Source organism: Chroogloeocystis siderophila 5.2 s.c.1, assembly GCF_001904655.1.
GTDB lineage: Bacteria > Cyanobacteriota > Cyanobacteriia > Cyanobacteriales > Chroococcidiopsidaceae > Chroogloeocystis > Chroogloeocystis siderophila.
Genome location: NZ_MRCC01000020.1, coordinates 1 through 81,609, shown reverse-complemented (window position 1 = coordinate 81,609; position 81,609 = coordinate 1). Strand labels below are relative to the sequence as shown.

The following is an 81,609-nucleotide window of genomic DNA, read 5'->3' as shown; positions in this document are numbered from 1 at the left end:
GAAGTTTAAAACCATTCCTCTTCCTGCTTAAATCATTCAACTTTCAGCAACGCCTTATTATCACTACGTCAGGTTCCAGCTAGCCCTCAAGTCTTTGCAATTAATCACCGCTACTTTGTGATGTGTGCTAGGACTTTGCGCATGAATGGCAATGCATGGGGACAGTTATTCATTGCGTAAGATATTTCTGACGAACAGACAATGTTTTTGGCAGTTGTGCAGAGTTTGGGTATTACCAGTTTACTAGTATTGATCGTAATTACAGCAGCGATCGCACTTTACATTCAACGTTCGCTACAGCCATTAATGCAGATTAATCAACTTGCGGCGAAGGTTTCTGCTGCAGATTTGGGACAAGCACAGCTACAATGCGATCGCGCGCCTACAGAAGTTCGAGAGCTAGCACGTACCTATAACATGATGTTAGAGCGTCTTGCAGCCGCTTGGGAACAACAGGAACAGTTTGTTAGTAATGTTTCCCACGAGTTACGCACGCCACTCACAATTGTCTATGGTTATTTGCAAAGTGTACTCCGGCGCGAGACTAATCTGACAACAACGCAGCGCGACGCTTTAGAAACCGCAGCATCAGAAGCAGATCGCACAATTCGTTTATTACAGGACTTGCTAGACTTAGCACGAGCGGATAGCGGTCATTTACACTTTCATATGGAAGCTGTTCCACTCAATGCACTAATAGCTGAAGTAGCAGGAATGGCGCAGCAATACAGCAATCGAGATATTATTATTGAGGCGAATGATGAAATCATAGTTTTGGCAGATCGCCATTGTTTAAAACAAGTATTGCTGAATTTGATCGATAATGCTGTTAAATACTCTGACTTGAGCCTACCAATTGCCTTAAAAATAGACCAACTAGAACAAGCAAGAATTCAGGTGTGCGATCGCGGTGTAGGCATTCCCTTACAGCAACAAGCCCGCATCTTTGAGAGATTTTATCGAGTTGATGAATCCCGTGCTACTAGTGGTTATGGTTTAGGTTTATCAATTGTTAAAACACTTGTAGATGGGATGGGTGGCTGTATTACCGTCGCTTCTAGATTAGGTGAAGGCAGTGTTTTTACTATTACTTTACCAATTGCTGTGTAGCAACCATGACAGCACATATTTTATTAGTAGAAGACGAAATTAAGCTGGCTAAGTTCGTTCAGATGGAACTAAGCTATGAAGGCTACCGCCTCAGTGTAGAACATGACGGACTAGCAGGGTTAATCGCAGCTCGCGAATTACATCCCGATTTAGTTATTTTAGATTGGATGTTACCAGGGTTATCAGGACTAGAAGTTTGCCGCCGCTTGCGGATTCATGGAGACAAAGTCCCGATCATTTTATTAACTGCTAAAGACGATATCAGCGATCGCGTTGCCGGTTTAGATGCAGGTGCTGATGATTACGTTGTAAAACCCTTTAGTGTCGAAGAATTACTTGCCAGAGTGCGGGCGCACCTAAGACGTACTCAAGATATAGACGCCGATCTACGGCAATTTGCGGATTTGAAGTTAAATCGCCGCACCAGAGAAGTTTATCGCGGGACACGATTAGTTGAATTAACCGCAAAAGAATTTGATTTACTAGAGTATCTCCTCGCGCATCCTCAAGAAGTGATAACACGCGATCGCATTCTCGAAAAAGTTTGGGGTTACGACTTTATGGGCGACTCGAACATCATTGAAGTTTACATTCGCTACTTGCGCCTCAAGCTAGAAGCTAATAAAGAACCGCGCTTGATTCAAACCGTGCGTAGCGTTGGTTATGTGTTGCGGGAGAAGAGTGAGGGAGTGGCTAGTAACTAGTTTTGAATTTAGAGGAAAAGAGTGACTAAGTGGAGTTAGGCATCCTGCCTGAGTCATAAACATTAATATTTTCCTATAGCGATAGAGCATGCAATAATAATCCAGCTGTTGTGCGATCGCCTTTCATGTCATCTTCTGATATTGATTTTGTTGCTGCCTTAGAGGAACAAACAAACCTTAACTTTCAACTTCCCGATCCTGAAGATGAACAAATTCCTGAAATGGAATTTCAACGCCAGGTAGATACCGCTTGGCGAGTATGCGATCGCTTTGATTTACAAACCGAAATTTGGCGGGGGCGGATTTTACGTGCAGTTCGCGATCGCGAGAAGAAATACGGCGATACGCGCGGAAGTGGCTTTCTCAAGTGGTTACAAGAACGCGAGATCAGCAAAAGTCAAGCTTATTCGATGATTCAACTCGCGAATAGTGCAGATAAACTCATGGAACAAGGACAACTCGATCCTGATACCGTGCGCTGCTTTAGCAAACGCGCGTTTATTGAAACCGCCAAAGCTGAACCCGAGATTCAACAACTGATTACCGACGCGGCGAAAAAAGGCGATCGCATCACGCGGCGCGAAGTTCGTCAATTAGCCGATGAATTCACCGCGATGTCGTCCGATTTACTCCCTGATACCGTCAAAGCCAAAGCCGCAGACAATACGCTTCCTAGCCGCTATCTTGCACCGCTCGTGCGCGAAATGGAGAAGTTACCAGAGTCTCATCAAACCGTGTTTCGTGAGGAAGTTGCCGCAAATCCTGACGTTGATACGCTCAAACAAGTCACCTCTGAAGCGCGGTATCTCGCCAAATACCTTGATGCAGCAACTAATGTCCAAGCCCTCGATGAAGAGTCAGTAGACTTAGAAAAAGCGCTAGAAGAAGCGTTAAGAATCGGTTGTATCAATGTTGCTGCGGATTTAGTCAATCAAGCCTCGCAGTTAGAGCAAACGATTGCCAAACTTTATAACACTTGGAAAAAGATTGGTAGCTTAGCAGATCGCTTGTATGTTGATACTGGAGCAAGTACGCCAAATTTGCGATCGCTGTTAAATTGCTTAGAACAACTTGGTGGTGAAGTCGTCGAAGTGCAACTTGGTAGTGGAGAACGTACCATTCGCCTGCAAATTCAAGAAGAATGATTCAGTGAGTAGGTGAAAATAAATGTTACCTATCAAGTTGGTCATTGGTAACTGGTAATTGAAAAGACTACTTATTAAAAATCACCCATTACCCATTACCCAACTTAAAAACGACCAGGATTGTCATCTAGTGCCAACAAGAAGTTGACTAGGTCAGTTTGCTGTGCTGGAGTAAAACCAGCAGCTTGGTCTACATAAAAATGATGACCAGTTCCATCAAGATTAGATCTAACTAAAGCAGAATTAGCTTTATTAACCGCAACGACTTGAGCACGAAGATTGCGATCAACTAATGCTCGTAAGCTACTTGCAGCATCCGCAGGTTTACCAATACTCAATGTACCTGTCAATCCCAAGCCAGTTGGATCAACTACACTAAAACGACCATCCGATCTTACTTGTAATGCTCCTCGCCGTTGGGTACTCCTTTCAAGCGTTTACCACTCGCAGAAAGATCAGCATGACATGTGGCACAACTGAGATTGCCATCAAGTTGCAAGCCTTGAGGAAAAAATGAACCTTTTTCCACATTTAACCCCGTGTCGATCGTACTTCCTCGACGATAAGTCCGGCTACCCAGTGTTAAATCCTTCTTGAGGGTGATGCGTAGATTGGTTGTCGGCTTACCGTGTAATTTCAGAATTGCTTCAGTGACTTCTGGTAAAATCTGAGCAAAACCAACGCTAAATCCAAATACTCGTTGTAACCCAAGTGTATCGCCAATCTTGCGATTGAAAAAGATATTCTCGCCACTATCAATTAACTGTTGAGTAATTTTCACTGCCCCGACACGTTCATAAGCACCAGGCGATTTTGGGTCGAGACCTTTTTGACGTACGAGTTGTTCTGCTTGTTGTGGGTTAAGTAACTTACCAAAATAATCGTAGTAACCTAAAGGTTGTGTAGGTGCAGGTTGTAGTAGTGCTTCAGTTGCTTTTAGTGGTGCCTGTAGTAAGAAGTCTGAGAGAAAAACCGCAGCTACTCCAACTATAGCAATCAGGACAAACAGCGATCTGTAGTGCCAACGCATATATGCCCCCTTGATTAATTTAAATTAAGGGTTAAAAAAATTTCTCGGAGCAAATTTTGGTAAGCATAATATAACTAACTGTTATCTGAGATACATTTTTTTGCAATGAATCTTTAGCGATCGCCTCTAAGAATAGATACATAACTAATTCTTAATTCCTGTCGTCGCGATTCCTTGAATAAATTGTCTTTGACCGAAAAGGAACAAGATGACGACGGGAATTGTGGCGATCACGACTGCTGCCATCAGTAAGGGCCAATTATTTGTAAACTGCTCTTGAAACTCGGCTAGCGCCAGTTGTACCGTCCTTAACTCTGGTCTTGTCGTAAACACTAACGGTTTAAACAAGTCATTCCATTCTCCGATAAAAGTAAATAAAAACAACGTGACCAACGCCGGACGCGACAACGGTAGCATCACTCGCCATAAAACTTGCCAGCGATTCGCGCCATCCAACGCCGCCGCTTCCTCTAACTCGATGGGAATTGTCAAGAAGTACTGGCGTAGCAAAAAAATCCCAAAGCCATTGACTGCTGTTGGCAGAATCAGCGCCCCGTAAGTGTTAATGAGATGACCCCACTTGAGCACCAAGAATATGGGAATAACTAATAATTGAAAAGGAATGACCAGCGTAGCTAAAACAATCAGTAGCACAACTTGCCGACCGAGGAATTTTAACCGCGCGAGTGCATACCCCGCCAAGGCTGAGGAAAATAGCTGAAAAGCAGTCACAGCTAGTGCAACCAGCGTAGAGTTCGCAAACGCTAGCAGGAACTTGCCTCGCTGCCAAGCGTCTTGATAGTTAGCTAATGACCAGCCATTTTGTGGTATTAACGTGATTGTCGAGCCTTTTGGGGCAAAGGAGGTCAGAAAAACTATTCCTAGGGGTAGTAGTATAAGACCCGCACCTAGTAGTAGAACAGCTAAGTTAACGACTTCTAATATAGATTCACGGGTGGCAGTGTTGTTGAGATTTTTTTTAGGCATTGATACTAATTTGGCTTTATGCTTTGATAAACACTGATATTATTTTTTAATTTAAAAAATATTTCATGACCAAACGTAACGTAGCGCATCGAGATTTGTTAAGTTAAATTTAACCATTTTCAACTTTACACTTGAGTTGCCAGGTTAACCAAGCTCGTATCAGTTGATTTACGTAAATAGGAGATAAAAGACCTATGCAGCAGCTGGCTGCCACCGCCGCAGAACTTGATTTCCACAGCGAAACCTACAAGGACGCTTACAGTCGCATCAACGCGATCGTGATTGAAGGGGAGAAAGAAGCCCATGAAAATTACATCCGATTAGCGGAACTGCTGCCAGAACACAAAGAGGAACTGATTCGCTTATCGAAGATGGAAAACCGCCACAAGAAAGGTTTTGAAGCTTGTGGGCGCAATCTTCAGGTCACACCAGATATGCAGTTTGCGCAAGAGTTCTTTGCCAAATTGCACCAGAACTTCCAAAAAGCAGCCGAATCAGGCAACGTAGTAACTTGCTTACTCATTCAATCACTGATTATCGAATGCTTCGCGATCGCCGCTTACAATATCTATATTCCTGTTGCCGATGACTTTGCCCGTAAAATTACTGAAGGCGTTGTCAAAGACGAATACAGCCACCTCAACTTTGGCGAAGTCTGGTTAAAAGAACACTTTGAGGCATCGAAAGCTGAACTCGAACAAGCAAATCGTCAAAACCTTCCTATCGTTTGGCAAATGCTCAATGCAGTTGAAAACGATGCGCACACCTTAGCAATGGAAAAAGAAGCTTTAGTTGAAGATTTCATGATTCAATACGGTGAAGCGCTGAGTAACATCGGCTTCACTACCCGCGATATTATGCGGATGTCGGCATACGGACTTACAGCTGCATAAAACTTACCAAAGTGCAGGGGTGGAAAAATCACCCCTGTATCAGTTTCACTGCATTGCCTAAACGTATACATTGATCGCCAGCAAGCTGAGCCTCAACTCAGTTAATCTGTGTGATATTTTTGTGGAAATTCTCCTAAATCTCACACTCTTCATTTTTCTCACAGCAGCTATAAGTCTCATACAGCACAATAAATGTTTGGTCTAATCGGTCACCTTACTAGTTTGGAACACGCCCAAGCAGTAGCTAAAGAGTTAGGCTACCCTGAATACGCAGATCAAGGGCTTGATTTTTGGTGCAGCGCTCCGCCCCAAATCGTTGATACTATCAAAGTTACAAGCATTACTGGGCAAATCATCGAAGGTCGGTACGTTGAGTCATGCTTTCTCCCTGAAATGCTGGCTTCCCGCCGGATCAAGGCAGCAACGCGAAAGGTCCTCAACGCGATGGCTCACGCACAAAAGCATGGAATTAATATTACGGCTTTAGGCGGTTTCTCATCGATTATTTTTGAAAATTTTAACCTTTACCAAAATCGCCAAGTGCGCAACGTGCGGCTAGAGTTTGAGCGGTTTACGACAGGTAACACGCACACAGCTTATATTATTTGTCGTCAAGTTGAACAAGCCTCTGAGAAGCTAGGGATTGAACTCTCGAAAGCAACTGTTGCCGTGTGTGGTGCGACAGGTGACATCGGTAGCGCAATCTGCCGTTGGTTAGACACGAGAACAGATGTAGCTGAGTTGCTATTAATTGCGCGTAATCAAGAGCGACTACAGCATTTACAATCCGAACTCGGTCGTGGCAAGATTATGAGTCTGGAGGAAGCTTTACCGCAAGCAGACATTATCGTTTGGGTTGCTAGTATGCCCAAGGGTGTGGAAATCGATCCAACAACGCTCAAGCAACCTTGTTTATTGATTGATGGAGGCTATCCCAAAAATTTAGTAACTAAAGTACAGCACCCTGGCGTGTCTGTCCTCAATGGCGGTATCGTTGAGCATTCGCTTGACATTGACTGGCGAATTATGAACATAGTTAATATGGATGTTCCTGCTCGTCAACTCTTTGCTTGTTTTGCTGAGTCAATGCTACTCGAATTTGAAAAGCTGTACACTAACTTTTCTTGGGGACGCAACCAAATTACAGTAGAAAAGATGGAACACATTGGTCAAGTATCTGTCAAACATGGTTTTCGTCCTTTGTTAGTCTAGGGGTGAGGAGTGAAAAGCGAGCACTAGTGATTAGTGAGAGAGTAGGAGTGTAGGAACATTGTAGAGTGGGAGAGATGAAGATGCTATTTTACCCACCTACCTACGCAACAACCCGCCTACTCTCCTGACCCCTGACCTCTGACCCCTGACCCCTCACTATGGCAACTACTGAGCGTAAACCACTACTTTTAGACTTTGAGAAGCCGCTGATTGAACTTGAATCACGAATTGATCAAATTCGCGAACTTGCGGCAGAAAATGGCGTCGATGTCTCAGAAGATATTCGCCAACTAGAAGCCCGCGCCATGCAACTACGACAAGAAATTTTTAGTAGTCTTTCGCCTTCGCAGAAGTTGCAATTGGCACGTCATCCCCGTCGTCCGAGTACGCTTGATTACATTCAAGCGATTAGCGATGAATGGATGGAACTACACGGTGATCGCCGAGGAACTGACGATCCGGCTTTAGTTGGTGGAGTGGCAAAACTTGCTGGGCGCGCGGTTGTGATGGTGGGACATCAAAAAGGACGCGACACGAAAGATAATATTGCGCGAAACTTTGGCATGGCTTCTCCTGGGGGCTATCGTAAAGCAATTCGGCTAATGGAACACGCCAATCGCTTCGGAATGCCGATCTTGACTTTTATTGATACGCCAGGCGCTTTACCTACAGCAGAAGCAGAATACAAAGGTGCAGGTGAAGCGATCGCTTATAATCTCCGCGAAATGTTTCGCTTTGAAGTACCGATTATTTGTACTGTCATTGGTGAAGGCGGTTCGGGCGGTGCTTTAGGGATCGGTGTTGGCGATCGCTTACTGATGTTTGAACACTCGGTTTACACGGTTGCGACGCCTGAAGCTTGTGCAGCAATTCTCTGGAAAGATGCAGCTAAAGCTTCCCAAGCTGCGGTAGCTTTAAAAATTACGGCTCCCGATTTAAAAAATCTGGGTATTCTTGACCAAATCTTATCAGAACCAAGTGGCGGCGCGCATTCTGATCCTTTAGGGGCAGCAACGATTCTCAAGCAAGCATTAATCGAAAACTTAGAAGCCCTCTTGCAAACAAGCGGTCAAGAACGCCGTAAAATGCGCTACCAAAAATTTCGTAAATTAGGTGTTTTTACTGATTTGCCTTAAGCCTTAAGCAAGTCCGTTAATTGCGATCAAGAAGGCAAGTGATATAATTACCCTTAGCGTGTAAAGTTTCTTTACAGACAACGCGTCCTACTACGGTTACGTAGCTGGGGTTACTTGCTTTTGAGCAGCCGGTCGGTTGTTACTTTGTTCGTTACCAAGCAATTATTTATTTGGAATCGTATTATGCCAGAAAGGCAATTAATCTAAGTCTTAGACCTGATTAATCTATCTAGGGTAAGAAGTTGAGATAATGAGGAAGCAATGCCACTTCTTCAAGGAAACAGGAATTCATGAATTTGGCGAAAAATAAAAGCGCCTTGATTACTGGTGCAAGTAGTGGAATTGGGAAAGCAACCGCTTTAGCCTTTGCTAAGGTAGGAATTGATGTTGTATTAGTGAGCCGAACTCAAGAAAAACTAGCGGCTGTAGCTAGTGCAGTCGAGCAAACTAAAGCAAAAGCAACCACCTATGCGCTCGATTTAGCTGATATTGAAAAAGTGCGAGAGAAAATCAGCGCAATCGCAGCAAATACAAAAGTCGATATTTTAATCAATAGCGCTGGAATGGGATATACCGGAAACTTGAGTGACACACCATTAAGCGATTGGCAAGCAGTGATGAACTTAAATCTCACAAGCGTGTTTCAATGTATTTTAGGAGTGTTACCAACAATGCGCGATCGCGGTACAGGGACAATCGTCAACGTCGCTTCAGTCGCGGGTTTGCAACCTTTTCCGAGTTGGGGCGCTTATTCGGTGAGTAAAGCGGGACTGATTGCGCTTTCTAAAACCTTAGCAGCAGAAGAACGTCAAAATGGAATTCGGGTTACAACGATTTGCCCAGGCGCTGTCAATACTGAGCTATGGAACAGCGATACTGTGAGAATTAAACTTGAGCGATCAGCAATGTTAACGCCAGAAAGCGTTGCGCAGTCAATATTGCACACTGTACTCCTTCCAGAACAAGCCGTCATCGAGGAGTTAACCTTAATGCCCAGCACTGGCGTTTTGTAAAGCTATCAGCAATGACCATCTACATTCAACCTTCAGATACCAACTGTAGGATTGATATTCGCGACTAAATGTGTTGGATTCAACACTCACAATTATTACGAAAACCTTAATTGAGACTTTAGACCATGACTATTGGATTCCCCAACGGTTCTCCTCGCTCCAACTCACCTTTGATGCCAGATAGTTTAGAAGATACAATCAACCGCATTGCGACACGGCCAGACCGCAATACCCAAAATGGGAAAGAAGCACAATTGCAACCGCCTTCCGAAGAACTCAACGAAGCGATGGTAGAAGCAGTACGCACGATGCTATTAGGTGTGGGAGAAGATCCAGAACGCGAGGGGCTAATCAAAACTCCTAAGCGCGTCGTTGAAGCTATGCGCTTTCTTACCAGCGGTTACAACCAATCATTAGAAGACCTTGTTAATAACGCCATCTTTGACGAAGGTCACAACGAGATGGTACTTGTGCGGGATATTAACTTCTTTAGCTTGTGCGAACATCATATGCTGCCATTTATGGGTAGAGCACACGTTGCGTATATCCCTAATGAGAAAGTTGTAGGATTAAGTAAACTGGCTCGAATTGTTGAGATGTACTCGCGTCGCTTGCAAGTGCAAGAACGTCTCACACGTCAAATTGCTGAAGCTGTACAAACGATTTTAGAACCCCAAGGCGTTGCTGTTGTGATGGAAGCAACTCATATGTGTATGGTAATGCGCGGCGTTCAAAAACCAGGGTCGTGGACAGTTACGAGTGCTATGATTGGTGTATTTCACGATGAGCAAAAAACGCGCGAAGAGTTTTTGAATTTGATTCGACATCAGCCAGCGTTTTTCTAGCGGCTAATTGTTGAAATAGCTGTGCAACTTTCTTTAAATCTTTATCACCAGGGGCGCGCTCTACACCACTCGACAAATCGATACCGTAAGGTTTTAACTGATTAAGTGCATCACTAACGTTTTCTGGAGTTAATCCACCTGCGAGTAACCACGGACAACTTGGGTAAAACTGCCGTAGGGTTGTCCAATCTAGGGTTTTTCCAGTACCTCCCAATATTTGAGGATGATAGGCATCGAGTAAGAGTGTATCTACACAGTCAATATAAAGATTTGCTTGCACTAATGCTTGTGAATCTCGCACTCGCAGGGCTTTAATGATTTCTACGCCAGGAGGTAACTCTTGGCGAAGTTGCATGCAAAATTCTGGAGATTCATTGCCGTGCAATTGAACGCCAGTAAGATCTCCAGCGATCGCCACTTGACAGATATCGACAATAATCGTGTTGGCAAACACACCAATGCGCTCGATGTGTTGTGGGATTTGCGACACGATCGCTTGAATTTGTGTCACGCTGATGTAGCGTGGTGAGGCTGGTACGCAAATAAATCCTAACGCGGTTGCGCCTAATTGGGCGATCGCTAGTCCTTGTTCAGGTTTTGTAATTCCGCAAATTTTGACTCGCATTAAGTTTTGTGTCGAAAATACGTTGTAACTGTTAACTCTTAAAACAGAGACTATGTTTGTCCTAACGAAATTTGATAATCCTTAATTATTCATATCTTATTTGTTTAGGAGAGAGAAACTTGACTGACTTAATTTTACTAGCAGCCGTGCAATCAACAGTTCCCGACACGGTACGATGGAGTTGGACAGGATCGGCAATCATTATTGGTGCTTCTGTGTTGATTCTGTTTATTGCTAGTCGGACAATTCGTTTTCCTCAAGTTGGTCCCAAGATGCCTTTACCGTTCCCTGCACTGTTCAACAATCCTAGTGTAGGTACAGTCCTTGGTTCTGTGAGCTTGGGTCATATTGTGGGTTTCGGTATTATTTTAGGACTCAACAATATTGGTGTTCTTAAGTAGACTACACCAGCGTCTTTTATTTATTCACGATTAACAAGCGTTAGCGGTGAGGATTTCCTCCCGCTTTATTGATCTATCTCCCTCCCATTTCCCCATTCTGACTTCTGCCTTGTGCTTCTTAAATGTACGGATTCCTCGAAATCACTAGAGTAGTACTGAGTCAGAGTGATTGTCTATTCTAGAAGTAAGGTGAATTACAAATCTATAATTGCTGGATAACTCACATCTGAGCAGAATTATTGACAAAATCTAGCAAATATGCACAAATTATCTGCCTTAAAGTGCTGAGTTTTAGGAAAATTTCATGCAAACAAGTTGGCGAATTGGATCTTTATTTGGCATTCCGCTGTTACTCGATCCTTTGTGGTTCGTAATTTTAGCAGTAGTCACACTCAATTTTGGTTTAGCTTACCAACAATGGGGACCAGCATTAGGCTGGAGTGCGGGAATCGTGACAGCATTGCTGTTGTTTGGTTCAGTGCTGTTACACGAACTCGGTCATAGCTTAGCAGCGCGATCGCAAGGTATTCAGGTAAAATCAATTACATTATTTCTCTTTGGTGGGATTGCCGCAATTGAGGAAGAATCAAAAACACCAGGACAAGCGTTTCAAGTGGCGATCGCAGGTCCGACAGTAAGTGTTATTTTATTTGTGCTACTGAGTGCGATCGCTTATCTCTTACCAACAGATAGCTTATCAAGCACACTGATCGGTGACTTGGCAAAAATCAACTTAGTGTTGGCAATTTTTAATTTAATTCCTGGATTACCTTTAGACGGCGGACAAGTGTTAAAAGCTGCTGTATGGAAAGTGACTGGTAATCGCTTTCAAGCGGTACGTACTGCTGCTAGTGCTGGACAAATTTTAGGTTGGAGTGCGATCGCATTAGGCTTTGCGATTGATTTCATGACTGGCGAGTTGGTGTCTGGGTTGTGGTTTATCCTGCTAGGCTGGTTTGGAATTCGGAATGCGACAGCTTACAAAAACGTCACATCGTTGCAAGAAGCGTTACTCACGCTAAAAGTCAGTGATGCGATGAATAAAGACTTTCGAGTTGTCGATGCAGATTCAACACTGCGTCAGTTTGCAGACTTGTTTCTTCTCGAACCTAACTCAACGCAAGTTTATTTTGCTGCTTCAGACGGACGCTATCGCGGGAAAGTATCAGTAGACGATTTGCGCCTAATTGAACGCAGTCAGTGGGAAACGCAAACTTTGCACAGCATTACCCGTCCTTTGACAGAAATTCCCACAGTGACCGAAACAACTTCATTTGCAGAGGTCATTAATCAGATGGAAAATCAACAACTGCAACAAATTACCGTACTTTCTCCCGCTGGGGCGGTTGCCGGTTTAGTTGATAAAGGTGATATTGTGCGGACACTCGCAGCAAAGCTAAAATTACGGATTACCGACGCCGAAATCAAGCGCGTTAAAGAAGAAGGGACATATCCACCAGGATTACCACTCAGTGCGATCGCTAAAGCAGCTAGTAAGTAAATCTCTGGCACAGATCTTGAAAAGCTTCCAAATTTGGAGTTGCGCACAAGATTTAGATGGATGCCGGAAGTATAGTAAATCCGTATAAGAGGTTTAGAGGATAAGAATATGCAATCCTTTAGCCTCAATTTTCTTCGTTTCTTGGTATAAACACATTCAAACTACTAGGAATACACTCAATTTCTATGGGTGTTGTTCCCATGAGATTACCATCTAAGACAACGGGTTGCGGAGGTGTTGTCGTAATTTTGATGTGTCTAGCGCGGAGATGATGTACGTTATCAAGATCGACAGCATTATTGTTAAAGCCTGATTTGATGAGATGGTAAAGCGCGATCGCTCCTTCGAGGCGAGACTGTGGAGAAATTATTGTAATATCTAAAAGACCATCATCGGCATAAACTCCTGTTGTACCGTGTGCTAGTACAGAAGCTGGTGGCGCTGAGTTGGCGACAGTTACAGCTGTTGCTTGTTGAATTGCGGCTGTTTGCGATTCAGTTTCCACACGAGTTTCAAAAGGTTTCATACCTTGCCAAAATTGTTTGGCTCCAGCCAAGATATAAGCTAAAGCCCCAAAACGATTTTTTGCCTCACTGTCAGCTTGTTTAACAGTTTTCGCCTCAAAACCAATTCCAGCAAGTAGTACCATTGGTTTTCCATTACACAAAGCAGTATCCACCAAACGCGTGTGACTTGCTAAGATAATTTGACACGCAGCTTTGAGATCTTTCGAAATACCGAGATAGGTTGCAAAAGCGTTAGCAGTTCCTCTAGGAATAACACCAAAAGGAATTTCTGTACCAATTAAAGCCTCAGCTGCCGCCGAAACTGTTCCATCACCCCCAGCAGCAATCACAACTTCAGCACCACTTTCTACAGCTTGATGTGCTAATTGACCAGCACTCACTTCAGGAGTTGTAAAATAAACACTCAAGTTAAACTCCGGCTCTAACATCGCACGGATTTCCATCAATTCTTGTTCAGTTTCACGTTGCTCTGAAGCAGGTTTCAAAATAAGATAAGCTAAGCGAGACATAAGTAGCAAGTCTTGAACGTTGTCAGAAAGTAGGAAAGAAATTGGCAAAAAAAACTTTAATTATAAATCTGAAGGTTATTCATCCAGTGGCAAAAACATCGTAATTCCTTGCAGCAATCCTACACGTTTATTTATTACCTAGCTTCCTGCTTCTGTTGAACCAAGCACTTGTGTAGAAACTGAGTTGTGTTCTTAACTCAATACTTAATTTAGAAGTCGCCTCAACAAGATGCAGGTCTTCTTTAAGAAGTAAACAAAAAAATCATAAAAGAAATCTAGCTATAGGCGGGTGAAGCTAGCAAAATTTGATAAGAATTAACCTTTACTCAAGCAATTTTAAAGCCTTCGCTAAAGTATCAAAAAGTTGATCGATTTGTTGTTTCTCAATAATGAGTGGTGGAGATAACGCGATATTATCTCCTGCCGCGCGGACCAGCGCCCCTAATTCATAACAACGCAAGAAAGTCTCGAAGCCGCGATCGCCTGGTTTATTAGGAATCGGTTCTAACTCTATCGCTGCAAGTAAACCTAAATTACGAATGTCAATAATGTACGGTAAACCCCGCAAACTGTGTACAGCACCTTGCCAATAAGTTGCTAGTTTTTGAACGCGCGATAGTAGTCCTTCTTTGAGATAGATATCTAATGTTGCCATACCTGCGGCACAGGAAACCGGATGTCCAGAGTAAGTGTATCCGTGAAAAAATTCGATTCCTTGTTGCGTTCCTTGCACAAAAGCATCATAAATTCCTTGACGGACAAACACAGCACCCATCGGCACTGTAGCATTTGTGATTCCTTTGGCAACAGTAATTAGATCTGGCACGACACCGAAATAATTTGCGGCAAACGGTTCGCCAAGTCGCCCAAAACCTGTAATGACTTCATCAAAAATCAGCAAAATGCCGTATTTGTTACAAATTTCGCGCAAGCGTTGCAAATAGCCTACAGGAGGAATTAGCACGCCAGTAGCACCCGCGACAGGTTCCACAATCACTGCGGCGATTGTCGAAGCATCGTGTAAAGCAATAATTCGTTCAAGTTCATCTGCAAAATGTCTTCCCCATTGGGGTTGTCCTTGACTAAAGGCATTTTTTTCTAAGTTATGCGTATGCGGTAAGTGATCGACACCCGTTAGTAAATTACCAAAAAACTTGCGATTCGCGCCAATTCCACCAACAGCAACACCACCGAAATTGACACCATGATAAGCGCGTTCCCTGCCAATTAACCGCTGACGCGCAGCTTCACCGCGTATTCGATGGTAGGCGATCGCAATCTTCAATGCCGTATCTACCGCTTCTGAACCTGAATTCGTGAAGAAAACATGATGCAAATCATTAGGAAGCAATTGTGTCAGTCGATTTGCAAACTCAAACGCCGCTGGATGTCCCATTTGAAACGCAGGCGCAAAGTCTAACTGCGTGATTTGATCGGCGACGGCTGCTGCAATTTCTCGACGACTGTGCCCAGCATTAACACACCACAGCCCACTTGTACCATCTAGAATTTGCCGACCGTCATCGGATGTATAGTACATTCCGTCCGCTGCAACTAAGAACCGAGGTTGTGCTTTAAACTGACGATTAGCGGTAAAAGGCATCCAGAAAGCTTCTAGATTGCTGGGTATATTGCTCACAAGTTTAGGCTCGATGGATTTTTACATATAGCAATTTTAAATGACTTGCAAGATCCCTCTGAGCTTAGTGATGGGTGATGGATCATAGAAATGATGCAAGTTTCTTTCCAGGCTCAAAAAAAATCTACAATGCCTGATGAAGAATCAACGTAGAAAGAACAGTGGTGTTACAACCTGGTAAATTGTGGACAAGGGTCATCGAGCAAACTGAGTATGCTTTACGCACTGGGGCACTTCAGTCAATTCCTACCGATTACGAATTTATCGAGCAAAATGGTATTAATTTCCTTGTGCGCACGTTGTCAAACTTGGTGCGTAAGGATGCAGCAAAGCAATCTCAAAGCACCACTACTGCTAAAGATGTTAATCCGTTTTTACCATATGAGGAAGATTTATTCGTTGCAGATATTTCGGACACGCATTTGTGTTTATTGAATAAATTTAATGTTGTCGATCATCACTTGCTAATGATTACTCGTGCTTTTGAAGATCAGGAAAACTGGCTTAACTGGCGCGATTTTCAGGCGATGTGCGTTACTTTAGCAGAAATTGATGGTTTAGCATTTTATAACGGCGGAAAGCTCGCTGGCGCGAGTCAAAAACACAAACATTTACAACTTGTTCCCTTACCGCTTTCACCTCAAGGAGTCAAACTACCGATCGAAAATGCGATCGCTGCTGCTCAATTTACAGGTTCTATCGGTACCTCACCGCTGTTTCCGTTTGTTCACGCGATCGCCCAACTCGATCCGAACTGGGTAACTCCTGATACTGCTGCTACAGCCATGCTAGAATGCTATCAAAGCCTGCTTCATGCTGTTGGAATCAACACAAACGATTTTAAAAGCGACAAGCAATCAGGTGCTTATAATCTACTGGCAACACGTCAATGGATGCTGATTGTACCGCGTCTTCAAGAAAGTTTTGCGTCCATATCTGTCAATTCTTTAGGATTCGCCGGATCGCTGTTTGTCCGCAATGATGAGCAAATGCAGATTCTTAAATCTTATGGTCCAATGACGATTTTGCAGCAAGTTACGAGTAGCTAGAATCTGCTTGACATTTTGGCAATTGTATGAGGTATAGGTAGATGCATCTTCGGTTAAGATGCGGATGCTATTTGGTGGTAATTTAACTTTTACGGTGTCGCAGCAGTGAATTTAGGGAGATCGCTAAGGTGGAGATTTTGCGATCGCACAGTCATACAACGTTGTTCTGTTAGGCGCACAGTTTGCGCACCACCCAAAATATCAGGAGTAACAAACGCCCCTACAGCCGGAATAAAAACCAGTAGCGAACCTGCTACAATTCCTTCCTCGCATTGTTAACGGTAAAACTATCCGAATAAAGCTGCGAATATCATTTGCACCTAAATTCTGTGCCGCTTCTACTAAGGAAAAATTGAAACGATCCATTGCGGCATACAATGGCAAAATCATAAACGACAAATAGCCATAAATTAACCCTACAGTTACTGCAAACTGTGTAAATAACAAATTCAGCGGTGCATCAACAACTTGAAAGTTTTGTAGCACTACATTAATCACTCCTTCCTGAGGCAAAAGCACAATCCAAGCATAAGTTCGCACCAAAAAATTAGTCCAAAAAGGAATAATCACAAGTAGCACCAAAACATTTTGCCAGCGTCCCGAACAAGTAGCAATAAAAAACGCCAACGGATAGCCAATAATTAAACAAGCAACCGTCGCAATTAAAGCCAATCCAATCGAACGCCAAATTATACCTAAATACAGTTCACTCGCCAGCCGTTGATAACTCTCTAAACTAAAACTCCAAACAACTCCACCATCCGTTCCCCGCTGCAAAAAACTGTACAGCAACAACCAAAAAGTTGTTGGAAACAAAAGAAACGCCAAACTCCTAAGCTTACGCGACTCAATCGTTGACTTAACCATCAAAAAATCAACTCAATAAAAAATCCCTCTCCAATTCCTTTGTGAACTTTGCGTCTGAGTGGTAGCCTACGGCAAGCCCTTCGGGTTCGCAGTCGCTTCAAGTCGGCACCGCCCAACGCGCTGCCACCGCTGTGCGTCTACGTTTCAAGAACAACACTTATGCTTCGCCGCCGAGGGAGGAACATCAATTGCCGGACTTGCATCAAAAAAGCCCACAGGTTTCAACATAAAACCGATATAAGAGACAGGCATCACAGGCCAATCCTCAGGACGAGTCACGTGATTATGTCCAAATGTGTACCAAACCACAACATCCGTATTCTCAATTTCCCGATTTGCCTTTGTCCAAGCTGGAAGTCCTGCATCCCCAGGATGCTGATTAGGATAATCACCCGCTGCATAAAGTTCATCAGGATCGTATGGAGTCACCCACAAATGCTTTGTCATAAATCCCGCACGCTTAATCACACTTGATTCAGGATGCGCAAACGGTAAAATATTTTCACCAGGCATGAGTTTGTAACTCACAGGTTGACCCAAGCTATTGTGTACCGCAGGATTAACAATCTTCCAATAACGTCCTGTAAAAGGATCAATGATACGTTGCGCTTCTGACTCAGTTGCTAAAAGCGTAGACTCTGCATAGAAAGCATTACCGTAAGGATTATCAGGTCCCATTGGTTCAGCTTGAGTATTCACTTCATAAACCGAGTTATTTTCCCCATCAACGCACATATCTAAACGCACATTAAAGAAGTGTTGATGAATCGGGGCGTTTAACTGCGGTGCGATTAACGTACCGTACTTTGGTACTTCATCAGGCATTGCGGCGGCGGTGTTGACGATACCAGTTAGTTTGACTTCGTACTGAATCGTACCATCTTGGTAAAAATACCAAAAAAATCCGTATTCATAGTTACCAACGGTTGCGATAAACGATACGACTAAACGACGCGATCGCCTCACTTCAGTATGTTCTGTTCTCCAATCAACGTGTTTCCAGAGAATGCCGTAATCTTCCTCATGCATACATATCGCATTCTCAATCATCACGACTTGTCCGCGACTATTCGTCATATACGCATCAAAGTAGCGAATTTCACCCAAGCAATCGCAACCTAATGTCAAAGAATTCGCCAAAGTTCCGACGCCATATTCCCCAACATCAAACGCATTTTTACGATAATGTTGTGGTCGCGGATCGCCATACGGCACAACCATATCTGACAACGATGCGCGATATATTATGGGACGCACGCGCCCTTGATCTTTGTAACCTACAGTGTATAAAACTAAACCTTCTCGTGGAGTAAACCCAATTCGAAACTGCCACTTTTGCCACTGAATAAAGTGACCTTGTACGTCAAAACTCGGACCTTCTGGCTGCGTAATTTCTAAAGGTTTAATATCACTGCGTAAATCTTTGACAAATTCTGTTGAATAATTTCCTGGATTCGGCGGTAAAGGAACAACCCCGTAATCTTCCACCCGAATCACTTCCATTTTATTCAAATCAACAACCGGAATCACGCCTTCAATCGGACGCGCATAGCCGTTATCCGTCGGACTCGAACGCACCCAACACAACGCCCGTGACAGTCGCAATCCCTTCTCATTTTCGATGGCATAATAACCCGCCGACCACGGGTCAACCATCACTAAACTTGGATCAGTAATTCCCCGTTTTTTTATTGCTTCCTGAAATTCAGGACTCGCTTTTACCGCCGTTTCGCACTCAATAAATTCATCCAGCATAATCGACGGCTGGACATCAGCAATCTGCTTCCACGACTTGACAGTTTTCGTATTGAGCGAAACAACTGCCTCATACGTCAACCCATCTTCATTATTCAGGATACCAACAAAAGCCTCACGCTCAATATCGTCACCCTCTTGAAAGTTAAGAACAACACTCTTAGGCGGTTCCTTCAGAACAACTGTGGGAAACCTGACTTTTTTCCCCAAGTTGTACTCTGCTTTAACCGTAGCGACAGCAGTTGTAATTTCCTCAGGTGTGAGTGGATCGAGTGGATGCTGAACTGTGGTTGGTGTTGTCGAGGTATTTGGTAGATGTGCAGTAGTCATAGTGGCTGTTTTATTACTATGTCTTGATGGCAAAGAGAAAAAGTGCTTTTTAAATGAAGCGATCGCACTTTGACCTACACTACGTTGCTTGTCATAACAGGTTTGTAGCCAAAGTTACCAACCTCCTCTTCACAAATCGATTTCCGACAATCCATACGCTTTTGATAATTAAGCAATACAAATCATTTCATCTCATCTTTACACCTCTTGCCTTTGCGATCTTTGCGTCTTAGTGGTTCGTTCCGCTAAAACTCTTCATTAAAACCCGACAAAAATAATCGGATATATTTGACGCAGAAAAACGCACCATGCTACTATCAGGCGACAGTTGACGGAAAATGAAGTAGAGAGCGATCCATGACCCAGGCAAAAACCCTCAACCCAATAGCGGCAACCTTCAAAGCCCTCAAGTGTAAAGAATGTGGTGCTGAGTACGAACTTACAGCAAGTCATGTTTGTGAAGCTTGCTTTGGTCCATTGGAAGTCACCTACGATTACAACACCCTCCGCCGTACCGTAACGCGCGAAAGTATTCAATCAGGTCCCAACTCAATTTGGCGCTATCGTTCTTTCTTACCCGTCGCAACTGAAAACGTCATTGATGTCGGTACAGGGATGACTCCCCTCGTGCAAGCAAATCGCTTAGCTCGTCGCCTGGGATTGAAAAAGCTCTACATCAAAAATGATGCCGTTAATATGCCCACCCTCAGCTTCAAAGATCGGGTGGTATCTGTCGCCTTATCGCGCGCCCGCGAACTTGGTTTTTCCACTGTATCGTGTGCAAGTACCGGAAATTTAGCAAATTCAACCGCTGCAATCGCTGCCCATGCTGGATTAGATTGTTGCGTCTTCATTCCCGCTGATCTCGAAGCCGGTAAAGTTTTAGGTACATTAATCTACAGCCCTACCGTAATGGCAGTGCAAGGTAACTACGACCAAGTAAACCGCTTGTGTTGTGAAGTTGCAAATACATATGGTTGGGGTTTCGTCAATATCAATTTACGTCCGTATTACTCAGAAGGTTCCAAAACGCTGGGTTACGAAGTTGCAGAACAACTCGGCTGGCAATTACCCGATCACATCGTTGCGCCTTTAGCATCGGGTTCTTTATTCACCAAGATCTACAAAGGATTTCAAGAGTTTATTCAAGTCGGCTTAGTCGAAGATAAAAGCGTACGGTTCAGCGGCGCGCAAGCCGAAGGTTGTTCGCCCATCGCGCAAGCCTATCAAGAAGAACGCGAATTTGTTAAACCCGTTAAACCAAATACAATTGCCAAATCAATTGCGATCGGAAATCCTGCTGATGGCATCTATGCTCTAGAAATTGCCCGCAAGACCGACGGAAGTATTGCATCCGTCACCGATGCTGAAATTATCGAAGGCATCAAGCTACTTGCCGAAACTGAAGGCATCTTTACCGAAACAGCAGGCGGAACAACGATCGCAGTTCTTAAAAAATTAGTCGAAGCGGGTAAGATTGATCCAGACGAAACGACAGTTGCTTACATCACTGGAAACGGACTCAAAACCCAAGAAGCCGTACAAGGCTACGTGGGCGAACCGTTGACGATTGAGGCTAAGCTCGATAGTTTTGAACGAGCATTAGAGCGATCGCGTACTTTAGAGCGTCTCGACTGGCAACAAGTTTTAGTATAGTATAAGTTTCCCACCTCAACTGATAGATTTTTTGCTTGCTATTTGGGCGCGTTACAATGCGCTTTCCCTAACTTTCAATTGGCAAACTCAACTATGGCTGTTAAAGTATTAATTCCCACACCATTACAGAAATTTACGAATAATCAAGCTACGCTCGAATGCAACGGTAGCAACATCGCCGAATTGATTGAATCATTAGAACAAAGCTGTCCTGGTATCAAATCACGGCTTTGTGACGAACAAGGACAACCACGGCGCTTTTTAAACTTATACGTTAACAGCGAAGATATTCGCTTTTTAGATGGAACCGAAACACCACTTAAAGAAGGCGATGAAGTGAGTATTGTTCCAGCAGTTGCGGGTGGTTAAATCAGTAAGTAATCAAGATATAACCCTTTGTCATAGAGCCGCACCATCTGTAGTGGCTCTTTTTTGCTGTTAAATTACTTGGTAGAACGCAACTAAGTTTTCGCTACGATTTCTATAGTGCGATCGCCTGCACTAATTACACCAATGAACTTGATTGCGGCGATTCTGTGGCAATATTTAAAGTAGTAAATCAAGCGTGCGTGAAGCGAAGCGATCGCGCTTAAAGCTAGACAAAGGATAAACCTGAGCAATGGCAGATGAACAAACTCCAGCGACGAATGGAGAAGAAAAACCTAACGTTGCTGAAGCCCCTGAAGGAAAAACGGCGGGAAAGGAAGCTCCCCCTAGTACCGTAGAAGAACAAGCGCCTAGCGTCGTTTCAGAGCATCTTCACAGCACGGATGAACCTGAAACAACAGACATCCCTTCTGCAAATGCTCCTGATCCGCAAGCAGCAAATCCTGAAGTCAATCCAAATGCTGCTAAAGCGAAATCAGCAGACAAGGCATCAGAAGAATCTCCCGAAGCTAAGCCAGCTGCAAAAAAAGCTCCCGCCGCTGCTAAAGCTGCTGGCGATAAACCCGCCGCTAAAGCAAAAAAAGAGAAACCCCCCGCTGTTGAAGACAAGCCTTTTACCGAATTCATCCAGCAAGATTATCTTCCGGCGTTGCAAAAAGCACTTGCTAAAGAAGGCGTTCAAGACTTAGATCTTAAGTTTGCCAAAGAAAAGATCAACGTTGCAGAGATAACCGACGAATGCTGGCAAGTCAAAGGGTCTTGGCTAAATGGACGACGACGGTTTAATATTTATTTTCCTGAAGAAAGTATTCAAGGACAACGCGCGTTATCTTGCTACGAAGGTTCTAAGCCCAGCGCGATTGAGCCTTTCTTGATTGACGAGCGCAGAATAACGCTTGATTTAATGGTATTTGGCGTGATGCAGCGCTTAAATGCTCAAAAATGGTTGTCTCGAAATTAATCAATACTAGAAGTCAGAGATCGGAGATCAGTCTGTCGCGACTCTCAGAAAAACGAATGTATCGATCAAGTATTTATTGCTTTATTCTCTGACCTCTAAACTCCTTTCTACCTACATTTCTAAAAACGTGTAAACAATAACACCAGTGTCGGGATCGTTATCGATTCCGACATAACCTGTTTTTAGCATTTCTTTGAGTGTTGATTCTACTTCAATAAAGCTAGCTCCAGTATCCATGACGCCCTGCGTTACCGATATCTTACCACCCCGTTTTGCCGCTGCGCGCACGAGTCGCACCATCAACTGCTCGCGGGATGGTTTAATCACATTTGTCACAAATGCCGGTTGAGCTAACGGCACACCATACGGAGATAAACCCATTTTTGCTCTGAGCTTTGTGTTGTAGTCATCAACCATGCGGGGAATCAAAAATAAGTCAATGACTTGCCCGACACCAAATAAACCAAAAGTACCTAGCCAGATTAATCCTGTGACGATTTTGCCGTTATAAATGCGGTGCAGTCCATTTAGCTGTAACAGACAGCCCAGCCACAGTAAATAAGCACTACTCACTTTATTTGGGGGCTTTGCTGGTAGTTGGGAATCTCCAGTTTTCATAGGTGGAAAGAATATTAGATTGAGATAAAAAGTCGCGCGAGTTAAACAAGTTGCATACTTCTCTTTTTATTACCTTAGCTTTAACTTTTAACTTTTAGTATGGCTTGCGTGTTGCGAATAGCACTACAGTAAGCGATCACAAATTTGTTAAAAAAATTGACAGCGTGTTGCAACTCTTAACTAAATAAGTGTTTTTCCTACCCATAAGCCTTGGTAGACTAAGCTTTATCGATTGTTATTCAGTTATTAACTCAACTGCCCCAAGCACAAACCCACAGCAGAAAAGGGCAAATAAAAACTATGGTTGATTCACTTAAAAAACCAGCAGAATTTGAAGAAATGCGCCCAGGGGTGAAAGTACCTGCAAAGGAAACCCTGCTGACGCCACGATTTTATACAACAGATTTCGATGAGATGGCGCGGATGGATCTTTCGGTGAATGAAGAGGAACTCCAAGCGCTTTTAGAAGAGTTTCGCACCGACTACAATCGCCATCACTTCGTCCGAGACGCGGAGTTTGAGCAATCTTGGGAGCATATTGACGGTGAAACTCGCCGCTTATTCGTCGAATTTTTAGAGCGTTCTTGCACCGCTGAGTTTTCCGGCTTTCTGTTGTACAAAGAACTTAGCCGTCGTCTCAAAGACAAAAATCCTCTGCTTGCAGAATCGTTCGCCTTGATGTCGCGCGATGAAGCACGTCATGCAGGTTTCTTAAACAAAGCGCTATCAGACTTTAATTTGTCGCTCGATTTGGGCTTTTTAACGAAGAGTCGTAAGTATACGTTCTTCAAACCGAAGTTTATTTTCTACGCAACGTATCTCTCCGAGAAAATTGGTTACTGGCGGTACATCACAATCTATCGCCATCTAGCTGCACATCCAGAAAACCGCATCTATCCAATCTTCCGCTTCTTTGAAAACTGGTGTCAAGACGAAAACCGTCATGGCGATTTCTTTGATGCACTAATGCGATCGCAACCACAGATTTTGAATGATTGGAAAGCGCGGTTATGGTGTCGCTTCTTCTTGCTGTCGGTGTTTGCGACGATGTATCTCAACGACATCCAACGTGCAGGATTTTATCAATCGATTGGTTTAAATGCTCGAGATTACGATATCTACGTCATTGAGAAAACCAACGAAACCGCAGGGCGCGTCTTCCCAATTATTTTAAACGTCGCACATCCAGATTTTTATCGCCGACTTGATGTTTGTATTAAGAATAATGAGAAGCTAAGTGCGATCGTCAATTCCAACACGCCCAAGTTCTTACAATTTTTCCAAAAACTACCGCTATACGTTGCAAATGGTTGGCAATTCTTATGTTTATATCTGATTAAGCCAATTGATGCAGCGACACAACACGGCGCGGTGCGTTAAAATTTCTAAGTTTTGCTCCGCTGCGGTGGTTCTGCAAAGCGCAGAGCCACTTTTTTTATGAACAGTTACAGACGCCAAGAAATGCGCGATCGCTTACTAATTATTTTTAGCTTTCTTTTCTACCTGCAAATATTTTCGACTTCCGCCCGCAGCCAACCACAGCCTTCTTCTATCCCTCGTGCATCTGATTTAGATTTAAGTCCAGACATTGAAGATAGCCCAGTTTTGCAACGCTGGCGCGAGCAAGTACCAAACATTTTAGAAGAAATCACGCGCGATCCTAGCTTTCGCACGCGCCTACGATTAGGCTATTCTTTGTTTCTCTCGGCACAAGCCGCAGGAATCACTCTTGGAGTTGAAGATGTTTTTATTGGTAGCACTCGTTTCACCGTAAGTGGCGAATATTACACGGCTTTTGATAGCGATCGTACAAGTTATGGTGGAGAACTGCGTTACTATTTGCGTCCCCTAGGTAGCTACATCAATGTTGCACCACTCATAGGATATCGTCATCTAGAAACCGACGCCTATTCACTTGATGGAGTTAATCTTGGTGCGCGACTTCTTTTAGCTTTTTCGCGCGATGGTGCAGCTGATATTTCACTTTCTCAAAGTTGGGTGGCTTTAGGTACAGATACAGAAGTCGGATTAACAACGTTATCTATAAGTTACGCTATTACACAAAGCTTACGTGTTTCTACTGGTATTCAACAGCAAAATTCCCGTCAAAGTAAAGATAGCCGCGTCGGAATTATTTTAGAGTGGATGCCGTAATTGGAGGAGTCAGGGATCAGAGGTCGGGGATCAGGGTTCTACCTCTCACTTCTTTCGACCATAATGTGCTTTTACCATAGCTGCTAACACTGCGGGATCGAGTAGTGGATCTGCGGTTTGCTGACGCCAGTTAAGAAGTTCATCAAGCAAAAGATTCTGTATATTTTGATACTCTAATTTGCCGGCTAGGTTATTAAACTCGTGTGGATCGTTTTGCAGGCGGAACTTCTGTAGATTTATAAGGGTGCTGAGGATAGTTATCAAATTGAGCCTCAAAAGGCGTATGAGGATCATTATAGCTAATCCTTAAAAAAAAGGCTGTTCGCGTTGTTGCGCGAAAAACTCGCTGGCGCGTTGTGCTACTCATTGAACATCACGCGTATTAAGTGCTTTTGGTAATACATTGACATCAAAAGGAAATGAAGTTTCTGGGTAGACGTGTAGCTTGCCAATAATTCCTGTACAATATCCTTGGGCTTTGAGCAGTTGTGGAAGAGTCACCACGCTAGGAGCCATAGAGTAGCCGCTATTGCTATACGGTAGCCCAATTTGCCCTAGTTCATTTGATATATCACCTGTTTGATGCGGATAAAGCCCTGTAAACAAGCTACTGCGTGAGGGGCTACACGAAGTTTGCGTAACATAACTATTCAGAAACAGAATACCTTCACTCGCCAGACGATCAATATGAGGTGTTCGTGCTACTTTATCGCCATAACAACTCAATGTTTGTCCAAGATCGTCAGCTGTAATTAATAGAATATTCGGTCGAGAAGTCGAGAAGTTGAATGTCCTACTTGTAAGAAAGTCAATTCACTCAAAGTAGTCGCTACACAATAATTTAGAAAACTTCGGCGGGAGATTTTAGTGAGGATTTTAGCTTGCTGCATAAACTAAGTTCGTTTTTTAACGAAGACTTATTATTGAGCAATTTACGGATTTCATTAATTAGGATGTGCCACTACCTATAGCAGTCTCGTTGGGGTAGTTAGGACATTGAAGGTATAACTTAACTTTTACTGTAGTTAATACGACTTTAATCGAGTTCAGTATATCAATAGAAAAGAACTGATTCGTACTCAGAAGTTCGGGAAACCGTACCTCCGATTTTGTTGCGATCGCACTCGCTGTTCGCTAGATTAGCACTCAGAAGTTGAGAGTGCTAAAGGCAGAAAATTTTGTATGGCAGCAGTATCTCTAAGTGTTTCTACAGTAAAACCCTTAGCTGACCGTGTTTTTGTTAAAGTCAGCGCATCAGAAGAAAAAACAGCAGGTGGATTATATTTACCTGACACCGCAAAAGAAAAGCCACAAGTTGGAGAAGTTGTTGCTATTGGTCCTGGTAGACGCGGCGATGACGGTTCGCGCCAGGAAATGGAAATTAAAGTTGGCGACAAAGTACTTTACTCCAAGTATGCAGGTACAGACATCAAACTAGGTACCGAAGAGTATGTGCTGTTGTCTGAAAAAGACATCCTTGCAGTAGTTAGCTAATACCAATCACTTATTACTCACCAATTACCAAAATCATAGATAACTATGGCAAAGCGCATTATCTACAACGAAAACGCTCGTCGTGCCCTCGAAAAAGGCATGGACATTCTAGCTGAATCTGTTGCTGTCACCCTAGGTCCAAAAGGACGCAACGTAGTGCTAGAGAAGAAGTTTGGTGCCCCACAGATTGTTAACGACGGCGTAACAATTGCGAAAGAAATCGAATTAGAAGACCACGTCGAAAATACTGGAGTTTCGCTGATTCGGCAAGCTGCTTCTAAAACAAACGACGCTGCAGGTGACGGGACAACAACAGCGACCGTTTTAGCTCATGCAATGGTTAAAGAAGGCTTACGCAACGTTGCAGCCGGTGCAAATGCGATCTCTCTCAAACGTGGTATTGACAAAGCAACTAACTTTTTAGTAAGCAAAATCGCTGAACACGCACGTCCAGTAGAAGACTCTAAAGCGATCGCGCAAGTTGGTTCGATCAGTGCTGGTAACGATGAAGAAGTCGGTCAAATGATTGCCGATGCAATGGATAAAGTCGGTAAAGAAGGCGTTATTTCCCTCGAGGAAGGGAAGTCGATGACGACTGAACTTGAAATCACTGAAGGCATGCGCTTTGATAAAGGCTACATCTCGCCTTACTTTGCTACCGATCCTGAGCGGATGGAAGCAGTATTTGATGAACCTTACCTGTTGCTCACCGATAAAAAGATTACTTTGGTACAAGATTTAGTACCAGTACTAGAGCAAGTTGCACGTTCCGGTCGTCCACTAATCATCATCGCCGAAGATATTGAGAAAGAAGCGTTGGCGACTCTAGTAGTCAACCGCTTGCGTGGTGTATTAAATGTAGCTGCGGTTAAGGCTCCTGGCTTTGGCGATCGCCGCAAGTCGATGCTGGAAGACATTGCAGTTCTCACAGGTGGTCAAGTTATTACTGAAGACGCTGGTTTGAAACTAGAAAACACCAAGCTGGAAATGCTCGGTAAAGCTCGCCGTGTGACAATTACCAAAGACAACACCACAATCGTTGCGGAAGGTAACGAGCAAGCTGTTAAGGCTCGTTGCGAGCAAATTCGCCGTCAAATGGAAGAAACCGAGTCTTCCTACGACAAAGAGAAACTACAAGAGCGTTTAGCTAAACTTGCTGGTGGAGTTGCGGTTGTAAAAGTTGGTGCAGCTACCGAAACCGAAATGAAGGATCGCAAGCTGCGCCTTGAAGACGCGATCAACGCGACAAAGGCTGCTGTAGAAGAAGGTATTGTTCCTGGTGGTGGGACAACTCTAGCGCACTTGTCTCCTGACTTGGAGTCTTGGGCTAGTGGCAGTCTCAAGGATGAAGAGTTGATTGGTGCAATGATCGTTTCTCGCGCTTTGGCTGCACCATTAAAGCGGATTGCGGAAAACGCTGGTCAAAACGGTGCTGTGATTGCTGAACGTGTTAAAGAAAAAGACTTCAATGTTGGCTTCAACGCTGCAACAAATGAGTTTGTTGATATGTTCGAAGCTGGTATCGTTGACCCTGCTAAAGTAACTCGTTCGGCACTACAAAATGCTGCATCGATCGCAGGTATGGTATTGACGACTGAATGTATTGTAGTTGATAAGCCAGAACCAAAGGATAATGCTGCTGCTGGCGCTGGTGCTGGTATGGGTGGCGGAGATTTTGACTACTAATTGGTCAGTTATGGGCAGGTAATTCTGCCCTTTTATAGCAGCTGCTTCCAGGTGGAGGTGGCTGTTTTTTTTAACGAACCTTATTAGGCACAGAGAACGCAGAGGAAGAGTAAAGAGAGCGCTGAATCTATTGACATATATTCTCAAAAATTTGATAATCACTAAAAGCTATTAGTTGAGAAAAATGGCGATCGCACTCTCGGATACAAGCTGGGATGAACTATGGCAAGAGAGTCGGGATCGTGCTTATCGTGCTGACGCAACAGACGAATGTGATTGGATTGTTGAGTATCCACCGCAATTGGCGCAAGGATGTAAGCGCGACATTTATTTACGCAATGGTATTACTTTAACGCTGCACAATTATCGATTTCATGATGATTTGACAGTTATTAGCACGCAACCTGAAGCGACAGGCGAACCTTATCGAGAATTGGAGTTTGTTTTCAATCTTTCCTCAACAAACAGATATTGGCAGGGTGATTATGTCACTAGCGGACAACATTACATAGTTGCGCACGATTGCTTAGAAAGTTTTTACTGTCAGGAATTTGCTAAGGAACCAAAACTGGCGGTTGATATTCATCTCGAACCTGCGGTATTTAAGTCTATTGTGGGCAATTTCTCAGACATTTTGACTCCTGACTTGCGACGGATGATCGACAGCGATGATTGTTATCCTGTATCTCCATTCCGCACAATTACACCTGCAATGCAACTTGCTTTAACGCAAATACTCAATTGTTCGTATCAGGGAGTGCTCAAGCAAATGTATCTTGAGAGCAAGTCTGTTGAACTGTTGGTACCATTTCTCAGCCAAGCACAAAGTGATTCTGAAATCGCATCAAAAATCCAATTGCAGCCGGATGATGTTGACCGCATTCATGAAGCCAAGAAGATTCTGATTCAACAAATTGACGATCCACCAACGTTACTTACTTTAGCACGTCAGGTAGGACTGAACGATCGCAAACTCAAGCAAGGATTTCGTCAAGTTTTCAACACAACTGTTTTTGGTTACTTACATCAATATCGCATGGAAAAGGCACGGCAACTGTTGCTAGAGCAGTGGTCTATTAGTGCGATCGCAACCGCAGTTGGTTATGCAAGTCCCACAGCTTTCAACGCCGCTTTTCGTCGTAAATTTGGCACAAGTCCAAAAGCTTATCAATTAGCAAATCGTCATATTTAATATTATTGGTAATTGGTAATTGTTTTATCTGACCGCTCACCCCTCAGAAAAAAGTCCGCCATAAAGAGAAAAAAGTCCTTCTTGAAGAGAAAACAACTGCCCAAACCGCGTATTCTCTCAATCATCTTCCTGAGAAGACTTAGCAATTGTTGATTCTTGGCAAGCAATACAGCTAAGCCGAGGTTTGGTGTGTGGATATGAGAAGACAACAGCAGTTAATTTTAGCAGTGGTCATCGCACTTGTGACACAACCTGCATGGGCAGAAGATTCGCCGTTGCGTCGTGATGAGATGGTGCAACCTGCGACAACAATTGAGGAATGGCATAATCGCATAGCACAAGCTGTAGTCCAAATTACAGCAGTACAACTGAATCCTACCGATGCCGGAATTGAAGTCATCTTAGACGCAAATGGTCAACTAGTAACACCTGTAACGCGCGTTGTTGACAATGCACTTTGCAGATATTCCGAATGCGGTATTGACATTACCCAATGGTGAATTTCAAGCGGTAGATCCCACACAAGGAATTGCATCAGTTAGCGTCACTAATCTACCAGGTGAAAATGTGCGAGTCACCGTTACTGGATTTGATGCACCTCCAACCGCACAGGTAAGCGCTGTTGCTCAAGGATTGGTATTGAGCATTGCACCACAATTAGCCGAATCTGAAGATGAGACGATTGAAATTGTCGTAACAGGAGAACAAGACGGGTATCGTGTACCAGAGACAGCAACTGGAACAAGAACCGATACCCCAACTCGTGATATTCCTTTTTCAATTCAAATTGTTCCGCAGCAAGTGTTGAGAGAGCAACAAGTGCAGCGTGTCAGCGAGGCGCTAAGAAATGTTGCTGGCGTACAAGCTGACCAATCACCTCGCTCTGCATTCGAGGCTCCTCGAATTCGGGGTTTTGGCGGCTTTGATAGTTTCAACACTGTTAGGAATGGTCTACAGGCTGGAGCTGCATTTACTCAGATTGGAGTAGGAAACATTGAGCGCATTGAAGTCCTTAAAGGACCTGCGGCGGCGTTGTTTAGTCAAGGTGGACCTGGTGGAACGGTTAATATTGTTACTAAGCAACCTCTAAGTACGCCTTTCTATAACATAGAAGCCAGTGTCGGCAGTTTTGAGACTTACAGTGGCTTGATAGATTTATCGGGTTTTTTTGATCAAGCAAATAACGTTCTCTATCGCTTCAATGCTTACGGATATCGAACCGATACGTTTGTTGATTTCTTTGATATCAAGCGATACGGATTTGCCCCAGTTGTTTCGCTACGTCTTGACGATGATACTGATTTGACTTTAGAAGCTGAGTATAACTATTTCGAGCAGCCTAATGATCGCGGTTTACCAGCAAAAGGAACTGTTCTACCCAATCCTAACGGCGAACTGCCGATTAATCGCTTTTTAGGCGAACCATCAATTGATTTCGTCAGCAGTCGTTCTACAAGGCTAGGGTTTAACTTAGAACATCGCCTGGATGAGAACTGGCAAATTCGTAACAATTTTCGCGTTTCGTTCGACAGACAGCCGCAAAATTCAGTTTTTCCTGACACTCTTTTAGAAGACAACCGCACTTTAACACGTAGATTGATTGTCGCCGAGCAACAAGATACAAATACGTATATTTTGAACGCAGACGTTGTTGGCAACTTTAACACAGGAAATATTAGCCATCAGCTATTAATTGGATTCGACTTGTATACATTAAACAATACAGTTCGTAGCCTAGAACGTAGCCTTAGCCCCATCGATATTTTTAATCCCGTCTATAGCTCTAACAACGTCAGAGAAATCATAGCAGAGTTTCCAACTTCATCAACCAACACGGATCAATATGGTGTTTATATTCAAGATCAGATTAGGCTACTAGATAACCTAAAATTCTTACTGGGTGGACGCTTTGACTGGGTTGAGCAAAGAACAAAAGAAGAAGGTGAACTCACTGGTTCGCAAAGTGATGACGCTTTTAGTCCCCGCGTCGGAATTGTCTATCAACCGATTGAACCGATTTCACTTTATGCTAGTTACAGCCGTTCATTCAAGCAAGTTACAGGTACAGGGTTAGATAATAGGCTGTTTGAACCGGAACGCGGTACTCAATACGAATTTGGTGTAAAAGCTGATTTAAGCGATCGCCTCGCGGCAACCTTAGCATATTTCAATATTACTCGTGCGAACGTCCTTACTGAAGACCCCAACGATCCTAATTTCTCGATTCAAACCGGAGAACAACAAAGCCAAGGAATCGAGTTAGACGTGACTGGTGAAATCTTACCAGGATGGAACATCATTGCAGGTTATGCCTATACCAATGCAGAAATTACTGAGGACAATACTTATGAAGTTGGTAATCAAATCAATAACGTCCCCAATCATGCCTTTAATATTTGGACAACATACGAAATTCAGCAAGGTTCGCTACAAGGATTAGGCTTTGGACTAGGACTATTTTACGTTGGCGAACGTGAGGGAGATTTGGACAACTCGTTTAGTTTACCGAGTTATTTCCGCACTGATGCTGCAATCTTCTATAATCGAGGACAGTTCCGCGTCGCCCTCAACGTTAGAAACCTGTTCGACATTCGTTATTTTGAAACGGCTGAAAGCGATTTGCGTGTCTTTCCTGGCGAACCGTTGACGTTACTGGGTTCAGTTTCTTGGCAATTTTAATCGTGTTTTATATGTTGCTAAGATTCTATGAAACATCAGTATTATTATCAACGTTTTGTCTTAATTCTGTTATTCCTTTTACTTTCTGCGTGTTTTCCTCAAAATAACGCTAACACGGCAAAAGTACGCTCAACAATTTCAGAATGTCAAGTCATTAAACATTTGTTGGGTGAAGCTTGTGTTCCTACGAATCCGCAACGAATCATTGTACTCGATACCAATCCTCTTGATGCTGTTTTAGCACTCGGAGTTAAACCTATTGCTTCTCCTTTGGAGTATCTTTCGCTTCCTGAAGCACAAACAAAAGGAATTGAAAATATTGGTGGTGATACGCAACCCAATCTTGAAAAAATTGCACTTCTAAAACCAGATTTGATTTTAGGTACTCAGTGGGACAAAGAAATTTATCCGCAGTTGTCACAAATTGCACCAACTATTATTGCTAGAGCCGAAGATCCCCAATGGAAGGAAGATTTAAAACTTTACGCTCAAGCTTTGAATAAAACGCAACAAGCTGAGCAACTAATCGAAAATTATGAACAGCGCGTACAAGAGTTTCAACGTCGCATGGGAAATCGTCTCACACAAACTGAAGTATCAATTACGACATCTTATAACTATAATGCGGGTCAGCCAGCAGCTATTTACCTCAAAGATTCTTTTATGGGTGCAGTCATTGCAGAAACAGGCTTACAACGACCAAACGCACAACGCCACGCTGGTTTTTCACAAATGATTTCGCTGGAAATGCTCAAGTTGCTTGATGCTGATGTGATGTTTGTGGTTAATCCTGACTCTGAATCATCAACTTTGTCAAAGTTACAGCAGCATCCGTTGTGGTCAAAGTTAGATGTCGTTCAACGCGGCAAAGTTTACACCGTAGACTATAACATTTGGGTTGCACAGCGCAACATTGGTGGTGCTAATCGAATTTTGGACGATTTGTTTGAGTGTTTAGTTGAGGAGAACGATTAATGTAAATAGTAGTGAAATTATGACAGTGGATGAGTTGATGCGATCGTCTATTTTCACTGCAACATTAGTCCGTTAGTGCGATCACCAAGAGTTGTTCAATACACCTCATCGTGGCTACCGATATCGAACAGCAGAATTTCTTCTTCATCTGACTCTGGATTCACGACAAAACTAAACACAATGCGACAATCGTACTCTACTGAACACGCCCAAGCTCCAGCCAACTTACCTTTGAGCTTATGGGTTTGCAATAGCGGATTAAACGGATTAGCTGCACAGAAGCACTAAACGCTCTTCAATTCGAGTTTGCAAGTTTGGTTTTCGTCGTATCAATCGCTTAAATTCCCGTTTAAATGACGATGAAAAAAACAACGTTTTCATTGGTGTAGTTCATCCAAAATCTCATCTACAGTTTCACGAAACACATTACCTGTTCGATATTCTTCCTGGGCTTGAGCAATGTTAGCAGCAATTTCATTTCGCCGTCGCTCTGCTAGTTGATGACGAATTACATCAATTAGTACCTCTTGTTCATTAACGGACAGTGTTTCAATATTCTCCAAAACCTACTCAAACTTGGATTTTACCATAACCCTATATTTGAACCCGCAATGCTTCCTGGAGGAATACTCGCACCGTATTTGGGAAATATCTTTGGTACTAAACAAGGTAGTGGGATGGCGCTACAATTTGCGCTTTTCTCATTCGTTATCGTATTAATTTGTATAGCAAGCTACGCCGTTTCTGTATTGAGAAATATAGAAGATATTTTACCGGATTATGACGCGGTGGCTGAATAACATTGGTAATTAAAATAACTACTAGGCAAACATCCATAAAAGTAATTATAAAATCTCTTTAACAATCTTAATTTTTTCAGAAAGTCCCTCACTACCTCTATTCTTTGCATCCTTAGTGTTTGGAGTAGTTCGTATCAAAAATGCGATAAAATTATAAAAATAATGTGCTGCGTTCCTTATTATCAGTCATGAGCGAATCTAATTCGGATACTACACAACTATACACTTTAAATCCGCTAACACGCTTTTCTGATAAAGCAACAGATTATGCAAAATACCGTCCTAGCTACCCGTCTGAAGCTATTGACGTTATTTTCAAAGGATTAGATACATCGCAAGCGTTAGTGGCAGATATTGGCGCGGGAACAGGTATTTCCGCGCGGTTACTAGCCCAACGAGGAGTACAAGTAATTGCAATTGAACCGAATGCTGCAATGCGACAAATGGCGGAACTCCATCAATTAGTAGAATTTCGTGAAGGAACCGCTGAAAGCACTAATCTACCAAATAATTCAGTTAATTTAGTCACTTGTTTTCAAGCGTTTCATTGGTTTAACCCTGAGTCAAGTTTACAAGAATTTCATCGCATTTTAAAACCATCAGGACGATTAGCGCTAGTATGGAATGACCGCGATCACCAAGATACATTTACTGCGGAATATAGCCGTTTAGTACGTGAAGCTTCTAATAATCATCCTGCTGAATCACGTCTTAAATCGGTAGAACCGTTGTTTGCAAATCCGTATTTTGTTAACATCCAAGAGGACAAGTTCGCCTATAAGCAAGAATTAGATTTGCCTGGATTAATTGGTCGGGCTTTGAGTGTTTCTTATATACCTAATGAAGAATTAGCAAAGCAGCAACTAATTGCAAACCTACAACAATTGTATTATCTTAGTTGTAATGATCAAGGAATAGTTTATATGAGTTATTGCACCAGTGTATATTTGGCTTCAGCAAATCAATAAGTTGAAGGGAGAATTGATATAAGCTGTTATTTATAGATAACAATCAGTAAACCTAAAAAATCATTAACTCAGCGGGTGATCGCTTGAACGTTTGATACAATAACAACAATTGCGATCGCACTTTTAGCTATCATCATGCTCAAACGCAAGTGGAGCGGGAATTAGGCGGATGTAAGCAGATTGAGCAAATTATTCCAGGAAGTATTGTGATCGTTCCAGCAGATATATCGCATCAATCGCGCTGGAATCAAGAAAGCGAAGTGACTTTGCTCATGCTTGAGCCTAGTTATTTTTCCCAAATTGCTTGTGAGATGGATTGCGATCGCGTCGAACTTGTGAGACACTTTACTAAATCCGATCCGCATTGGATTGGCGCTGAAAACTCAGTTGGAAACCAATGCAACAAACAATCGCTTGTATATTGAATCGGCGGTAGCATTACTATCGGCTCATTTATTGCAGTATTACACTAGTCGAAACATCAAACTGCACAACAATACATAAGGTTTATCACAACGCAAGTTAATTGCATTAGCTTGATGAAATTCATGTTTGCATTGCTGTTGAGCGAAGTTGCGATCTTGCGATCGCAACTTCATTCATAATATCGAGTCGTGCTGACGCTACACCCGTCGTCATGACGCAAACTGTTAACGTTTATCATCCCGACTCCGAAAAAACTTTCGCGGTGAACAACGATTTATTTACATTCAAGCCTTACTTGATAATTGCTACTGGGTAATCTGGGTTTGTAGGATTTGGAATTAACCGCTGATTTTTGCAATCTGGTAGTAAATCTAATAGTTCTAGTACAACCTGACCAATGAGAACCTCATCTCCTACAACTAATGCTTCTAGCGAAGTTCGCCGCCCTTCGCAAACAATCGTTACAGGTTAGGTGACTCCAATAGGTTCCTCAAACCCGTTTGCACATCTGGCAATCTGTTGACCTAAAATTCGCAAGCCTAGTTGCTCAGCAATCTGTGGAGGAATAACTAAAGTTAATGCGCCTGTGTCTACAAGCGCTTGAGTTTCACACTCACGGAGAAGATGCGGCGCAAGCAGCCCCCGACTTACCAACGCCTGATCGATAACATTAATCAACTTGACATTTGTGCGAACTGCTCCCATTTGTTCCGGTTCCATATATTAGCCCTCCATCGCGAACTAATCTGAAGAGAGACATCCCGAAGATATGAAGATATATTGACGAGCTTTTACCTTAATTTCCTTAGCCCGAACTCAGGTCTTATTTGATACACTAATATGTTTTTCATCGCTTGCTAATATTTCCATTAGTGCTTTTAAAAGCTCGTTTTGTTCTTGTTGAATTGCTTCTAATCTATTAGAAATTTCTACAATTTGTTGATGTTTATCTTTAATAACTATACTACTTGTTTGCTGTAAAGCCAACTGTTCAGCAGCTTGGTTATGTGGTAATTTATTTAAGGCTAATTTTCCTAAATTACCCAACGAATTAGCAAAGAAGATGAAGGCATTTCGAAGTATGCTTAACGGAGCTTGTAATAAAGTTGTTGCGATTTCATCAATAAGACGACCGATTGCTTTAATTAAACTCCAAGTGATCGCAATAACAAATAAGCCAAGGATGAAGCTAATAATTGGATGTTCGGTTGCCCAGATCAGAATTTGTACTAAGTGTAAAATTGCTGGATGATCTTGTAACCAATTGCTTATAGAAGATGCGATCGCACTTTGAATATCAACGGCTTTAACAGCTTTTCCTGTAGTTTCGGTTAATGTATCTTTTGCTTGCTGCGTAGTTGTTTGTAAACGCTCAATAGCTTTGAATAAAACATCTTTTACTTGGTCAATATTGTGATATACTTTTTGCTGTAGTTCATTGTCCGCTTGTGTTGTCATAGTAAAAGCACCTGAAAAGTAGAAGTATTAAATTTTGGAACTGGGTAATGGCACAGCCCTTAGCGTTTCTTCTGTTAGCATTTAGCAGACAAATAAAAGCCAATAGCTAATCACTATTTAATAACCAATTACCATTTGTAGCTATATTATTACTTAGTTTAGTTGTTGAAATTGAACGCGCAATCCATCTTGAGGGCGGCTGGTAGGAAATCGAATGTCTGCTAAATTTTGATGGGGTAACAGTTTCCATTCATAGTTACGCAGTAGATGTGCTGCAATAACTTTCATTTCCATTTTGGCAAACGCGATTCCGACACAAATTCGCGGTCCACCACCAAAACCAATTAAACTGTAGGAACGCTGTTTATGTTCTTGGCGTTGCGGACTAAAACGGTCAGGCTCAAAATGCTGTGGTTCGGGGTAAATTTCTGGTAGTTGGTGGGTAAGTTGAATTGAATACGATACCATCCATCCTGCTGGTACGTAATAGCCATGAAACTCAAACGGCTTGATGACCCCGCGAAAGCCACCTGCAACGGGAGGATGCAACCTTTCAACTTCAGCTAAAACTTGGTCAAGATAAGGCATTTTCCCTAATTGTTCTAGTGAAAATCTCTCTTGGGCTAACTCAAATTGCTCATTTCTTGCCCGTTGCAAAACTTCTGGATGAAGCGCTAGTTCCAAACATAACCACGTTAGCATTGCGGTAGTTGTTTCATGACCAGCAAAAAGCAGTAGCATAGCTTGCGCAACCAGTTCGCGATCGCTCATTTTGTTACCATCTTCATCACGCGCTTGTACGAGTAAACTCAGCGCATCTTTCGTCGGGTTTTGCTGGCGTTCTTTGACAACTTGAGCGAGGTGCTGCAAAATTAGGTTACGCGCGGCGATCGCTTTGCCTAATTTTGTTCCTGGTAAAGGTAGCGGATTAATCGTAAATAAGCCATTTGTGAGTGTGGTAAAGAACTGACTCAACCGCGCGGCTTCTGCACCTGTATTTGTTCCTAATAACAGTTGACTAGCTATATCAAACGTCAGCTGTTTAAACTCCTCATACCAAACAAATTTGCCTTTTAGTTGCCATTTTTGGAGATATTGTTGCGTCAGTGTCTCCATTGCACCAAAATAACTTTCTAGTGCAGTACCATGCATTGCAGGCATAATGAGACGGCGATTTTTGCGATGTTCCTCACCGTCTTGTACAAACAGCGATTCTCCGAGTAAAAGTTTAAAATTATCGGGCCATCCCTCCCGCCAAGAGAAATGATCCATATGGCTAGAAAGAACAAATTCTACAGCCTCTGGACCAATCATAAATACAGCGGGTCTACCGATAATCTGCGTCCGAAAAATCGGACCATACTGGCGATAGCGCTTTTCGATAAAATGCGGATCGAAGCGAAATGACAGCGATTCTCCGATTACAGGTAAACCCGTTTGACCAGGAGGAAGGCGATAATGACTCATTGGTAAGTGAGTAGGTGAAAATAAACTTCATTTGAAAGTTGATCGTTGGTAACTGGTAATTGGTCATTGGCAAGAATACTTATTAAGAATTACCCTTTACCTATTACCCATTATCCGACCTCCACAATTGTGGTATTTAATTGTGCCCACCTACTTAGTTATAATTCCAAATCAGTGACAGCACCGACACTGCTAGAAGAAACTAACTTGGCATATTTTGCTAGAACACCTTTGGTGTAACGCGGTGATGGAGGTTGCCAATTTTGCCGACGTAAGGCTAACTCTGCATCGGATACGTGCAGTTGTAACAAACGCTGCGGCGCATCAATTGTAATTGTGTCACCTTCTTGTACAAGTGCGATCGCACCTCCTACTGCTGCTTCTGGCGCAACGTGACCGACGACCATACCATAAGTACCGCCCGAAAATCGTCCATCGGTGATTAATCCTACCGAGTCACCCAAACCTGCACCGATAATGGCACTTGTGGGCGCTAACATTTCGCGCATTCCAGGACCACCTTTAGGACCCTCGTAGCGAATGACAATCACATCGCCAGCAACGATTTTGCCTGCTAAAATCGCCTCTAAACACGCTTCTTCTGATTCGAAGACACGCGCCGGACCTGTAATTACGGGCTTTTTCACACCTGTAATTTTAGCAACTGCGCCTTCTGCGGCTAAATTCCCGCGTAAAACTGCCAAGTGTCCTTGCTGATATATTGGTTTATCCCAGGGGTGAATCACAAATTGATCGCGACGTGGTTCAGCGGGAACATCGGCTAAAACTTCCGCAACGGTTTTTCCTGTTATTGTGAGTGCGTCGCCATGCAGTAAATCGTGGACGAGTAGCATTTTCATCACTTGGGGAATTCCACCCGCACGATGCAAATCTGTCGCGACAAATTGTCCACTTGGTTTTAAGTCACAAAGTACCGGAACGCGGGCGCGAATCGTTTCAAAGTCATCTAATGTTAACTCTACACCAGCCGTATGCGCGATCGCGAGTAAATGTAATACAGCATTCGTCGACCCCCCCACCGCCATAATGACCGAAATCGCGTTTTCAAACGCTTTGCGCGTGAGAATTTGTCGAGGTAATAGCTGGTTACGAATAGCTTCTACTAATACAAATGCGGATTTTTCGGTACTATCGGCTTTTTCTGCATCTTCGGCTGCCATTGTCGAAGAATAGGGTAAACTCATTCCCATTGCTTCAAACGCAGAGGACATTGTATTAGCAGTATACATTCCTCCGCAGGAACCTGCACCAGGACACGCTTTGCGCTCGACTTCTAATAATTCTTCGTAAGGAATTTTACCTGCGCTATATTCTCCGACAGCTTCAAACGCGCTGACAACCGTTAAATCGCGTCCGTTGTGATGACCAGGCTTAATGGTACCACCATAGACAAAAATTGCGGGAATATTCATGCGGGCGATCGCAATCATTGCTCCTGGCATATTTTTATCACAACCACCGATCGCGAGTACCCCATCCATACTTTGTCCGGTACACACGGTTTCAATTGAATCTGCAATGACTTCGCGCGACACTAAGGAATATTTCATTCCCTCGGTTCCCATCGAGATACCATCGCTGATTGTGATTGTACCGAATATTTGCGGCATCGCTCCTGCGGCACGGATTCCAGCTTCAGCACGTTGCGCAAGTTGATTAATTCCCATATTGCAGGGAGTGATCGTGCTATAACTATTCGCAATTCCAACAATTGCTTTGAGAAAATCGTTATCTCCAAACCCCACTGCGCGCAGCATTGCACGATTAGGCGATCGCTGTACGCCTTGGGTAACAACGTGGCTTTTAAAATTGTCCGGCATCTTCTGATTCCTGATGAGACGCAATGAAAATTGTAGCTACCACTAAGGGCGAATTACACTACGAATGAATTTTTAAGTTACTTTCTAGTCTCGGTATATGTTAGCTACTATTTCTTGATTGTCTCAAATTTCGCAACGCTTGGTAATAGGTAATTGTATTATCTAACCTCTCACCCCTCACTCCTCACCCCTACTCATGAACTGTACCATCTGGCATTATCGTCCCTTGTAATTTTGCGCCAGTCAGCGATGCACCCCAAAGGCTTGCACCACTCAAGTCTGCGCCACTCAAGTCTGCCATTTTTAGGTCTGTCATTTTTAATTCTGCATCACTGAGGTTAGCACCTTTAAGGTTTGCCGCAAATAAATTTGCTCCATTCAAGATAGCACCACTCAAGTTTGCTGCGCTTAAGTTTGCCTTACTTAAGGAAGCTTCTCTAAAATTAGTACCTACTAAGTCGGCTTGACTGAGATCAGCTTCACTCAGCGACGCTTCACGCAACGAAGCACCACTGAGGTTAATTTTCGCTAAGCTAGCACCAATCAAATTAATCGCTTTAAAATCTCGTTCTCCAGCGATGTACTTTGCGATTAACTCAGAAGCATCCATAGTACCCTCTTGACTGCGATCGCCTATATTAGTTTGCAACAAACAAAAAATCCAATAAGTAAAAATGAGTACAAGTACGATACCTGTTCTCTTAATCACCAACCAGTAACTACTATGCACATCACAAAATGTCTCCACGCAGCACTTCTAGTCACCGACTTGCAACGCGCCGAAAATTTTTATAGCAATATCCTGGGCTTATCTAAATCTGAAATGCGATCGCTCAATTTCCCTGGTACGTGGTATCAAATCGGCGACTTTCAACTCCACCTCATCGTCGTCCCAACAGTTCCTTCACAAATTCAAAACGCCGAAAAATGGGGACGCAACTCACATATTTCCTTTGCAGTAGACGACTTAGAAACTGCGAAACAACGCCTCATCGCCCACAACTACCCGATTCAAACTAGCGCCTTTGGTAGACCCGCACTTTTCACCAAAGATCCCGACAACAACATCATCGAACTCTCTCAAGTCTAAACCTCTGCGCCCTCTGCGTCACGGACACTTGCTTCAAGTCAGCAAAGCCGCCCAACGCAGTGTCCTCCTCTGTGGTTCGTTCAATGAAAATCATCGCCTACACCTACAGCGATCCTCTCCTCGAATCTCCACCCGATCCCACTATCTGGGGTTGGGAAATCGACTCTATCTATCAAGATTTTGGCAAACGCACGCAACTGCAACAACTGATCAAAGACTGCCAAACCGAAGGCGCATATCTCCTTATTCGTAGAATCGAAGAACTTGGCGACTCAGTACAAGAAGTCAGCGATCGCATCACGCAACTCCAAGCACTAGACATCAAAATCATCACTACTGAACAAACCAACACTAGCGATATCCAAGCTAACTTAATTCAATTGCTGCAAGTGATGCAACGCGAACAACGTAGTCGCCGCATTCGCCAGGGACACGCGCGCAATCGAATCAGCGCCCAACCCCCACCAGGAAAAGCCCCATACGGTTATCGTCGCGGTAAAGATAAATATGCACTAGATCGCAGTGCTTCCCCCGTCGTTAAGGATTTTTTTGAACACTTTCTGCTTTACGGTTCCTTACGCGGTGCAGTACGCCATTTAGCACAAAAATACAACAAAAAAATTTCTGTGACTACTGGGCGACGTTGGTTAACAAATCCTGTCTATCGCGGCGATACCGCGTATCAAAACGGTGATGTTGTTGCTAATACGCACGTACCAATTATTTCTAGAGAAGAAGCTGCGCAGGTAGATCGATTATTACGTCGCAATCGACGTTTACCACCACGTACCGCGAGTGCGCCGCGTAGTCTTGCAGGTTTAGTTGTCTGTCAAGAATGTCAATCGCCGATGACAGTCGTGCGCGTTACAACCCACCAAAAAAAGAGTGAATACCTTTACTTACGTCCTACACTTTGCCCAAAACGTCCAAAATGTGGGGCGATCGCGTATGCTCAGGTTTTAGAAAATACAATCAACTCGATTTGTCAAGATCTACCGCGTGCAGTTGCAGGAATGAACTTTCCACAGTTAGATGCAGTTAAGGAGTCTTTGAATAGTGCGATCACATCCAAACAAGAAATCCTTGCTCAACTACCCAACTTAACTACTACAGGAATTTTAGATCTCGAAACGGCGCAACTGAGAGGTTACAAACTTCGCACTGAGATATCAGAATTACAAGCTCAATTATCTACATTACCACCAGTCAATTTACGTTCTGTTGCGCAAGCTGTTTCCATTGCGCAATTTTGGTTAGATCTATCCGAAGCCGAACGCCGCTTTTATTTCCGCGAATTTATTCAACAAATTCAGTTAATCCGTGAAGATGAGAAATGGCATCTGCAAGTGATTTTTGTTTTTTAATCTGACAAACGTGCTATCTAGTGCAGCTTAATAGTTTGCAATCTATTGCAACAATCTCCTAATCTACTTTAAACTATTGACTAAACTTCAGACTGTACGCGCCACAAATTAGCATAGATACCATTGAGTGCTAATAGTTCCTCATGTGTACCTTGTTCGACAACTTCACCTTTATCCATGACATAAATATAATCGCTGTGACGAATTGTGGAAAGACGATGTGCGATCGCAATTATTGTTCGATTTTGCGTAATCACGAATAAAGATTTTTGAATTGCTGCTTCGGTTTCATTATCCACCGCAGATGTCGCTTCATCCAAAACTAGAATTGGTGGATCTTTGAGAATTGCACGGGCAATTGCTAATCGCTGTCGTTGTCCACCCGAAAGTTTTTGACCGCGTTCGCCAACGATGGTATCGTATCCTTGCGGTAGTTGCACAATAAATTCGTGCGCCTCTGCTAACTTGGCAGCGTGAATAATATCCTCATGATGAGCATCAAAGTTACCGTAGGCAATATTTTCGGCAACTGTACCGTGAAATAGAAACACATCCTGACTTACCCAACCAATACAGCGCCGTAAATCCCTCAGTCGCAACTCCCGAATATCGATACCATCAATCAAGATTTGTCCTGCTTGGATTTCATAAAAGCGTAGTAGCAGTTTGACCAGCGTACTTTTACCCGAACCTGTTGCACCAACGATGCCAATATTTGCTCCAGCGGGAATATGCAATGATAGATTTTTGAGCACATGAGTGCGATCTTTGTAGGCAAACGTAATATTGTCAAGCCGCACTTCACCGCGTACCGCTTTTAAAGGTAGCGGATGACTACCTGTAGGAATTGCAATCGGAGTATCTAACAACCGCATCACGCGTCGGATCGAAGCCATTGCGCGTTGATACTCGTCCATCAGTTGGCTTAAGGACGCAAAAGGCCATAGTAGTAGTTGAACAATAAATACTAAAAAGCCGTAAGTTCCTACTGTTAAATTACCATTCGCCACAGCAACACCGCCAAAAAACAGCGTGGCGATGAAACCTAAGACAACGATCAAGCGAATCAAGGGGAAAAAAGCCGCACTCAGTGCGATCGCTTTTTGGTTACTGCGACGATAAGCTTCACTTTCATCCATGACGCGCGATCGCTCATATGGTTCAGCGGTAAAGCTTTTAATCGTTGCAATTCCTGAGAGGTTATTAGTTAAACGGCTACTGATCAAACTTGCTTTTTCGCGGACATCAGCATAGCGCGGCGCAAGTCGATTTTGAAATGCTAATGAACCCCAGAATATAAAAGGAATCGGTACAATCGCAAACGGCGCAACACTTGGAGCAATAATAGCAAACGAGCCGCCAACAGCGAGAACTGTCGTAATAAAATGGATAACTTCGGCAGCTCCCGAATTGAGAAACTGTTCTAATTGATTGATATCATCGTTCAAAATTGATAAAAGTGTTCCGGTAGAGCGTTCCTCAAAGAAATTCAGTTCGAGTTCTTGCAAATGCGTATAAGCATCAAGGCGTAATTTATGCTGGATCGTTTGGGCTAAGGTGCGCCATAGGCGATCATATAAAAATTCAAAGAGTGATTCTAAACTCCAAATTAACAGCGTTAAGAGTGATAGCACCCCCAGTTGTCCCACAATGTTGGTGACACCCAAGCGAGAAATCAGCGAGTTTTCTCGTTCTACCACGACATCAACTGCTACCCCAATTAAGTACGATGGTGCTAAGTCACAAAGCCTGTTGAGGATTGTACAGGCGATCGCACTCCACACTTGAGTTCTGTAGCCTTTAGCGTAGCGCAATAACCTTAGTAGTGGGTGTTTACCAACTGAGAAAGAATGCATAATACTATTTATTTTTGTACTTAATTGCTGATAGTTAGAAGCTAAGAGTCCTTATTTATTCGCCAATTTTTGTATTATTAAATCCTTTGTCATTAACACGCTGAATCATCTTAATAGTTTTTGAGACATTCAGTCTATCCAAAAACGGCAAATTTTTATCCTATTTTTATTTGTTTCGAGGCACATAGCGCGAGAAACAAAAACGTCTGTCTTGAAAACTTAGCAATTCTTTTGGGAACGCAGTAACGAAGGATGCTTTTATGGCTGTAGACTGACAGTTTCCGCCTTGTTAAATCAAGAAGCTTTTAAGTATGGGGATTCCCTGACCTCTCTTAATATCTCTACAAGTAATTCAGTCAGCAAATTTGATTGCTATATTCTAGGTAAAATACATATCTTATTTACCTTTTGGCAAGTAGTTAAACAAAGTCATCAAATATATTATTAGCTCCTAATATGCCTACTCCACTCCAAGTTTCATGACTGACAACATAGGCTCGATTATTTTTGACAGCTTTCAAGCTTCTAAACACAGGATGCTGGAAATAATAGCCTGGCGATCTTTTGACAAGATTTACGATAAATAAGATGTCAGCATCGTACTTATTAAGTGTTTCGATGCTGATGATTGGCTCTAGATCTCTGTCACGAGACAAGAATTTATATCGCCGCCGGTTATGTTCTAGACTGGTGGATCAAGTTTAGATGTCTAAGCCAAATTCATAGCGATTGATGAATTAGACCAATGACCACATCATGTAACCAAATGGACTTGGACAAGCAAATCGTTTTTCGAGCTAACCGCTTAATCCGAGTTGGCAAGGTGAGATGTTTGCGTTCGATGGGACGATCTTTTTTTAATGCTTCAATCACAGTTGTGGGACTAATCTTCAGCACACGGGCAGTATCTCGGATACCACTGCCGTTAACAGCCATGTCTGCAATCTGCTGTTTAACATCTGGCAAGTAGCCGCGATAAACATCGTCTCGCATGAAGGTACTGCGATTACACTCACGGGTGCGACACTTGTAGCGTTAATTCGCCACAGTTCGACCAGAGTATTCGCGATCTAAAAACTGATTTAATTGCTGCGCTAATAATTCGAGAACTCGACTTTCTAGATACATCCACTTCATCATTCCCTAAAACGGCAGATTAAGAATTTGCTGCAACACCCTAAACATTGCTGGCGTGATTTCTCCAACAGGATAATGAAACCTAGGTGGAGAACTTTTATTAATTAATGCTTGCAAAGGAGTGGGTAACAATTCAAAACCTTGGCTGAATGTTTTGAACACATCAATATCGATATAAATAGATACGATAAGTAAATCTTCTTCAGCTAAAACTTGATGAATTTCGTGTAAATTTGGTAGATAAAATAAGTAACTTTTTTCTATTCCCTCAATATAATCATCAGAATTTTCTTTAATTTCTGGGCTGATTGTTCGATAAGTTCCAGAAATATGGAATTTAGAGATCAAAGGATAGGGTACCTCGTCCTGAGGACTCACATAATTTAAGTCAGCATGGTGTATATGTTTTCCTATTGTCATATCTAGACCTGGGGTAGCTCAAGACGATGAACTAAGTCTGTAGAGAATTGATTTTCGCATTGCTCGATTTCATCAAAAACATCATAATTTAACAACAGCTTGTCATTTGTTTTAATACTTTCTTCACGCACTTGCCAATATTCTTCTACTGATAAGATATTTATCACTAAATGACACCTATTTGTATTAACAAGAAGATTGTAGTATTGCTTACAAGATAATTCAAGTAGTGGCTTTAAGTTGAGCGCGCGTTGAGCATGATGAGACGATTATCTAAGATATGTACCTGCGATCGCATTTGTGTCTTATTTTGAGTAACCATTACCTTTAATGAAGATGATTGCGTCTAGAAAATTCTTTGTGTATGTTTAAGCTACAGTAACATAGTTTGCAAAAGCAGAAGCTGTGTATTTGTTACCCTATAAAATAGCTGAGCAACTTCTATCATGTTCAACTAATAGAGTGTGTAACTTGGGTATATGCGTTTTGATTAAATATAGGAACATATTCGCTAACATTATAGGTAGCTAATAGCTTTACATTTTGAGCAAACCCTCTAGCAATTAATTCTTTACCAGAAATACAGCTTTCTAAACTTGAAATTAGATTGTCTTTTATACTCTGAAAACTGCTAAAGTGGCTTTGACTTCAGCGGAAAATCTTCCTTGCAGGTAGTTAACAATTGCACCAGCACTCATCATATCTTCTACAGCTATTCGTAAACTTCCATCATTCCATCTTTTGCCAGCGGGAATAACAGAAATTCCCTTTCCATGTTTCTGAGCGAAGTTTGCTACAGCTTCACAGTTCCTCAAACAACCTGTTAAAACTTGTGCTTGCTGTTGCACAGCTAAAGTGAAAGTAGCACCATTCGGCGAGGGCAAAACAAGTCGAGTATTTGCAAAAACATTCACTAACGAGAAAGGTGATAGTGAGTAACCATTGGCGATCCGCTCATGACTAGCTAGTTGTGCATTTACAGATAATGCATAATCTAATGCTGAACGGTTTTTCCATTGAGATGGAAATATTATCGCACCATTATTATTTGCAATTTCAACACAGGTGGAGAAAGAGAGAACATCGACTACAATTACTACATCACTTGTTGGAGCAAGATTAATTATGCCTTGTTCTCCCCACTCGCAACGAATATCAAATTCTACTTGTTTAAAAAAAAATTATACTATTTTTTAATTTAGATTCTAATCGTATAAAAAGAAAAAATCTTAAAATCATAATTTTTCGCTATATATTTATTGAATTAGCAGAGTTTTGATGTAAAAATATATCAATATATTCCGCTTTTTTTAGAATTGAGGAAATAGCTAAAAATGAAATTAAGTATAGCAGTCCTAAATGATTCATGAAACTCTCTCTTTCTCTCTTTTCTCTGCGTTTTCTGTGTCTGGAGTGGTAGCCTACAGCAGGCCGCTCCGCGTCTACGTCTCCAAAAAAAAATCTTACAACTCAAATAGGATTGCTATAAATAGTAATATTTAGTTCACGTTAGCTTTGAAATTTGAAAGCAGAATTATCAGTTAGTTTAAAATATGCGCGATCGCTTCCATTGGAATTTTTCAAAATTTGATTACCGCCGCAATAGTAAGGTTGATTGGTTTTGGATATTAGCGTTATTGTTAGCTGGTGGGCTAGTTTACAGCATTAATCTAGGAGGATTACCTCTACGCGATTGGGATGAAGGTACGGTAGCCCAAGTTGCGCGTGAAATTTGGCGATCGCCTGTGAACACATGGCGGTGGTTACATCCTACCCTCGGAGGCGCACCTTATCTCAATAAGCCGCCGTTAGTCCATTTGTTAATAGCTGGGGCGTACTCGCTTGGTGGTGTTAATGAGTGGACATCGCGTTTACCAGGGGCGATGCTGAGTGCAATTTCTGTCCCTCTACTGTATTGCGTCGGGCGAGAAATTTTTCCTAGGCGATCGCCGGCGATTTTTTCGGCATTAGTTTATCTGACACTGCTACCGATGGTGCGTCATGGGCGACTCGCGATGTTAGATGGCGCGGTGGTATGTTTTTTGCTGTTAATGATGCTGTGCGTGTTGCGATCGCGTCGTAATTTACGCTATTGCTTGGGCATTGGAATTGGGTTTGGGTTAATTTGCCTCACAAAAGGAATTATTGGATTATTGTTACTTGCGATCGCCCTATTGTTTTTGTTTTGGGATACGCCGCGACTACTGACTAGCTTTTATCTTTGGCTTGGTATCTTAATAGGGGCTTTACCTGTCGTAGGGTGGTATGCGGCTCAATGGTTCGAGTACGGCAATACTTTTACCGATACAGGCATTATGGCGCAATCGTTGAGTCGAATTTGGGCAAGCGTGGAAAATCACGCGGGACCACCTTGGTATTATTTACTAGAAATATTAAAGTACAGCTTTCCTTGGTTAATTTTTTTACCGCAAGGTTTGCGTAAAGCATGGGAAAATCGCAACTGGAGTTGGGCAAAACTCATCCTTGTTTGGAGTAGCTTTTATCTTGTAGCAATTTCAGTAATGCAAACCAAACTTCCTTGGTATGTTTTACCGATTTATCCAGCCATTTCTTTAGCTGTGGGAGCGCAGTTAGCGGATTATTGGCATTCATCTAAAGCATCCTATCCGCGTCCAATCATTCTATGTTTGGGGATACTCGCACTTGTCGCAACGCTGGGAAGTTTCTACTTTAGCCCTTGGAGTCCTGCACAAGATGGTGCAATCCAAATGATTTTAGCCGCAGTCGCAGGTACAATGATTTTGGCAAATATTCTAGCTCGACGTGGCGATCGCCAGTTCTTAATCATTTTAATTTGGGGAATGTATGTCGCGCTTGTACTGTTTATGACCTCGCGCCACTGGGTTTGGGAACTCGCCGAAGCTTACCCAGTTAAACCCGTTGCAGCGATGATTCAAAATGCTACACTCCCAGGACAGATCGTTTACACTTCTTTTCCTTACAGTCGTCCTTCATTAAATTTTTATAGCGATCGCCAGGTTATTCCTGCTGCTACCAACGAACTTCAGTACCAATGGCAACAAAATCCCCAATCATACTTTCTCCTTGATACCCCAACACTCGAAACTCTCCAACTGCCATCTGTAAATCTATTGGGAAGCACCCAAGGCTGGACGCTAGTTACGAGGGGTGAGAGGTGAGTAGCTAGTAGCAACAGAACATCATGTATTATTTATTATTTCTCCTGTGCGTCCTCTGCACCGAAGCTTTCCTACGGAGAATCCTGCGGCGGCTCGTCAACGACAATTTCTTTCGATGGCTCCTGAGGAGATTCTTGTCCTGGTTTGAGTGTTTCTAGCGTGACAACACTGATGCCTAAAAGAATTGCACTACCAATCGCGGCGATCGCTGCTGTCTTTTTAATAAAGCTAAAGTCACGTAGAATTCTTGCCCAAGGACGACTTTGACGGCGCAGCAAGTGCGTCATTTCGACTTGTTTAGAGCTATGCGGATCGCGTACATAATGACCGCTCCAACTCACAACCAATCGTTCTTGACAGTACGGACACGTAAAAAGCCCGTTACACTTTTTAATTTGCTTGAGATTACCAGGACGCTGGCAAATTGGACAGGTGACAGAGTGGTGATCAAAGGTGTGAGTGTTCATAGCGCGTCAAACCAGTTCTTTTCTCGCTCTACAGCGGAGTACCATCAAATTTCCGAGGTAAATTTCCTATAACCCCAAATCTTAGTCTGCCCATTTTTGCGATAGATAGCCATACTCAAAGTACATATATTTATGAACCTTTAAGAAGGGCTGATAACGCGGGCATCTTGCCTGCGGTGGGCGAGGAAGTTCCTCTCTATCTCCAACTTGTCACAACACTAGCGAATTCACCAATTGTGTAACTCAGCTAAATGAGGTAGAAATAAACTTTCTTGCGTTACTACAATTATGAACCAAACCCTCGTCTACTCAAGCAATAACCTACTTGTCGGCAGGCGAGAAGATCCATCAAAATGAAAAGTAAGAAATAAAAATTAAAGTTTTTATCACATTTCCCCACACTATCTAATGACTGCCCTTTCTCCCCAATCCCCAGAGGAGGCACCAAGTCCCTCTGCTGAGTTAAGGAAGGTGATAGTACCTGCGCTGTCAACACCTTCTACGGGTTTAACTCATTTGCTGAACCGTTTTCAGCTATCTCCTGAAAGCGTTGTGCTCCTTTTAGCTGTGCTGATCGGCGGTAGCACTGGTTTAGGTGTCGTTGTTTTTCATATTTTGATCGAGCAGATCCACCATTTCTTGCTACAAGATTTGATGGGAGTGATTTCACGATGGGGAGCTTGGACGCTAGCGTGTGTCCCCCTTTTAGGTGGGTTAGTCATCGGCTTAATGCGCGGTGCTCAGCAAGATTTTGGTCCTGGACTTTCTTCTTTAATTGCAGCAACACAAGCAAATACTACACAAAACGTTACGCGTAAAGAAATACAACCTATTATTAAGATGCTCGCAGCAGCGGTATCGCTTGGAAGTGGAGCTTCTTTAGGACCAGAAGGACCAAGTGTCGAGATTGGTGCTAATTTTAGTTTGCGGCTGGGTCAAATGCTGCAAATGTCGCAAGAACGACGCCGCTTATTATTAGGGGCTGGTGCAGCGGCGGGTTTAGCCGCAGGTTTTAATGCTCCGATCGCGGGTGTTTTTTTTGCGTTGGAAGTTGTGTTGGGAACGACTTTTGCAACGTCTGCTGTCAGTATAGTGCTGCTAGCCGCAGTCGTCGCCGCGTTAATTGCCCAAATTGGCTTAGGAGGGCAACCTGCTTTTACACTACCAGTCTATGAAGTCCGCAGTCCGTTAGAGTTTCCGCTTTATGTTGGTTTGGGTTTAGGTGCGAGTTTAGTTTCAATCACTTACACGCAATCTTTACAGCTATTACGCGCCTGCTTTCAGGGAGAAATTCCAGGCTTCACTTGGTTAGCAAAAATTCCCTTAGCAATTCATCCTATTATTGGCGGTGCTTGTGTTGGTTTAGTCGCACTACAGTACCCGCAAGTTTTGGGAATTGGCTATGAGACTATCGAAGCGATGTTGCAAGATGTGGAGTTTTCTTTGCAATTACTTGTTGTGTTGTTGGTGGTTAAACTCGTCGTCACCGCAATCAGCTTGGGGAGTGGTTTAGTTGGCGGTGTCTTCGCTCCAGCAATGTTTCTTGGTGCTTCGTTAGGAGCAGCTTATGCTAAAATCTTGGCAATTTTTCCTGGCATAAGTCCCTACATGGCGGCGCCTCCTGCTTATGCGATGGTCGGTATGGCAGCGGTGCTTGCAGCAAGTGCGCGCGCGCCTTTGACCGCAATTTTACTATTATTTGAACTGACAAGAGATTACCGAATTGTATTGCCCTTAATGGCGGCGGTTGGTTTAAGTGTGTGGCTTGTTGAGCGCATGACACCTACAGTCACTTCTGACACGCATCTACAGCAATTAAACTTGAATGTCGAAACGGATCGCGAACAAGAAATTTTACAGCAAATTTCTGTTGCTGAGGCGATGCATCAGTCTCCACTGATATTATCGGCTACGCTTTCGATTTGGGAGGCGGGTGTGTCTATGACGCGCGATCGCCGCCGGAGTGCTTTAGTTATCGATGAAGCTAATCAATTAGTTGGTATCGTTACTTTAGACGACATTTCCCGCGCAATTTCCCTGGGGGAACAATCCGGAATAAGTGCTAGTAACTCAACTTTAATGCATTCCTCAAAGGCAGATGTAAGCAAACCTAATTTGCTCTCATCTCAACTTATTGATATTTGCACTACCGAGCTACTTTACACTTATCCCGATGAGCTTTTATCTGAAGCTTTAGCGCGGATGGCAGCACGTGGTTTACATCAGTTACCTGTGGTTGAACGAAACAACCACGAACAGATTATCGGCTTACTCGAACGCGACCAGATTGGATTAACTTGCAATCTTGAGTTGATGCGTCAAGCACTACGACAATTACCATCGCCGAAACATGATGAATTGACGCTCACTAGTTTGTAGTAGTCAGTCATCTTTAGTTGGGATTGAAATCGAGGGAGAATAATGGTCATTACCTTAATTCTCCTCGCACAATCATCATCACTACTGTTGCTTACGAGGCAACTTCGACTTCATCTAGTTCGCCGTCTTCGTCAAGCTGCTTCAACCGAATATGCTTGCGTCCTAACGTAATTTCAAATTCATCGCCTGGCTTCAAACCCATTTGTTTTGTATAAGCAGAACCTATTAATAAGTTGCCATTTGACTGCACGCTAATGCGATAGCTAGCACTACGTCCGCCGCGTCCATTGGCGTTTGCTGTACTATCTAACTCAATGCCCTCTGCATCAATTAAGGCATTAAGAAATTTCATCATGTTTACGCGCTCAATGCCATTTTTTGTAACGGTGTAATAACCGCAGGCTTTAGCCTTTTCTTCTTTGCTTAGGTTTTCTAGCTCCTTAACTTTTTGAAGGAGTTCTTCACCAGTTAGTGGCTCGATTTTTTTCTTTTTACTCATCAACTTAGGACTAAAACGAATGAATGAAGTAAATAACTAAGTCTGATCTTAGCTTACTAATGCTTTATAAGAGTAACACTTAGATTTGTATCAGCTTAACTAAAGTATCTTACACTGACTTTAATCAATATTTACTACTATCTAACTACCTTACGGTGAACTTAATCGGTTGTAAACACTCTTGGTATTCATGACAACTATCCCACGATTGTTGATACTTAATACAATGATGTTGTTAACAGTCCCGCAAGCTGACTAACTCGATTAAGTAAGCAGCAACCTTTGTCTAGAACACAGCAGGCAAATAGGTATAAGTGTAAGGTGCTTTAGCTACTCGCTAACTGAGTTGAAGGCGCTCCTAAAAGTCAGAAAAAGACAACAATCCAGTGAAAATCAGTATAATAAAATTCTAAGCTCTTGGTGTAAGGCTGAAGATTTGAGAAGTAGGGGGTGATATCTTCTGCTTTATGATGTTGATGTACATATAAGATAAGGGCTGACACTTAAACAGTGAAAGAAATCGTCATCCTGGCTTGTCATCAGGCAAAGGAAAATACGGAGATTGCCTGTTAGCATTTCCTACTTATCCTTTAAGAAGGTGAAAGACAGAAGGTAGAAGATAGCCACATACCCCAACGAATGAAGTAGGCAGATTTAATCGAGTTACAAAGCGATTTGTCTCCATGAATAAATTCGGGGACTGGAAATCGTTTGCCAGAGGATGGAAAACTTACTGTCTACAAGACTATCTTCCACAAAAACCTTATGCTATTGCCCGTAGGTCTTTCTTAATGAAAAAATATTTTTTTGTCGTTGAAAACAGTAGAAAATTTGAAGAAAGGTCTAACTTGAGTGCAGAATGAAGCTAACAACTCGCGGACACTACAGTGTAAAAGCATTGCTCGATTTGAGCTTACAGCCAAAGAATAAACCCGCATCTGTAAAAGCGATCGCGCAACGTCAAGATATCCCAGCACCTTACTTGGAAAAATTGCTCATTGAAATGCGCCGCGCAGGGTTAGTCGAATCCATGCGTGGCGTGCAAGGTGGATACAAATTAGCGCGATCGCCTGCACAAATATCTTTAGGGCAAATCCTAGAATCTGTTGGCGAAACAATTAAACCTTTACGGCATCATATGCCCACACCAACTCAAGCCGAAGACTGGGTGACGTTCACATTGTGGCAGCGATTACACCAGAAATTGAAAGAGGCACTTTATACGATCACGCTTGCAGACCTTTACTATGATGCTCGTAGTTGGCAAGCCGCGCAAGGCGAAGCAACAAGTTTTGTTGTTTAGTGATTGCTAATGGGTTATCGGTAATAGACCTGCTGCGTGAAGCGAATCGCGAATAAATTTGCTAGCTAAATAAATAAAGTTCACCTCCGTGAACTTGCCGGTACAAATATTTCTTGAGTGTACGAAGGTACAATTTGCTTGGATAGCCCCAACTTCCATCGGAGGGTATCTGCGATTCGTGCAGGAGGTTTAAATGGATGGGCATCGTTAAGCACTACACTTTTTATGTTTGTGAATAGTAAGCTGATCCACTAACCATTGACCACTGACGAATAAAAGCCTTTGTGTTACTATTTTCATCCATCTCCTTAACTATTCATACTCATTCACTGATTGTTTTAGTTTTTGCTGCGTTTTTAGATTACCTAATTGGCGATCCTTGGGGTTTTCCGCATCCAGTACGTGTGATGGGGGGGGTAATATCCCAGTTTAATAAAATTGTTTGGAAACACTTTGATAGTTCATCCACACAGCGGTTAGCTGGTATTGTTTTAGGTATCAGCTTAACGACTGGTAGTGGTTTAATAGGGTGGTTGCTCGTACAAGCAGCTAAATTCATTCATCCCAGTTTAGGAATTATTGTCGAAAGTATACTCTTAGCAAGTTGTTTTGCTGCAAGAAGCCTAAGACGCGCTGCACAAGAAGTTTTGCAGCCACTTAGCAAAGGGAAAATTCAACAAGCGCGTGCTAGCCTCAGTAAATATGTTGGTAGAGATACAAAAAATCTTTCTGAGACAGAAATTTTGCGTGCCGTTTTAGAAACTGTCACCGAAAATGCTACCGATGGCGTGATGGCACCTTTATTTTATGCGATCGCTGGTTCTTTTATTCCATTGATTGGAGGTGTTCCGGTTGCTTTAGCTTACAAAGCAGCAAGTACCTTAGATTCGATGGTGGGCTATCGCGAAGCACCTTATACTTACCTAGGTTGGTTTAGCGCGCGTTTGGAAGATGCCTTGACGTGGCTGCCGTGTCGCCTAACAGTTTTGACTTTGGCAATTATATCACGTAAACCGCGCTCTGTTTGGCGAATTTGCCGTCGAGATGCGGTAAAAGATCCTAGCCCTAATTCGGGTTGGAGTGAATGCGCATATGCGGCTGTACTTGGCGTACAAGTGGGAGGCACAAACTATTATCGAGGAGTGGCAAAACACAAGCCCTTCCTTGGAGACAATATTCATCCGATGACTTCAGGCAAAGTTTACCAAGCATTGCAATTGACGCGATATTGCTTTTTAATTTGGCTAGGAGTTGCGATCGCTTTGCTTTTGTTTAACTCTTAATTGCAATGATCGCGGTATTCACGAAGTTTTAAACTAAGCGTATAACTAAAAAAGGCTTAGGAATTCTCGCCCCTCTTCAATATGCCTGCTAAAGTTGTTGAAATTCTTTCTGCTGAAGAGATCCGCCGTACTATGACACGTCTTGCTTCCCAAGTCGTCGAAAGATCGCGGGATTTGTCGCAACTTGTTATTTTAGGTATTTATACTAGAGGGGCATTTTTAGCAGATCTACTGGCGCGCCAAATTGAGGTGCTTGAGGGCGTAACCGTTCCTGTGGGGGCGTTGGATATTACGTTTTATCGCGACGATTTGGATCAAATAGGCGTACGAACCCCAGCCAGGACAGAGATTCCCTTTGACTTAACAGGTAAAACTGTTTTACTTGTCGATGACGTGATTTATAAAGGGCGCACCGTACGCGCGGCTTTGAATGCTGTTAATGATTATGGTAGACCTGCGGCGATTTGGCTAGCGGTATTAGTTGATCGCGGTCATCGCGAGTTACCGATTCACCCTGATTTTACGGGTAAACAGCTACCTACTGCCAAAGAAGAACAAGTTAAAGTGTATTTACAAGATTTTGACGGACGCGATGCGGTGGAGTTAATCGGGAACTGAAGTTAGCAATAAGCGTGTACAGGATTTACTTTCTCCAGCCATATCACCTCCATAACATAAAAGTATTCATCCTTAGGACAGATGCAGCCTACAGCGATCTCCAGTGATATTCATGTATTAATATTTTTTATATTTTCTTAATAATTAAGGGCAATCGCGATGAATACTGTAAAAAATACGAGTGCAACTTCTCGAAGCGTGTAGCATTACCAGTTAATGCAAAGAAAGCTCCTCTGGGCGTAGTCGCAATCACAGGAATGCAATAGCTCTTCCCAATACCTGGATACAGGCTTGTATAAAATACTAATGAATTTTTTCTATCCTAGACTAGGCTATAACCTATCCTTACTTGCGCTCGCACTCGTTGTCCTCATCAAACTTACTTTAGAACCAACAACTCTACTCGATTTTGGGCTGGTGTTGTTTTTGACGGTGTTGACAATCAATTCTTGGCACAACAATATGGCGATCGGGCTAGTGGCGATCGCTTCCGCAGCGATACTATTCTGGCTGCTCAATTATTTTTTGGCTACAAGTCTAAACTTTTGGCAACTAGCGTCCCTCGGAGTCATCGCATTACCGCTGAGTATCGTTAATTTAGTTGTTAATTATGTAGAACACGCATCAGCAAAAGTATCTGAGGCAACAGTAACAGGGGTACACGATATCAACAAGGCGCTAGAAACGGCGGTTGAATGCATCGCTAGAATTGATTTTCAAGGTCACTACGTAAGCGTGAACGCAGCCTATGCGCACTTATTAGGCTACGAACCACAAGACTTAATTGGTAAAGCGTGGGAAATAACTGTTCATCCGCAAGACATTGCCAAACTCACGGCTACGTATCAACAAATGTTGACAACAGGGAAAGCAGAAGCCGAAGCACGCGGTATTCGCCAAGATGGATCGCATTTTTATAAACAAGTCACATTAATTAAAACGAGCGATCACCAAAATAGTTTTAGCGGACACTACTGCTTTGTTAAAGATATTACCCAACGCAAGCAAAGCGAAGAACGACTAAGACTCTTAGAATCTGTGGTAGTGAATGCGAATGATGCGATCGTTATTACCGAAGCCGAACCGATTCAAGCCCCAGGTCCGCGTATTCTTTACGTCAACGAAGCTTTTACGCGCATGACGGGTTATACTCTGCAAGAAGTTGTAGGGAAAACGCCACGGTTACTCCAAGGACCAAAAACTGACAAAGAAACGTTAACGCGGATTCGGACAACCTTACAGCAATGGCAATCAGATGTTTTTGAGCTAGTCAACTACCGTAAAGATGGTTCAGAATTTTGGGTAGAACTGAGTATCGTACCTGTTCCCGATGAAGCCGGATGGTATACGCATTGGATTTCTGTACAGCGCGATATCACCCAGCGCAAAGAAGTAGAAGCGATGTTAGCTAGACTGCTGCTACGCGAACAACAAGCGCGAATTGCAACTGAAGAAGCAAGTCGTATGAAAGATGAGTTTCTCGCGGTTGTATCGCACGAGTTACGAACACCACTCAATGCTATGCTTGGTTGGTCGCGGTTACTGCAAAGTCGCTCGCTCAACGAACAAACGACCGCACGCGCCTTAGAAACAATTGAGCGAAATGCGCAAGCACAAGCGCAACTGATCGAAGATCTTCTTGATATTTCGCGTATGATGCGGGGTAAGCTCAGCTTACAATGTTGCGCTGTTAATCTCAAAAATATCATCGAAGCCGCGATTGATACAATTCGACTTGCAGCAGCGGCAAAAGATATTCAAATTCAAACTACATATGCAACCACTCGGTTGATTTCTGGAGATAGCGATCGCCTGCAACAAGTCGTTTGGAATTTACTTTCAAATGCGATTAAATTTACTCCTCACGGTGGACGCGTAGAAGTATCGTTAGTAGAACAAGATACGTATATCGAGCTAAGTATTCGTGATAACGGGCAAGGTATCGATCCAGATTTTCTCCCGCATATCTTTGAACAATTTCGACAAGCGGATAGCAGCAGTAGTCGCAAGCAAGGCGGGCTAGGCTTGGGATTAGCGATCGTGCGTAATTTGGTAGAACTGCACGGTGGCACAATTATTGCCACAAGTCAAGGAATCGGTACAGGTGCAACTTTTACTGTGCGATTGCCTTTTTACCGCGAGAGTGAAAATGATACACGTGACATCACGCCCGATACTGAATTTCCAACAAAATCAGGAATTGCTGGTTTACGAATACTCATTGTTGATGATGAAGCCGATGCGCGCGAACTTCTCACAATTATGCTAGAGCAGGCAGGCGCAAATGTTACCGCTGTTGGCTCTGTCAGTGATGCTTTAAATATCATTGAACAATTACAACCGGATATTCTATTAAGTGATATTGGGATGCCTGGTGAAGATGGCTACTGTTTAATTCAAAAAACCAAACACCTAAAAACGAAATCTGGCAAACAAATTCCCGCAGCAGCAATTACGGCTTATGCTCGCGTAGAGGATCAAGTGAGGGCACTACAGGCAGGTTTTCAAACACACTTACCCAAACCTATCGATCCAGCACAATTGATTGCAGTCGTGACAACGCTTGCGGGAAGAGATTCTTGTTAGTTTTTTCACCAGTATATGGAACGCAGTACCCCTACCGCTATTTTACGCGCTGCAATACTTGTGAACGCTTGAACTCCTGTAGATTTGCTGTGCCAGTACAAAACAGAACCGTCGTGATTTCAGCGATTAAGACTTCGACTAATTCGTAAAGCGCAGCTTCTGATTCGGCGGCGGCTTGTAAGAAGGGTAATGCTAAACCGGCAATATCGGCACCTAACGCGATCGCTTTGGCAACGTCTAAGCCATGACGCAAACCACCAGAGGCGATTAAGGGAATTTCGGGTGCTACCTCTCGAATAGTTGTGATACATTCTGCTGTTGGTAAACCCCAATCGGCAAATGTCATTCCTAAGCGACGCTGTAAGCTATTTTCTGCGCGTTCGCTTTCCACTTTCGCCCAAGAAGTACCGCCCGCACCTGCAACATCGATCGCACTCATTCCCGCATCGATCAATCTTGTCGCCATCGTCGCAGAAATGCCATTCCCGACTTCTTTGGCAATGACTGGCACAGAGATTTTGCCACATAATTTCTCTATTTTGTCAAGCAAACCGCAAAAATTTGTATCACCTCTAGCTTGAATGCATTCTTGTAAAGGGTTGAGATGTAAAATCAAAGCGTCAGCTTGCAGTAAGTCAACAACGCGCCGACACTCATCTAATCCATATTTATAATTGAGTTGCACTGCACCCAAATTAGCAAACAGTAAAATATCTGGCGCATGCGATCGCACCGCGAAAGTTGCAGCAACTTGTGGTTTTTCAAGCGCTACCCGCTGCGAACCAACTCCCATTGCCATATTGTAATGCTGCGCGACTTCGGCAAGCCGACGGTTAATCGTTCCTGCAAATTCTGTACCGCCTGTCATCGACGAAATCAATAGTGGATAGGATAACGATTTGCCTAAAAACTGAGTACGCAAGTTAATTTCATCGCGGTTAATCTCAGGTAAACAGCAATGTATAAAGCGATAGCGTTCTAAGCCATTCGTCGTTTGCGCAAATTGTACATCTTCATCGAGACAAATACGTAAGTGTTCTGCTTTACGCGTCTGTGTTTGTCCTGACAAGCTTAAAGGAAGGTTCACAGGTTAATTTCAATATAAAGAGGTTTTTCTTATGACTGTACAACTAGCTATAGTGCCATTAGCAAGTTATTATTCAAACTTTACCCAATACAAAAAAAGGATGAGCAAGTGCAAGCTTACACTCAGTCATCCTTCAATTTAGAAGCAGTTGTCAATTTCTACCAGAGTGTGCGATCGCCGCTAAAAACTAAGCAACCTTGGAGACACTGTTATTTACATGAACATATTCGTTGAGCTTCGCCATCACTTTCTCGACGCTTTCAGCTAACGTTTCTTGATTTGTACGGCATTCTACTTCGGGATTGATCGGCGGTTCGTAAGGATCGTCAATTCCTGTAAAACTCTTGATCTCTCCAGCGCGTGCTTTTTTGTACAATCCCTTGACATCACGTTCTTCGCACACAGCTAACGGTGCGTTGACAAAGATTTCCATAAAGTTGCCAATCTTACCGCGAACTTCGTCACGAATTGCACGATAAGGAGAAATAGCAGAAACGATAACAATTACTCCATTGCGCGTCAGCAATTGAGCCACAAAACCAATCCGACGAATATTTTCATCGCGATCAGCTTTGCTAAAACCTAAACCTTTCGTTAGGTTCTCTCGAACAACATCACCATCAAGAACTTCAACTTTGTAACCTTGTTCGCGCAGTTTTTCTTCTACCGCTTTACTAATTGTTGTTTTCCCTGCACCACTCAACCCAGTAAACCACAAAGTCATTCCTTGGTGTTTCATCATTCTGCTACCTTTACCTTTACTGAAACTTAAGTCTTCCAAACAATCAAGAATATCGAGGTAGAAACCTACTAAACGCGTTCTAGTAGACGCCATCAACTTCTGAGACTGTTACAGTCAGCGTTCTTGCAGTAACACAACTAACGTGAAACTAAGTTTTATTGCATTACTACCTCTCGACGTCGAGTGATTCGCATTGGCTGAATTGTAAACAAAATCTATCAAATTATAAACACAAATTAAAATTTTATTAACTGATAATAAACAGCAGTTTTCATAAAAAAATAATATATTACTTGCTGGATTAATGAAAGCTATTAGCCTGTCAAGGCTTAAGCAAACAACTTAGCAGAATCTTTACAATTAGCTAGCTATTATGAAGTTTACGTGTAGCGCGATCGCAATATCATACTTTTATTATTCACATGACATCGTCACAAGAGTATACGCTTTAAAACATTCATTATTTTAGTTACACAGATAACAGAAACTATACAACCTGAAGTTGTTTCTGTACAATTCAGAGTTTTACTTCACCTGTTCGTACATCTGTCGATGTTTTTTCATTAGCTGCAAATATTTTTCATTCGTTTTTGCTAAAGTCCATTTTTCTTTGAAAATTGCGGCAGACTCAGCTTTAATAGGATCAATGTCTAAAGGTAAAACTTCCTTTCGCGCTTGCTTCTCAGCTTCTTGGGAACCCTCCTCTTGCGGGTTGGCTTTATATTTTCTTCCACTTTTATGATTGGCATAACGACGCGATCGCGTGTAACCCATCTGCAAAAACTTACGCGCCATATCCGCGCCAACAAAATCATCTTGTTCAAGATAGTTGAGAAATAACTCATAAATCTTTTCACTCGACTCGTTGGCAATTTCAGGAGTTTTAAAGCGCCAGTATGGTAAAATCTCTGACTTATAAGGCTCTACCAACAGTACTCCTTGCTCGCCCTTGCCTACACGATACAATTCAGGTGAAGAACGAAAATCAATATTTTTAAAATCTAAGGAATAATCAAATTCCATACTTTTTTGAACCTAAATGAACAAGCTATTACAAATTTTTTTCTAACTTGGTGCCACAAATTTTACAATAATGAGCATCGGTATCGTGCAGTGATAATTGACAAGTAGGACAAACTTTTTGTACTTGGCGACTCGTTTTGATAAATTGTCTAATCAGATCGCCAACTTGCCAAGGAATTAACGCCACACCAGTTAAAATCATTAATACCGTTAAAAGTCGCCCAGGTTGAGAAATGGGAGTTACATCACCAAAGCCAACCGTTGTCATCGTAACAACAGAAAAATAGAAGGCATCTAAAAAGGTGTTAAAAGTATCTGAATTAACTGGATGCTCGACTTGATAAATCAGCCCAGAATAAATAAAAATAATAGCAAATAACGTAAATAATATTCTAGCAAAAATAATGCTATCTTCACCACTAATTCGCTCGAATAAAACTATTTTTCGAAGAAATCTTACTAACCTAAGAATCCGAAACCAGCGAAGAATCCGAATGAAGCTAATATCTACTAAACCCAGAAAAAAAGGTAGAATTGTTAAAAGGTCAATCAGTGAATATAAACTAAAAAAATATTTTGTTTTAGACTCAGCACACCACAACCGCAGTGTATATTCTAAAGCAAAAATTCCAATAATAACACTGTCTAAATTGTCCAATGCTAATCTTAATTCTGTAGGGATTGAGTAAGTTTCTACAACAAAAATAGCAGAAGATAGTAAGACCAAACCTGTAATTGCTAAATTAAGAAATCTCCCCAGTGGAGTCTCAATATCTTCTAAATAAAATCCAATAACTTTTTTAGCTAGCAATATCATAATCAAGTTGCTAGTTTTTTAAATTGTAGTTGTGAAATTTTTATCAGAATTGTCAATGGTTAAGGGATAATAACAGTTAACTATTAACAGCTTTGACAAGATATTCGCAAATTAAATAGAGAGGTTACAGTATTAAATACTACTATAGATTCTAGTAATTGTATTATATTATTTCAGTAATTTCATTAATTCACCTAGTACTAAAATGACTCCAGAAGAGTATATGAGAATTGCCCTAGAAGAAGCAAAACAAGGAGATGCGCCCTATGGTGCAGTCATAGTTAAAGATAACAAAGTAGTAGCGGCAGCACATAATACAGTTAAACGCGATCGCGATCCATCAGCCCATGCAGAAATGAACGTTATTCGCAAACTGACATCACAAATCAAAAATCTATCTTTAGCAGGATGCACAATATACACAACTGGCGAACCTTGTCCAATGTGTGCTACAGTTTGTGTCTGGGCCGGTATAGATGAAATCGTTTATGCAGTGTCTATTAAAGATTTAATGAGGATAAACCAAGCACAAATTGATATCTCTTGTGAGGAAATTATTGCTAAGAGTTTTAGAGATATTAAGGTGACTAAAGGATTATTGAAAGAAGAGTGTTTAGAGTTATTTCAGTAGTATCATGACTCAGTATGTGGATATCATTGTATATTACACCTGTTGAGATTGAGTAATGAGATATTTAGCACTTCTTCTGTTAGCATTTAGCAATTTACCCATTAATTAATCACTAATTGCTAACAGCTAAGCGCTACTTATTACCAATTACCAGTTACCAAGAACCAACTTTGTCGTTACATTAATTTTTACCCAGTTACTTGTCAGAAAGATGTCTTGACTAATGACCTAATTTATAAAAAGCTAGCTTTTGATATTAGGATCTAGATGGTGTAGAAATGAATTAGCAAAAATAGCAGCTTGCGTGCGATCGCGCAAAGATAATCGATGCAAAATACTCGTGACGTGGTTTTTGACAGTTCCCTCCGAGATATGCAGCGTCTGGGCAATTTCACGGTTGCTTTCACCTGCGGCAATTAATCGTAACACCTCGCGTTCTCTGGGCGTGAGTTCGCCCCAACCTGTAGGCGTTATTGCTAAGGGTTCTGGGACTTTTGCAATAATTTTCTCGACTAAACCAGGTCCAAGTTGAGTATAACCTTTATAAACTGCCCGAATTGCTGCGGCTAACTCTTCTGAAGGTGTATCTTTGAGTAGATAGCCCATCGCGCCATTGCGAAGTGCAGCGGCAACATATTCATGATTATCAAAAGTCGTTAAGACAAGTACCTTTATTTCAGGAAAATGCTGCGTAATTTCACGGGTTGCAGCGACACCATCCATAACAGGCATTCGTACATCCATTAATACTACATCAGGTTGCAACGTTTGCAGTAACTGCATTGCAGCTTGCCCATTTTCTGCTTCGCCCACAACCTGTAAATCTGGCTCTAATTCTAGTAAAGCTTTTAAACCTTGACGAATCAAATGTTGATCGTCAACAAGTACGAGGCGAATCATGCAAATAACCTCGGCAAGGGAATTGTAGCAGTAATACAACAACCAGCGCCAGGCGTGCTACTCATTTGAAATTCTCCTTTTAAAGCGAGGATGCGATCGCGCATACTTTGCAGTCCAAATCCTGTTGTGTTTTGGTTCAACGCAAATCCTCTACCATTGTCTTGAATTTTCAAATGTAAAGATTTTACGGTTGTTTGGATATCAATCTTGACTTCATTTGCTGCTGCGTGTTTCCAAATATTCGTGAGTGACTCTTGGACAACACGGTACACGGCGGTTTGAACTTCAGCCGGAATCGGATGTTGCAGCGATATATAATAAGTTGGAGAAAATCCTGTAGAATGGTGAAATTCAGTAACCAAAGCAGTGATCGCCTGCTCTAAAGATTGACCGTGCAGTGGATCAGACCGCATCGCGGATACAGATTGTCGCACCTCGCGTAACGCTTGCGATCCAAGATTTTTGGCTTGTGCCAAGAAAGTTTGTGCTTTTGCAGGGTTAGATTGCCACAATTTAAGCGCGGTTTCTAGCTGCAAGTTCAAAGCTGTTAAAGAGTGTCCTAGCGAGTCATGGATATCACGCGCAATTCGGTTACGTTCTTGTAGTGTTGCTTGATCTTCAATCCGTAGCGCATATTGTCGCAGTTGTTCATTGGCGATCGCCAATTTTTCTCTGATTTTTCTTTCTGCAAGCACAGCATTCATCAACAACAATACAAATACTAAACTTAAACCAAACGAAAGTGCAAAACTCAACAACGTAAATCGCAAACGCTCTTGCAACACTGGCACATCAGGAACGTGTTGAAATCGATGAATTAATGTGAGGATAAATAAAACAAACGATAAACTAGTTACAATAATCCGTCCTGGTAATTGAAAGATTAGACAACTACGGATAACAAGAATAATATAAAGAAATGGAAATAGCCTAATTCCTCTGCCACTCACAATTCCAGCAAACAGGATAAATAAAATTTCTAACGCAGTATAAAGTATTTTATGTATTGGCTTCCCTGTCGGCATTCGCAAGCCCAGTAGCCCAAAACAAACTAAACTAATAAGTGTTAAAGATGGTAAAGTATGAAAGCGACGAAAGTGAATTGATAAAGCTTCTGTAATCGCAACCGTGAATAAAAGTAGCCATTCTAACAACAGTAAAAATGGCAAAGGGTGTGTACTAATTTGAATTGGACGACTCATAATTATTGTAGATGTCCGAATACTTTAGAGATAGAACAAAATCAAAGCAGCTATTAGAAATGCGTGGAAAAACTTCTTGACTTAATACCAATCACCTCAGTTTACATTTATTGTTCTTTTACCTAGTAGTGAATACATGACTTTAGTCATGGTTAAATTCGTGACTTTTTCCTCATGCTACTCAGGAAGACAAGTTTATAGGATGGTGACATCACACATGAAGAAGTTAACGATGATGTCGCAATCAAAAAAAGTCAAATTTATGTCGCTGTTGGCTGGTGTAGTAGCACTTTCTACCGTCTTTGCACCTTTAGCCAACGCACAACCTGCTGCACCTCAAGTAGGACAACGTGCTGGTGCAGGTAGAATGGGTAAAATGGCAGGTATTGAACTTTCTGCGGAACAACAAGCTCAAATGGAACAAATCCGCAACGAAACACGCACTCAAATCGAAGCCGTTCTTACCCCCGAACAACGCCAACAATGGCAAGCGGCAACTCAAAACGGGCAGCGCCGACGCGGTGCAACGGCTAGCTTAAATCTATCCGAAGCGCAAAGAACTCAAATCCGCCAGATTATGCAATCCTCAAAAGAGCGAGTCACAGCGGTTCTTACCCCCGAACAACGCCAGCAAATTGAGCAAAGAATGCAGCAGTGGCGACAACAGCGTCAGCAACGCAATCAAACAAACAATTAGCGACTAGCAATCAGCTTTTAGCCAAACCTTAAGATAAATCAGAGACCAAGAACTGTTGCTGCCCAGCATTTCTGATTTAACCTTGTAGATCAATTGAAGGACAAAAGACCGTAAATTGCCTCTAAATGGTCTTGTAGTAGCTAATTGCTAACAGTCAACAGCTAATCGCTTTGACGAACAACCCCTCCGGTAGTATTTTTGAACTGGGGAGAATCAGTTAAGATAACAAGGCACAAGTGATCTGTCACAGTATAGGGAAACTTCGGTGTAAATCCGAGGCTGTGCCGCAGCTGTAAAAGAAGTTGTGAGTCATGGGCTATTAGTTTTGGGTAGGTCAAATCAACCCAAAACTGACAGAGTAAGCCATGCTTTACCCGCTCAAAACTCAAAACTCTCTGAAGCCAGAATGCCTAACTGTAACTTGCTCACACTATTTCCTGCGTCGCACAGGAACGGAGCACTGAAACAAGGATGCCTACGATTAATACACTTAATTCCACCCTGTCAAACACCCCAGTTAGCACAATTCATCTACCCCCTTTACCATTACGTCGCCCGTTACTGATGATTGGTCATGGTACCAGAGATGCAGCAGGGCGACAAAGCGTTTTAGACTTTGCGGCTGCCTATCAAGCCTTAGATACTTCTAGACCTGTTGTACCTTGTTTTTTAGAACTGACAGGTCCGACGATTCAAGAAGGCGTCGATCAGTGTGTTGCTCAAGGATATACTGAACTTTCCGCTTTACCAATTTTGTTATTTGCGGCGCGGCATAATAAATTTGATGTCACTAACGAACTCGACCGCGCGCGTCAACGCCATCCTCAAGTGAAATTTCACTACGGGCGGCATTTTGGCATTACACCAGGAATAATCGATTTATGGCGATCGCGTCTTGCTGAAGTTGACGCTCCGCAGTATAGTCGCGCTGATACAGTTTTGTTATTTGTCGGTCGCGGTTCGAGCGATCCTGATGCTAACGGCGATGTTTACAAACTAGCGCGAATTCTTTGGGAAGGTAGCGGCTATCAAACCGTAGAAACCTGCTTTATTGGAATTACCCATCCTCGCCTTGAAGAAGGTTTCCGCCGTGCGCAACTTTACCACCCCAAGCGGATTATTGTACTTCCTTACTTTCTCTTCACTGGAATACTCGTCAACAAGATCTTTGATATCGCTGCGCAGCAACAAGCGCAATATCCAGAGATCGCTATTACCTGTCTTCCAGAAATGGGACTACATCCACAGTTATTTTCGATTTTGCGCGATCGCGAAATCGAAACTCAACTCGGCAACGTGCAGATGAACTGTGAAATGTGCAAGTTTCGTCTAGCAGCCCTAAATAACCACGATCATCACCATCACCATCACCATCACGATCATCACAGTCACGAACACTCGCACCCTACAGTAGATCCTTACGCTGATCTCGAACAATATCACCAAAAAATTTGGCAAGTTCCTTAAGAGAGATCAGTAATTGGCTATCAGCAGCAAAAATGAATATATTCTGTCATGCTGATAGCTAGTAGCTGAAGCCCAGTTATGTCTAAAGAATTTGTCGTTGGAGAAACAGTACGCATCGTCGCACTACCACCCTACTTAAAGACAGCTGATCCTATGCCAATGTTACGCCCACCAGACGTGGTTCAAATTGGTGAGGAAGGCATTGTCATGGATCGCCGTCCCGGCGGATATTGGAGCGTTCGCTTTACGCGAGGCACTTTTTTGATCGACAGTCAATATATCGAAGCAGCTAGCAGTTCAGAGGAGTCACCATCGACTAGCCATTTAGAGCAAGCAACAACAATAAATCAAGTTGACACGCAACTACAAAGCAATGAAGATGGCATTCCCTAATGTAAACTTATATTAAGTTGAGCTTTTTATTTGTACCATGCTGTCTCGTCGCCGTCTTCTTCGCGCAATTGCCTGCTGGTGTATTGCGTTATCTACTTTGTTTTTTGCCTCACCAAGCTTCGCAATCGGAGGTAAACTTCCATCACTTGACCAACCTGCACCAGAATTTACTTTACCAACCAACACGGGAGATGGAGAGATTGCACTTGCTGATTTGCGCGGTAAGTGGGTAATATTGTACTTTTACCCCAAAGACTTTACAGCAGGTTGTACTTTAGAAGCGCGACGTTTTCAGCAAGATTTACCAAAATACACGGCACAAAATGCCCAAATTATTGGTGTCAGCGCTGATTCTGTAGATTCCCATGCCGAGTTTTGTGACTCAGAAGGTCTAAAATTTCCTCTACTTGCAGATACGACAGGCAAAGTCAGTAAAGCCTATGGTTCTTGGTTGGGTAATCTCTCGGTACGACATAGTTTCATCATTGACCCAAATGGTATTCTCCGCGCCACCTTCGTCAAGGTCAATCCCGCAATTCACAGTACAGAAGTGTTATCTCGTCTAACTGAATTACAAGCAACGGTGTTTTAAGGAATAAATATCTACGACACGCAAACGCGAACAAAACTCTTTCACTAACTACTAGCCACTAACTACTCACTACTCACTTCTAGATACAATGTCTCTAAATTGATTCTTGGAGACTGTCTATGGATTGGGAATTAGACACGCGTGCCAAAAAAAAGGCGCGTAATCAAGCTATCCAACAGTACAAGCCCTTTGTAAGATTGCGCGATACAGAAGCACTACTACGTCGCAACACTGTAGCATTACTCATGCCTATTGTGCCGTTGTCGGTAGAATATCGTTTGCAACGAGCATCAAAACTCGCAGAAGAATCACTAGCTGAGTTAGCAGAAATTGATCTTGACGCGATTAGTGAAACCGAATTGCAACCAGTCCGCATTCTAATTGGCTTGAGTTTTGTTGGGTTTGGCGCGCTATCTACTGCGTTGTTGCTACTTTACCTATCTACCTTGCATCCTGAACTTGACTCGATCGCACAAATACGGCGCTATTGGTATCAATACATCTGGTTTGTCTGTCTCGGTGTAGCAGGATTATTTGTACTCGGTAGAGAAGCAATGCGATCGCCTTACCTTGATGTGTCTTCACCACAAAAGATTGGTTGGGATGATGAATCAAGTTGGCAGTAACGTTAAGTAAAAAAACGCCCTGCCACTGTGTCATGGCAAGGCAGTTAGTGGTGTGAGGAGCAGACTTTATGTCTACTTATAGATAAGCATAATAAATGCATATGGCAGGTTGGTGGCAGTAAGATTGCAATACTGTGACAAAAGAATTACGAGAGGTTAACAACTGCGATCACTGTCAACTGCAAAATGCTTAATCGGTAACTGAATAAGTTTGACGCACCACGAGCGATCTCGCAGTGCAGAAATTAATTTAAGCTTCAACATCAGATGCTAGAAGTTTTGACACCTCTGCATGGGCTAGTACGGCAGCTGGTTCTTGCTGTAGTGCATGATAATACTTGCGCTCGAACGCGTTACCTAGTTCTGATGGCATCAGCAATTCGCGGACATCACGCATCAATTCTTGGAGATCATCATGCAATATTGGTTCATCTGCTGAAAGCATTTCATCAATATGCACAATAAGCTCAGAAATGCGATGTAGCCACGCAAATTGTTCATGTTCAATGACAAGTTGCAGTAACTCTCCACTCGATACGCGTCCACGTCTTTGTTCATAATTAATGCGTTCTGCTTGTAGTAAACAAGCGTGGAGGTGCAGTAGTTTGTTGCGTAAACTGCGTAGATACTGATGTTGCCGTATTCTGCGGAAAAGTTGATTAGAAGTCAATGGAATCCATCCTCCTGTTACGATAGTCTTCGATAGCTAAAATTAGGTTTACTGGAAAATTCTTATTACAAATGCACAATAGCGGCTGACTTGTTGGTTAGTTGGTGTCCTGACATATTTGCCATTTCGTGCTAAAGATAAATAGCCTATCTCCCACGCGCTTTTCGCCTATTCTAAATAAGCCTGCGCTTTTTGGGACATTGGTGAAGTATCTTATGCCACTGTTACAAGCTATCTAATCTTGGCAATAGTTCGCAATTCCTCACGAGTGCGATCGCGCTTTCTACTTTGGTTATCTATATGATTAATCATATATCAAAATAGTTGCATATTAAAGGTAACAATTATTACTATTAAACGAACTGAAAGATTCGGAAAACCGCCTCATGTCACTAGCATACGCAATTTTAGGTTTTCTGCGAAAAGAAGCAATGACAGGCTACGAGCTTAAAAATCAATGTTTCGATCAAACCATTGCGCATTTGTGGCGTGCAGATCAAGCGCAGATTTATAAAACGCTCGATAAGTTAGTAGAAAGCGGTTGGATCGCTTGTAAAATTGAAACACAGTGCGATCGCCCGCATCGCAAAGTATACAGTATTACAGAAATTGGAAAAGCTGAGCTTTGGAAGTGGCTGCAATGCCATCAACCCTTACCCACAATCCGCGAACCTTTGCTCATTCAATTATTTTTCGGCGCTGAATTATCCAATGAAGCAATTGTGCATTTGCTCAAACAGGAACTCGTAGCGCATCAAAAAAAACTTGCTGATTGTGACCAAATCACGTTACCTCCTTTTGAGGATGCATCGACAAATCGTGATCAAAAGATGCAACAGTTAGTCCTAGAACTGGTTAAGCAAAAAGAACAAACATACATTAACTGGCTCCGTACCGCAATTGATGTCGTGAGTCACTGGCAAGAAGCGTGAGTGTAATTGTCCCTTTATTAGCGATTCCATTTGAAACATCTGTTATAGCAGGGGTCAGAGGTCAGAAATCAGTTGACAGTGAAGAGTGTGTGGGAAGACTTTGTCAACTGTCAACTTAGCGTGTTCAATGTCCTAACTCTATTGACTAGGGCTATAACGAGAGAAGCCTTAGAGTTTGGTTTAATCTAAAAAGCAGTTGTCTGTCATCCCTTCTCTCTTCACACAGAGGTGTTTATCATGGCTGATTTGCTGCCTAACACGCTTGTAGACAATCCTTGGTCAAGCCTACCCGTTGTGGCGTGGCAAGATACGTATGCAACGCTACATATGTGGACTCAAATCATCGGCAAAATTCGGCTAGCGTTGGCTCCCAAACTTAACCATTGGTGGCATTCAACTTTATATGTCACTCCACGCGGACTCACAACTGGCTGTATACCTTATAACACGCGTACCTTTGTCATAAGCTTCGACTTTTTGGCGCACAATCTACAGATCGAAACAAGCGACGGCATTAGCCAAACAATACCCCTTGTGCCGCGTACAGTAGCAGACTTTTATCAAGAGGTGATGGATACTCTGCACAAAAGTGGAATAGAAGTGCGCATTTGGACAATGCCCCAAGAAGTGGCTGAGCCAATTCCGTTCGATCGCGATCGCCAACACGCATCTTACGATCTGCAAGCTGTACAAAAGTTTTGGCAAATTCTCATTTAAGCCGATCGCTTGATGAATATATTTCGCTCGCGCTTCGTTGGTAAATCTAGCCCCGTACACTTTTTCTGGGGTAGTTTCGACTTGGCTGTCACGCGCTTCTCTGGGCGTGTAGCCCCAGAACATCCAGGAGGAATTCCCAACATGGTAGACTGGGTGACGCGCGAGGCATACTCGCACGAAGTCAGTAGCTGTGGCTTTTGGTTTGGGGGTGGGACAGTCACAGAACCAATTTTTTACTCTTACGCCTATCCTGAACCTGAAAAGTTTCGCGATTATCCAATCCAGCCGCAAGAGGGATTCTACAACACAGATCTGCAAGAATTTATTCTGCCTTATGCAGCAGTACAGCAAGCAGACGATCCCGATGCAATAGTTCTTGCATTCTTCCAGAGTACTTACGAAGCAGCGGCAGATTTAGCTAGCTGGGATCGCGCCGCGTTAGAGCGGTAATATTGGTTAGTTGAAGTTGATACAAATAGGCAGCAGCAAAGCAGAGGAGAATACATAATACAAACTCTGATAGCAGGCAACTAAACCTTTTCAAAGTCCCTCATAAGTGGGGGATGCAACGAGGACTATCAATTCAGCACTGTAGATCAGGAGTCATAAAGATTAAGCTGAAAGAATAAACCATAAAAAACCACTTGGTTAATGTCGCTTACTCTTGGTGGAGATGGATATATTAATTGTTGAGGATGAAGCTGAAATTGCCGGATTGATTCAACTTGCACTAGAAAAAGAAGGATTTTCCTGTCAAAGTTGCCGTGATGGACTCGCGGCTTTGCGCTTATTTCAAGAGTTACAGCCCGATCTAATTATCCTCGACTTGATGCTTCCTGGTTTGGACGGACTCGAAGTATGTGCCAGAATTCGCCAAAAACCTGGCACTAAAGATCCTTACATACTGATGCTGACCGCTAGAGGTGAGGAAATTGACCGCGTGATTGGTTTATCTACAGGTGCGGATGATTACCTTGTCAAGCCTTTTAGTCCTAGAGAGTTAGTGGCACGAGTGCGGGCGTTGTTGCGGCGGAGTTTGCGCCAAGGCGGACAACATCAAATTCATCGCACACAACATTTTATCGTAGATGTAGAACAACGTTCTGCCAGTCGTCAAGTGAGCAGCGATCGCACTGAAGAATTAGACCTGACAACCTTGGAATTTAACTTACTCAGCACCTTTGTCAGCAATCCTGGTCGGGTGTGGAACCGCACGCAGTTAATCGATAAACTTTGGGGTAGCGACTTTTTCGGCGATGAACGCGTTGTCGATACTCACGTTGCCCGATTGCGAAAAAAAATCGAACCCGATCCTGCCAGTCCCACGTTTATTAAAACTGTTGTTGGTGTCGGCTACAAATTTGAAGACGCAGCAACGTCATAAAACTCATGACGAAAGTAGATTTACGCAAGCAAAACTTACCACTCGCATCGCGCTTGTTTCTGTCCCATTTATTGGTGATGATGGTGGCGGTAATGAGCCTTGTAATTATCGGCAAAGTCTCTTCGCCGCGCTTTTTTGTCGTCCGTCTCGAAGAACTCGAAGGCACAGGCTACCGGCTACGCTTTGCGCGGACTGAACTGATTCACGGATTTGAAAGTGCTTGGTTTCGCGGTACAGTTTGGTCGGTTGTTGTCAGTACGACCGCAGCAGGCGGACTCAGCTACTGGGTATCTAAACGCATTATGCAGCGGCTAACAGAAATGGAACAAATTACCCAAAAATTTGCAGCTGGTCAACTCGATGCACGCCTACCTGCAAGTGATATACCAGAACTACAACGCCTCGGTGTTAGTTTCAACCGCATGGCAGCAAGTTTGGAAGATGTTGAACAACGGCGGCGCGAACTCATCAGCGACTTGACGCACGAACTGCGGACGCCCTTGACCGTTGTGCGCGGCTACTTAGAAGAATTGGCGGATGGCGAAGTCGAACCATCAACCGAAATTTATACGCGTCTAGCACGAGAAACGCGCCGTTTAGAACGCTTGGTAAACGATTTGCAAGAACTCTCCAAAGCCGAGGCGGGGTACTTACCGATCAATTTACAACCTGTCAATCTTTACCCGCTGTTAGAAGCTTTGGTAGAAAAGTTTTCCGACCAGATTTTAGAAGATGGTCCTGTTTTGCGCCTCAATTGTTCGCCTCAACTACCACCCGTGTTAGCAGACATTGATCGCGTCGAGCAAGTTCTAGTTAATTTATTAGGTAATGCAATTCGCTACACAAGTCAGGGTGCGATTACGATTCGTGCTTGGACGCAATCGCGTAAACTGTGGATTGCGGTGAGCGATACAGGAATTGGCATTGCCAAACAAAATTTACCACACGTGTTTGAACGCTTCTGGCGTGCAGATCGATCACGCGATCGCCATTCGGGTGGAACAGGCATTGGCTTGGCAATTTCTCGCCGCTTAGTTGAACTCCAAGGCGGTCAAATCTTTGTTGAAAGCGAACTTGGTAAGGGTAGCACTTTTTCCTTTTTCTTGCCTTTAGCTTAATTGACAATGCTGGCGAATAAATTCGCGCGTTGATCGCCTCTTTCTACCTCGGTGATACGGGTCGGGTAAAGATGCCTTACCCTGCTTGCAGGGATATCTCTACATTCGCGTACGGTAGGGAATCGGATCTTCTAATCCTAACTCAGCAAAAGCCGCGAGACGCAATCGACAAGCATCGCAAACTCCACACGCGATCGCACCTCCCGCATAGCAAGACCAAGTTTTTTCCCACGGAACGCCTAGCTGATTGCCCAATTGAATAATTTCCGTTTTTTTCAAGTTGATCAACGGCGTTTCAATTGTGATCGGTTGTCCTTCGCGTCCTAGCTTCGTACCGAGGCGAAAAACCTCCTGCATTGCTTGAATATAATCAGGACGACAATCGGGATATCCTGAGTAATCAAGCGCGTTAACGCCGATATAAACGCGTTGTGCTGCGATCGTTTCGGCATAAGCTAAGGCAAAGCTCAAAAAAATTGTATTGCGCGCCGGAACATACGTCACCGGCACATTTTGAGACATCTCTGACACAGCGCGATCGCTTGGTAATTCAATACTGGTATCCGTTAATGCTGAACCACCCCACGAACGTAAATCAAAATTAACGACCTTGTGAACTAAAACTTGAGTCGATTGCGCGATCGCGATCGCCGCTTTTAACTCGCGCTGGTGTCGCTGCTGATAATCAAACGAAATTGCATAGCACTTGTAACCATCAGCCACCGCTTGATACAGTACCGTAGAAGAATCTAAGCCCCCAGACAATAAAATGACAGCTTTCATCAATCAACCTCTCTGTTCAATCATCTTTTTAATTTCTAATTTCCCTGAACCCTGAACTCTGAACCCCAATCCCTTAATATAGGGACAGGTAAAAAACTGACACATTACGCTAACGCTACACACATCAGCAAAATCACAATGAGTGAAGCCTAGCTTGGTGATAAACGTGACAATCGTCGGAACATATAAGTAATTTTGAAATTCTTCATAAATAGAGTCACTATGCTACCATCTGGATGATTTGCGACTTTAATCCAGTTAGGATTGCGTATGGGCGCTGTTACAGATGCGTCTTTACATTTTGGTGGTGGAGGAGAAGACAGAGGAGTGCAAAGCATGACAGTGGGACAACCCATCCCTCATTTACAGCGCAATCAACCGCAACCAATCCGTGTTGGCGTGATTGGAGTAGGCAACATGGGACAACATCATACCCGTGTTCTGAGTTTACTCAAAGATGTAGAACTCGTTGGTGTTGCTGATATCAACATCGAGCGGGGGCTAGATATTGCGAGCAAGTACCGTATCCGCTTTTTTGAAGATTATCGCGATCTGCTGCCTCATGTCGAGGCAGTTTGTGTAGCTGTTCCCACCCGCTTGCATCACGCTGTCGGGATGACCTGTCTCCAGGCGGGAATTCATGTTTTAATTGAAAAGCCGATTGCTGCTAGTATCGCTGAAGCTGAATCTTTGGTAAATGCCGCAGCTGAATCACAGTGTATTCTACAAGTTGGTCATATCGAACGCTTTAACCCTGCATTCCAAGAACTCAGCAAAGTCCTGAAAACTGAGGAGTTGCTAGCGTTAGAAGCGCATCGCATGAGTCCTTATTCTCAACGCGCCAACGATGTTTCGGTGGTTTTAGATTTAATGATTCATGACATCGACTTACTACTAGAGTTAGCTGGTGCACCGATCGTTAAGCTAACCGCAAGTGGTAGTCGCGCTGCTGGTTCTGGTTACTTAGATTATGTCACTGCGATTCTTGGCTTCGCGAATGGCATTGTGGCGACACTCACCGCGAGTAAAGTCACGCATCGCAAAATTCGGCGAATTGCAGCGCATTGTAAAAACTCGCTGACAGAAGCAGATTTTCTGAATAATGAAATCTTGATTCACCGTCAGACAACCGCCAACTACATGACAGATTATGGTCAGGTACTTTATCGTCAAGATGGCTTGATTGAGAAAGTTTACACAAGTAACATCGAACCACTACACGCCGAATTAGAACACTTTGTCTCATGCGTACGTGGTGGCAATCAACCTTCAGTAGGCGGCGAACAAGCGCTTAAAGCTTTACGTCTAGCCAGTTCCATTGAGCAGATGGCTTTAGATGGGAAAGCTTGGAAAGAACAAGTAGAGCTTTATCAACGTAATGGCTCTGCGGTCGTTATCTAAGCCAAAATTATATATTTATTGCATACAGCCCAATTCTGTTGTCAGATGAGGGCTTTTTTTAGAGGAATCAGGGATCGGAGGTTAGGGAATTTTTCCTTATGCCATTTGTTGGGGAGGTAAATCTAAACGCTTTATTTATAAGTGTTATGCGCCGTCTTCCCACAATTTTTTTCAGCTTTTCAGAAATAAGTCTATAGTTTTGACACCAAATCGCGATCGCGTGTTCTTTATCTTGTCCATGATTGCCAACCTGTCTCTTTCCGCGATAGCATAAAAAAGATTTTTTTTAATCATAAGTTTTACAAAATAGCAAGTAAAAATATTAAAATCGAAAACGGATAAGATCAGAATTTTGACACTAGAGGAGAGCATATATGTCTGACTTAGACCGTGGCATCATGAAATTTAAGGGGGCCGATTCTCCTAAAGCGGTTGCGATTTCAACAATGCTGATATTAGGTTCAATCGCGGTTCTCATTTTATGGGCGCTGCAGGTAGCCTATACTCAATAGTGAATAGGAGGCGTCGGAGGTCAGAGATCACAAAGCAGAGTCAACCGAAGATTAAGCGATAGACGCCGAAGTGATCGCATCGCTAGCAAGTTCAACACAAATATTTTTTCTAGATACAAATCTATACAAAACTCTGATTACTGACCTCTGTTTTTGCCATGCACCGAGGTATTACTTTAAAGTAAGTAAGAAGCAAATCACAAAAATAATCTGCCAAAGTTGCGTTACTCTAACTAATCAGAAGTCCCTCAACCCTAGTTTCTAATTCTAAAATGCTGCAAGTCTGGGGTGCGATCGCCATTTTTTTGATCTGTCCCCTCATTGGTGGATTACCATTAATTGCTTGGATAACATCAGCGCTGACGCGGCGTAACTTGGCAAATATCGGTACAGGAAATATCAGTGTTTCCGCAGCTTTTTATCACGGTGGTAAACTTGTAGGCATTCTCGCAGTTTTATCTGAAGCTTTAAAAGGAATAGCGGCGGTGCTGATGGCGCGGGCGTTCTTTCCACAAGCCCCCGAATGGGAGTTAATTGCGTTAATTGCGCTGGTAATGGGGCGCTATTGGATCGGTAGAGGTGCGGGAACGACAAATGTTGTTTGGGGATTTATTGTTCACGATCCAGTTGTTGCGGGTTTAGTATTTCTGATTGGTGGAATTAGTTTTACTATCCTTCGTGAAAGGCAATTAGGTAAATTTGGCATTTTAATTTTATTTCCGTTGCTGACTGCATTGCTACGCCCGCATGATTCCGCCCGAATTGTCGCGGCGATCGCGCTAGCAGTTCTTCTCGGATGGATTTATCAAAAAATCCCTGACGATTTAAACTTAACAGCAGATGCAGGACACGCGGAGTCGCAAAAAGTGTTTCGCTTTTTTCGTGGTGATAAAGCTATAGTTTCCTTGAGTGATGAATTATCCGCGGCTCAAGTCGGACAAAAAGCCGCTACATTATCACAGTTACTACGCTGGGGCTACCCAGTACCAATGGGTTGGATACTTCCTCCTGGTGACGATTCAGAACCTTTAGTAACTTATCTCCCAACATCAGAAAAATCTCCATTAGTTGTACGTTCTTCCGCCGTAGGGGAAGATTCTCAGCAAGCTTCAGCCGCAGGACAGTATAAAACAGTTTTAGGTGTAACGAGTCAAGAGCAATTACAGCAGGCGATCGCAACAGTTTTGGCTTCTTACGACGATCCAGGTGCAATCGAGTATCGCAAAGCGCGCGGTTTGCCAGAAGCTGCAATGGCAGTACTAATTCAAACACAAGTACAAGGCGTGTTTTCAGGAGTTGCGTTTAGCCGCGATCCGATGACACAGCAAGGTGATGCTGTGGTGATTGAAGCTTTACCAGGAAATGCTAGCAAAGTTGTTTCAGGACAAGTGACACCAGAGCAATATCGCGTTATTGTGTCCCAAGCTGACTTAGAACATAGCCAAAACTGGGTTTTACCGGAAAACATAACGTTAAACGTTGAGGGTGAGGGTGATATCCCACCACGCTTGATTCAACAAGTTGCGTTTTTAGCCCGACACCTAGAAGCACGCTATCACGGTATTCCGCAAGATATCGAGTGGAGTTACGATGGCAAAACTTTATGGTTGTTACAATCCCGCCCGATTACGACGCTGTTACCAATTTGGACGCGAAAAATCGCCGCTGAAGTAATTCCAGGATTGATTCGTCCGCTCACTTGGTCGATTAATCGTCCGTTAACTTGTGGCGTGTGGGGCGAAATCTTCACGATTGTTTTAGGAAGTCGCGCGCGAGGTTTAGATTTTAATCAAACCGCAACTTTGCATTATTCGCGGGCTTACTTTAATGCTTCTTTGCTGGGGCGGATCTTTTTACGCATGGGTTTACCGCCGGAAAGTTTGGAATTTTTGACGCGGGGCGCAAAGTTTAGTAAACCGCCGTTACGTTCAACGCTACGCAATACCCCAGGTTTAATGCGGTTACTCAACCGCGAGTTGAATTTGGTTCAAGATTTTGAAAAAGATTACCGACAACACTTTCAGCCAGCGTTAGCCGCGTTGAGTGCTTTTGGTGATCGCGATCCCGCGAAGTTGCTATCGCAGATTGACTCGATTTTGGTGTTGCTGAAAAAGGCGACTTATTACAGCATTTTGGCACCTTTGAGCGCGGCTTTACGGCAGGCAATTTTTAAGACAAAAGATACAGAAATTGATAACAGTCTGACTCCTGAGGTTGCGGCGTTGCGATCGCTTGCGCAAATTGCTGAGGATGCGCGTCGTGTTTTACCTGTGGTACCAGAATCTACGGAATCGGTGTTTGTGCAGTTGGGGGCAACAAATCGTGGTAAAGAGATCTTACAACGGTTTGATGAGTTGTTGGTGCGTTATGGCTATTTGAGTGAAGTGGGGACTGATATTGCAATTCCAACTTGGCGGGAGGAACCGGAGTATGTCCGTGAGTTGTTTGTGCAGTTTGTCGGGAATGCGGGTTTAGGAGGAAACGAACCACAGAGACACAGAGAACACGGAGGAAAGAAAGGTTTGGTGCAAGCGCGTGTTGATTTGAAGGGGAGGGTGACGGAGGTTTATAGTCAGTTGTTGGCGCATTTGCGTTGGCGGTTTGTGGCGTTGGAACGAGTTTGGATTGAGTCAGGATTGTTGGAATCTCAGGGGGATATTTTCTTTTTAGAGTTTGAGGAGGTGCGGCGGGTTGTTGCGGGTACTGACTCGAAGAAATTGAGTTATGAGTTGAAGGATTTGGTGGCGCAGCGGCGATCGCGCTTGGAAGAAGACCGCAGTTTAGACGCACCTTTTTTAGTCTATGGCAATTCTCCCCCTACTCCCTCTACTTCCTCGGCTTCTTCTGCAACACTACTACAGGGCATTGGTGCTAGTCCTGGGAGAGTGGAAGGATATGTTAAGGTATTACGCAATTTGCAAGGAGTTTCTGGAATTGACCGCGATACGATTCTGGTTGTACCCTATACCGATTCAGGCTGGGCACCCTTGTTGGCAAGATCTGGTGGGCTGATTGCGGAAGTAGGAGGACGCCTTTCTCATGGGGCAATTGTGGCGCGCGAGTACGGATTACCGGCAGTTATGGATATTCATAATGCGACGGTTATTCTGAAAGATGGTCAAAGAGTAGAAATCGATGGTCAGCTAGGAACTGTGCAAATTCTTTCTGATTAAATTTAGCGAATATCTATAATAAAATGACTCGTCGAGCATTGCTACTCGTCAATCGTCACGCGCGCCAAGGACGCAATCTTGCACAAGCGATCGCCCAGTTGGAAAGCTTGGGCTTGGAGTTGATCCCAGAAATCACGGAAGATGCGCGGTTTTTGCCGGAAATTATTCGCAGTTATCAAAATAAAGTTGATTTAGCAATTGTAGGTGGTGGCGATGGAACGTTGAATGCTGCGGTTGATGGTTTGGTAGATTCGCAGTTACCTTTGGGAATTTTGCCTTTGGGAACTGCTAATGACTTAGCACGTACGCTAGGAATTCCGAATCTCGCCGCAGCTTGTAAAATTATTGCTTGCGGTAATATTCAGTACATTGATTTGGGCTGGGTCAATGGTAAGCACTTTTTCAATGTTGCCAGTCTTGGGCTGAGTGTGCAAATTACACAGAAGTTGACGAAGGAAGCTAAGCGACGTTGGGGAGTTTTTGCTTATGCTATAACGGCAATTGAAGCAATGTGGCAAGCGCACCCATTTTACGCAGAAATTCGGTGCAATGGACAATCAATTCAGGTGAGAACAATTCAAATTGCGGTTGGCAATGGTCGTTACTATGGAGGTGGAATGGCGATCGTACACGATGCCAAGATTGATGACCAAAGGTTGGATGTGTACAGTCTAGAAATACAGCATTGGTGGCAGATGTTAACTTTGTTTCCGGCGCTGCGGCGGGGAAGGCATACGCAATCGTCGGGTGTTCGGGCTTTTCACGGTCAGGAAATTGAAGTATACACGCGCAAGCCACTGCCAATCAATACTGATGGAGAAATTACAACGTATACGCCTGCGCATTTTTGTGTTATTCCGCGCGCCTTAGCTGTTCTGATGCCTTAGCTGTTTTGATACGAACACCCAATGCTTAGATTTTCTCACGATATTAAATTGCTGCTAGAAAAATTAGCTTCTCAGCCGTTAACAATTGGTGAGATTCTGGCAGAAACCTCGGAAAGGGGTTTTAGCTTAGTGATTGCCTTACTCGTTTTACCTTTTTTGTTCCCAATGCCACCTGGGTTCACAGGTCCACTAGGTTCGGGTTGTTTGTTACTTTCGTTACAAATGGCTTTGGGAAAGCGATCGCCTTGGTTGCCTAAAAAAGTTGCAAAATTTCAGTTTCCCCGCCGTTTTATTTTACAAATACTGCAAAATTTAAGACGTGTCACGCGCATAGTTGAAAAAGTTGCGCGTCCGCGTTGGACTGCACTCGCCCAAAGCCATATCGCTTGGCAAATTAATGGAGTGTGTATTTCTTGGTTGGCAATCTTGTTAATTTCTCCGATTCCTTTTACAAATCCGATTCCCACTGTAGGAATCTTGCTATTTGCTGTGGCGACTTTGGAATCAGATGGTTTATTAATGTGTGTGAGTTATGTACTGACAGCTTTGATTACTTTGATAGTTGTGTCTATCGGCTACACGCTTTGGCAGGTTCCCAATTTTTTGCCGAATGTATTTTGATTCGTTTGTACGGTAGGAACTCCGAGAGGGTAAGCCCCCTACCCCACGTGTAGGAATACTAGAAGCGGAATATTTACCAATCTCGGAGTTAAAAAATTATGCAGGACTGTATCTAGCGCGTTTCTTGACGTTTGTCAACAACTTTTACATTAGGTTCAGTAGTTGTACTGTTGACAACACGCTCGGTATGAAATTCACTGTTATGTTGCGGCGTTCTGCGCTCAACGGTTTCTTGACGTACAGTCTCGGCTTGAGTCGGAGTTGTATTTGTGCGGCTTTGGTTAGCAGGCATATCGTAGACCGCCCACTGATGAATACCTCGGCTACTTAGAATTGTGCCAGCGCGGTCAATATCTGCGGCGGTACCTTCGATGAAGACTAAGTAATCGCCTTGCGCGATGCGATCGCTGTACACTTGTGCTTCTTCTTCAGGAATTCCTAACCCTGTCAGTGCGCCGACTATACTTCCTGCAGCTGCACCAACACCTGCACCAGCTAAGGTTGTAGCGATTGTTCCACCGGCGAGGAAAGGACCTACACCAGGAATAAGCAAGGCTTCTAAGCCTACTAGTAAACCACCAACACCGCCTAAAACTGTACCTGTGGTTGCACCAATACCAGCACCTTCTTGCGCCTCGGTTTCACCACGTTCTTTTACTTGATTGCGGTCTTGTACGTCAACCCCTGCAACCCGGTCGTTGCGATTTGAGTCTTTAGCAAGAATTGAAACTTTATCCATTGAGAATCCTGACTCTCTTAAGGCATTGAGAGCGGATTCAGCCTCTGTTCGGCTGGAAAATGTGCCAACTGCGCGCTTAAGCTGAGTTGTCATTATTCCCTCCATCTGTAACTACAACAGTATTGAAGCTTTATGCCTCTTTACATGAATTTCTAGTTTCGCGAATTAAACTCAATGTTTCATCAGTCTTTGGTTTTACATATTTATCTATCAGAAGAGAGGGTGGGATTTATTAGGCAGGAGTTACGCAGTTGGGTTAAGAACGAAACGGGGAGCCGCTAAGTAGACACGA

Annotated in this window: 80 protein-coding genes, 3 pseudogenes and 1 riboswitch; of the genes and pseudogenes, 48 read left to right on the top strand and 35 right to left on the bottom strand. The window is 43.0% G+C overall.

Features of this window, described 5'->3' with window-relative positions; genetic code table 11:
* Positions 1–201: 201 nt before the first annotated feature.
* The 3 genes from NIES1031_RS20290 to NIES1031_RS20280 all read left to right on the top strand — a co-directional run bounded on the left by NIES1031_RS20290 (position 202) and on the right by NIES1031_RS20280 (position 2,959).
* A complete protein-coding gene (locus NIES1031_RS20290; protein WP_073551276.1) occupies positions 202–1,110 on the top strand; it encodes a sensor histidine kinase in 909 nt (302 codons plus the stop codon).
* A gap of 5 nt (positions 1,111–1,115) precedes the next feature.
* Positions 1,116–1,814, top strand: coding sequence for a response regulator transcription factor (locus NIES1031_RS20285; protein WP_073551275.1), 699 nt, complete (start codon positions 1,116–1,118; stop codon positions 1,812–1,814).
* A gap of 125 nt (positions 1,815–1,939) precedes the next feature.
* Positions 1,940–2,959, top strand: a complete 1,020-nt coding sequence (locus tag NIES1031_RS20280; protein WP_073551274.1) for a hypothetical protein — start codon at positions 1,940–1,942, stop codon at positions 2,957–2,959.
* Positions 2,960–3,063: 104 nt separating this feature from the next.
* On the opposite strand, the gene NIES1031_RS25165 is transcribed toward NIES1031_RS20280, so the two are convergent.
* The 3 genes from NIES1031_RS25165 to NIES1031_RS20265 form a co-directional block, all read right to left on the bottom strand.
* Positions 3,064–3,309 (bottom strand): hypothetical protein, encoded by a 246-nt coding sequence (locus NIES1031_RS25165; protein ID WP_218596890.1) that lies wholly within the window; start codon positions 3,307–3,309, stop codon positions 3,064–3,066.
* 44 nt (positions 3,310–3,353) lie between these two features.
* On the bottom strand, positions 3,354–3,989 hold the full coding sequence (locus tag NIES1031_RS20270; RefSeq protein WP_073551273.1) for a hypothetical protein: 636 nt from the start codon (positions 3,987–3,989) through the stop codon (positions 3,354–3,356).
* Between the two features lie 144 nt (positions 3,990–4,133).
* Entirely contained in the window at positions 4,134–4,976 is an 843-nt protein-coding gene (locus tag NIES1031_RS20265) for a carbohydrate ABC transporter permease (RefSeq protein ID WP_073551272.1), read from the bottom strand.
* 194 nt (positions 4,977–5,170) lie between these two features.
* On the opposite strand from NIES1031_RS20265, the gene NIES1031_RS20260 reads away from it, so the two are divergent.
* The 5 genes from NIES1031_RS20260 to folE all read left to right on the top strand — a co-directional run bounded on the left by NIES1031_RS20260 (position 5,171) and on the right by folE (position 10,075).
* Complete coding sequence (locus NIES1031_RS20260; RefSeq protein ID WP_015186641.1) at positions 5,171–5,869, top strand: aldehyde oxygenase (deformylating); 699 nt, start codon at positions 5,171–5,173, stop codon at positions 5,867–5,869.
* Positions 5,870–6,061: 192 nt separating this feature from the next.
* Positions 6,062–7,081, top strand: coding sequence for a long-chain acyl-[acyl-carrier-protein] reductase (locus tag NIES1031_RS20255; RefSeq protein WP_073551271.1), 1,020 nt, complete (start codon positions 6,062–6,064; stop codon positions 7,079–7,081).
* A gap of 158 nt (positions 7,082–7,239) precedes the next feature.
* On the top strand, positions 7,240–8,217 hold the full coding sequence (locus NIES1031_RS20250; protein WP_073551270.1) for an acetyl-CoA carboxylase carboxyltransferase subunit alpha: 978 nt from the start codon (positions 7,240–7,242) through the stop codon (positions 8,215–8,217).
* A 290-nt stretch (positions 8,218–8,507) separates the two neighbouring features.
* Positions 8,508–9,230: an SDR family oxidoreductase gene (locus NIES1031_RS20245; RefSeq protein WP_073551269.1), complete on the top strand. Its 723-nt coding sequence runs from the start codon at positions 8,508–8,510 to the stop codon at positions 9,228–9,230.
* 125 nt (positions 9,231–9,355) lie between these two features.
* Entirely contained in the window at positions 9,356–10,075 is a 720-nt protein-coding gene (gene folE / locus NIES1031_RS20240) for a GTP cyclohydrolase I FolE (RefSeq protein ID WP_073551268.1), read from the top strand.
* Here the strand turns inward: folE and NIES1031_RS20235 are convergent.
* The gene (locus NIES1031_RS20235; RefSeq protein ID WP_073551267.1) at positions 9,993–10,700 is read right to left on the bottom strand and encodes a phosphoribosylanthranilate isomerase; all 708 of its coding nucleotides are present in this window, start codon (positions 10,698–10,700) and stop codon (positions 9,993–9,995) included. The two genes, folE and NIES1031_RS20235, sit on opposite strands and share 83 nt — an antisense overlap.
* A gap of 119 nt (positions 10,701–10,819) precedes the next feature.
* Between NIES1031_RS20235 and psaK the strand changes: the two genes are divergently transcribed.
* On the top strand, positions 10,820–11,101 hold the full coding sequence (gene psaK / locus NIES1031_RS20230; RefSeq protein ID WP_073551266.1) for a photosystem I reaction center subunit PsaK: 282 nt from the start codon (positions 10,820–10,822) through the stop codon (positions 11,099–11,101).
* A gap of 304 nt (positions 11,102–11,405) precedes the next feature.
* Complete coding sequence (locus tag NIES1031_RS20225; RefSeq protein ID WP_073551265.1) at positions 11,406–12,602, top strand: site-2 protease family protein; 1,197 nt, start codon at positions 11,406–11,408, stop codon at positions 12,600–12,602.
* Between the two features lie 124 nt (positions 12,603–12,726).
* Here NIES1031_RS20225 and NIES1031_RS20220 read toward each other — a convergent pair whose 3' ends face one another.
* Both NIES1031_RS20220 and aptA read right to left on the bottom strand, forming a co-directional pair.
* Positions 12,727–13,638 carry a YegS/Rv2252/BmrU family lipid kinase gene (locus tag NIES1031_RS20220; RefSeq protein WP_073551264.1) on the bottom strand — a complete coding sequence of 304 codons (912 nt, stop codon included), beginning with the start codon at positions 13,636–13,638 and terminating at the stop codon, positions 12,727–12,729.
* Positions 13,639–13,960: 322 nt separating this feature from the next.
* On the bottom strand, positions 13,961–15,277 hold the full coding sequence (aptA, locus tag NIES1031_RS20215; RefSeq protein WP_143167835.1) for an omega-aminotransferase AptA: 1,317 nt from the start codon (positions 15,275–15,277) through the stop codon (positions 13,961–13,963).
* 161 nt (positions 15,278–15,438) lie between these two features.
* Between aptA and NIES1031_RS20210 the strand changes: the two genes are divergently transcribed.
* Complete coding sequence (locus NIES1031_RS20210) at positions 15,439–16,326, top strand: ATP adenylyltransferase family protein (protein ID WP_178378201.1); 888 nt, start codon at positions 15,439–15,441, stop codon at positions 16,324–16,326.
* A gap of 201 nt (positions 16,327–16,527) precedes the next feature.
* Here NIES1031_RS20210 and NIES1031_RS20205 read toward each other — a convergent pair whose 3' ends face one another.
* Together NIES1031_RS20205 and NIES1031_RS20200 are read right to left on the bottom strand one after the other, a co-directional pair.
* Complete coding sequence (locus NIES1031_RS20205) at positions 16,528–17,193, bottom strand: ABC transporter permease (RefSeq protein ID WP_073551261.1); 666 nt, start codon at positions 17,191–17,193, stop codon at positions 16,528–16,530.
* A 144-nt stretch (positions 17,194–17,337) separates the two neighbouring features.
* Positions 17,338–19,278: a primary-amine oxidase gene (locus NIES1031_RS20200; protein WP_073551260.1), complete on the bottom strand. Its 1,941-nt coding sequence runs from the start codon at positions 19,276–19,278 to the stop codon at positions 17,338–17,340.
* Positions 19,279–19,635: 357 nt separating this feature from the next.
* On the opposite strand from NIES1031_RS20200, the gene thrC reads away from it, so the two are divergent.
* Positions 19,636–20,934, top strand: coding sequence for a threonine synthase (gene thrC, locus NIES1031_RS20195; protein WP_073551259.1), 1,299 nt, complete (start codon positions 19,636–19,638; stop codon positions 20,932–20,934).
* 93 nt (positions 20,935–21,027) lie between these two features.
* A complete protein-coding gene (locus NIES1031_RS20190; protein WP_073551258.1) occupies positions 21,028–21,303 on the top strand; it encodes a MoaD/ThiS family protein in 276 nt (91 codons plus the stop codon).
* A 92-nt stretch (positions 21,304–21,395) separates the two neighbouring features.
* On the opposite strand, the gene NIES1031_RS24540 is transcribed toward NIES1031_RS20190, so the two are convergent.
* The gene (locus NIES1031_RS24540; RefSeq protein ID WP_178378200.1) at positions 21,396–21,554 is read right to left on the bottom strand and encodes a hypothetical protein; all 159 of its coding nucleotides are present in this window, start codon (positions 21,552–21,554) and stop codon (positions 21,396–21,398) included.
* On the opposite strand from NIES1031_RS24540, the gene NIES1031_RS20185 reads away from it, so the two are divergent.
* Complete coding sequence (locus NIES1031_RS20185) at positions 21,554–22,282, top strand: DUF2996 domain-containing protein (RefSeq protein WP_073551257.1); 729 nt, start codon at positions 21,554–21,556, stop codon at positions 22,280–22,282. The two genes, NIES1031_RS24540 and NIES1031_RS20185, sit on opposite strands and share 1 nt — an antisense overlap.
* A 111-nt stretch (positions 22,283–22,393) precedes the next feature.
* Here NIES1031_RS20185 and NIES1031_RS20180 read toward each other — a convergent pair whose 3' ends face one another.
* A complete protein-coding gene (locus NIES1031_RS20180) occupies positions 22,394–22,900 on the bottom strand; it encodes an NINE protein (protein WP_073551256.1) in 507 nt (168 codons plus the stop codon).
* A gap of 300 nt (positions 22,901–23,200) precedes the next feature.
* Between NIES1031_RS20180 and acsF the strand changes: the two genes are divergently transcribed.
* Both acsF and NIES1031_RS20170 read left to right on the top strand, forming a co-directional pair.
* The gene (gene acsF / locus NIES1031_RS20175) at positions 23,201–24,280 is read left to right on the top strand and encodes a magnesium-protoporphyrin IX monomethyl ester (oxidative) cyclase (protein ID WP_073551255.1); all 1,080 of its coding nucleotides are present in this window, start codon (positions 23,201–23,203) and stop codon (positions 24,278–24,280) included.
* A 57-nt stretch (positions 24,281–24,337) separates the two neighbouring features.
* Positions 24,338–25,054: a hypothetical protein gene (locus NIES1031_RS20170; RefSeq protein WP_218596889.1), complete on the top strand. Its 717-nt coding sequence runs from the start codon at positions 24,338–24,340 to the stop codon at positions 25,052–25,054.
* Positions 25,055–25,099: 45 nt separating this feature from the next.
* On the opposite strand, the gene NIES1031_RS25160 is transcribed toward NIES1031_RS20170, so the two are convergent.
* Positions 25,100–25,318 carry a hypothetical protein gene (locus NIES1031_RS25160; protein ID WP_218596888.1) on the bottom strand — a complete coding sequence of 73 codons (219 nt, stop codon included), beginning with the start codon at positions 25,316–25,318 and terminating at the stop codon, positions 25,100–25,102.
* A 99-nt stretch (positions 25,319–25,417) separates the two neighbouring features.
* Entirely contained in the window at positions 25,418–25,816 is a 399-nt protein-coding gene (locus tag NIES1031_RS20160) for a sulfatase-like hydrolase/transferase (RefSeq protein ID WP_269086034.1), read from the bottom strand.
* A gap of 420 nt (positions 25,817–26,236) precedes the next feature.
* Between NIES1031_RS20160 and groES the strand changes: the two genes are divergently transcribed.
* The 6 genes from groES (at position 26,237) to NIES1031_RS20135 (ending at position 33,080) form a co-directional block, all read left to right on the top strand.
* Positions 26,237–26,548, top strand: a complete 312-nt coding sequence (gene groES, locus NIES1031_RS20155) for a co-chaperone GroES (protein ID WP_073551252.1) — start codon at positions 26,237–26,239, stop codon at positions 26,546–26,548.
* Positions 26,549–26,593: 45 nt separating this feature from the next.
* Positions 26,594–28,234, top strand: a complete 1,641-nt coding sequence (gene groL / locus NIES1031_RS20150) for a chaperonin GroEL (protein WP_073551251.1) — start codon at positions 26,594–26,596, stop codon at positions 28,232–28,234.
* 184 nt (positions 28,235–28,418) lie between these two features.
* Positions 28,419–29,426, top strand: a complete 1,008-nt coding sequence (locus NIES1031_RS20145) for a helix-turn-helix transcriptional regulator (RefSeq protein ID WP_073551250.1) — start codon at positions 28,419–28,421, stop codon at positions 29,424–29,426.
* A 191-nt stretch (positions 29,427–29,617) separates the two neighbouring features.
* Positions 29,618–29,926: a hypothetical protein gene (locus NIES1031_RS25830; protein WP_236738924.1), complete on the top strand. Its 309-nt coding sequence runs from the start codon at positions 29,618–29,620 to the stop codon at positions 29,924–29,926.
* Positions 29,877–32,105, top strand: coding sequence for a TonB-dependent siderophore receptor (locus NIES1031_RS20140; RefSeq protein WP_236738923.1), 2,229 nt, complete (start codon positions 29,877–29,879; stop codon positions 32,103–32,105). The genes NIES1031_RS25830 and NIES1031_RS20140 overlap by 50 nt, the downstream gene beginning before the upstream one ends.
* A gap of 27 nt (positions 32,106–32,132) precedes the next feature.
* A complete protein-coding gene (locus NIES1031_RS20135) occupies positions 32,133–33,080 on the top strand; it encodes an iron-siderophore ABC transporter substrate-binding protein (protein ID WP_073551249.1) in 948 nt (315 codons plus the stop codon).
* Between the two features lie 95 nt (positions 33,081–33,175).
* Here NIES1031_RS20135 and NIES1031_RS20130 read toward each other — a convergent pair.
* Together NIES1031_RS20130 and NIES1031_RS20125 are read right to left on the bottom strand one after the other, a co-directional pair.
* Positions 33,176–33,461, bottom strand: a pseudogene (locus tag NIES1031_RS20130) (type II toxin-antitoxin system RelE/ParE family toxin).
* A complete protein-coding gene (locus tag NIES1031_RS20125; RefSeq protein ID WP_218596887.1) occupies positions 33,458–33,643 on the bottom strand; it encodes a hypothetical protein in 186 nt (61 codons plus the stop codon). The pseudogene NIES1031_RS20130 and the gene NIES1031_RS20125 overlap by 4 nt, the downstream one beginning before the upstream one ends.
* A gap of 48 nt (positions 33,644–33,691) precedes the next feature.
* On the opposite strand from NIES1031_RS20125, the gene NIES1031_RS20120 reads away from it, so the two are divergent.
* From NIES1031_RS20120 to NIES1031_RS20110, 3 genes are all read left to right on the top strand, one after another.
* Complete coding sequence (locus tag NIES1031_RS20120; RefSeq protein ID WP_073551248.1) at positions 33,692–33,880, top strand: hypothetical protein; 189 nt, start codon at positions 33,692–33,694, stop codon at positions 33,878–33,880.
* Between the two features lie 188 nt (positions 33,881–34,068).
* The gene (locus NIES1031_RS20115; RefSeq protein WP_073551247.1) at positions 34,069–34,848 is read left to right on the top strand and encodes a class I SAM-dependent methyltransferase; all 780 of its coding nucleotides are present in this window, start codon (positions 34,069–34,071) and stop codon (positions 34,846–34,848) included.
* 149 nt (positions 34,849–34,997) lie between these two features.
* The gene (locus NIES1031_RS20110) at positions 34,998–35,273 is read left to right on the top strand and encodes a hypothetical protein (protein WP_073551246.1); all 276 of its coding nucleotides are present in this window, start codon (positions 34,998–35,000) and stop codon (positions 35,271–35,273) included.
* A 469-nt stretch (positions 35,274–35,742) separates the two neighbouring features.
* Here the strand turns inward: NIES1031_RS20110 and NIES1031_RS25155 are convergent, their stop codons facing one another.
* The 5 genes from NIES1031_RS25155 to NIES1031_RS20085 all read right to left on the bottom strand — a co-directional run bounded on the left by NIES1031_RS25155 (position 35,743) and on the right by NIES1031_RS20085 (position 40,689).
* Positions 35,743–35,994 (bottom strand): aspartyl protease family protein, encoded by a 252-nt coding sequence (locus NIES1031_RS25155; RefSeq protein WP_218596886.1) that lies wholly within the window; start codon positions 35,992–35,994, stop codon positions 35,743–35,745.
* A gap of 96 nt (positions 35,995–36,090) precedes the next feature.
* The gene (locus tag NIES1031_RS20100; protein ID WP_073551245.1) at positions 36,091–36,732 is read right to left on the bottom strand and encodes a hypothetical protein; all 642 of its coding nucleotides are present in this window, start codon (positions 36,730–36,732) and stop codon (positions 36,091–36,093) included.
* Positions 36,733–36,885: 153 nt separating this feature from the next.
* Positions 36,886–38,199, bottom strand: a complete 1,314-nt coding sequence (locus NIES1031_RS20095; RefSeq protein WP_073551244.1) for a cytochrome P450 — start codon at positions 38,197–38,199, stop codon at positions 36,886–36,888.
* Positions 38,200–38,357: 158 nt separating this feature from the next.
* Positions 38,358–40,040 (bottom strand): dihydroxy-acid dehydratase, encoded by a 1,683-nt coding sequence (ilvD, locus tag NIES1031_RS20090; RefSeq protein WP_073551243.1) that lies wholly within the window; start codon positions 40,038–40,040, stop codon positions 38,358–38,360.
* Positions 40,041–40,230: 190 nt separating this feature from the next.
* Positions 40,231–40,689, bottom strand: a complete 459-nt coding sequence (locus NIES1031_RS20085; protein WP_236738922.1) for a pentapeptide repeat-containing protein — start codon at positions 40,687–40,689, stop codon at positions 40,231–40,233.
* A 75-nt stretch (positions 40,690–40,764) separates the two neighbouring features.
* On the opposite strand from NIES1031_RS20085, the gene NIES1031_RS20080 reads away from it, so the two are divergent.
* Entirely contained in the window at positions 40,765–41,130 is a 366-nt protein-coding gene (locus NIES1031_RS20080; RefSeq protein WP_073551242.1) for a VOC family protein, read from the top strand.
* A gap of 83 nt (positions 41,131–41,213) precedes the next feature.
* Entirely contained in the window at positions 41,214–42,494 is a 1,281-nt protein-coding gene (locus NIES1031_RS20075; protein WP_073551241.1) for a recombinase family protein, read from the top strand.
* A gap of 80 nt (positions 42,495–42,574) precedes the next feature.
* Here NIES1031_RS20075 and NIES1031_RS20070 read toward each other — a convergent pair whose 3' ends face one another.
* The 5 genes from NIES1031_RS20070 to NIES1031_RS20055 form a co-directional block, all read right to left on the bottom strand.
* Positions 42,575–44,350: an ABC transporter ATP-binding protein gene (locus NIES1031_RS20070; protein WP_073551240.1), complete on the bottom strand. Its 1,776-nt coding sequence runs from the start codon at positions 44,348–44,350 to the stop codon at positions 42,575–42,577.
* Between the two features lie 419 nt (positions 44,351–44,769).
* The gene (locus tag NIES1031_RS24000) at positions 44,770–45,006 is read right to left on the bottom strand and encodes a TroA family protein (RefSeq protein WP_143167834.1); all 237 of its coding nucleotides are present in this window, start codon (positions 45,004–45,006) and stop codon (positions 44,770–44,772) included.
* 64 nt (positions 45,007–45,070) lie between these two features.
* Positions 45,071–45,343, bottom strand: coding sequence for an IS1 family transposase (locus NIES1031_RS20065; RefSeq protein ID WP_218596885.1), 273 nt, complete (start codon positions 45,341–45,343; stop codon positions 45,071–45,073).
* Between the two features lie 150 nt (positions 45,344–45,493).
* A complete protein-coding gene (locus NIES1031_RS20060) occupies positions 45,494–45,907 on the bottom strand; it encodes a hypothetical protein (RefSeq protein WP_073551239.1) in 414 nt (137 codons plus the stop codon).
* A gap of 614 nt (positions 45,908–46,521) precedes the next feature.
* Positions 46,522–46,962, bottom strand: coding sequence for a 2-phosphosulfolactate phosphatase (locus tag NIES1031_RS20055; protein ID WP_236738925.1), 441 nt, complete (start codon positions 46,960–46,962; stop codon positions 46,522–46,524).
* A 498-nt stretch (positions 46,963–47,460) separates the two neighbouring features.
* Here NIES1031_RS20055 and NIES1031_RS20050 point away from each other — a divergent pair, with 498 nt between their 5' ends.
* Entirely contained in the window at positions 47,461–49,068 is a 1,608-nt protein-coding gene (locus NIES1031_RS20050) for an ArnT family glycosyltransferase (protein ID WP_073551238.1), read from the top strand.
* A gap of 71 nt (positions 49,069–49,139) precedes the next feature.
* Here NIES1031_RS20050 and NIES1031_RS20045 read toward each other — a convergent pair whose 3' ends face one another.
* A complete protein-coding gene (locus tag NIES1031_RS20045; protein ID WP_073551237.1) occupies positions 49,140–49,535 on the bottom strand; it encodes a hypothetical protein in 396 nt (131 codons plus the stop codon).
* A 408-nt stretch (positions 49,536–49,943) separates the two neighbouring features.
* Between NIES1031_RS20045 and NIES1031_RS20040 the strand changes: the two genes are divergently transcribed.
* Positions 49,944–51,914, top strand: a complete 1,971-nt coding sequence (locus NIES1031_RS20040) for a chloride channel protein (protein ID WP_178378199.1) — start codon at positions 49,944–49,946, stop codon at positions 51,912–51,914.
* 91 nt (positions 51,915–52,005) lie between these two features.
* On the opposite strand, the gene NIES1031_RS20035 is transcribed toward NIES1031_RS20040, so the two are convergent.
* Positions 52,006–52,413 carry an AbrB family transcriptional regulator gene (locus NIES1031_RS20035; protein ID WP_015186685.1) on the bottom strand — a complete coding sequence of 136 codons (408 nt, stop codon included), beginning with the start codon at positions 52,411–52,413 and terminating at the stop codon, positions 52,006–52,008.
* 859 nt (positions 52,414–53,272) lie between these two features.
* Here NIES1031_RS20035 and NIES1031_RS20025 point away from each other — a divergent pair.
* From NIES1031_RS20025 to NIES1031_RS20010, 4 genes are all read left to right on the top strand, one after another.
* Positions 53,273–53,716, top strand: a complete 444-nt coding sequence (locus NIES1031_RS20025; protein ID WP_073551234.1) for an RrF2 family transcriptional regulator — start codon at positions 53,273–53,275, stop codon at positions 53,714–53,716.
* Between the two features lie 284 nt (positions 53,717–54,000).
* Positions 54,001–54,999: an adenosylcobinamide-phosphate synthase CbiB gene (gene cbiB, locus NIES1031_RS20020; protein ID WP_178378198.1), complete on the top strand. Its 999-nt coding sequence runs from the start codon at positions 54,001–54,003 to the stop codon at positions 54,997–54,999.
* Positions 55,000–55,080: 81 nt separating this feature from the next.
* The gene (gene pyrR / locus NIES1031_RS20015; RefSeq protein WP_073551233.1) at positions 55,081–55,617 is read left to right on the top strand and encodes a bifunctional pyr operon transcriptional regulator/uracil phosphoribosyltransferase PyrR; all 537 of its coding nucleotides are present in this window, start codon (positions 55,081–55,083) and stop codon (positions 55,615–55,617) included.
* Positions 55,618–55,923: 306 nt separating this feature from the next.
* Positions 55,924–58,203, top strand: a complete 2,280-nt coding sequence (locus NIES1031_RS20010) for a hybrid sensor histidine kinase/response regulator (RefSeq protein ID WP_073551232.1) — start codon at positions 55,924–55,926, stop codon at positions 58,201–58,203.
* 37 nt (positions 58,204–58,240) lie between these two features.
* On the opposite strand, the gene fni is transcribed toward NIES1031_RS20010, so the two are convergent.
* From fni to NIES1031_RS19990, 4 genes are all read right to left on the bottom strand, one after another.
* Positions 58,241–59,290 carry a type 2 isopentenyl-diphosphate Delta-isomerase gene (gene fni / locus NIES1031_RS20005; protein WP_073551231.1) on the bottom strand — a complete coding sequence of 350 codons (1,050 nt, stop codon included), beginning with the start codon at positions 59,288–59,290 and terminating at the stop codon, positions 58,241–58,243.
* Between the two features lie 187 nt (positions 59,291–59,477).
* The gene (gene cysC, locus NIES1031_RS20000; protein WP_073551279.1) at positions 59,478–60,029 is read right to left on the bottom strand and encodes an adenylyl-sulfate kinase; all 552 of its coding nucleotides are present in this window, start codon (positions 60,027–60,029) and stop codon (positions 59,478–59,480) included.
* A 528-nt stretch (positions 60,030–60,557) separates the two neighbouring features.
* The gene (locus NIES1031_RS19995) at positions 60,558–61,055 is read right to left on the bottom strand and encodes a DUF4385 domain-containing protein (protein WP_073551230.1); all 498 of its coding nucleotides are present in this window, start codon (positions 61,053–61,055) and stop codon (positions 60,558–60,560) included.
* Between the two features lie 28 nt (positions 61,056–61,083).
* Entirely contained in the window at positions 61,084–61,872 is a 789-nt protein-coding gene (locus tag NIES1031_RS19990) for an ion transporter (RefSeq protein WP_073551229.1), read from the bottom strand.
* Between the two features lie 205 nt (positions 61,873–62,077).
* On the opposite strand from NIES1031_RS19990, the gene NIES1031_RS19985 reads away from it, so the two are divergent.
* Positions 62,078–62,503, top strand: a complete 426-nt coding sequence (locus NIES1031_RS19985) for a nucleoside deaminase (RefSeq protein ID WP_073551228.1) — start codon at positions 62,078–62,080, stop codon at positions 62,501–62,503.
* A 243-nt stretch (positions 62,504–62,746) separates the two neighbouring features.
* Here NIES1031_RS19985 and NIES1031_RS19980 read toward each other — a convergent pair whose 3' ends face one another.
* Positions 62,747–63,403, bottom strand: a complete 657-nt coding sequence (locus NIES1031_RS19980) for a response regulator (protein ID WP_073551227.1) — start codon at positions 63,401–63,403, stop codon at positions 62,747–62,749.
* Positions 63,400–64,605 carry a sensor histidine kinase gene (locus tag NIES1031_RS19975; RefSeq protein WP_073551226.1) on the bottom strand — a complete coding sequence of 402 codons (1,206 nt, stop codon included), beginning with the start codon at positions 64,603–64,605 and terminating at the stop codon, positions 63,400–63,402. Before NIES1031_RS19975 ends, NIES1031_RS19980 begins: the two co-directional genes overlap by 4 nt.
* 202 nt (positions 64,606–64,807) lie before the next feature.
* On the opposite strand from NIES1031_RS19975, the gene NIES1031_RS19970 reads away from it, so the two are divergent.
* The 5 genes and pseudogenes from NIES1031_RS19970 to NIES1031_RS19950 all read left to right on the top strand — a co-directional run bounded on the left by NIES1031_RS19970 (position 64,808) and on the right by NIES1031_RS19950 (position 68,380).
* Positions 64,808–65,302 carry a Spy/CpxP family protein refolding chaperone gene (locus NIES1031_RS19970; RefSeq protein WP_143167833.1) on the top strand — a complete coding sequence of 165 codons (495 nt, stop codon included), beginning with the start codon at positions 64,808–64,810 and terminating at the stop codon, positions 65,300–65,302.
* A gap of 218 nt (positions 65,303–65,520) precedes the next feature.
* Positions 65,521–65,733: riboswitch (cobalamin riboswitch) on the top strand.
* Positions 65,734–65,773: 40 nt separating this feature from the next.
* Positions 65,774–66,769, top strand: a complete 996-nt coding sequence (locus NIES1031_RS19965) for a sirohydrochlorin chelatase (protein WP_073551225.1) — start codon at positions 65,774–65,776, stop codon at positions 66,767–66,769.
* Positions 66,770–66,847: 78 nt separating this feature from the next.
* Positions 66,848–67,057: pseudogene (sipA, locus tag NIES1031_RS19960) on the top strand (regulatory protein SipA); the annotation flags it as partial.
* Positions 67,058–67,202: 145 nt separating this feature from the next.
* On the top strand, positions 67,203–67,754 hold the full coding sequence (locus tag NIES1031_RS19955; protein ID WP_218596891.1) for a peroxiredoxin: 552 nt from the start codon (positions 67,203–67,205) through the stop codon (positions 67,752–67,754).
* 119 nt (positions 67,755–67,873) lie between these two features.
* A complete protein-coding gene (locus NIES1031_RS19950) occupies positions 67,874–68,380 on the top strand; it encodes a hypothetical protein (RefSeq protein WP_073551222.1) in 507 nt (168 codons plus the stop codon).
* A gap of 250 nt (positions 68,381–68,630) precedes the next feature.
* Here the strand turns inward: NIES1031_RS19950 and NIES1031_RS19945 are convergent, their stop codons facing one another.
* Complete coding sequence (locus tag NIES1031_RS19945) at positions 68,631–69,050, bottom strand: hypothetical protein (protein WP_015186702.1); 420 nt, start codon at positions 69,048–69,050, stop codon at positions 68,631–68,633.
* A gap of 386 nt (positions 69,051–69,436) precedes the next feature.
* On the opposite strand from NIES1031_RS19945, the gene NIES1031_RS19940 reads away from it, so the two are divergent.
* The 4 genes and pseudogenes from NIES1031_RS19940 (at position 69,437) to NIES1031_RS19925 (ending at position 73,201) form a co-directional block, all read left to right on the top strand.
* Positions 69,437–69,982, top strand: coding sequence for a PadR family transcriptional regulator (locus NIES1031_RS19940; RefSeq protein WP_073551221.1), 546 nt, complete (start codon positions 69,437–69,439; stop codon positions 69,980–69,982).
* 237 nt (positions 69,983–70,219) lie between these two features.
* Positions 70,220–71,149: pseudogene (locus NIES1031_RS25825) on the top strand (DUF5996 family protein).
* Positions 71,150–71,372: 223 nt separating this feature from the next.
* Entirely contained in the window at positions 71,373–72,083 is a 711-nt protein-coding gene (locus NIES1031_RS19930) for a response regulator transcription factor (protein WP_073551220.1), read from the top strand.
* Between the two features lie 5 nt (positions 72,084–72,088).
* A complete protein-coding gene (locus tag NIES1031_RS19925) occupies positions 72,089–73,201 on the top strand; it encodes a sensor histidine kinase (RefSeq protein WP_073551219.1) in 1,113 nt (370 codons plus the stop codon).
* Between the two features lie 99 nt (positions 73,202–73,300).
* On the opposite strand, the gene queC is transcribed toward NIES1031_RS19925, so the two are convergent.
* Positions 73,301–73,984 (bottom strand): 7-cyano-7-deazaguanine synthase QueC, encoded by a 684-nt coding sequence (queC, locus tag NIES1031_RS19920; RefSeq protein WP_073551218.1) that lies wholly within the window; start codon positions 73,982–73,984, stop codon positions 73,301–73,303.
* A gap of 336 nt (positions 73,985–74,320) precedes the next feature.
* On the opposite strand from queC, the gene NIES1031_RS19915 reads away from it, so the two are divergent.
* The 5 genes from NIES1031_RS19915 to NIES1031_RS19895 all read left to right on the top strand — a co-directional run bounded on the left by NIES1031_RS19915 (position 74,321) and on the right by NIES1031_RS19895 (position 80,578).
* Entirely contained in the window at positions 74,321–75,385 is a 1,065-nt protein-coding gene (locus tag NIES1031_RS19915; protein ID WP_073551277.1) for a Gfo/Idh/MocA family protein, read from the top strand.
* Positions 75,386–75,759: 374 nt separating this feature from the next.
* Entirely contained in the window at positions 75,760–75,897 is a 138-nt protein-coding gene (locus tag NIES1031_RS24535) for a hypothetical protein (protein ID WP_015186709.1), read from the top strand.
* Positions 75,898–76,169: 272 nt separating this feature from the next.
* A complete protein-coding gene (locus tag NIES1031_RS19905) occupies positions 76,170–79,070 on the top strand; it encodes a glycerol-3-phosphate acyltransferase (RefSeq protein ID WP_073551216.1) in 2,901 nt (966 codons plus the stop codon).
* Positions 79,071–79,093: 23 nt separating this feature from the next.
* On the top strand, positions 79,094–79,957 hold the full coding sequence (locus NIES1031_RS19900; protein ID WP_073551215.1) for a lipid kinase: 864 nt from the start codon (positions 79,094–79,096) through the stop codon (positions 79,955–79,957).
* Between the two features lie 21 nt (positions 79,958–79,978).
* Positions 79,979–80,578 (top strand): exopolysaccharide biosynthesis protein, encoded by a 600-nt coding sequence (locus NIES1031_RS19895; RefSeq protein ID WP_073551214.1) that lies wholly within the window; start codon positions 79,979–79,981, stop codon positions 80,576–80,578.
* 112 nt (positions 80,579–80,690) lie between these two features.
* Here NIES1031_RS19895 and NIES1031_RS19890 read toward each other — a convergent pair whose 3' ends face one another.
* The gene (locus tag NIES1031_RS19890; RefSeq protein WP_073551213.1) at positions 80,691–81,410 is read right to left on the bottom strand and encodes a general stress protein; all 720 of its coding nucleotides are present in this window, start codon (positions 81,408–81,410) and stop codon (positions 80,691–80,693) included.
* Between the last annotated feature and the right edge of the window lie 199 nt (positions 81,411–81,609).

What these genes read in the sequence shown, in the direction of transcription:
- NIES1031_RS20270 (WP_073551273.1), bottom strand. Translation starts at nt 3,989, where the DNA reads ATGCGTTGGCACTACAGATCGCTGTTTGTCCTGATTGCTATAGTTGGA.
- NIES1031_RS20260 (WP_015186641.1), top strand. Translation starts at nt 5,171, where the DNA reads ATGCAGCAGCTGGCTGCCACCGCCGCAGAACTTGATTTCCACAGCGAA.
- NIES1031_RS20040 (WP_178378199.1), top strand. Translation starts at nt 49,944, where the DNA reads ATGACTGCCCTTTCTCCCCAATCCCCAGAGGAGGCACCAAGTCCCTCT.
- groES (WP_073551252.1), top strand. Translation starts at nt 26,237, where the DNA reads ATGGCAGCAGTATCTCTAAGTGTTTCTACAGTAAAACCCTTAGCTGAC.
- NIES1031_RS20170 (WP_218596889.1), top strand. Translation starts at nt 24,338, where the DNA reads ATGAACAGTTACAGACGCCAAGAAATGCGCGATCGCTTACTAATTATT.
- NIES1031_RS19900 (WP_073551215.1), top strand. Translation starts at nt 79,094, where the DNA reads ATGACTCGTCGAGCATTGCTACTCGTCAATCGTCACGCGCGCCAAGGA.
- NIES1031_RS20200 (WP_073551260.1), bottom strand. Translation starts at nt 19,278, where the DNA reads ATGACTACTGCACATCTACCAAATACCTCGACAACACCAACCACAGTT.
- NIES1031_RS24535 (WP_015186709.1), top strand. Translation starts at nt 75,760, where the DNA reads ATGTCTGACTTAGACCGTGGCATCATGAAATTTAAGGGGGCCGATTCT.
- NIES1031_RS20075 (WP_073551241.1), top strand. Translation starts at nt 41,214, where the DNA reads ATGAAAATCATCGCCTACACCTACAGCGATCCTCTCCTCGAATCTCCA.
- folE (WP_073551268.1), top strand. Translation starts at nt 9,356, where the DNA reads ATGACTATTGGATTCCCCAACGGTTCTCCTCGCTCCAACTCACCTTTG.
- NIES1031_RS20190 (WP_073551258.1), top strand. Translation starts at nt 21,028, where the DNA reads ATGGCTGTTAAAGTATTAATTCCCACACCATTACAGAAATTTACGAAT.
- NIES1031_RS20235 (WP_073551267.1), bottom strand. Translation starts at nt 10,700, where the DNA reads ATGCGAGTCAAAATTTGCGGAATTACAAAACCTGAACAAGGACTAGCG.
- NIES1031_RS20265 (WP_073551272.1), bottom strand. Translation starts at nt 4,976, where the DNA reads ATGCCTAAAAAAAATCTCAACAACACTGCCACCCGTGAATCTATATTA.
- NIES1031_RS20120 (WP_073551248.1), top strand. Translation starts at nt 33,692, where the DNA reads ATGCTTCCTGGAGGAATACTCGCACCGTATTTGGGAAATATCTTTGGT.
- NIES1031_RS20135 (WP_073551249.1), top strand. Translation starts at nt 32,133, where the DNA reads ATGAAACATCAGTATTATTATCAACGTTTTGTCTTAATTCTGTTATTC.
- NIES1031_RS19965 (WP_073551225.1), top strand. Translation starts at nt 65,774, where the DNA reads ATGCCTACGATTAATACACTTAATTCCACCCTGTCAAACACCCCAGTT.
- NIES1031_RS20060 (WP_073551239.1), bottom strand. Translation starts at nt 45,907, where the DNA reads ATGACAATAGGAAAACATATACACCATGCTGACTTAAATTATGTGAGT.
- NIES1031_RS19940 (WP_073551221.1), top strand. Translation starts at nt 69,437, where the DNA reads ATGTCACTAGCATACGCAATTTTAGGTTTTCTGCGAAAAGAAGCAATG.
- NIES1031_RS20220 (WP_073551264.1), bottom strand. Translation starts at nt 13,638, where the DNA reads ATGTCTCGCTTAGCTTATCTTATTTTGAAACCTGCTTCAGAGCAACGT.
- NIES1031_RS20035 (WP_015186685.1), bottom strand. Translation starts at nt 52,413, where the DNA reads ATGAGTAAAAAGAAAAAAATCGAGCCACTAACTGGTGAAGAACTCCTT.
- NIES1031_RS20115 (WP_073551247.1), top strand. Translation starts at nt 34,069, where the DNA reads ATGAGCGAATCTAATTCGGATACTACACAACTATACACTTTAAATCCG.
- NIES1031_RS20025 (WP_073551234.1), top strand. Translation starts at nt 53,273, where the DNA reads ATGAAGCTAACAACTCGCGGACACTACAGTGTAAAAGCATTGCTCGAT.
- NIES1031_RS19980 (WP_073551227.1), bottom strand. Translation starts at nt 63,403, where the DNA reads ATGATTCGCCTCGTACTTGTTGACGATCAACATTTGATTCGTCAAGGT.
- NIES1031_RS20045 (WP_073551237.1), bottom strand. Translation starts at nt 49,535, where the DNA reads ATGAACACTCACACCTTTGATCACCACTCTGTCACCTGTCCAATTTGC.
- NIES1031_RS20010 (WP_073551232.1), top strand. Translation starts at nt 55,924, where the DNA reads ATGAATTTTTTCTATCCTAGACTAGGCTATAACCTATCCTTACTTGCG.
- NIES1031_RS20080 (WP_073551242.1), top strand. Translation starts at nt 40,765, where the DNA reads ATGCACATCACAAAATGTCTCCACGCAGCACTTCTAGTCACCGACTTG.
- groL (WP_073551251.1), top strand. Translation starts at nt 26,594, where the DNA reads ATGGCAAAGCGCATTATCTACAACGAAAACGCTCGTCGTGCCCTCGAA.
- NIES1031_RS20205 (WP_073551261.1), bottom strand. Translation starts at nt 17,193, where the DNA reads ATGGTTAAGTCAACGATTGAGTCGCGTAAGCTTAGGAGTTTGGCGTTT.
- NIES1031_RS19895 (WP_073551214.1), top strand. Translation starts at nt 79,979, where the DNA reads ATGCTTAGATTTTCTCACGATATTAAATTGCTGCTAGAAAAATTAGCT.
- ilvD (WP_073551243.1), bottom strand. Translation starts at nt 40,040, where the DNA reads ATGCCGGACAATTTTAAAAGCCACGTTGTTACCCAAGGCGTACAGCGA.
- NIES1031_RS20285 (WP_073551275.1), top strand. Translation starts at nt 1,116, where the DNA reads ATGACAGCACATATTTTATTAGTAGAAGACGAAATTAAGCTGGCTAAG.
- NIES1031_RS19995 (WP_073551230.1), bottom strand. Translation starts at nt 61,055, where the DNA reads ATGGAATTTGATTATTCCTTAGATTTTAAAAATATTGATTTTCGTTCT.
- NIES1031_RS19915 (WP_073551277.1), top strand. Translation starts at nt 74,321, where the DNA reads ATGACAGTGGGACAACCCATCCCTCATTTACAGCGCAATCAACCGCAA.
- NIES1031_RS20065 (WP_218596885.1), bottom strand. Translation starts at nt 45,343, where the DNA reads ATGCGAGACGATGTTTATCGCGGCTACTTGCCAGATGTTAAACAGCAG.
- NIES1031_RS19930 (WP_073551220.1), top strand. Translation starts at nt 71,373, where the DNA reads ATGGATATATTAATTGTTGAGGATGAAGCTGAAATTGCCGGATTGATT.
- NIES1031_RS19985 (WP_073551228.1), top strand. Translation starts at nt 62,078, where the DNA reads ATGACTCCAGAAGAGTATATGAGAATTGCCCTAGAAGAAGCAAAACAA.
- NIES1031_RS20250 (WP_073551270.1), top strand. Translation starts at nt 7,240, where the DNA reads ATGGCAACTACTGAGCGTAAACCACTACTTTTAGACTTTGAGAAGCCG.
- NIES1031_RS20050 (WP_073551238.1), top strand. Translation starts at nt 47,461, where the DNA reads ATGCGCGATCGCTTCCATTGGAATTTTTCAAAATTTGATTACCGCCGC.
- NIES1031_RS20225 (WP_073551265.1), top strand. Translation starts at nt 11,406, where the DNA reads ATGCAAACAAGTTGGCGAATTGGATCTTTATTTGGCATTCCGCTGTTA.
- cysC (WP_073551279.1), bottom strand. Translation starts at nt 60,029, where the DNA reads ATGAAACACCAAGGAATGACTTTGTGGTTTACTGGGTTGAGTGGTGCA.
- NIES1031_RS20290 (WP_073551276.1), top strand. Translation starts at nt 202, where the DNA reads ATGTTTTTGGCAGTTGTGCAGAGTTTGGGTATTACCAGTTTACTAGTA.
- NIES1031_RS20280 (WP_073551274.1), top strand. Translation starts at nt 1,940, where the DNA reads ATGTCATCTTCTGATATTGATTTTGTTGCTGCCTTAGAGGAACAAACA.
- NIES1031_RS20140 (WP_236738923.1), top strand. Translation starts at nt 29,877, where the DNA reads ATGCACTTTGCAGATATTCCGAATGCGGTATTGACATTACCCAATGGT.
- acsF (WP_073551255.1), top strand. Translation starts at nt 23,201, where the DNA reads ATGGTTGATTCACTTAAAAAACCAGCAGAATTTGAAGAAATGCGCCCA.
- NIES1031_RS20095 (WP_073551244.1), bottom strand. Translation starts at nt 38,199, where the DNA reads ATGAGTCATTATCGCCTTCCTCCTGGTCAAACGGGTTTACCTGTAATC.
- NIES1031_RS19890 (WP_073551213.1), bottom strand. Translation starts at nt 81,410, where the DNA reads ATGACAACTCAGCTTAAGCGCGCAGTTGGCACATTTTCCAGCCGAACA.
- NIES1031_RS20145 (WP_073551250.1), top strand. Translation starts at nt 28,419, where the DNA reads ATGGCGATCGCACTCTCGGATACAAGCTGGGATGAACTATGGCAAGAG.
- NIES1031_RS20100 (WP_073551245.1), bottom strand. Translation starts at nt 36,732, where the DNA reads ATGACAACACAAGCGGACAATGAACTACAGCAAAAAGTATATCACAAT.
- NIES1031_RS19950 (WP_073551222.1), top strand. Translation starts at nt 67,874, where the DNA reads ATGGATTGGGAATTAGACACGCGTGCCAAAAAAAAGGCGCGTAATCAA.
- NIES1031_RS19925 (WP_073551219.1), top strand. Translation starts at nt 72,089, where the DNA reads ATGACGAAAGTAGATTTACGCAAGCAAAACTTACCACTCGCATCGCGC.
- NIES1031_RS25155 (WP_218596886.1), bottom strand. Translation starts at nt 35,994, where the DNA reads ATGGAACCGGAACAAATGGGAGCAGTTCGCACAAATGTCAAGTTGATT.
- NIES1031_RS20185 (WP_073551257.1), top strand. Translation starts at nt 21,554, where the DNA reads ATGGCAGATGAACAAACTCCAGCGACGAATGGAGAAGAAAAACCTAAC.
- NIES1031_RS19990 (WP_073551229.1), bottom strand. Translation starts at nt 61,872, where the DNA reads ATGATATTGCTAGCTAAAAAAGTTATTGGATTTTATTTAGAAGATATT.
- queC (WP_073551218.1), bottom strand. Translation starts at nt 73,984, where the DNA reads ATGAAAGCTGTCATTTTATTGTCTGGGGGCTTAGATTCTTCTACGGTA.
- pyrR (WP_073551233.1), top strand. Translation starts at nt 55,081, where the DNA reads ATGCCTGCTAAAGTTGTTGAAATTCTTTCTGCTGAAGAGATCCGCCGT.
- NIES1031_RS19975 (WP_073551226.1), bottom strand. Translation starts at nt 64,605, where the DNA reads ATGAGTCGTCCAATTCAAATTAGTACACACCCTTTGCCATTTTTACTG.
- NIES1031_RS20255 (WP_073551271.1), top strand. Translation starts at nt 6,062, where the DNA reads ATGTTTGGTCTAATCGGTCACCTTACTAGTTTGGAACACGCCCAAGCA.
- NIES1031_RS20070 (WP_073551240.1), bottom strand. Translation starts at nt 44,350, where the DNA reads ATGCATTCTTTCTCAGTTGGTAAACACCCACTACTAAGGTTATTGCGC.
- NIES1031_RS20245 (WP_073551269.1), top strand. Translation starts at nt 8,508, where the DNA reads ATGAATTTGGCGAAAAATAAAAGCGCCTTGATTACTGGTGCAAGTAGT.
- NIES1031_RS20180 (WP_073551256.1), bottom strand. Translation starts at nt 22,900, where the DNA reads ATGAAAACTGGAGATTCCCAACTACCAGCAAAGCCCCCAAATAAAGTG.
- NIES1031_RS19905 (WP_073551216.1), top strand. Translation starts at nt 76,170, where the DNA reads ATGCTGCAAGTCTGGGGTGCGATCGCCATTTTTTTGATCTGTCCCCTC.
- NIES1031_RS19970 (WP_143167833.1), top strand. Translation starts at nt 64,808, where the DNA reads ATGGTGACATCACACATGAAGAAGTTAACGATGATGTCGCAATCAAAA.
- thrC (WP_073551259.1), top strand. Translation starts at nt 19,636, where the DNA reads ATGACCCAGGCAAAAACCCTCAACCCAATAGCGGCAACCTTCAAAGCC.